At 59.0% G+C, this 115,343-nt stretch carries 95 protein-coding genes and 8 pseudogenes (1 of these 103 only partly in view); 53 read left to right on the top strand and 50 right to left on the bottom strand.

What is annotated here, in order from left to right:
• The first annotated feature begins 1,628 nt into the window (after positions 1–1,628).
• Positions 1,629–2,465 carry a hypothetical protein gene (locus tag BLW71_RS03325; protein WP_091793140.1) on the top strand — a complete coding sequence of 279 codons (837 nt, stop codon included), beginning with the start codon at positions 1,629–1,631 and terminating at the stop codon, positions 2,463–2,465.
• A gap of 284 nt (positions 2,466–2,749) precedes the next feature.
• On the opposite strand, the gene BLW71_RS03320 is transcribed toward BLW71_RS03325, so the two are convergent.
• The 5 genes and pseudogenes from BLW71_RS03320 to istA form a co-directional block, all read right to left on the bottom strand.
• A complete protein-coding gene (locus tag BLW71_RS03320) occupies positions 2,750–6,520 on the bottom strand; it encodes an SNF2-related protein (RefSeq protein ID WP_091793138.1) in 3,771 nt (1,256 codons plus the stop codon).
• A 30-nt stretch (positions 6,521–6,550) separates the two neighbouring features.
• On the bottom strand, positions 6,551–8,536 hold the full coding sequence (locus BLW71_RS03315) for an EH signature domain-containing protein (RefSeq protein WP_091793136.1): 1,986 nt from the start codon (positions 8,534–8,536) through the stop codon (positions 6,551–6,553).
• Entirely contained in the window at positions 8,536–9,258 is a 723-nt protein-coding gene (locus BLW71_RS03310) for a flagellar motor protein MotB (RefSeq protein WP_091793134.1), read from the bottom strand. The genes BLW71_RS03315 and BLW71_RS03310 overlap by 1 nt, the downstream gene beginning before the upstream one ends.
• Positions 9,259–11,727, bottom strand: coding sequence for an anti-phage ZorAB system protein ZorA (zorA, locus tag BLW71_RS03305; RefSeq protein WP_091793132.1), 2,469 nt, complete (start codon positions 11,725–11,727; stop codon positions 9,259–9,261).
• Positions 11,728–12,539: 812 nt separating this feature from the next.
• Positions 12,540–13,187: pseudogene (istA, locus tag BLW71_RS03300) on the bottom strand (IS21 family transposase); the annotation flags it as partial.
• A 96-nt stretch (positions 13,188–13,283) separates the two neighbouring features.
• On the opposite strand from istA, the gene BLW71_RS03295 reads away from it, so the two are divergent.
• The gene (locus BLW71_RS03295; RefSeq protein ID WP_091793130.1) at positions 13,284–13,649 is read left to right on the top strand and encodes a plasmid partitioning protein RepB C-terminal domain-containing protein; all 366 of its coding nucleotides are present in this window, start codon (positions 13,284–13,286) and stop codon (positions 13,647–13,649) included.
• Positions 13,650–13,729: 80 nt separating this feature from the next.
• Here BLW71_RS03295 and BLW71_RS03290 read toward each other — a convergent pair whose 3' ends face one another.
• From BLW71_RS03290 to imuA, 3 genes are read right to left on the bottom strand one after another with little or no spacing between them, the layout of a single operon-like run.
• Complete coding sequence (locus BLW71_RS03290) at positions 13,730–16,879, bottom strand: error-prone DNA polymerase (protein ID WP_091793128.1); 3,150 nt, start codon at positions 16,877–16,879, stop codon at positions 13,730–13,732.
• 6 nt (positions 16,880–16,885) lie between these two features.
• Positions 16,886–18,355: a Y-family DNA polymerase gene (locus tag BLW71_RS03285; protein ID WP_177204965.1), complete on the bottom strand. Its 1,470-nt coding sequence runs from the start codon at positions 18,353–18,355 to the stop codon at positions 16,886–16,888.
• Positions 18,285–18,992 carry a translesion DNA synthesis-associated protein ImuA gene (gene imuA / locus BLW71_RS03280; protein WP_091793126.1) on the bottom strand — a complete coding sequence of 236 codons (708 nt, stop codon included), beginning with the start codon at positions 18,990–18,992 and terminating at the stop codon, positions 18,285–18,287. Before imuA ends, BLW71_RS03285 begins: the two co-directional genes overlap by 71 nt.
• 673 nt (positions 18,993–19,665) lie before the next feature.
• Here imuA and arsB point away from each other — a divergent pair.
• Complete coding sequence (gene arsB / locus BLW71_RS03270) at positions 19,666–20,742, top strand: ACR3 family arsenite efflux transporter (RefSeq protein ID WP_286161922.1); 1,077 nt, start codon at positions 19,666–19,668, stop codon at positions 20,740–20,742.
• Positions 20,743–20,884: 142 nt separating this feature from the next.
• Here arsB and BLW71_RS03265 read toward each other — a convergent pair.
• The 3 genes and pseudogenes from BLW71_RS03265 to BLW71_RS42900 form a co-directional block, all read right to left on the bottom strand.
• Positions 20,885–21,634: pseudogene (locus BLW71_RS03265) on the bottom strand (ArsA-related P-loop ATPase); the annotation flags it as partial.
• A 152-nt stretch (positions 21,635–21,786) separates the two neighbouring features.
• A complete protein-coding gene (gene phoU, locus BLW71_RS03260; RefSeq protein ID WP_091793122.1) occupies positions 21,787–22,494 on the bottom strand; it encodes a phosphate signaling complex protein PhoU in 708 nt (235 codons plus the stop codon).
• Positions 22,495–22,563: 69 nt separating this feature from the next.
• A pseudogene (locus BLW71_RS42900) lies at positions 22,564–22,791 on the bottom strand (hypothetical protein); the annotation flags it as partial.
• A gap of 406 nt (positions 22,792–23,197) precedes the next feature.
• Here BLW71_RS42900 and BLW71_RS03250 point away from each other — a divergent pair.
• A complete protein-coding gene (locus BLW71_RS03250) occupies positions 23,198–23,395 on the top strand; it encodes a DUF3562 domain-containing protein (RefSeq protein WP_091793120.1) in 198 nt (65 codons plus the stop codon).
• Positions 23,396–23,740: 345 nt separating this feature from the next.
• Here the strand turns inward: BLW71_RS03250 and BLW71_RS03245 are convergent, their stop codons facing one another.
• Positions 23,741–23,950, bottom strand: a complete 210-nt coding sequence (locus BLW71_RS03245; RefSeq protein WP_091793118.1) for a hypothetical protein — start codon at positions 23,948–23,950, stop codon at positions 23,741–23,743.
• Positions 23,951–24,512: 562 nt separating this feature from the next.
• Positions 24,513–25,025 (bottom strand): arsenate reductase ArsC, encoded by a 513-nt coding sequence (locus tag BLW71_RS03240; protein ID WP_091793116.1) that lies wholly within the window; start codon positions 25,023–25,025, stop codon positions 24,513–24,515.
• A gap of 1,354 nt (positions 25,026–26,379) precedes the next feature.
• Between BLW71_RS03240 and BLW71_RS03230 the strand changes: the two genes are divergently transcribed.
• The 5 genes from BLW71_RS03230 (at position 26,380) to BLW71_RS03215 (ending at position 31,518) form a co-directional block, all read left to right on the top strand.
• Positions 26,380–27,927 carry a methyl-accepting chemotaxis protein gene (locus BLW71_RS03230; RefSeq protein ID WP_091793114.1) on the top strand — a complete coding sequence of 516 codons (1,548 nt, stop codon included), beginning with the start codon at positions 26,380–26,382 and terminating at the stop codon, positions 27,925–27,927.
• 332 nt (positions 27,928–28,259) lie between these two features.
• The gene (locus BLW71_RS40705; protein ID WP_143048287.1) at positions 28,260–28,460 is read left to right on the top strand and encodes a hypothetical protein; all 201 of its coding nucleotides are present in this window, start codon (positions 28,260–28,262) and stop codon (positions 28,458–28,460) included.
• 354 nt (positions 28,461–28,814) lie between these two features.
• Positions 28,815–30,587, top strand: a complete 1,773-nt coding sequence (locus BLW71_RS03225; RefSeq protein WP_091793112.1) for a GGDEF domain-containing protein — start codon at positions 28,815–28,817, stop codon at positions 30,585–30,587.
• Between the two features lie 304 nt (positions 30,588–30,891).
• Entirely contained in the window at positions 30,892–31,113 is a 222-nt protein-coding gene (locus BLW71_RS03220) for a DUF3562 domain-containing protein (RefSeq protein WP_091800321.1), read from the top strand.
• Between the two features lie 180 nt (positions 31,114–31,293).
• Positions 31,294–31,518 (top strand): hypothetical protein, encoded by a 225-nt coding sequence (locus BLW71_RS03215; protein WP_091793110.1) that lies wholly within the window; start codon positions 31,294–31,296, stop codon positions 31,516–31,518.
• Between the two features lie 36 nt (positions 31,519–31,554).
• Here the strand turns inward: BLW71_RS03215 and BLW71_RS03210 are convergent, their stop codons facing one another.
• The 3 genes from BLW71_RS03210 to BLW71_RS03200 all read right to left on the bottom strand — a co-directional run bounded on the left by BLW71_RS03210 (position 31,555) and on the right by BLW71_RS03200 (position 37,139).
• Positions 31,555–32,466: a CHAD domain-containing protein gene (locus tag BLW71_RS03210; RefSeq protein ID WP_143048286.1), complete on the bottom strand. Its 912-nt coding sequence runs from the start codon at positions 32,464–32,466 to the stop codon at positions 31,555–31,557.
• A 440-nt stretch (positions 32,467–32,906) separates the two neighbouring features.
• Positions 32,907–35,999: a sensor domain-containing protein gene (locus BLW71_RS03205; protein WP_177204963.1), complete on the bottom strand. Its 3,093-nt coding sequence runs from the start codon at positions 35,997–35,999 to the stop codon at positions 32,907–32,909.
• 630 nt (positions 36,000–36,629) lie between these two features.
• Positions 36,630–37,139: an arsenate reductase ArsC gene (locus BLW71_RS03200; protein WP_091793106.1), complete on the bottom strand. Its 510-nt coding sequence runs from the start codon at positions 37,137–37,139 to the stop codon at positions 36,630–36,632.
• Between the two features lie 171 nt (positions 37,140–37,310).
• Between BLW71_RS03200 and BLW71_RS03195 the strand changes: the two genes are divergently transcribed.
• Positions 37,311–37,610: a hypothetical protein gene (locus tag BLW71_RS03195; RefSeq protein WP_286161920.1), complete on the top strand. Its 300-nt coding sequence runs from the start codon at positions 37,311–37,313 to the stop codon at positions 37,608–37,610.
• 515 nt (positions 37,611–38,125) lie between these two features.
• On the opposite strand, the gene BLW71_RS03190 is transcribed toward BLW71_RS03195, so the two are convergent.
• Complete coding sequence (locus BLW71_RS03190) at positions 38,126–38,473, bottom strand: H-NS histone family protein (RefSeq protein WP_091800315.1); 348 nt, start codon at positions 38,471–38,473, stop codon at positions 38,126–38,128.
• Positions 38,474–38,605: 132 nt separating this feature from the next.
• Here BLW71_RS03190 and BLW71_RS42000 point away from each other — a divergent pair, with 132 nt between their 5' ends.
• Together BLW71_RS42000 and BLW71_RS41995 are read left to right on the top strand one after the other, a co-directional pair.
• On the top strand, positions 38,606–38,764 hold the full coding sequence (locus tag BLW71_RS42000) for a PDDEXK-like endonuclease domain-containing protein (RefSeq protein ID WP_218157110.1): 159 nt from the start codon (positions 38,606–38,608) through the stop codon (positions 38,762–38,764).
• 81 nt (positions 38,765–38,845) lie between these two features.
• Positions 38,846–38,989, top strand: coding sequence for a hypothetical protein (locus BLW71_RS41995; RefSeq protein ID WP_218157109.1), 144 nt, complete (start codon positions 38,846–38,848; stop codon positions 38,987–38,989).
• 313 nt (positions 38,990–39,302) lie between these two features.
• Here BLW71_RS41995 and BLW71_RS42115 read toward each other — a convergent pair.
• Positions 39,303–39,521, bottom strand: a pseudogene (locus tag BLW71_RS42115) (hypothetical protein); the annotation flags it as partial.
• Between the two features lie 344 nt (positions 39,522–39,865).
• Here BLW71_RS42115 and BLW71_RS03170 point away from each other — a divergent pair.
• The 3 genes from BLW71_RS03170 to BLW71_RS03160 all read left to right on the top strand — a co-directional run bounded on the left by BLW71_RS03170 (position 39,866) and on the right by BLW71_RS03160 (position 42,667).
• Positions 39,866–40,225 (top strand): glycine zipper domain-containing protein, encoded by a 360-nt coding sequence (locus BLW71_RS03170; RefSeq protein ID WP_286161919.1) that lies wholly within the window; start codon positions 39,866–39,868, stop codon positions 40,223–40,225.
• 29 nt (positions 40,226–40,254) lie between these two features.
• Entirely contained in the window at positions 40,255–40,530 is a 276-nt protein-coding gene (locus BLW71_RS03165) for a GlsB/YeaQ/YmgE family stress response membrane protein (RefSeq protein WP_091793100.1), read from the top strand.
• An 826-nt stretch (positions 40,531–41,356) separates the two neighbouring features.
• Complete coding sequence (locus BLW71_RS03160; protein WP_091793098.1) at positions 41,357–42,667, top strand: tryptophan leader peptide; 1,311 nt, start codon at positions 41,357–41,359, stop codon at positions 42,665–42,667.
• Positions 42,668–42,774: 107 nt separating this feature from the next.
• Here the strand turns inward: BLW71_RS03160 and BLW71_RS03155 are convergent.
• Positions 42,775–43,305, bottom strand: a pseudogene (locus BLW71_RS03155) (sensor histidine kinase); the annotation flags it as partial.
• A 371-nt stretch (positions 43,306–43,676) separates the two neighbouring features.
• Between BLW71_RS03155 and BLW71_RS03150 the strand changes: the two are divergent.
• The gene (locus BLW71_RS03150) at positions 43,677–44,372 is read left to right on the top strand and encodes an HD-GYP domain-containing protein (RefSeq protein ID WP_091793094.1); all 696 of its coding nucleotides are present in this window, start codon (positions 43,677–43,679) and stop codon (positions 44,370–44,372) included.
• A 129-nt stretch (positions 44,373–44,501) separates the two neighbouring features.
• Here BLW71_RS03150 and BLW71_RS03145 read toward each other — a convergent pair whose 3' ends face one another.
• From BLW71_RS03145 to BLW71_RS03135, 3 genes are all read right to left on the bottom strand, one after another.
• Entirely contained in the window at positions 44,502–45,293 is a 792-nt protein-coding gene (locus BLW71_RS03145) for an EAL domain-containing protein (protein WP_091793092.1), read from the bottom strand.
• A 67-nt stretch (positions 45,294–45,360) separates the two neighbouring features.
• On the bottom strand, positions 45,361–46,638 hold the full coding sequence (locus BLW71_RS03140) for a sensor domain-containing diguanylate cyclase (protein ID WP_143048285.1): 1,278 nt from the start codon (positions 46,636–46,638) through the stop codon (positions 45,361–45,363).
• Positions 46,639–46,697: 59 nt separating this feature from the next.
• Positions 46,698–47,069, bottom strand: a complete 372-nt coding sequence (locus BLW71_RS03135; RefSeq protein ID WP_091793088.1) for a PAS domain-containing protein — start codon at positions 47,067–47,069, stop codon at positions 46,698–46,700.
• 424 nt (positions 47,070–47,493) lie between these two features.
• Here BLW71_RS03135 and BLW71_RS03130 point away from each other — a divergent pair, with 424 nt between their 5' ends.
• Positions 47,494–47,955: a hypothetical protein gene (locus BLW71_RS03130; protein ID WP_143048284.1), complete on the top strand. Its 462-nt coding sequence runs from the start codon at positions 47,494–47,496 to the stop codon at positions 47,953–47,955.
• A 145-nt stretch (positions 47,956–48,100) separates the two neighbouring features.
• Here the strand turns inward: BLW71_RS03130 and BLW71_RS03125 are convergent, their stop codons facing one another.
• Entirely contained in the window at positions 48,101–49,624 is a 1,524-nt protein-coding gene (locus tag BLW71_RS03125; protein ID WP_091793084.1) for an ATP-binding protein, read from the bottom strand.
• Positions 49,625–50,869: 1,245 nt separating this feature from the next.
• Positions 50,870–51,127 (bottom strand): hypothetical protein, encoded by a 258-nt coding sequence (locus BLW71_RS03115; RefSeq protein ID WP_353615881.1) that lies wholly within the window; start codon positions 51,125–51,127, stop codon positions 50,870–50,872.
• Between the two features lie 851 nt (positions 51,128–51,978).
• Between BLW71_RS03115 and BLW71_RS03110 the strand changes: the two genes are divergently transcribed.
• Positions 51,979–52,251 (top strand): DUF1488 family protein, encoded by a 273-nt coding sequence (locus BLW71_RS03110; protein ID WP_091793080.1) that lies wholly within the window; start codon positions 51,979–51,981, stop codon positions 52,249–52,251.
• 1,205 nt (positions 52,252–53,456) lie between these two features.
• Here BLW71_RS03110 and BLW71_RS03095 read toward each other — a convergent pair.
• The 4 genes from BLW71_RS03095 to BLW71_RS40700 all read right to left on the bottom strand — a co-directional run bounded on the left by BLW71_RS03095 (position 53,457) and on the right by BLW71_RS40700 (position 56,293).
• Positions 53,457–53,648, bottom strand: coding sequence for an RNA chaperone Hfq (locus BLW71_RS03095; RefSeq protein WP_286162035.1), 192 nt, complete (start codon positions 53,646–53,648; stop codon positions 53,457–53,459).
• Between the two features lie 549 nt (positions 53,649–54,197).
• Complete coding sequence (locus tag BLW71_RS03090) at positions 54,198–54,527, bottom strand: hypothetical protein (protein WP_143048283.1); 330 nt, start codon at positions 54,525–54,527, stop codon at positions 54,198–54,200.
• Between the two features lie 79 nt (positions 54,528–54,606).
• Positions 54,607–55,347, bottom strand: coding sequence for a 3-ketoacyl-ACP reductase (locus BLW71_RS03085; RefSeq protein ID WP_091793070.1), 741 nt, complete (start codon positions 55,345–55,347; stop codon positions 54,607–54,609).
• 418 nt (positions 55,348–55,765) lie between these two features.
• Positions 55,766–56,293 carry a hypothetical protein gene (locus BLW71_RS40700; protein WP_143048282.1) on the bottom strand — a complete coding sequence of 176 codons (528 nt, stop codon included), beginning with the start codon at positions 56,291–56,293 and terminating at the stop codon, positions 55,766–55,768.
• Positions 56,294–56,352: 59 nt separating this feature from the next.
• On the opposite strand from BLW71_RS40700, the gene BLW71_RS41525 reads away from it, so the two are divergent.
• The 4 genes from BLW71_RS41525 to BLW71_RS40695 all read left to right on the top strand — a co-directional run bounded on the left by BLW71_RS41525 (position 56,353) and on the right by BLW71_RS40695 (position 61,248).
• The gene (locus BLW71_RS41525; protein ID WP_177204962.1) at positions 56,353–56,781 is read left to right on the top strand and encodes a hypothetical protein; all 429 of its coding nucleotides are present in this window, start codon (positions 56,353–56,355) and stop codon (positions 56,779–56,781) included.
• 851 nt (positions 56,782–57,632) lie between these two features.
• Positions 57,633–57,764, top strand: a complete 132-nt coding sequence (locus BLW71_RS42110; protein ID WP_286161918.1) for a hypothetical protein — start codon at positions 57,633–57,635, stop codon at positions 57,762–57,764.
• A 190-nt stretch (positions 57,765–57,954) separates the two neighbouring features.
• Positions 57,955–58,527 (top strand): TIGR01841 family phasin, encoded by a 573-nt coding sequence (gene phaP, locus BLW71_RS03065; RefSeq protein ID WP_091793063.1) that lies wholly within the window; start codon positions 57,955–57,957, stop codon positions 58,525–58,527.
• 2,523 nt (positions 58,528–61,050) lie between these two features.
• Positions 61,051–61,248 (top strand): hypothetical protein, encoded by a 198-nt coding sequence (locus tag BLW71_RS40695; RefSeq protein ID WP_143048281.1) that lies wholly within the window; start codon positions 61,051–61,053, stop codon positions 61,246–61,248.
• A gap of 619 nt (positions 61,249–61,867) precedes the next feature.
• Here the strand turns inward: BLW71_RS40695 and BLW71_RS03055 are convergent.
• Positions 61,868–62,182, bottom strand: coding sequence for a DUF4148 domain-containing protein (locus BLW71_RS03055; protein ID WP_091793059.1), 315 nt, complete (start codon positions 62,180–62,182; stop codon positions 61,868–61,870).
• Positions 62,183–62,492: 310 nt separating this feature from the next.
• Positions 62,493–62,873, bottom strand: a complete 381-nt coding sequence (locus BLW71_RS03050; RefSeq protein ID WP_091793057.1) for a response regulator transcription factor — start codon at positions 62,871–62,873, stop codon at positions 62,493–62,495.
• 899 nt (positions 62,874–63,772) lie between these two features.
• Between BLW71_RS03050 and BLW71_RS03045 the strand changes: the two genes are divergently transcribed.
• Positions 63,773–64,720, top strand: coding sequence for a hypothetical protein (locus tag BLW71_RS03045; protein WP_091793055.1), 948 nt, complete (start codon positions 63,773–63,775; stop codon positions 64,718–64,720).
• Between the two features lie 428 nt (positions 64,721–65,148).
• Here BLW71_RS03045 and BLW71_RS03040 read toward each other — a convergent pair whose 3' ends face one another.
• Complete coding sequence (locus tag BLW71_RS03040) at positions 65,149–65,352, bottom strand: hypothetical protein (protein WP_091793053.1); 204 nt, start codon at positions 65,350–65,352, stop codon at positions 65,149–65,151.
• A gap of 21 nt (positions 65,353–65,373) precedes the next feature.
• Positions 65,374–65,898 (bottom strand): Uma2 family endonuclease, encoded by a 525-nt coding sequence (locus BLW71_RS41520; protein ID WP_177204961.1) that lies wholly within the window; start codon positions 65,896–65,898, stop codon positions 65,374–65,376.
• 1,019 nt (positions 65,899–66,917) lie between these two features.
• Here BLW71_RS41520 and BLW71_RS03030 point away from each other — a divergent pair.
• A complete protein-coding gene (locus BLW71_RS03030) occupies positions 66,918–67,232 on the top strand; it encodes a DUF4148 domain-containing protein (protein ID WP_091793049.1) in 315 nt (104 codons plus the stop codon).
• A 398-nt stretch (positions 67,233–67,630) separates the two neighbouring features.
• Entirely contained in the window at positions 67,631–68,053 is a 423-nt protein-coding gene (locus BLW71_RS03025) for a DUF3597 domain-containing protein (protein WP_091793046.1), read from the top strand.
• A gap of 128 nt (positions 68,054–68,181) precedes the next feature.
• On the opposite strand, the gene BLW71_RS03020 is transcribed toward BLW71_RS03025, so the two are convergent.
• On the bottom strand, positions 68,182–69,093 hold the full coding sequence (locus BLW71_RS03020) for a LysR family transcriptional regulator (RefSeq protein ID WP_091793044.1): 912 nt from the start codon (positions 69,091–69,093) through the stop codon (positions 68,182–68,184).
• Positions 69,094–69,248: 155 nt separating this feature from the next.
• Here BLW71_RS03020 and BLW71_RS03015 point away from each other — a divergent pair, with 155 nt between their 5' ends.
• The 6 genes and pseudogenes from BLW71_RS03015 (at position 69,249) to BLW71_RS02990 (ending at position 77,736) form a co-directional block, all read left to right on the top strand.
• Complete coding sequence (locus BLW71_RS03015; RefSeq protein WP_091793042.1) at positions 69,249–70,187, top strand: 2-hydroxyacid dehydrogenase; 939 nt, start codon at positions 69,249–69,251, stop codon at positions 70,185–70,187.
• Between the two features lie 113 nt (positions 70,188–70,300).
• Positions 70,301–71,586, top strand: a pseudogene (locus tag BLW71_RS03010) (MFS transporter).
• Between the two features lie 445 nt (positions 71,587–72,031).
• A complete protein-coding gene (locus tag BLW71_RS03005) occupies positions 72,032–73,279 on the top strand; it encodes an MFS transporter (RefSeq protein ID WP_502686823.1) in 1,248 nt (415 codons plus the stop codon).
• A gap of 130 nt (positions 73,280–73,409) precedes the next feature.
• The gene (gene gudD / locus BLW71_RS03000; RefSeq protein WP_091793040.1) at positions 73,410–74,759 is read left to right on the top strand and encodes a glucarate dehydratase; all 1,350 of its coding nucleotides are present in this window, start codon (positions 73,410–73,412) and stop codon (positions 74,757–74,759) included.
• A gap of 72 nt (positions 74,760–74,831) precedes the next feature.
• Positions 74,832–75,750 (top strand): annotated as a pseudogene (kdgD, locus tag BLW71_RS02995) (5-dehydro-4-deoxyglucarate dehydratase).
• A gap of 861 nt (positions 75,751–76,611) precedes the next feature.
• The gene (locus tag BLW71_RS02990) at positions 76,612–77,736 is read left to right on the top strand and encodes a YncE family protein (protein ID WP_177204960.1); all 1,125 of its coding nucleotides are present in this window, start codon (positions 76,612–76,614) and stop codon (positions 77,734–77,736) included.
• A 9-nt stretch (positions 77,737–77,745) separates the two neighbouring features.
• Here the strand turns inward: BLW71_RS02990 and BLW71_RS02985 are convergent, their stop codons facing one another.
• On the bottom strand, positions 77,746–78,489 hold the full coding sequence (locus BLW71_RS02985) for a response regulator transcription factor (protein WP_091793036.1): 744 nt from the start codon (positions 78,487–78,489) through the stop codon (positions 77,746–77,748).
• Between the two features lie 1,405 nt (positions 78,490–79,894).
• Here BLW71_RS02985 and BLW71_RS42100 point away from each other — a divergent pair.
• The 5 genes and pseudogenes from BLW71_RS42100 to BLW71_RS42745 all read left to right on the top strand — a co-directional run bounded on the left by BLW71_RS42100 (position 79,895) and on the right by BLW71_RS42745 (position 83,961).
• On the top strand, positions 79,895–80,131 hold the full coding sequence (locus BLW71_RS42100) for a hypothetical protein (protein WP_091793034.1): 237 nt from the start codon (positions 79,895–79,897) through the stop codon (positions 80,129–80,131).
• Between the two features lie 1,269 nt (positions 80,132–81,400).
• Positions 81,401–81,631 carry a YMGG-like glycine zipper-containing protein gene (locus BLW71_RS02970; RefSeq protein ID WP_091800309.1) on the top strand — a complete coding sequence of 77 codons (231 nt, stop codon included), beginning with the start codon at positions 81,401–81,403 and terminating at the stop codon, positions 81,629–81,631.
• A gap of 737 nt (positions 81,632–82,368) precedes the next feature.
• Positions 82,369–83,198: pseudogene (locus BLW71_RS02965) on the top strand (PAS domain-containing protein).
• Entirely contained in the window at positions 83,116–83,637 is a 522-nt protein-coding gene (locus BLW71_RS42090; RefSeq protein ID WP_353615887.1) for a sensor histidine kinase, read from the top strand. The pseudogene BLW71_RS02965 and the gene BLW71_RS42090 overlap by 83 nt, the downstream one beginning before the upstream one ends.
• A 30-nt stretch (positions 83,638–83,667) precedes the next feature.
• On the top strand, positions 83,668–83,961 hold the full coding sequence (locus tag BLW71_RS42745) for an ATP-binding protein (protein WP_091793024.1): 294 nt from the start codon (positions 83,668–83,670) through the stop codon (positions 83,959–83,961).
• 457 nt (positions 83,962–84,418) lie between these two features.
• Here BLW71_RS42745 and BLW71_RS02945 read toward each other — a convergent pair whose 3' ends face one another.
• The 6 genes from BLW71_RS02945 to BLW71_RS02920 all read right to left on the bottom strand — a co-directional run bounded on the left by BLW71_RS02945 (position 84,419) and on the right by BLW71_RS02920 (position 90,413).
• Positions 84,419–84,976 carry a Uma2 family endonuclease gene (locus BLW71_RS02945; RefSeq protein ID WP_286161917.1) on the bottom strand — a complete coding sequence of 186 codons (558 nt, stop codon included), beginning with the start codon at positions 84,974–84,976 and terminating at the stop codon, positions 84,419–84,421.
• Positions 84,977–85,565: 589 nt separating this feature from the next.
• Positions 85,566–87,146 carry an IS66 family transposase gene (gene tnpC, locus BLW71_RS02940; protein WP_091793022.1) on the bottom strand — a complete coding sequence of 527 codons (1,581 nt, stop codon included), beginning with the start codon at positions 87,144–87,146 and terminating at the stop codon, positions 85,566–85,568.
• A gap of 30 nt (positions 87,147–87,176) precedes the next feature.
• Complete coding sequence (tnpB, locus tag BLW71_RS02935) at positions 87,177–87,530, bottom strand: IS66 family insertion sequence element accessory protein TnpB (RefSeq protein ID WP_086381291.1); 354 nt, start codon at positions 87,528–87,530, stop codon at positions 87,177–87,179.
• The gene (locus tag BLW71_RS02930; RefSeq protein WP_177204957.1) at positions 87,506–88,009 is read right to left on the bottom strand and encodes a transposase; all 504 of its coding nucleotides are present in this window, start codon (positions 88,007–88,009) and stop codon (positions 87,506–87,508) included. The genes tnpB and BLW71_RS02930 overlap by 25 nt, the downstream gene beginning before the upstream one ends.
• Positions 88,010–89,247: 1,238 nt before the next feature.
• Positions 89,248–89,619 (bottom strand): response regulator transcription factor, encoded by a 372-nt coding sequence (locus tag BLW71_RS02925; RefSeq protein WP_091793020.1) that lies wholly within the window; start codon positions 89,617–89,619, stop codon positions 89,248–89,250.
• 545 nt (positions 89,620–90,164) lie between these two features.
• Positions 90,165–90,413 carry a hypothetical protein gene (locus BLW71_RS02920; protein WP_091793018.1) on the bottom strand — a complete coding sequence of 83 codons (249 nt, stop codon included), beginning with the start codon at positions 90,411–90,413 and terminating at the stop codon, positions 90,165–90,167.
• A 1,875-nt stretch (positions 90,414–92,288) separates the two neighbouring features.
• Between BLW71_RS02920 and BLW71_RS02900 the strand changes: the two genes are divergently transcribed.
• The gene (locus tag BLW71_RS02900) at positions 92,289–92,492 is read left to right on the top strand and encodes a cold-shock protein (protein WP_091793010.1); all 204 of its coding nucleotides are present in this window, start codon (positions 92,289–92,291) and stop codon (positions 92,490–92,492) included.
• A gap of 186 nt (positions 92,493–92,678) precedes the next feature.
• Here BLW71_RS02900 and BLW71_RS02895 read toward each other — a convergent pair whose 3' ends face one another.
• Positions 92,679–93,017: a hypothetical protein gene (locus BLW71_RS02895; RefSeq protein WP_091793008.1), complete on the bottom strand. Its 339-nt coding sequence runs from the start codon at positions 93,015–93,017 to the stop codon at positions 92,679–92,681.
• A 192-nt stretch (positions 93,018–93,209) separates the two neighbouring features.
• Positions 93,210–93,545, bottom strand: coding sequence for a hypothetical protein (locus tag BLW71_RS02890; protein WP_091793006.1), 336 nt, complete (start codon positions 93,543–93,545; stop codon positions 93,210–93,212).
• Between the two features lie 200 nt (positions 93,546–93,745).
• Here BLW71_RS02890 and BLW71_RS02885 point away from each other — a divergent pair, with 200 nt between their 5' ends.
• The gene (locus BLW71_RS02885) at positions 93,746–94,165 is read left to right on the top strand and encodes a hypothetical protein (protein WP_091793004.1); all 420 of its coding nucleotides are present in this window, start codon (positions 93,746–93,748) and stop codon (positions 94,163–94,165) included.
• Between the two features lie 411 nt (positions 94,166–94,576).
• On the opposite strand, the gene BLW71_RS40685 is transcribed toward BLW71_RS02885, so the two are convergent.
• The gene (locus tag BLW71_RS40685) at positions 94,577–94,807 is read right to left on the bottom strand and encodes a hypothetical protein (RefSeq protein WP_143048279.1); all 231 of its coding nucleotides are present in this window, start codon (positions 94,805–94,807) and stop codon (positions 94,577–94,579) included.
• 1,429 nt (positions 94,808–96,236) lie between these two features.
• On the opposite strand from BLW71_RS40685, the gene BLW71_RS02875 reads away from it, so the two are divergent.
• From BLW71_RS02875 to BLW71_RS42740, 3 genes are all read left to right on the top strand, one after another.
• The gene (locus tag BLW71_RS02875) at positions 96,237–97,286 is read left to right on the top strand and encodes a diguanylate cyclase (RefSeq protein WP_091793000.1); all 1,050 of its coding nucleotides are present in this window, start codon (positions 96,237–96,239) and stop codon (positions 97,284–97,286) included.
• Positions 97,287–97,833: 547 nt separating this feature from the next.
• Positions 97,834–98,067: a hypothetical protein gene (locus BLW71_RS42080; protein WP_091792998.1), complete on the top strand. Its 234-nt coding sequence runs from the start codon at positions 97,834–97,836 to the stop codon at positions 98,065–98,067.
• 422 nt (positions 98,068–98,489) lie between these two features.
• A complete protein-coding gene (locus BLW71_RS42740) occupies positions 98,490–98,723 on the top strand; it encodes a hypothetical protein (protein ID WP_353615880.1) in 234 nt (77 codons plus the stop codon).
• A 457-nt stretch (positions 98,724–99,180) separates the two neighbouring features.
• Here BLW71_RS42740 and BLW71_RS02860 read toward each other — a convergent pair whose 3' ends face one another.
• Complete coding sequence (locus BLW71_RS02860; RefSeq protein WP_091792994.1) at positions 99,181–100,956, bottom strand: SWIM zinc finger family protein; 1,776 nt, start codon at positions 100,954–100,956, stop codon at positions 99,181–99,183.
• A 728-nt stretch (positions 100,957–101,684) separates the two neighbouring features.
• Between BLW71_RS02860 and BLW71_RS02855 the strand changes: the two genes are divergently transcribed.
• Positions 101,685–102,206, top strand: a complete 522-nt coding sequence (locus tag BLW71_RS02855) for a hypothetical protein (RefSeq protein WP_091792992.1) — start codon at positions 101,685–101,687, stop codon at positions 102,204–102,206.
• Positions 102,207–102,397: 191 nt separating this feature from the next.
• A complete protein-coding gene (locus BLW71_RS02850) occupies positions 102,398–102,715 on the top strand; it encodes a hypothetical protein (protein WP_286161916.1) in 318 nt (105 codons plus the stop codon).
• A gap of 32 nt (positions 102,716–102,747) precedes the next feature.
• Here the strand turns inward: BLW71_RS02850 and BLW71_RS02845 are convergent, their stop codons facing one another.
• From BLW71_RS02845 to BLW71_RS02830, 4 genes are all read right to left on the bottom strand, one after another.
• Positions 102,748–103,359 carry a hypothetical protein gene (locus BLW71_RS02845; RefSeq protein WP_143048278.1) on the bottom strand — a complete coding sequence of 204 codons (612 nt, stop codon included), beginning with the start codon at positions 103,357–103,359 and terminating at the stop codon, positions 102,748–102,750.
• 336 nt (positions 103,360–103,695) lie between these two features.
• Positions 103,696–104,997 (bottom strand): type II toxin-antitoxin system HipA family toxin, encoded by a 1,302-nt coding sequence (locus BLW71_RS02840; protein ID WP_091792986.1) that lies wholly within the window; start codon positions 104,995–104,997, stop codon positions 103,696–103,698.
• Positions 104,994–105,275 (bottom strand): helix-turn-helix domain-containing protein, encoded by a 282-nt coding sequence (locus BLW71_RS02835; protein ID WP_353615879.1) that lies wholly within the window; start codon positions 105,273–105,275, stop codon positions 104,994–104,996. The genes BLW71_RS02840 and BLW71_RS02835 overlap by 4 nt, the downstream gene beginning before the upstream one ends.
• 712 nt (positions 105,276–105,987) lie before the next feature.
• Complete coding sequence (locus tag BLW71_RS02830; RefSeq protein ID WP_091792982.1) at positions 105,988–106,263, bottom strand: hypothetical protein; 276 nt, start codon at positions 106,261–106,263, stop codon at positions 105,988–105,990.
• A gap of 495 nt (positions 106,264–106,758) precedes the next feature.
• Here BLW71_RS02830 and BLW71_RS02820 point away from each other — a divergent pair, with 495 nt between their 5' ends.
• The 5 genes from BLW71_RS02820 to BLW71_RS02795 all read left to right on the top strand — a co-directional run bounded on the left by BLW71_RS02820 (position 106,759) and on the right by BLW71_RS02795 (position 109,138).
• Positions 106,759–107,013 carry a hypothetical protein gene (locus tag BLW71_RS02820; protein ID WP_091792978.1) on the top strand — a complete coding sequence of 85 codons (255 nt, stop codon included), beginning with the start codon at positions 106,759–106,761 and terminating at the stop codon, positions 107,011–107,013.
• A gap of 2 nt (positions 107,014–107,015) precedes the next feature.
• Positions 107,016–107,255, top strand: a complete 240-nt coding sequence (locus tag BLW71_RS02815; protein ID WP_091792976.1) for an excisionase family DNA-binding protein — start codon at positions 107,016–107,018, stop codon at positions 107,253–107,255.
• Entirely contained in the window at positions 107,252–107,797 is a 546-nt protein-coding gene (locus tag BLW71_RS02810; protein ID WP_091792974.1) for an HAD domain-containing protein, read from the top strand. The genes BLW71_RS02815 and BLW71_RS02810 overlap by 4 nt, the downstream gene beginning before the upstream one ends.
• 521 nt (positions 107,798–108,318) lie before the next feature.
• Positions 108,319–108,732, top strand: coding sequence for a hypothetical protein (locus BLW71_RS02800; RefSeq protein WP_091792970.1), 414 nt, complete (start codon positions 108,319–108,321; stop codon positions 108,730–108,732).
• A 7-nt stretch (positions 108,733–108,739) separates the two neighbouring features.
• Positions 108,740–109,138 (top strand): DUF6088 family protein, encoded by a 399-nt coding sequence (locus BLW71_RS02795; protein WP_091792968.1) that lies wholly within the window; start codon positions 108,740–108,742, stop codon positions 109,136–109,138.
• Between the two features lies 1 nt (position 109,139).
• Here BLW71_RS02795 and BLW71_RS02790 read toward each other — a convergent pair whose 3' ends face one another.
• A complete protein-coding gene (locus BLW71_RS02790; RefSeq protein ID WP_091792966.1) occupies positions 109,140–109,463 on the bottom strand; it encodes an AbrB/MazE/SpoVT family DNA-binding domain-containing protein in 324 nt (107 codons plus the stop codon).
• Between the two features lie 195 nt (positions 109,464–109,658).
• Between BLW71_RS02790 and BLW71_RS02785 the strand changes: the two genes are divergently transcribed.
• The 3 genes from BLW71_RS02785 to BLW71_RS02780 are packed head-to-tail and all read left to right on the top strand — an operon-like array spanning position 109,659 to position 110,838.
• Complete coding sequence (locus BLW71_RS02785) at positions 109,659–109,997, top strand: hypothetical protein (protein ID WP_091792964.1); 339 nt, start codon at positions 109,659–109,661, stop codon at positions 109,995–109,997.
• The gene (locus BLW71_RS41510) at positions 109,994–110,164 is read left to right on the top strand and encodes a hypothetical protein (protein ID WP_177204956.1); all 171 of its coding nucleotides are present in this window, start codon (positions 109,994–109,996) and stop codon (positions 110,162–110,164) included. The genes BLW71_RS02785 and BLW71_RS41510 overlap by 4 nt, the downstream gene beginning before the upstream one ends.
• Positions 110,165–110,202: 38 nt before the next feature.
• Positions 110,203–110,838 carry a hypothetical protein gene (locus BLW71_RS02780; protein WP_143048277.1) on the top strand — a complete coding sequence of 212 codons (636 nt, stop codon included), beginning with the start codon at positions 110,203–110,205 and terminating at the stop codon, positions 110,836–110,838.
• A gap of 20 nt (positions 110,839–110,858) precedes the next feature.
• Here BLW71_RS02780 and BLW71_RS02775 read toward each other — a convergent pair whose 3' ends face one another.
• The gene (locus BLW71_RS02775) at positions 110,859–112,274 is read right to left on the bottom strand and encodes a tyrosine-type recombinase/integrase (RefSeq protein ID WP_091792960.1); all 1,416 of its coding nucleotides are present in this window, start codon (positions 112,272–112,274) and stop codon (positions 110,859–110,861) included.
• 157 nt (positions 112,275–112,431) lie between these two features.
• Between BLW71_RS02775 and mutS the strand changes: the two genes are divergently transcribed.
• Together mutS and BLW71_RS02765 are read left to right on the top strand one after the other, a co-directional pair.
• Positions 112,432–115,116: a DNA mismatch repair protein MutS gene (gene mutS, locus BLW71_RS02770; RefSeq protein WP_091792958.1), complete on the top strand. Its 2,685-nt coding sequence runs from the start codon at positions 112,432–112,434 to the stop codon at positions 115,114–115,116.
• Positions 115,103–115,343 carry the 5' end (the start) of a hypothetical protein gene (locus tag BLW71_RS02765; protein ID WP_091800302.1) on the top strand. Its footprint extends 1,169 nt past the window's final position, so only the first 241 of its 1,410 coding nucleotides appear in the window; the start codon lies at positions 115,103–115,105; the stop codon falls past the right edge of the window. The genes mutS and BLW71_RS02765 overlap by 14 nt, the downstream gene beginning before the upstream one ends.

Raw genomic sequence — 115,343 nt, 5'->3', positions numbered from 1 at the left:
ACGAGCCACCCTCGCGAGACCCGTCGGCAGGCGGGCTTAGTAGGCGGGCATAAGCGGCGCACTGTCCTAAAGCACTTACGGATAGAGCGTATGATGCTCGACAGGTCACCACGCATCGTCGAGCCACTCGCTCATGCCGGTGCCGACGAAAGAAAAAATGCGCATGTCAGAAAAATCCTGCACCAATTCTTGGAAAGGCAAATCGCGCACTTTGGGCACTGAGTCGGTCCCTCGATGCGCCACCGCGGGTCGCGTTCGCGGCCCTCGGCAACGCGGCGATGTTCTTCCGCTATGCGAGCCGCTTCCTCCGCCGCACGCCGTGCCGACAACTTTCGACATACGCACGTTCCTCCGGCGACAACTTCGCTGCCAGTTCCTCAGGAATCTCTTGTGCGTCAAGGGACAGGCTGCCAACAAATGCCTGCTCGGCAAAGCCGTGCGTATTCCCGTCAGCGCCCATTCGCACGTATCGCGAGCGGTACAGCGACGCACGGCCGTTGCGTTTCTTAATGTGCACTGTGGGCCTCCCTTTGCAGGCAGAAGGTCGCCAGATATGCCAGCTCCGTCAGCGAGAGCTTCATCAGAAGACTCATCGGCAGTTCCTGCTCAGCAGTCGGCAGGCACCCAACAAACTGCCGAATCCAGCAGCTGCGTGTGCTACCGCAAGTCCCTTTGGGAACAAAGAGCGAGCGGTAAAAATCAGTTTTTTGTTGAATTCAAGTATCAGTAGTTTCATTTTCGTGGTCTCCATTCACGTAGGGGATGCAACGTAGCGGCACACTGGACAAAGAGGTTGGTATCAAGGGGTGCGCCGGTGGCGCATCTTGCAGACAACGCGGCGATGGTCGCGTGGGCACTGGTTCATTCGAGAACGTGTGTCGCCGAGAGACAAATCGAGAGAACCCTCAGCATCGGTCAGTACATCACTGTGAACAGGCCTGGCCTGATGGCACCAAACGCGCGCACGTCGTTGGACGAGCGGACGGACGGCGCGGCGTGCAGCCCCGTTCGTTGACGGCATGTTGGTCGCGTGTGCGGGTCGCTGCGGCATTGGCGACACGATTGTGGGAGCAGAGCTGCCGCGACCGGGACCGGCAAGGCGGGGCGAACCCCGCCGCCGTCCCAGCGCGTGCCGTCATCGAAAGTGCGTGCAAGCGCGACAACGCGCGGCACGGTATCGGCGCGGGGTCCCCGCGATGCGTCGTAGAGCGAGTTGCTTACGCAGCGCGGGGCAGCCGGGATGGCACGGCATGCAGGGAGAAGAGTTGGAGACGCCGGCCATCGAGAGACATCGGGCATTGAGAAAACGGTATTGGGCGGCGGCGGGGTTCGCACCGGCGCAGCCGGTCGGGATGAACAGTCGCTTTGACGGACGTCGCGACGGATACATCGGTGCTGCGCGCCCCAAGCGCGCAAGGCTGGTCGAGGGGAAGAGACAGTTGACCCCTGCCCTCGCCCGGCCGGGCGACGAACCCTCGATTCAACCAACACGGGGCGGCTCACATGGTGGGCAGCTTTATGGAGGGAGTTAGCGAAGCGTCGCTATAGGTTAGACCGCCCCCATGTGCGCGACGAAACAAGCGATGGGCCGGCGACCCCGAATACGCCATCTTTCCGGAGCAACATCAATGCGCCAATCCATCGCGATACCAAACATCACCACCGACGATACTGACGTCGGCATCTCCGCGGCATCGGCGACGGCAACTACGGATTCCATCGTCGGCAATACAGCGACACCGCCGCCGGTATCGCACGCGACTCATCCCAGCAACCCTTGGACACCGGCGCCCGCATCCGTCGCTGCACATCCCGGCGACACCGAGACTCCCGAGAAGGTATCCGCGCTACACGCCGCCAGCAAACATGTGAAGCGGAAAATCGACCGCGGCCTCGTCGCCGTCATTCCGCCGAACCAACTCCGCCACACCATTCGTCTGCGCGCCCTATCTTTGGCTAACCGCTTTCGCGTGATTCGGACGATTGACGTCGCAATCGCGTGCTTCCCAGAGCGTCCGTTTAAAGCTGCGTTGACGGCTGCGCAGCGCGCCATGCGCGGAATGACAAAAGCGAAGCTGCTGCTTCGTTACCGCACAGACCGATTCCAGCATGTGTACGGCCTGACCGTAGGTGGCGCGCAATGGCTTGACGACCACGGGGATGGTGGTGTTCCGTCGGTCAGACGGGTCGCGGACATGTCAAATCCCGAGCACTCGCTCTGGATGCATTTCGTTACCCTCGCTTGCGAAGCACGCGGCCTAGTTGCCCGGACCGAGTCGGAAGCGCTCCAGGCTCTGAACAAAAGTCGACCTTCTGAATCACCTGTCCGGCAAGGATTCTTGAAGGTAACGGCACGAGCAAGGAAACTCGACCTTCGCCCTGACGTTCTCGCATACGAACCGGACGGCGTCACATGGTATGCGAGGCAACCAGTTGGCAAGCAAGCATCCATCACTCGTCCATAGTCTCTGCCCCCACCGCTATTGAACGGAATCGTTTTCAGTGTCAGCAACCTCGGCCGGAATTATCCTCCGTGCGACCGACCGCCTCGCTTACCTCTAATCCAGCAAGAATCCCGCCCGCCCGTCAGGGAATTATGCACACAGCGCGTCCCCGCAGAAGCTCATTTCTTGTAGTTCATGCGGCGCACAAAAAAGAGATTTCAGCTCGCACCGCAACTGTGGCCCTACCGTGTATTTGGAAGTAACGTTGCGACGAACCGCTACTGCGTAGTGCAGGCTGTCGACCCTTATGCAGCTTCCTCCCAGTAGGCGTGGAGGAAGCGTTGTACATCAGCGTTGGTCACCGGATACGTCCCAAGCCACTGCTCCACTTCCTTCTGAGTGACGAGTGTGACATGGTTTCGGCGCGCCTTTTCGACAGCGTTATCGTTGAAGAACTGGTTCGTTGCGACCCACTTTGAAAAGCTTACGCCTGGGTGCCGAAGTCGATATTCAGCTTCTGCCGAGACGACATCTTTGACGCCCTCGTCGTTTAGAGACGCGTTGACGGTACCCGAACTCTTGCACTGAATCAGGTCCCCGGTGTTTCCTGCAATTGCAACCACGTCGACTCCGCCATCGCGCGCAGGCGTTCGATAAACTGTTCTGAACCCCTTCTTCTGCCATACGGCTGCAACGTAAGCCTCGAAGTACTCCCACTCCATACGCAACACGTCATCCAGCGCGACTGCTCGGTTGAACGTCCCGTCGTTCGGACCGTCCGGGATAATGTCCTGGATGTTCCAGTCACTAGGCATCACGGTGCCGGAGCCATTGAGCATGTCGCTTGCAAGCTTGCGTTTGGTGTCCAGTAATTCGCTCAGACGCACTTCAAACGTCTTGAAATCTTCCGCGCTCACAATCGGCAGATAGACGAAGACCTCTCGCTTCTGGCCGATTCGGTACGCGCGGTCGGTCGCCTGGTCTTCCTTCGCGGGGTTCCAGTTTCGCGTGTAGTGGATGACGTGGTTGGCTTCCTGCACGTTTACCCCGTAGCCGACGGCGACCGGGGAAAGGATGATGATGCCGAATCCCGGCTTCTCCTGGAAAGCGCGAATCTGCTTTTGTCGGCTCGCGACGTGCTTCGCGGAGGCCGTGACGTCGCCATTGATGATGCGCGGCTCGAAACCGAACGTCTCTTTGATGTAGTAGGCGAGCATTTGCTGCGCCTCGCGGAACTCAGCAAAGACAATGGCCTTCTCGTCCTTGCCTTGAATTTGGCGCAGCGTTTCAAGGAGCCATCCGAGTTTGGGTGCATCCGCGCGTGCCTGCGCAAGTGGCTGCGGTGTGAAACGACCCAAGCCTGGTGCGTGCGGCGCAGTACAGATGGAACGCAAGTATTGCAGCACCCCGAGATGGTTTTTGAACGGAGACGGCGTCGCCTCTTTGTCGCCCTTCTTGAGGCCCTTGAACAGGTTCACTGCGCTCGTGTAGTACGTGCGCTGCAAGTTCGACATGGGAATACGCACAGGAATGATGCGCTTGGGCGGCAACTGTGCTACGTCCGTCTTCATGCGGCGCAGTATCTGCGGCTCAATCAGGCCACGCAACTCCTCGACGCGCGCCTTCTCTTCCTCCGTCTCGGCTTCAATCGGCTTGCGATAGCGCCGTCCGAACTCATTGAGTGCTCCGAGGAACCCTGCTTGGACTAGGTCGAAGAGGCACCACAGGTCGACGAGCGTATTCTCGACAGGCGTTCCGGTACAGGCCACCTTGAACATCACGTTCTGCTTCTTGGCGGCGCGCGTGACCATAGAGTTCGGGTTCTTGATTTTCTGCGCTTCGTCGCAGGCCATAATCGACCATTTGACAGCGGCGAACGAGAATTCGAGGTCGCGGAGCGTCTCGTAGGTCGTCAGCACGATGTTCGCGTCGCCGACCCATCCCGGCTGCAGGAACTTGACGAGATTTTCCTTTCGCAACTCCTCGTCGATGGCCGCGCGCGGCACACGAAGCGACGCCAAGTTGTCGCCGTAAGCGATGAGCGGCCGAAACGCGCCTTCCTTGAAGAACTTGCCCATCTCCTCCGCCCAGTTTTCGAGAAGGGAGACCGGCGCCACGATGAGCGCCGGCGGAAGTGCTGGATTGTCCTCAAATGCACGCGCCATGAACGTCAGCAGCTGGAGCGTTTTGCCTAGACCCATGTCGTCAGCGATGATGCAGCCGCGACAGTGATTCGGCGCCTGCTGAAAGAGATGCTGAAGCCATGCGACGCCCTTTTCCTGATGCGGCAGCAGCTTGGTCTCCGTCCTGAAGCCCGACGGAAGGACCGGCGACGGCGCAAAGGTGGTCAAAATCTCTTTGCGGACCTCCTCGTAGTCCACCGCCTCAACGTTTGGCTTCAACAGTAGTTGCTTCGCCTTCGGACGAGCGGCCTTGTCCTTGGCGTCGACGGATTTCGGCGGCTTGTCGTACCCCTCCTGAACATCTTTTCCAAAGTTGATGAACGCGTCGAGGATGTCGCGCGCTTCGGTGACCGGGATGGGCTTCGGGAATCCCGGCAACTCAACAGATAACTTGCCGGAGGCTTCTGCCTCCTTGAGCTTGGCACTCAGTTCGTCCTTGACGTCATCCGTGATGGGTACCGCAACCGGGTCGGTGCTGCCGTCCGGCGTGTACACGATGACGTTGACCAGGTGCTCAGGCCACCATTCGTCGCCCTTCTTCGCAATGTACGGCGAGTAGTACGGCTGCTCGAGGCCAATGTCGTTGACGCGTGAAGTGTACGCGCTCAGGTCGTAGACGTCGGCGTGCCGAACCAGAATACGGGGAGTTCGCCTTTCCTCCAGCGCGGCCTTCAGCAACGCAAGATGTTCTTCGCTATCTCCGAGCAGTTCGAAGTCGTAGCCTTCCCAAGCATAGAGCTGACGTTCGGCAGCAATCGCCCGCTCGGCGCCACGGATGAAGTGCTCCAGCTCCGCGTCATCTGAAAAGAGCCGCTCCTCCGCAGACACCCGGTCCGCGAGCGTCATCTCGATGGTCAGTCCGACGACTTCCGGAAATCCTAGTGCATCGCGGCGGATAATCGAAGTGAAGTGGTCGAAAAAGATGCCAGCCTCGACTTTGGCGCGCTCGAACTGCTCTTCATCGATGACCGCTTTCGCATCCTCGCCCAGCGCGGCGAAGGGATTGAGCAGGAACGCCTCGGCGCGGCTGCCGGAGACAAGACGTCCCGGCATCTTCCGGATGCTGGACAGCACGGTGTGCGCTTCGGGCGTCACGATGACGTGAACGGAGCCCTCGGGTGTGCTGATGTCATAGTGGTCCGGCACCGTCGGGTACGAATCGAAGACCTCAAGCCAGTTCGGAGGCGCACTCTCGAAGGTCGGAATAATTTCGACCATCCGCGTAGTATCCGCGCCCGTCTTTCGCGGGATGATGTTGATGGTGTCCGGCGTGACGACGATGCTCTTGTACAGAAAATGGTCCAAGCCCGCCTTCGCCGCGAGCGCGGAGCGTCGAATCTGGCCCCATCGCATCCGGTTCACGGTCTCGTTGCGCTCTTCATCTGGACGCGTCTGAAACTGTGCGACCTGCTCCACGGTCCCCCACGCCTCCCGTGAGAGCAGGCGTTGTTGGCCTTTGACCGATACAAGCGCGCCATTGCGCGTCACATCCTCAATGGAACGGCGATTGTTGTCGAGCCATCCACATACGCGAATGGAGAAATCCGGGTCGATTAGCGAATTGCGGCTTTCGAGTTCGGGCGCGAGGCCAGCGTCCGGCGGGAGCTCCAGCTGGTCAAGGCTGCGAGAGAATGCCGGCTCGTCGAGCAGGTTGTAGAGATTCTCCCACGACAGATGAGCGCTCTCGTCCGTCCCGATAGCGAAGCCCTCGTCGTGCAACTGCATGATGAGTGCGGGAACGGTCGGCGTGGCAAGCGGTGCCGCGCCTGCGCGGGAGCCGACGGCCTCAAATGTCCCAAGGTCGACGCCCTCAGGTCCGAACGCCCGCCACACGGCGGCGGTTTGCGACTGGGCCGCCCCGGTATCGGTCTTTCTCTTGAGCCACTTCAACATGCCTTGAATCCCCGTCTCTCTTTGTATTTGTTAGGCCTGGCGCCACCAGCCCCGGCCCGGGCGATACTTGAATCCGTACGCTTGCAGCAACGGCGTCATTCGATTGTCCTCGGGCTTGTCTAGAGCGACCCACAGGTAGCCCTCCCGCTCACGCATGTCTCGGACATAAATGTCGTGCTTGCGGCAGAGGTTGAGCAGTTCCTTTTCCTGCTTCGCCCCGAACGGCAGATGCACAATGGGGGAATTCGAAGCAGAGGTCGAAGTTGCGGGCTCGGCGGGAGCAGAACTACTGGTGGCCCCGGTTGGTGGCCTCAAAATCGACGGGTTGCGCCAAGCGCTCGCGGTCTGCCCGGCAGCGGTCTGCCCGGCAGCAGTCTGAGCGGCAGTGGACTGACTGGTGGCGGACTGGCGTGGCGTTACCTTCACCGCCGCCGAACCACTGGCAACGGGCGTAGCTGGCGCTTGGGAGCTCGCGAAGGAATTCCCGGCCGTGCGCGTCTGAACCTGCTGTTTGGCTGCCTGCGTCGGAACCTCGGGTTTCCAGGTCGTCCTTGAAGTTTTGCTTGCAGGTGAGGCGACCGGCGCGACTATGCCCCGAGAGCGCAAAGCGTCTTCGAAGATGTCTTCCCAGCTGTATCCGCCTCTATCGCGGTGGTATAGCTTTTCCGGGCCGAGCCGTCTGGATGAAGTCGCCTGAATGTGGTGGCGAATCGCCTGCGCCGAAATGCTGGTGTCGCCGTTCTCGAAAGGTACGTCCGATGCGCGGTACACGAAGCATGCGTTATTCTCGTGCCCGAATTCGGCCACGACCCAATCGTCGAACCGCATGATGAAGGCGTTATTCTGCCCGTCGCCCGCTCCATAGAGGTCAAGGGTCATGCCTTCCATCAGCTTGATGACTTCGACCATGCGCGGGTCATCGCTACTTCGCGTGTTAGGCCCGAGCGCGAATTTGACGTCCCCGACGACATCCGCGTACTTCTCCCAAAAGTCACGCCGCCTTTCACGCTTCAACTGGATATTGTCCTCTTCGTGCTGGTCCTGCTTGGCCAGAACGTTGAAGAACTGCTGAATCACGTGCAGCTTGAACCACTTCTTCACCATCTCCCGTGATTCGCGGGGCACCGAAATCCAGCCTGTGCTGCTTTCCTTGCGCAGGAAAAGCGGGTTCCCCCAGAAGTACAACGAGAAATCGCGCAGCGCACCGTGCAGCGGCCCGCCGCTGTGCTCGCAATATGCGCCCAGGACCTCCGCCAGCCCCTGATTGAACACAACCGGGTTTTGGCTTGCGAGCGGCTCGAGCAAGGGTAACAGCTTCGGGATGTAGGGCGTGATGCCCGCCTTTGCGGCGGCACGAACCTGGGCTAGGACAACCTGCTCCATGAGCCACGAGGTGCGGTCGATGCCAAGCGCTTGCTGAAAGTGGAGGAAAGACTCATCCTTTCCTTCGAGGACCTGACGCGCGAACGCGTCCACCGGCGCCTCAGAGAAAAGCTCGGGGTGTGCCACGAGTTCAGGAACCCAGTTCTCGTCCAGTCCGTCAGGGTCCCGAAGGCCGCTCGCACCAGAGTCCAACCAGGACCGAAGCATCTCCCAATTGGGGCGACCGGTCGTCGACGCACCCTTCATGTCGGGGTGGTAGCCGAGGTACGTATCGAGCAGCCCTTTATAGCAGTCGCGGAAGATGGTCCGGTGCTTACGGAATCGGTCGACGCCCGAGAGGACGGCGGGAAATCGGGTGTTGTCCTCGATGAGGCGATAGCGTATCTTCCCAATAGGCCGGTCACACCCGAGACTCACTAACAACGCATCGTGCGAGTGTCTGAAACGCGGCTCTTTTTGGAAGCGCTCGACGGCGTTGACGATGGCATCTGCGGGCGCCTTCGCGGAGTGGCCCTTGAGTTTTTGCGTCAGGGCTTCGAGTTGGTCTTCGAGGTTGCCCAAGGATGATTGCAGAAAGACCGGCTGGGTCTGCAGTCGGCTGAGTCGGTTACGCAGGTCGTCGAGGAAGCTCATTAACTTGCTCCCAACGCACAGGTGCCGAAGTTGCCGCGCGGCGCTCCGTTGGTCGACGGACGATGTTCGCCGATGCCCAGGAATTCCAGTCGAAGCTCCACGCGTCGGCTATCCTCGTAGGACGCCTTGGCCCCGTTGAACGAATAGCCTCCGACGAGAAAGAGGTCGCGGATTTGCTCGAGCTCGTCGTCGCTCATGCCGCTCTCGCCCGTCGGCGGTTTTGCAAGCAGAACGCACAGCACACGCTGGCTGCGCTGAAGGCTCAGGTTGAGGTTGTAGAGGTAGTCGCCCTCCGGGCTTGAGAATCCCTCCACCACAATCTGCTTGAGCCATTTCTGGCCGAGCGGGTCGCGTGCGATAGCGAGCACCTGAGGCACGAACGAGCGCAGCAGCTTTTGCTGCTCAGGTTTGAGCCCAGAGCTATTCTTCTCGAAGTGCGCCTTGTCCCCGAAGTCGATGACATTGCGGTCCATGTCGACCGAGATGCCGGCGTTCTTGGCGGCGACTTGCACGCGATGAAGTAACTCCGCGATTTCGCGGTCGCGCTCGGCTTTCTGGCGCTCGGCTTCGCTCACCTGCTTGGTGACGGCAAGCAGGGTCACCGACATCGTGACAAGGAACAGCACCATGAGCGCGGTCATCAGGTCCGCGTAGCTAATCCAGAACGGCTTTTCTGCCTCGCCCTTGCCGCCCCGTTTCAAAACGATGCGCGAGCTCAACATTTAAGCGCCCTCCTCGTCCATCACAACCGGGCGCACGGCCATTGCCAGATTCTCGATGGTGCGGCCAAGCAAGCCCGTCACCTTGCCGGTCGTGTCAACGAGCTTGCTGGCGGCACGCTCCATGGCCTCGGTGAGGTTGGTCTGGAACTTGTCGCTCGAATCCTGGAGGACATCGGTCACTCCATTCATGAACTCCTCGACTTGCAGTTGAGCGACCGTGAGCGCCTTGCTCGAGGCCTGAATCTGCTCGAGCACGTCATGGCTCAAGGAACCTTCTGCGAGCGCCACGACAGTTTTGAGTTGCTCGAGCATCGATTGGAATTCGTCGCATCGGGCCCGATAGTCAGTGATGACAGACTGCATCGTCTGCGATGCCGTGCCAACGTAGCCCGCTGCGGCTGCCAGCTTGTCGGTCAGAGTGGTCGCTTGATTGAGCGAACCCGTCAATGCCGTGCCGGCCTTTTCGAACTCGTGTGCCGCCGTATACAGGGTGTTCGCGCCCGCGTTCATCTGCGAAACGGTTTCGCCTGTCACCTTGCCCATTGCGTCAACACTTTCACGCATCTTGTCGACCGCAATACCGGTCCCGGAAACGATTCTGCGCACCTCCGTCGCGAGCGCGTCCACCGACGACGACATTTGCGCGGCGGCGGCCCGCGCGTCGGCGGAGATTTGAGCAACTGCGGCTTGGGCATCGGCGGCGAGTTGCTGCTGACGTTTTACCTGGGCAGCTTCCGCTTCTCCCGCTTGCTCCTTGAGGCCGTCGACCATCGACATGACCGAGTCCTTCACGCTGGCCACCGATTGCGTCAGTTGCGCGCCGGTTTCCTTTTGCGTGTTGGCAATCGAATCGGACAACCCGCTCACCAGCTTTGCGACTGAGGCACTCACATCGTCAACTGTCTTCTGCAACTGCGCGCTGGTCGTGCTCTGCGAGCTTTCGACATTGTTCGTCAACGACGAGACGAGACCGCCAACACGTTCCGTCACGTCGGACAGCGCCTTCGTGAGCGCCTCGCCCGTCGCGGTTTGGGAGGTTTCGACGTTAGTCGTCAAAGACGCGACGAGACTGCTTACACGCTCCGTCACGTCGGACAGTGCCTTCGCAAGTGCCTCACCCGTCGCGGCTTGCGACGTCTCGATTTTTTCGGTCATTTGTTTAACGAGCGCGTCGACATTGGTGCTGACCTTTTCCAGCGCGGCGAGCATGCCGTCGTTGGTCGCAGTGTGCGAACTGGTGACTATCCCCTTTATCGCGGTCGCCGCCTGCGTCATTTCATTAGTCATGCGGCTCTGGCTGGCTTCCATGTTCTTGATAGCCTCGGCCAACTGCTCACCCATCTTGCCTGTCGCGTCCGTTCCGGCGGTCGTGAGCGTCGTCGACAACTGCTCCATCTTCGTGACGGCCGATTGAAGCGCGGCAATCGTCTGCTGCTGCATCGTGTTGATGCCGGCAATCTGGTCACCGAAAAGGTCGCGCAGGCTCTGATTGAGCTCTTTCACGACCTCAGAGAGCAGATTGTGAACGGCGCCGGAGCGCTCCTTGGCAGCGTTTTCGACGGCCACTTGCACCGCCTTCATGGGTTCCGCAAGCGCCTTTTCTAGGCCATCGCTAATGTGTTGCCCAATTTGCTTGCCAAGCTGCTCCGTGGTTTGCGCTTGAGCGTTAATCTGCGCGTCGATGATGCGTTTTTGCTCGCTAATTTGGTTCGCGGCGACCGACTCCAGAATGCCCTTGAGGTCGTTGACGAGTGCGTCCTTCAGCGTCTTGCTGTTGGACAGATAGTCAGCCGAGGACTGAACTAAGTCTTGAAGCATTTCCTCGCCAGCACCCGCTTCGTAGAGCTTGTCGATTTCAATGGCGAGCGACTCGCTCTTCTTATAGAGGCTTGCAAGAAGCCATTTTTCCAGCAGCGTGATAATCATCGCGCAAGCAATCGCGCCTGCGGACACCGCGAACGCTTCTGACACGGAGCCAAGCAGCCCTTTCAGGCTATCGCGAACTTGAGCGGCATCCGCGCTCACGTTGAACGCGTCGAGCCCGTGCAGAATGCCAAAGAACGTCCCGATAATCCCGATACCGGTCAGGATGCCTGGAACGTGTTTGAAGAATTCAGCCCCGACGTAAGAGTCCACGGTCGTCTGAGTGTTGAAAAACATCTCAGCCGGAACGGTAGAGCGCTTCTTGTCGAAGACATAGTCCCGCTGCTGTGAATCGAATCGCTCTTGCTTGAAAAGCGTCTCGTCGTATTCGCTCCACAAGTGCGCCAGGTCTTTGTCTTTCTCAAAGAGTGGCGCAGGGTCCGCTCCAGCTTCGAGTCCCATCAGTCCGGCGATAATTCGTTTGAGCGCGGCACCGCGCAAAATGGCTCTTGGAATAAACCAGCAAACGAAGTAGCCGAAGAGCATCAGGATGGCCAGCGCGCACAGCTTCGCGATGACCGGCGCGTGAACGAAGGTCTGGTACATGGCGTGTGGTCTTTAGTTTTGTGGATGAGTCGGTTCTGCGGGCACCTTGATGCCTTTTTGACGGCAGAACTCGAATACGAGCGTCTCGAGCAGGTTTGCCTGACTTCGATTCTCATGATTTGCCGCAAGCATCAATGCGGTCTTGAACCGCGCCGACGCCCTGAAACTCATGGGCGTGTCTTTTCGTTCTTTCATGGCGTTCCCCGTTAGCCGTTGTGTATGGTAGTTGTACAGCGTCGCGCAATGCAATCAGATTTTTACCTCCCCCTCTTCATGGGGGGCATTCCCCATCGAAAAAAAGGAAAAGAAGCTCTTTTTTAATTCCGTAGCTCAGAAAATCCCGCAGCAAAACGTTTGCTAAAATTCTGAACCGCTTTAGGAAACGCATCGCAAACGAAGAAGCACGCCGTGCAGGACGCTACGTTTCGAAACATTCTCATTCCTCCCACAGCCTCATCGCCATCGCCTTTATGCGGTAGTGCACGAAGCCCGCTCGTCACCGCTGTCAAATTTATTTTCGGCGACTCCGCGAGCAGCCTATTACAGAAATTGGGGCGGCAATGTTGACCGCGCCACTGAAGAATGCAGCCACACTCAAGTTGAGACTTTCAAAGCCGATATACCGTGCATCAGGGGAAGCATTCGTTGAAAAGAAGACGCAAGGAACTGAAATGGCAGAAGCGAAATCAAAAACCTCGTCGCAAACGATGGCGCAGAAAAATTGTTGCCATCGAGAGCAGCCACGCGACGTTTCCTATCGTACCTCGTACTCGTATCTGATTCGTGGCGGATTGCTAAACAGCAGAGACTTAGAAGCGCGCGTTGATAGCTCGTTCCTTACCCGGGCCAACCTTATCGACGGCGGTTTTCATATTGTCGTAGATGCCACGTCGGGGAACGCCGCCTAACGCGACGAATGCTCGTGCGTGGGCGTCGAACAGCATCTCGTGGCTTTGGGTTGGATAGGCCACAAGCCAGAAGGCACGACTCGCGGCGAGCTTCATGTGGGCGACCTCTACGCGTCGCCTGAGTCCACCAATGAAGACATGCTCGCAACTCCAGTCGAACTGGAACGCTTCACCATATTCAAAGGCGAGCGGCACAAAAGCGCCCCGTTGCGCTCCCGAGTCGCGCTCCTTCTTCCAGTTGCGCACGAAGGCGCACACGCGGTCGTAGCTGCCGTCGTAGCCAGTCGCCCGTAAATCTTCATACATCTGCGTCGCAGAGCGCCGTTCTCGCCTGGTACGCCTCGTATCGGCGACCAGCCAGAGCCGCAGTTGCTCTGACCACGGGTCAACAACGCTGTTACTAATGCGCTTAGCGAATTTCGGCTCGCTTGCCGACGGCTCGCGCAACCATCGTCGAATCGTGTTTCTCGAAAGCCCCGTCTGTCTTGCAATGTCCCGTAGCGGGACGCCGTCGCGGAAATGCATCCGCCGAATCTTGGCCAACATGCTCACGGTTATCACTCCGTTCTCCTGCTTGGCGTCCAAGCAGGCAGTTGAACATGTGGGTCAATTTTCGATGCAAATTTCTAGCGGAAGTGGGTCAGTTTTATGCGCCTATCAACAAGCCAGGGCAATTTCACTTCAGCATTTGCCAAGGCAATCCGGTCAACAACTCCAGTCGAGCAGCTGACCATCCGCGAACCGCTCAAGCGCCGCACAAACAGGGAGGCTACGCTGCAGGTCGCGAAGCTTGAGCGTGAGATAGCGACCATGCAGGCGACTCACTCGACGGTCGAGGAGACTTACAGTGTGGAGCACCTCGAACTGGCCGTGTCTGCGGCCTATATCGTCAAACTGATGGGCAACGATGCCGTATCTGACTGGTTGCGCAGTTACTACGCCGAGTACTGGTCACAGCTGACAGCTGTGACCGACGAAGCGAGAGGCGCCTTGAAAGCCAAAGCGCTCATGTGAAGTGAAATTTATCTTTGGCATTTTCAATTGCCCGGGGCGCCCTCCATGTGCGTGCGCGGAGTATTGGCATTTTCCACCCTTCAGCAGAAGTTTCGGCTCGCAGTAGTCAAACCGCCGAGCAGATGCGACATGTCGACAAGCCGTTGCGCAACGAGGTGGCGGACTTCACCCTGACATTGCCAGGTTCCGTACACCGCGAGCAGCGAAGCACTCAAGGCTTCCTTGCGTTGCTTTTCGAACAGGGACGGCCAGATAATGACATTGACGTTGCCGGTCTCATCCTCAAGTGTCACGAAGACCACACCCTTGGCTGTGCCTGGCCGCTGACGCACGGTCACGAGCCCACAGCCCCGCGCAAGTCGTCCATCGCGATAAGTGCGCAACGTGGACGCCGGCATCAGCCGACTTGCAAGCAACTGCGGGCGCAGCAATTCAAGCGGATGTCGACCGAGCGTGAGTCCGATGGACCTGTAGTCGGACACGATGTCGTGAGCTTCCGTCGGCGCGCCGAGCTCGGGAGTTTCGTCCTCAACGGTTGCTGCGGCGAGCATGTCCTTGTCCGGAACAGCAGCGACGGACTGCCATAGCGCTTCACGACGATTGCCGGCAAGTGAAGCCAGAGCGTTGGCGTCCGCAAGGACGTGAAGGTCTTTGCGGCCAAGCTGCGCGCGACGAGCCAGGTCTTTCACGCTTACGAACGGTCGAACCGCCCGCGCATTCTCAATGCGTTCTGCGGCACCGTCCTTCATGCCGCGAAGTAGTGACATGCCGAGCCGTACCACCGGGCGCTCGGCGGTTGGGCTAGTCACCAGCGCCGAGTCCCAACCGCTGACAGTCACATCGACAGGAAGCACTTTAACGCCATGGCGCTGGGCGTCTTGGACTAGCTGTGATGGAGAGTAAAACCCCATGGGTTGCGAGTTGAGCATGGCAGCAAGAAATGCCTCTGGCTCGTGGCACTTCAGCCAACTGCTTGCATATACCAGCAATGCAAAACTCGCCGCGTGACTCTCCGGAAAACCATACTCACCGAAACCCTTAATCTGCTCAAAAATTGATTCGGCAAAGACGAGGTCATAGCCGCGTTCCTGCATGCCGATAACGATTCGGTTGTAATATTTCTCTAAGCCACCTTTACGCTTCCAGGCGGCCATGGCTCGCCGTAACCCGTCGGCCTCGCCAGGCGTAAAACCGGCCGCAAGGATGGCAACCTGCATCACTTGTTCCTGAAAAATCGGCACGCCAAGTGTGCGGCCTAATGCGGTTTTGAGTGCATCACTCGGGTATGTGACTGGCTCGAATCCCTGCCGGCGCTGCAGATAGGGATGCACAGCGCCGCCCTGAATTGGACCGGGCCGGACAATGGCGACTTCGATGACGAGGTCGTAAAACGTACGAGGTTGCATCCGCGGCAACATCGACATCTGGGCACGCGATTCAATCTGAAAAACGCCGACAGTATCCGCAGCAGAAATCATCTCGTACGTTTTCGTGTCCTCAGCCGGAATGTCCTGCATTTCAAAGCGCTCGCCGCGCTGCTCCGACACGATGTCAAGAGTGCGCCGGATTGCCGACAGCATGCCCAAAGCAAGGACGTCGATTTTGAGAAGGCCGAGCGCCTCGAGGTCATCCTTATCCCATTCGATAACACTGCGGTCAGCCATTGCCGCGTTTTCGACCGGCACGAGTCGCGTGAGCTTGCCGCGGCTGATAACAAAGCCGCCGGAGTGCTGCGACAGGTGACGCGGGAAGCCTAGGAGCTGAGACGCGAGTCGCGCCCACGCCTGGATAAGCGGCTTCTCCGGGTCGAGCCCAGACTCGGCGAAGCGTTTGAGCAGGTCCTGACTGTTATCGAACCAATGATGCGATTTGGCGACCAGGTCGACTATCTGCGGGTCGACTCCGAGCGCCTTGCCAGTTTCCCGTAACGCTCCACGAGGACGGTATGTTGAGACTGCCGCGGCGATTGCTGCGCGGTCGCGACCATACTTGCGATAGATGTACTGGATAACCTCTTCGCGACGTTGATGTTCGAAGTCGACGTCAATGTCTGGAGGTTCACCGCGCTCCTTGCTGATGAACCGTTCGAACAGCATGTTGCCGCGGGCGGGGTCGACCTCGGTAATGCCGAGGCAGTAACACACAGCCGAATTGGCGGCCGAGCCGCGACCCTGACACAGGATGTGCTGACTGCGCGCAAAGCGGACGATATCGTACACCGTGAGAAAGTACGGTTCGTACTGCAGGTCGGCTATGAGCTCAAGCTCATGCTCAATCTGCTCCTGGACTTTATGCGGAATGCCCGAAGGAAAACGCCGCTGTGCTCCGATATACGTCTCCTGACGCAGATACGCGCCTGGCGTAAAGCCGGCTGGCACCAGTTCATCCGGGTACTCGTATCGCAGTTCGTCAAGCGAAAACGTACAGCGACTGGCAATATCGACGGTCGCCGCGAGCGCTTCGGCTGGATACAGGTTCGCGAGCCGCAGCCTGGAGCGAAGATGCTGCTCGGCGTTGGGCGCAAGGTCATAGCCGCACTCGTGCACCGGCCGACCCACGCGGATAGCCGTCATCGTGTCCTGCAGCGGCTTGCGCGAGCGGACGTGCATCAGCACATTGCCCAGCGCGACGACAGGCACGTCCAGGTTGCGAGCAACGAATTCGACTGCGCCCCGATGAATATCGTCCATGGCACGCTGATGAAGCACCAACCCAACCCAGGCCCGTCCCGTGAATGTGTCATCGAGCCATTCAAGCTGCGCCGCTAATGCATCCTCTTTCGCCGGAAAATCGGGCACCAGGATGGCGAGGCAGTCCGGCATGCCTAGCAGATGACGATAGCCCTTGCCGGGTCGGGACAGGTCCTGAGGCGTAAGACGATACTCGCCCTTGAGCGCGCGCATGCGTGCAAGCGTAATGAGCTCCGACAGGTTGCCGTATCCCGCGCGATTCCTGGCAATGAGAATGAGGCCGAAAGCTGGCGACCCGTCCGCATTGACCAGGCGGAAGTACGAACCGACGATAAACGGCAGCTTTGCTTCCTTTGCGGCGACATGAGCTCGCACAACGCCTGCGAGCGAACACTCGTCGGTCACCGCGAGCGCGGAGTAACCTAGCTGCGCCGCTCGCTCAGACAGCTCCTCCGCGTGCGAGGCGCCATGCAAGAACGTAAAGTTGGAAAAGCAGAACAGCTCGGCATAAGCCGGCAGCGTCGAGAACGTGGAGTCCATGGCGTGTCATCCAAACAGGCCATGAAGGAACCACCGCTGGTCATCCTCCGCATCGCGACTGCTGACGCGTTCCCGGTAAATCCAGAAGCAGCTCTGGTCTTCGCCCTGCGCGACGAAGTAGTCGCGCGTCACCAGTTCGCCGTCGAACCAGCCGGCTTCGATACGTTCACCCGGGGAGACCATGCGTAACGGCGAGCCGTAGAACGGACGGTGTTTTCGCATCAACAGGCGCACGGGTTTCTCGAGCAGCCACGTAGGCCGCGGCAGCCCTTCCGGCAACATGGTTCCTTTCGATGCGCTCGCAACCGGTACCCATCGGTTCGCAATCTCCGGCCTGTAATCGGCTGTCGGTGCGGGGCGCAGCACGTTTTCCTCGCCGAGCCTTGCGACCAGCAATTCAATGAGGCGAGAGTGGTCCTCGGCCGAACCGCCTGGCTCTGGAAATAACGTGTCCGAGGCCGGCATGGCAGGCTGCACGTTCGACGCATCCAGTCGCAAGGCAATGACAGGCGCGGCCAGCACAATCCGTCCAAGGCGTTCCTTGAGCAGACGTATCAGATGGTCTTCGCGCCAAGTCGGCTCCCCAAGTGCAATGTCGATGGCCGTCGGTTCGATGGCCTGCCTCCCACGTTCATGCTCGAGAAATAGCGTGGCGCCAGTCAGGGCAAGCTGCTTTGCGCACAGCCATCCGCACAGTTGCACCACGAGACGATGCGCGCCGAAAAGCGCGGCTTCCGCGTGCTCGATGCGGTCAGGCATCTCAATACGAGCCGAGAATGTCGGGGGCAATTCCAGCCAGTCGAAGAGTTCAGGCGCAGTGCCGAAGGCCCGGTCGAGCGAATCAAGCAGATGCTCGCCACAACGACGTTGCAAGCCGGCGCGAGGCAGTTTTCGGACGTCGGCTATCGTTTCGCAGCCGAGCCCGGTGAACCAGTCCGTGAACTGTCGGACTTCCGGAACGGAATACAGCGGCAATGCGGACAGTTGCCGGTCGAGAGAATCGAGCTTGAGAACGCGGCGGCTCCGGTGCTTTGCGAGTAGCCATGCGCCCTGACCCGTTGGAGCCGCACTGACACGCGCGGTCAGCCCAATGGTTTCGAGGATGGCTTTCGTCTGCCTGCAAATTGCCAGCAGTCCGCCGAACAGACGAAGGCTCGCGCCGATGTCGGCGACGACAACGGCTTCATCGAGCAATGTCACGTCAGGCGAGAACTGCATGAGCGCCACTGCGACTTCGCGCTGCGCCGCGCGTTCACGCGCCGGGTCGCGCTCGTACATCTCCACCTCTGGCGCCAGCGTCAGCACGCCGCCTCGCTTCATACCCGTTCTCACGCCCGCTGCCCGGGCTACACCGTCCGCGACGAGAACCTTGTCCCGTTCGAGGACCGCACTGCCGTGCACCGGTTCAGGCAACCACTTTGGCCGGAATACTTCCAGCTGCAGTCGGGGTAAGTGGACGCCGAGAAATACGCGCATGGTGCGAGAACAGGACAGGTGTGGGTTGAAGGGGAATCGACAGAGGTTCTGCGCGTGCTGGACCTCGTCGCTTTGTAATGTCGACCGTCAGGCCGTCCCGCTCTGGCCGGAGCGCCAGACGAAGGACCGCAGGCGACGCGTCCTGCGCGGCGGCCAGCGGACGGACCATAAAAAACAGCGTTTCCGAAGACTGCGCCGCGAGATGCAGTCTTCGCAACGACGATGTCTGGACGTACTGCGCCCAGAACAGCAGCGCGCCGCAGCTTCCCGCGCGAAGAATCTGCTCCGCCGACCACAGGGCATCCGCCGTCTTCGACGTGCGAACCTGCAGCAACTGGTCAGGGGGCAGGCCGATGTACTCGAGTCCGAGCCCGTTTGGAACATGCGGTGGCTGCACCATGGCGACAGGCCGTTTGCCCAGCGTGCCAAGCGCGGGACGAAGGAGCCGCATTTCACCCACGCCGGCCTGCTGGACCAGCAGGTCGACCAACGCTCCCACCGGCCAACCACCGCCCGGAAGCTCTTCCGAGAGCGCCGGGTACCCCGTATCCACGGCACGTCCACGCCCGCGAGCAAGCTGGGACGCTCGCCACAGCGACGGATGGATGTGTTCGGGAGCCCGAGCTGAGGATTCCATTGGTTTGCGCACAATACTGTATATATGTACAGTATCCTACATCGAGCCGGGAAACGGCAAGGCTGATTCTCAAAACTCCTCGCAATGCCGCTTCCAGCTCTGTTGAATACCTTCACGGCACGCCGAAAGCCCGTTTGATGTTGCCCCATTAACTCCCGCCACACGGAGGTGGATATGTACGAAGACACAGTTGGGCTGCCCGTACTCACGGATGCGCATGCGGCCGTTCTTCGCTGCTATCTGGCCGTGAGTGATATCGCTGCGTACCGGTCGCACGGGCACTGGTTGACTAGCGAAAGTATGGTGGAGTCTGCCCGTCTGTGGCTCGCAAAGAACGCATGCGTCGCGACATGGTTTGAGCGGATAACGATAGCGGCGCAAGCACACGACATCGCCGAAGAACTTATTTGCAGCGGCGTGACCGAAAACGAGGCCGCTCACGCTGACCGCTATTCACGGCGCAACTCACAGTGAACTTCGCGTCGCCTTTGGTGGCTAGAATATGGAGGAAATGTTCCGGTGCAGACATTGCACGAGACTCGAGCAACTCAGCTGAAGCACAAGCAAAAAATGGAACCGGAGTTATACAACGGATACGAAGTGTGGGGGCATGCTATCCCACAGAACGGAGGCTACGCCGCCAGCGGCACCATAAGGTCTGGCCGGAAACTCATTGAAGGTTCAGGCGTGCTTGCGACATGCGGAACCGAGGGAGAGGCGCGCGCCATCGGCATTCTTCGAACGCTATCTGTCCGTTTGGGTGGCGCTGTGCATCGTGGCCGGCATCGTTCTCGGCAAGTTGCTGCCCGGTGCTGTGCATACCGTATCCACGCTCGAACTTGCCCACGTCAACATTCCGGTCGGGATTCTGATTTGGGTAATGATTATTCCGATGCTACTTTGCATCGACTTCGCTTCGCTGGGAAAAGTCCGCAGTCAGTTGAAGGGCATAGGCGTGACGCTCGTCATCAACTGGGCGGTCAAACCATTCACAATGGCCTTTCTGGCGTGGGTCTTTGTGCGACACGCGTTCGCTTCGCTGTTGCCCGCCGACCAACTGGATAGTTATGTCGCCGGTCTGATTCTTTTGGCTGCAGCACCGTGCACGGCGATGGCCTTTGTCTGGAGTCAACTCAACAAGGGTGACCCGTATTTCACGCTGTCGCAGGTTGCGCTCAACGACCTGATTATGGTCTTTGCATTTGCTCCGGTCGTGGGACTGCTTCTCGGCATTTCGAACATCACAGTGCCGTGGGATACGCTCCTCACGTCGGTGGTGCTCTACATTGTCATCCCAGTCATCATCGCCCAGATACTCCGCAAGTTTCTGCTTCGAAAGGGCGACCAGCATTTCCAGAGCGCGTTGGCGAAAATTGGACCGTTCTCCATCTCCGCACTGCTGTTGACGCTGGTGCTGCTGTTTGCATTCCAGGGCGAGCAAATCATCGCGCAACCGCTGGTCATTCTGCTTCTGGCGGTGCCCATCCTGATTCAGGTGGTCGTCAATTCGTCGCTCGCCTATCTGGCCAACCGGAAGCTCGGTGTGTCTCATGATGTTGCAGCGCCGTCATGCCTGATTGGCGCATCCAACTTCTTTGAGCTGGCGGTCGCGACGGCGATTAGCCTCTTCGGTCTCAAATCGGGAGCAGCATTGGCGACTGTGGTCGGCGTTCTTATCGAAGTACCGGTCATGCTGGCCGTTGTAAAAGTGGTCAACGCGTCGCGACGTTGGTACGAACGGGGAGCGTGACAACCCAGTAGCCTTCATGCTGGGACTCCGCCAGTCGAAATCTATACGCCATATGTTGAACGGCCTCGTGCTCGTGTGAGCACGGGCCGACACACGGTCCGGCGACTGCCGGCGCATGCTGTCCGCTACGACCGCTATATGGTCAATGTCCGCGAGCCAGCTCTTCTAGCCCGTGTAGACCAACGGGCGGAGTCGCCTGCCACGGCAACAGCACAGCCCTCTTTGTATCCTGCGTCACCACACGCTCTATGAACGGTACCTCATAGCGCCCTCGTTCGGCGAGTGCCGGGTCGTGGGTGCCGCTTGCGAGCGGACTTTGGTCAATGACCCAGGCATAGGGTTCAATCTGGGCTCGCCGGAGGTCAGCTTGCAGTCGCTCCGCCTCATGAACAGGCGTCGCCTCGGCGAGCGTCACAATAAGAACGCGCGTGAAATCGGGGTCGCGCAGACTTGGCAGAAGCTGGCGCACCGCTTCTGGCATATCACCCTCGGTGCGCATGACTTCGCGATGATAGGCCTCCGCTGAGTCCATCAGCAGGATGGTATGTCCAGTCGGGGCGGTGTCGAGCATCACGAAAGCGCCCCGTGCCTCATCCACCGTTCGCGCGAATGCGCGAAAAACTGCTATCTCCTCGGTGCACGGCGACCGCAGGTCTTCCTCGAGCATCGCTTTCCCCTGGGCATCGAGATGAGCACCGGCCTTGGCAAGAACCTCATCGCGATAACGATTGACCTCCAGCTCCGGGTCGATGCGACTCACGGCTAAACTCGGCAGCGACTCCTGGAGAGTCCATGCCACATGTGCTGCCGGGTCGGTGGTGGAAAGCAGGACTGCGTGTCCGCGCTGCGCCAGTTCAAGCGCTATCGCCGCAGCCACCGTCGTCTCGCCGACGCCCCCTTGACCTCTACGCCCCCGGTAGCGTGCTCACCAGCAATTTCCTTATTGCCGCTTCCGGAAGTTGTGATTGCCTTTCCAAGGCGACTCGGCATCGCATGTCCGACACACCATGACGGACTCCAGCGCGACCTATAACCATCCGCGCCTTAATTGCCGGAGGTTTCGCGCCCACGCTGCTTTCGATGCTCGTGGCGAATGTCGGTGCCGCGAACGGCATAGACGACGGATTCCGCGATGTTGGTGGCATGGTCGCCGATACGCTCAATGGATTTCGCGATGAACAGGTAGTCGAGCCCAATCTGAATTGTCCGGGGGTCTTCCTTCATGGACGTAACAAGCTTGACTACGAACGCGCGAAATTCGGAGTCGATGGCTTCGTCGTCGTGGACAATCTGTGCGGCCGCAATTGCATCCATTCGCGCAAATGCGTCCAGCGCTCTGCGAAGCATGTGTGAGGCCATTTCACCAGAAGTCTTGATTTCAGCGATGTTGAGGTTCCACGCGCTGGCGTCCATGGCGACGCGGCGAGTTCGTTTCGCTATCTTCCGTGCCTCGTCGCCAACACGCTCAAGGTTGGCCGCGCACTTCGAAGTCGCCATCAGAAGGCGCAAGTCGGAGGCTGTGGGCTGCCGACGAGCAATGACGTTGACTACTTCGTCGTCGATTTCTATCTCCATGAGATTGAGCTGGCGCTCAGTTTCGCCAACATGCTCAAGCAGTGCCAAATCGAAAGTCTTCAGCGATTCCAGTACGCGCGCAATCTGTGACTCGACCAGACCGCCCATTTCCAGCAGCCTCGTTGAGACCAGATTGAGTTCGGTATCAAACCTGCTTGAAAGATGCTTGTCTGGCATGTTCTGTCCTCGACCAGGAGTGGCCATGCCGTGCTGGCGCTGGTCGCGCGCAACGGAGTAAGTGCCGAGTTACGATTTTGCGGGTTCACCGGTTTTGACCGTTTCGACCGCCGAGATTGCCGCGAGCAACCGCTTCACTGGGGCCGCCTCGAGCAGAATCAGTCCCGCGCGCACTTTTCCTGACCGGCACGCCCGCATCGAGGCACGTCTGCTTCAATGCGGCGATTTTGTCATAGTCGGATTTCGGCATTGTGAAACTGTCGCACAGACCCTCTCCTTCTTCCCATGCTTGGCCTTTTCAGCAGGCCATCTCCAACTGCAATAGACCATATAAGGAGTATATGTCGCTTAAGAGTCATTTCCCGGCTTTATGGTGGGCGGCCAAGTGAGGCGCCGACTCGAAATCCGTCCAAAGACCTGTTTGCAAGGCCGTGGAAACACCGAGGCAAGCTCGGCAAGCCGCCGATGTGACTGGATTTGTGCAATGCGCGCGTTAGCCAATCGTCGAACAGGCGCTGAAGATAATGATTCTACGGAGTAAGTACGCCGCGTGTCGAAAGACAGCAAGGTATGTTCTAAAAAGACTAGCGCAACTGATTTCTGTCAACCATAGGATGAATCAATTTGCACGGAGGCCGGCAACGGTCGTTTAATCGATTTCCAGCTGGCTCCCATCACTCTTGCTGCACGCCTGAAGCGCACAATGGCCGACCTCAACTTCGAAGACGTCGTCAAGGCAATCGCCTCTGACACCAATACACCGACCGAGACCGTATCGAGGATGTTCGCTGAGACGTGGGCCCAATACAGTGACGGGGCGCGTGTCCTGGACTACCTGACGGTCCTGGTCGCTAAACGCGTCCGAGAGAATCTTCGCGGGTTTTCGCGAGACAGGCACTAGACCGCCGCCAGAGAGGGTCATCCAATCGTTTCGCGGTATCTGGCATCATTAGACGCGCGCCCTTGAACCGTTCGCTATCCTTAGATTTACTGCGTGCCTGTTATTGAAAAAATACAGTCCGGTGAGCGGCTCTCGCTATCACCGCATGTGTCGCGTCATGAGGCGTGCGATGGGTGTCGCCTGCGAGAATGGCATCTCAAGTGTGGGAGGAACGGTATCAACGGTTCCCGAACTCGTCGCGAGGTCGCTGTCGACAACCTGTCGCGCCAAAAGGAGGAAGCGAAAATCAGGCGAAAAAATCAAGCTCGCTCCGGAATGCGCAAGGCAAGCGGCTACCTTCGCCGATTAGCCCGTCGCGCACAGGATTTCACGTGCGGCGTGCATGTGGCGCTTTCTCAGTTCTTCCAGATAGCGCACCGCCGCCTCGACCGTCTCCGGCTCGCCGAGCTCGAACAAATACTCCCGCAATAGCGTCTCGCTTGTGACGACGTCATTGAGCTTGCCAAGTTCCTCCTGCACGGACGTCAAGCGTCCGGTGCCATTCCAACCGGTCATGAGACTTCAACGATGACAAATAAGACGGCGAAAAGAAGCTGGCTCGGACAGCAACTGTACGAGAAGTTGTCACGCGGCCTTGTCGCGCAGACCGCGGCATTGTTTCCGTCCGCGAGAAGACCTTTTGCGTGAATGGCTCATGACGACACGCGCAGCACCAGCGACAATATGTCTCACGACGGGCCGTAGCACGGGCTGGTGCGACACCGGACTCCTCATCCGGTCTCCCCGTCGTACTTCTCATTCGCGGATAGCAGCAGCGCGCGTGTATGCGACATGCAGCGAACGCGGTCAGTCGCCGCAAAGGCACCGTCGTCGTGGCGGCCTCGCAGGACTCAATTTCTGCCACCACGCGCGCTCCGGACAATGGCCGCTCGCTTTCGAGAAGCGGCCCAGTTTTTTTGGCCGCGATTTACCGATGCGTTCTACGCGCGGATTTCCGACCAGGGTTGTAGGAAGTATGTGACAGCATCGTGAAGGTCCCGCGCCTCCACCGCTGCCGGTGTTTCATATCGCGACGAACCCGCAATGGTTCAATTCATGCCGGAGCCGCCAGCCGTTATCAAGAGAGAGGGCGGGACGACCCATGGTCGTCCATAGCATTCACAGCGGCCCGTCGTTCCGGCGGTTTCATCGATTGCAGAGGAAGAGCGACAAATAGGTTGATGCGACGCAAAATCTGGTGGAATACCTGCTCAAACACCCGCTTCTGTTCCGCGTCGGTTCCAGCGACGGCAAGACGGTCAGCAAAATTCCATTGGCAGAACATCGGATTTCCAGCGAACGCCGGCGCGTGCGACTCTCCAACTTCATCGCACATCGCAATGACCACATCCATTTCCGGAGCAGAAGGACCGACGAACTGGTCCCAGGTCTTTGGCCGTAGCTTGCCTAAGGCGGCAATCGTGGGGCGCAGTTGCTCAAGCGTCCGGGGATGCACATCGACTGCCGGCTCGATGCCAGCGCAGAATGCATCGAAGCGCTGGCCGCCAAGTTCGCGCAGCAATGCCTCGGCCATGACGCTACGAGCGGAATTGGCGCGACACAAAAACAGGACGTTGCATTTCTGAACCATAGAACGCCCCCCGTCATATTCTGGCGATAAAGTTTTGCGAGAATTCTAAAGGGGACGTTTTTCGCAGCCGAGACATCCCTTCTTCGAAGACGTCCGAAGGTTCAGGCTCTTCGCGCCAGGCGCGGGGTTTCACATCCTGCGAGCAGGTCACAGGCCTTTAAAGGAGCGTGGCCCTGATGCTCTGCCAGGCCACCTGTTAGATTTATGCCGCTAATCCTCTTGACGCGTGGCGCTCTACCTTTATTGCAAGACATGACATCGAAGGAAACTGGTCAGGCGAACCAAACCCGCCCTGTGACCCAAATTGCAGCCGACTTCAAGGAACTTCTGGCGACACGACTCTCGTTCACTGACGCAAGCGAGAGATTCGAACTATTGTGGGACGAGGCGAATGCGGCGGCGAGTCGCCTGTTAGGCAACAGTCTCGGGTACGGCTATATCGCCTTGCTCAGGCAGATGCACGCAGAGTTCAGTTCTCGCTACCCAGATGGCGACGACATGGGTTTGATGGGAACGAGGCCGGCTCCGGCAAGCGCCAGGATGCAGGCAAGCCCAGGAGGGCTTGACGATGCCCGAGCGTTTGACTGCGCCGCCACAATCTGATGTATGGCCATTGATGCTAGCGTTTCGCACCCGGCATGACAATGTCGGGACCTGCCATTCAAAAGACCCATAAACCCGGGAATCTGCGCGAGCTTACTCCCGGGCGGTGCGGGTCGTTGCTGATGACCAGAGGGCCAGCGAGGAGCACAAGACAATTGTCGTCAGATGGGGCCGGGCGCGCGCTCGTTCTACAACCCGAGACAAGACGCGCCTGTTCGCGCGCGGTCAAGCCGGCGGCAACCTCATCGACAACCACTTCTCTTATCCGACGTCCACGATAATGAATCCGGCAGGTCTCGCTGCCGGCAGCGGTCAGCGCATGCGTCTATGGAAACCGGCTTGGCAGGGAGGACTCGAGGGGATGAACGGCGCTGGGAAACCCGCTGCTCAGGCCAATTTGCGTAAACAACTTACGCGGACGACATGGATGCGTCTTCTTCCCCGATGGCCATAGCCGCCATGACGCCGACGAGCCCCTGCGCCCTACGCCCCGCGTCTGTTGACCTGTCGCTTCGTACATCCGCGCTCAACACGCCGCGTCGAGCGTCGCTATCCAGCCCCACAGAACTGACGCCGCCTGTGCGCACCAAAGCCGTGCGTCGCGTCACAAAAGATTCACTGAATATCGTGTGGCGCCGGCCGTAAACCAGACGCACGCCACGCCGATGGCTGCCCTCTGCTACAAGTCCCGTATCAACCCGCGTGTGATAGGCACCCGCCTCACCGAATTGCGAAGTATGCAGCCCCCGCCATGAGCAAACTCACCGTAAAAAGCCGCCTTCTGATTGTGACGATGGCCGTCGCCGCTGTCCTCATTGCCGTTGGAGTTGCAGGACTTTTTGGCATGACGCAGGCAACGAACGCCCTGAAAAACGTCTTCGAGGGCCGGGCAAAGGCACTGCAAACCATATCGACAATCGATGAGCTTGTGGGGGAGACGCATTTTTCTGTGAGTGACGCCGTCCTGGACCCTTCAGCGACGAAAACCCTGGCAGTGACGGAGGCAACAGCGCGCCGCGTCGAGAAAATTGACCGCCTAATCGACAATTTTTTGAGCTATCAGCTGGACGCAGACGAGAAAAAGCTCGCCACACAATTCGTGTCCAACTGGCGCACGCTCCGCGACATGGGGTTCAAGCCCGTCGCCCAGCTGCTACAGGCAAACAACCTGTCAGAAGCGCAGTGGGTGGTGACTCAAACCATCGAACCAACGGCTTCTGCTGTGAAGGCCGAAGGAGCACAACTGCGCGACCTTCAACTTTACGCCGCTCAAGCAGAGTATGACCGCGCGATGAACACCAGTCGCGTTGTGCAATGGGTGGTTGCCGCCTCCATCGCCATTGGCGTCGGCATTGTGGCCCTTCTATGCACGTCGCTGGCACGCATGCTCTTCCTGCAACTGGGAGGCGAGCCAGCGGTGGCGGCTAGCATCGCCCATCGGGTCTCCGAGGGCGATTTGTCTGTCGTCGTGCCCGTCAAGAATGGCGACACGCACAGTGTCATGTACGCAATGAGCCTGATGCGTTCGCGGTTGGCATCGATGATTGGTGGCATTCAGTCTTCCACGGACGCCATCGCGACTACTACTTTCGATATCAGCGCGGGCAACACCGCACTTTCCAGCCGGACTGAAGAGCAGGCTGCAAGTATCGAACAAACCTCGGCGAGCATGGAACAGCTTGCGTCGACCGTCAAGGCGAATGCGGACCACGCGCTCCAGGCGCGCGAACTTGCAAGCGCGGCTTCGGACAAGGCGCGCGAAGGCGACCGCGCGGCTGCCGACGCAGTCCGCCGGATGCAAAGTCTCGCCCAACGCTCCGCCCAGATACGGGAAATCACTTCAGTCATCGAAGGCATTTCTTTCCAGACCAATCTGCTTGCACTGAACGCGGCTGTAGAGGCGGCGCGCGCTGGCACTCAGGGCCGTGGATTTGCTGTTGTTGCCCAGGAGGTGCGAAGTCTTGCAGAGCGCAGCTCGACCGCTGCAAAGGAAATTGCAGCGCTGATTAGAGATGTAACGACAGAGGTGGATTCAAGCGGAACCGCCGTAAAGGTTGCCGGCGAAACTATCGTAGAGCTTCTTGGCTCCGTTACAGGCGTATCGGAGCTCGTCGAAGCAATTGCACACGCTTCTCGCGAACAAAGTGCGGGCATCGACCAAATCAATGCGGCGGTTTCACTCATGGACCACATGACCCAGCAAAACTCGGCTTTGGTTCAAGACAGCGTCAGCGCCGCGAATGCTCTGGAGATACAGGGTCAACAGTTGAGACAGGCCGTTCAGACGTTTCGCATCTGACGCAAACCTGAGCCGGTCGACTGACGGGGAGCTGACGGCAAAGTGCACCTCCTGCCATACGGTTCTGACGGGAAAGCAGCAGCTGGTGCCTGGTCGTGCTTCGCAGCAAGCGCTGTCTCAGTGCAGGCCCGGCAGCCAACCTGCCCCCCCTTTAGCGGTACACGACTGGTGCCGCCCTGCCGTGTGCGAGCGCCATCAGCGAAATAAGCCTCGGCACGGCGTCAGCATCTCGTGCTAATAGGCAATCAGCGCATTGCGCGACGGGCGTCTGCGCAACATCCATGCCGTCGTTTCCACCGCGCGTGCGCAAGATGACGACTGAAGCTCGTCCCATGAAACTGGGCCATCGTCGTCCCGATTCTGACCGTTGGCGTGCTATGCCATTTGCGCTAGAGCACCTTCAAAAGCCACACAGCCACATTACCTTCCCAGTCAAATTAGGTAAACACATTGGCCGGCGGGAAATCAATAGTAAATTTGAATTAAAGAAAACGTTTGCGCCATTGGCTCAAGCAACCCAAGGCCCTGTTTAAATGTGCCGCGGTGCCGTTAAGTCATATGAGAGAGTACAGGATGCAGGTTCATACAATTTCACGAACCGGCGGCCTGTGGATGGGGGGAGGCGAAACGGCTTCGCCGCGTGCGACCGCTCGTTGAAATCGAACCGGATTGCATCGTCGGGCCGGACGAGAGGCTCTCGTCGGTCTTCTTGGGTGCGAGTCATTGTCGCAATAAGGATATTGGGAATGGCGTTGAGCGGGTCGAACGGCGCCGACGAGCAATGCTCGTGTCAGGCGGCATTAAAGATTACTGCACGCCACCTAGGCTCAGGACGTTAGAAAAACCGCCACTTCTGGCCGGATGTAGCTTCGTTGGGTTGAAAAAAAATGACCGTATCGATTGCTGAGTGCATCAAAGGGCAGCTCCTCCGACCCGCGTTCCAGCCTATCGGGGTGCTTGCGTCGGGTGACGTCATCGCGTTCGAGGCGCTGCTTCGTGGTCCCGCTCAGTCAGCGCTGGAGAGTCCTGCTGCACTATTCGGACGTGCTCAGCGCGAAGGTTGCATGGTTCGTCTGGAGCGTTTCGCCGCCCGCCTGTCCCTGACGGCGTTCAGCCAAGCCCAGTTGCCGGGCAAACTGTTCGTGAACTTCAGTGCGGCCGCCGTCCGGGAACTCGCCACCTGCCAGGAGAAAATGCTGGTCTTTTTGCGCTCCCTGCAGTTCAGCCCTGACCGGATAGTCATCGAGCTGACAGAGCAGTCTGCCGTCGGAGACCTCGGGGCGCTCGGGTCGGCTCTCAGCCGCTTGCGGGAATACGGGATGCAATTGGCGCTCGACGATTACGGCTCGGGTAGCTCGAACCTGGGTCTCTGGATAAGCCTCGAACCAGACTACATTAAAATCGACCGCTCAATTATCTGCGGAGCGAGGAGGTCGCCTTTTCGTTTCGAGGCGCTGCGCTCCTTGCGCCAACTCGCGGAGGCGGGGCGCGTGCAACTCATAGCAGAGGGCCTCGAAGACGCAGAAGACCTGATGGTCTGTCGTGACCTGCGCATCGAACATGGCCAGGGATTTTTTCTCGGCAGGCCGAATTTCCAACCGGCTGAACGGCTCGAAGACGCTGCGCTTTCCGCAATTCATGACAGTGCGATAACGGTATTTCCCGAGACCATGGTGGGGTCTCCCCGTGCTTTTTCCGCCAGCAAGCTTGTCATCGCCGCGCCAACGTTGTCGCCAATGGCGACGAACGATGATGTCCTCGAGGTGCTGACGGATTGTCCGGACCTGCATGCGATTGCGATTGCCGACGAAGGACGGCCGGTCGGACTGGTCAATCGCCGCGTCTTTGTTAATGCCTACGCGCGTCCCTTTTACCGGGAAATTTTCGGCAGGAAGAGCTGCACGGCGTTTGCCGACATGTCGCCCGTGCTGGTCGAAAAAACCGCCACCATGCAGGAACTTGCTGAACTGTTGACCGGCGACGACCAGCGTTACCTCTCGGACGGCCTGGTCGTCGTCGAAAACGGGCGATATGTTGGTCTGGCTACCGGCGAGGCGCTCGTACGCGCCGTCACGGAAGTTCGCATTGAAGCCGCGAGGTACGCTAATCCGCTGACGTCACTGCCGGGCAATATTCCAATCGACATGCACATCAGGCGCCTGGTAGAGCGCGGCGCGCCATTTCATGCGTGCTATTGCGACCTGAACAATTTCAAGCCCTTCAACGACCAGTATGGGTACTGGAAGGGCGATGAAATGCTGAAGCTCGCGGCGTCCATCCTCAGTGATGCATGCAACCCATGCCGGGATTTTCTCGGCCATGTGGGCGGCGACGACTTCCTCATCTTTTACCAGAGCGAGGATTGGGAAGTTCGGATTCGCGCCGCAATGCAGCGCTTCAATGAGAGTGCGCGGCAACTTTATACGTCCGCCGATATCGAAGCGGGAGGAATACATGGTGAGGACCGCCACGGCGACATGCGCTTTTATCCTTTCGTCACCATCGCCGTAGGCGTGGTGCCGGTTGCTGCGGACCTCGATATCGATAGCGACTCCATTGCTTCGCTTGCCGCAACAGCCAAGCGCGAGGCAAAAAAATCAGTTGACAGCTTCCATGTCGCCGATTGCCCGCGCGAACCTGCTTGCTGCCCCTCCCCCTGACACGTCGGCGTTCCTGATGCCGGGCTCGTTCACGGTCATCTTCCAGCGGATAAACGTATTAACGTTGTTGATAGTCTCCCAGACTGCATCGGCGATGCCATGCTGCGGTTACGGTGCGCAAGTTGTCCACACAATCTGTTCGCAAGGCTGTGGACAATTCACGGAACAAGCGTGGCAAGTGGCTGAAACAACAGGAATTGTGCGGCGCGCGCCCGACGTATGCATTTGGCTGGTCACCGGCGCATGGCGCCGGCTGCGGAGTAAGCACACCACCGGTACGAACCGTCAAATCAATTCTGCGCTTATGGACATCCGTCCGCTTCCAGCACAGGAGCGCACAACGGCTCAGCCCAAATTTGAAGACGCCGTCAAGGCAATCGCCTCTGCCACCAATACACCTATGGAGACCGTCTCGAGGCTCTATGCGCAGACGCGGGCCGAATACAGTGAATGCGCGCGAATAATGGACTACATGACCGTTCTTGTCGCAAGGCGCGTTCGCGAGAACCTGCGTAGCATTCCTTAAGATAATCGTCAGGGCAGCGGTTACCGCCGAATTTTCCAGTGCGCCTCAAGATGCCCCGCGCCTGCATTGCCCTCCGGTTTCATTCGCGACAGACAATACTTTATTTCCTTTTCTCCCGTTGACTCGACCGATGTGACTGGATAAGTTCGCTGGCCCCGAGTCATCGCAGGACAGTAGTCGATGGATGCAAGCTATGAAACAACCAGAGAAATTGAAATCGAGCTGAATGGCTTGCGCCGCCAAGGCAGGTACCGCGTCATGAGCGGCACCGTCATCGTGTATTACGAGAACGAAATCAAGTCTGCCGACCATGGCATGAATGGGCCCGAAGTCGTGGCAAAGTGGCTGTTGACAGACATGTCGCGCCGCATCGAAATGAAAAACCGGAATTCTGCCCGCAGTTGACCCACTCCCGGTGTGCTCAGGGCGGCGACCGGACGACTACCATCCAGTTCGCAATATCTCGTAAGCTTCGTGCATGTAATACTCTTTCTGGTCCTGCAGATAGCCGATGGCCTCCTTCACAAGGTTCGGCTCTCCCAGCTGAAGTGAATACTCCCGCAGCAATGTTTCGCTGGTGACGAGGTCATTGAGTGTTCCGAGGTCGTCCTGCACCGAGGTCAAACGCTCAATCGTGGCGCGATGGCCACCATCCAGGACTGGCGAAAAGAACTCCAGCAAATATCGCAGCTTCTTGCCAGCAATTCGCACTTCGTGCAGCGCCGCGTAGCCTGACTCATTCTGCGACGCTGCCCGGCTCGCTTTCTTCTCCAGCGCCTTCCCGGCCGATTGCACACGTTTCTCCGCCCAGGTCCCAAGGGACAGGCTGGTGGGACGCGCATCCAGCTGGTGGCGTGCGCCTGCCAATGCCTGCTCGACTATCTGCTCAATGCCAGCGTTTCCGATTGTCCGCCGGCTGAACGCGAGCGCGTCGCTTCGGTGGTCGTCGACAAGCTGGATAAGCGATGCAAAAGAATTCTCCATCGACGGGCCAGCATCGAGCAGGCCTCTCAGAATGTCCCAATCTCGGGTCCTGCCTGCCGCATCAGCCAGCGATTTGAATTCGCCACGCTGAAACCTCGCGTCCTTGCTGTCCAGTAGTGGCTGGTAGGCCCACCAGAGCGAGCGCAACCGGCGCAGCGCAACGCGCAGCTTGTGCAACACTTCGGGGTCGGCATTCGCCTCCAGCTGACGAACCCGTCGCACCGCCTCCTGGGCGATTGACGTCGCCAGAAGCATAAAGGCGTCGGCGACCGGAGCGTCAGAGGTCAGCAACCCGGCGTCGCCCTTGTCGTGGTGCGAGTCCGACGCGGGGGTTTCGGCCGCTGAAGCAGGAAGACGGTGGTGACCCATTTCCGGTAACTCCTCGTTGCCGCAAGCGTAGACAGACAGGACAGCAGCGACACTGCTGACTGCGAGCAGAAAAGGCCAATCATCCACGGGCTGCGCATGGCACCTTCCCACATGCCTCAATCCTGCAGCCCGAAAGGTCGGGACCAACTGAAGTTGAGGCCGACCTCCCCCCGGTTTGTGCCGCGTCAGCCGGGCCGTGTCTTCGACCTACACGCCCATTTGCGCGAGGCTGCGCTTCCGAACGTGAATCCGATACGGCCTTGCGACCGCCGGTGCAGCCGCCGTCCACAGACTGGTCTGCCCATCGGCGGGCAGCCGGGCGGCGAACAATATGCACGGTCCTTCCTGTACTCCGGGGCGACTGCGCGAGCTCGCCGCGTCCCCGTCCCGTGTCCCCGTTAATATCACTCCAGCACCAACAGAGGGCGCGGTCACGGCTATCAGTCGGCACTGACAGGTGGCTGCGCGCCAGTTGCGCCGTGCAACATCGGTCGAAGCATCTTAGCGACTGCATCTTCAGAGACAGCCGGGCTGAACAGAAAGCCTTGGCCTTCGAGGCAGCCGTGCTCGATTAGAAAACGTCGATGAATGTCGAGCTCCACGCCTTCCGCGACGACATCGAATTTCAGCGCGCGGGCGATGGCGATGACAGCAAGCGTCAACGCCTCGTATTCATTGTCGCGACCGATTTCGTGAATGAACGCGCGGTCAATCTTGATGCGGTCGATACTGAAGCGTTTCAGATAGCTCAAGCTCGAGTAACCGGTACCGAAATCATCAATCGCGATTTTCACCCCAAGCTCGCGCAGGTCCCGCAACACCCGCGCTACCGCCTCGGCATTGCGCATCAGGCCGCCTTCTGTCACTTCGAGTTCGAGCATTTCCGCAGGCCAGTCGGCCTCTTCCAGCGCCGAGCGAACGATGCTCAACAGGTCCGAGTGCTCCAGCTGAAGCGGCGAAACGTTTACCGATACCCGGATTGGCGCCAGCCCAGCGTCGCGCCATCGGCCAGCCTGCAGGCACGCTGTGCGCAGCACCCATTCGCCCATGTCCTGAATCAATCCCGTTTCTTCGGCGACCGGGACGAATATGGCGGGTGATACGACGCCAAGCTCCTCGTCATGCCAACGCAGCAGCGCCTCAACACCCTGAACGCGGCCCGTCACCATGTCGATTTGAGGTTGATAGGCCACCTGCAGACCCTGATTCTTCACTGCGCGCTTCAGCCGGCTCGAGAGCTGCAATTTTTCGGCGGCCGCGCGATTCAGCTCCGGCCGGTAAAACTGGTAGCCATTGCGTCCGTTCGCCTTCGCCAGGTACATTGCCGCGTCCGCATTCCCTATCAACGTGTCGGCATCGTCACCATCCTGCGGATAGGTGCTGACGCCGATACTGGCTTCGACATACACCTCCTGCGTGCCCACATGAAATGGTTCTGCCATTTCGGCAACCAGTCTGTCAAGCATCGATATCAGTTGTCCGTCCTTCGAAGGCTCCACAATGATGATGAACTCGTCTCCGCCGTAACGCGCGACCAGGTCACTGGAGCGCACCAGCCGCTGCAGTCGTTTGGCTACAGACCCCAGAAGGGCATCGCCTACGCGATGCCCGAGCGAATCATTGACCACCTTGAACCGGTCGAGGTCGAGGAAGAGCACCGATACCTGGCCATCGCTCCTGGTAGCGCGCCGAATCATCTCCGTCAGGTGCTCATTGAGGTGGGTGCGGTTTGGAAGGTCAGTCAATGCATCGTAACGCGCCTGATGATGCAGGCGAGTCTGATATTCGACCAGGGCAGTGACGTCGCTCATCACGCCAACATGGTGAGTGACCTCCCCGTTGCCGTCGCGCACCGGGGCCACCAGCACGTTGGCCCAGAAGCGCTCGCCGCTCTTGCGCGTGCAGAACAACGTCACATTCGCTTCAGTGTTGCTGTCCATGGCATGACGAACGCCCTCCCACTTCTGCGCCTCACCTGCCATCCCGAAGAGCGTGTCGCAGTCAGCGCCCGCTACGTCTGCCGGCGAATACCCGGTGATGCGCTCGAAGGCCGGATTGACGAACGTCACGACATGGCGGTCGTTCCGCAACTCTGCAATGAGGATTCCGTTAATGCTCGCGTCTATCGCCCTGCCCTGCAGACGCAGAGCCCGATGGGCATCACGCCGGGCGGTGATGTTTTCGTAGGCGACGAGTACGCCGGTGACATTGCCGTTCTGGTCTTCCAGCGGCAGCTTGGTCTCAGAAATCCTGACTTCTGAACCATCGACGGCGACCGCCGCGCGCTCGAAGTGCCTTTTTGTCAGTTCGCCACGCATCACGCGTACATCTTCGTCCCTCACCTCCAGCGGGTCGTCTCCCCATCGCAAATCCCCGTCGGTCAGGCCAATCAGGGCGCTTCGGGATGGCAGCCCCGCGTCACGCGCATAAATTTCGTTACCGCCCGCGTAGCGATGGTCTTTGTCCTTCCATGCGATGCCCTGCGGAATATGGTCCAGTACGTACTCGAGGGTCTGCTTCGACCTGAACAGCTCTGCCCTCGCCGTCGCCTCGGTGGTGACGTCCACCATGACCGCCATCGTGGACGGAGAGCCCTCGAATTCAACATTCAGATGGTGGACGTCCATGGAGCGACGTTCACCCGCTTTCGTCTGATACACCCATACGCCGACTGACTGCGTTTCGCCGTAGACCGCTTCGGATTTCGATTCGAGGGCTTCTTGCAGGCGGGCGAGTTCATCTGCCGGACGCATATCCCGCATCGACATGGTGAAGAACTCGGATTCCGCATAGCCAAATGCTCGTCGCGCGGCAGCATTGACAGCAACGATGCCCAGCGAGGCATTGTCAAATATCCAGATAGGCAACGGATGTTCGTCAAAGAACCGCTGGTACTTCGCCCGAGCCCTATCGGCCGAGTGAAGGGCCGCTCTTAACCGGTGCGAGATGAGCGAATTCCAGCGAATGAGCACAAGCAGCAGGACGGCTGCCGTCGCACCGCAGACGAGCACGGCATCGGCGACCCATTTCGCGTCCGAGGATGACTTGCCGACAGTGGAGCCGATAGCGGCATCGGCCGCCATCCTGGCATCAACGACCTCTTCGAGAGCCGCGTAGAAGTAGGCGTCAATTTCGCTCAGCGCAGGGTCGCCCAGCCCGACACTCCCCGGCTGTAAAGTCGCCCGTATCGCCAGCGCATTGCTATGCTTCGCCAGCGTTCGAATCGTTTTGTTCAGGTCGTCGAGGTGAGACAGGCACGCAGCGCTCCGGCGGCACCCTCCGCGCGCGTCGCCTGTCAGGTCTAGGAGCGCCGACAGAGGGAAGATATACGCCGCCCGCTTATAGAACGCACGGGTTCCAACCAGTGTGTAGAGCTGTCCATGTTCATCGAGCATCATCTGCTGGACCTGGTCGAGGTCCTGCTTCAGACGCCCCGAAGCTTGCAGCGTTAGCAGAGAACTGTCCTGCTCGCGCGTCTGGCGCATCGCCAGAAACGTGCTCAACGCAATCGCTGAAAGGATGATGGTGACCACGACGGATGTGACTGCTCTACGAACCGCCTTTCCGCTCAGGATGTCCCCTTCGGGCCTGGCACCTTGACTTTGCCCCACCGTCTGGCGGCTACCCTCCCGATTGTCTTTCCTCTTCACCATACTTTACCCCGATTACGCCGCCCCACCGGGATAATGACGTACATGAAAAAATTCTTCCGCGCAAGGCGCAGGTAGTTGCCGCATTCGCCGGTCGTTTGGTCCGGAACTCCCACCAGGCTGCGCGAGCACGGAGACGCTGGAAAATATTGGCGCGCCTCGATTGCCGAGGGCGTTTCCTGGCACGTCGACCGTGTTACGGAAGCCCGCCCGCGCACTCGCGCACGGCCAACCCGCATCATGTTCGAAAGAACCGAAAGGCGCGAACAGTCACCTCTGCTCGGGACAGTGGCGTTCGCTCGCCATAACGCCGATTTCCGCTCCGGATACCGGCCACCAACGCCACCACCTGGACGAATTCCCTTCGACGTGCTGATGGCCGCCTCCGCGCCCGCTGCAAAAGTTCGGCGCGACATGTTGCGCGACCTAGCTGACCGGGCACTTCAAGTCTCAAACGACGGGTCACGGAAAGGATTGCACTGTGCGAGTCTCAAGGGTGCCGGCTGCCAACTGTTAGCCGCCGCACGCGAGTTCGTTTCCGCAGGAGTCAGGCTCGACGGCCGTTAGAGGTTCCGGCGCGGCCGCGTAGCCCGGCAATTCCATGAAGAGCGTGACACGGTGCAAAATCTGCCAGAAAACCCTTTCAAACGAGCGCGCACGCTCGACCTGAGTCATACCTTCCGCGAGCGGGTCTGCAAAATTCCATCTGAAAAAGGGCGGCGCACCCGGAAACACGGGCGCGTGATATTCCTCTACGCAGCCATCCATCGCAATGATGAGGTCCATCTGCGGCGCCCAGTCGCTCGTGAATTCAAGCCAGCTTTTCGGACTGAGCCGCTCGAGGTCGGAGATGCCAGCACGCAGTTGCGCCAGGGCCAGTGGATGAACTCGCGCTGCCGGCTCGGCCCCGGCGCTGAATGCTTCGAACCGGTGGCCTGCCAGTTCGCGCAACAGCGCCTCGGCGATGATGCTGCGCGCGGAATTCCCCCGGCAGAGAAACAGCACCCTATATTTTTTGGTCACGCACCTACCCCATTACGTACATCCTGATTTTGCCCGGGATTCTGCCGAACCAGTCTTGCACTACGGTGACAGGACAAAACAATGGAGACGGAATTCGCATCAAAAAGGTGGGGAAACTGCTTCCGGGCCACGTCGTGTCACATCGATTTGTTACACAGAGGACGTTATCCCATGTCGGAGCTTGATGTGAACACAAAACCGCCCGCGTCGCGGAGCACCATCGCAGCGAAGCACCCGTTCGAAAGCTGCTTCGTCGCACTCGGGGAGCACTCTGCCGACCAGGCGCTGATTGCGCTAACCGCCGCCGTACATGCCGACTCTCGCGACATGAATGCCTACGACTGGATTGTGCAGGCACTTCCCGGAGCGACGCTGAAGCCTGCGCTTGCAATTGGTACGGTGGGCGAACTCTATCGCTCGTATAACCGGCCTGCCGAATTCGACCGATTGAAGGGAATACATCGTTCGTGAGGGACTCAGAGGCGGAAGCAGTCGACGAACGGATGCCAGAAAATCATCTAGCAACGCCTTAACTGTTCATGGTTGTCGGCAAAAACGCCGAAGCTGAGGAGGTCCTGCCCTCAATCCCTCATGAGCGGACCGGCGACCGTCATGCAGCGTTGGCGCATTGTGCCGCAACCAGCCATGCACCTTGCTTATCGATTCGGGACGCGCGAGAGCGAAGACGAAGCAGCCGTTGCTGAGAACCCAGAAATAAATAACGAGGACCTGGAGTAAACGTCCCTAAGCCTTTCACACCGTCGAACAGCCCAGCGGCTTGCACGGCCGCCGGGGCTCATTCTTGCCCCCTGGACCCGTCTATTTCAACATTTACCTGATGCATCAATTACTTCCACAAGCCGATGGTCGGGTAATCAGTCAACGTCGTCGCGAAGGCAATGCCGACGTTTTCAGAGCCGAAATCGCGACTCAGTCGTCTGACCGCACGCGCTCCCTTAGTTCTTATCGACAGGCCCTTTGACAACTTAATTTTCCCCGGGAAACAGCGTTGCTTGCACCATCGACTGGGCCGCAGAGCGCTTCTCGACCAGGAATTCGTTGCGGTCCTTGCCGGCAATCCAGGCAGGAACTCGCCCACGGCCGCTCCAGGTTGAGCCGCTTACCGGGTCGCGGTACTTTGCTGAAGACTCGGGCGGGTGTGCGCTTGGCTTGCGCCCCATGAGCTCATCGAGTGTGATTCCGTACTCGCGCATCTTCTGTGCGATTTCCTGCAGCACGTGCTGCGTCTCTCGTTCTTTGGCTTCTGCCAACTGTCTATCCAATGCCTGCTGCTGCGTCCGCAACTGAGCGATTTCAACGCTTTGATATGCCATGACCTTCTTGTAAATGCACCTGTTTTCAGCGATTGTTAGAGCCACCAATTCAATTTTACAACAAGCGGAAATGGGCTTCGAACAACTCGCTGCTTTGAAGCAGCAACTCGCGCAACAAGCTAAGAGCGAGATGTGCGTTCGCCTGAAGACGACGCCTATCGCCTCGACACGGTGGTCGAGGGCGCGAACGACTCGCGGCTCCCGATTAAGTGCGACGGAGACGCCTTCCACGGGCCGGACCGGCGGGCGGCAGACATGAGCCGCCAGCGCATTCTTGAGCGGGCGGCCTGACCGTTCTTGCGGTGCTTCGCGTCGACGTGGTGCCTGCGCAAGGCAGATGTGTTCGAGGAGGTAGTCGAGCTGCTAACCGGCATGGATATCGAGCCGCTTGGCGCCCTGAGCACGCTGCCGGCCATCGTCGAATCGCGCGTATGGACGCAGCCAGCCGATGCCTCCGAAGTTGAGGCTTCCGCGGCCAGGGCAAGCGGTGCGGACGAGATGGTTGCCCTTTCCTGAAAGGAACTCCGGCCGGAGACGTTATGCCTCCCGGACGCGGCCGTCACGCTACATTCGTAGGCGGTCGCAGTAATTCGAACTGCGCCCCTTCAATCGGAACCGAGTATGTCTGGGGACGTGGAGGGGTGTACGGGCACTGCACTATGATTTGGTTTCCAAGCTGCTAGGGCCGTGGTTCACCGGCTGCTGTTTCGTCTGCAGCGGGGGCGGATGCCTCACCGGACGCGCAGATGTGAACGGGCATAGGTAGCTGGGTTTCCCTGATACGTCCACAGTCGCTCCACGAGACAGGGCGCTCTGCAGTCGACTTCCGCCTGTCAGCGACAGGCGGAAAGACGCGCCAACTGCCATCATCGTGCCTGAAAAAGAACAACGCGCGCGCGCCGGCCGGTGACGACGTCTCGACGCACACGTAGCGTCGACCATTCCATCCGGTGCGACTGAATCTGGTCACATGAACTGCTGTCGCGGGAGCCGGTGCGAGCCACTTTTCGACTTGAGAACGCAGAGACTGCTCGTGCGTGTTTTTCATGTTCCGCTCCAGCGAGTTTCCCGTTCAGGTAACGGGACGGTTTATCACCTTTCATCTCGTTAACGCGGCAGTCGCCTGCAATGTTGACCAAGGGATTGTGAGTTCTGAAACCGAATATTTCGAGGTGCGTGGGTTTCGGAACATTGTAGAGAGGTGGACAACCGAGAGCGCCGGCTGGTTTGTACCCTGACAGTCAAAATCCGTGTGCCGCCATTCAAAGCGAAATTGTGAAAGCCGCCAGGCCTCGTCACACGCATCTGCACACGTCGCGAGGGAGGACCGGAGCGAGCGTCGCCGCCAGCAATCTTCCGCCCGAGTTCAGAATTCTTTGTGAGGCACATCACTTGCTGTCCGCTGAACCGCTTAAACAAAAGATGGAGGTTCAAATGGCGGAGTCGCATCAACTCACTGCCCCGGCAGCCGGATTCTCGCCCACCTCGCCTGCCCCGGCGAGTTCCGCCGGTTCGTCTCAACACGACAGGGGCTCGTCAGCGGAGGCCGGCGGCAGCGCCGGAGAAGAAGCGAACGTTGCCGGAACGCTGTCCGACCTGAAGGACAAGCTTGCTGGTGCACGGGAGGTGGTCAGGAGGAAGTGCCGTGTCGTCTCTGAATCGACCGACGATTACGTTCATGAGGCTCCGTGGAAAGCGGTCACGATGGCGCTCATCGGCGGACTTATCATCGGATTGCTTGCTCGTCGCTAACGCGGATTCGGCCTTATAGGAGGAGAAGCATGGACCCGGTCTCACACGGAATCATTTTCTGGCTGATTATCGGAGGCATCGCTGGCGCTCTGGCGGGTCATATTGTTGACGGCGGCGGCTTCGGCATTGTCGTAGATATTATCGCAGGAATTGTCGGGGCCTCTATAGGAGGCTGGCTTGGCGGGGCGCTCGGTTTGCACCTGGGGAGCGGCATCATCGGCTCGCTGATTACGGCGCTGATTGGCGCGGTTATCCTGCTCGCTTTCTTGCGGCTCATCAACCGAGGCCGCGCACGTTCCCTCTAAGAGCGTCATTTTGAAGGCGCTGAGCGGTGGCGCCGCAGCGCCAGCTATGCCTGGTGTGGACGGCGGTCGAAACCCGAGAAGCGCAGGGCACGCCATTTGTATTTACAGAGGCGTGCCCACACCATCGACCTAGGAGTCACCCGCTCGTGTTCACGACGGGACGCCCCGTCGCATATCATCGTCTCACAGCGGCTATATGAATTGCTGTCTGCTGGCCCCGACTAGGCAGACAATGGTGGGCAACTTGCCGCGCGCGACGCTTGACCATCCGCTTTGCAACCGCCAGTCCGTTCCCCAAAGTCCCTCAGAACGCGCGTTGCCAGGCGGACTGCTCGAATAAATCGAATACGCCTGGCGACACCTCACTGTCGATGCTCATGCCACTATCTTTGCCTCCAATAACAATCAACCCCGATGAATCGTCGCTCGGGCCGTTTGACCCAGCGCTTACGTTCAGTTCAATGTGCCACGGACAAGTGTATATTTCGCCGCGTTTGAAAGTAGGTTGCCCAACACCTGGCTCAGGCGGACATGGTTCGCACGCACGTGGATAGTGCTCGTTCAATCCGGTGATTTTGAGCGGATGCCGGCGAGATTCGATAGCGGTTGTTCGCTTACCGGATTTGCGCGCCACGGTCACCCTAAAGATGCAGGCTCAGCATTTCGCTGCCGTCACAGTGACGCTGCGTCGAAAGACGGTTTACGCCCTCTTTGGAGTGTGCAAATATGCTCCCTGCGCTGCGCTTTCCGTGCCGCGGCGAATGGGTGCCACGTGGCGCCGCGCGGATTTCCGATACCGTCGCGACCTTACAATGGTGAGGATACTGTGGCCTGGAAGTTCTGGAAGATAGAGAAGCGCCCCGCTGCCGCGGCGTCACCTTGGCCGACCGACACGCACGAAGCACTGCGTCTTCTGTCAGGCATGCTCATGCGCGCCGACGCCCCGCCGTTTTCGACCTGGCAGGCGCCCGGCATTGTATTCGCCCCGGCCGTTGCTACCACTGCACAAAGTGGCGCAAAAGGCTATCAGCTTGCAATCTGGTTTTGGCTCTTCGCAGAAAAGCATGGCGTTATCGCTGCGGAAATGGCGCGCGACTCGTTCTGCCTGCTTGCAGACGAGGCGAAAGCGTCAACGGGGGACGTCCTCAACGACCTCCTTGAACTGGAGAATCGTCTCGTACACTCGTTCGAGGCTACGCCGGTCGGGCAGCGGAGCGTCAAACAGGACGGCCAGTCGGTCGACCTGCCGATGGAGTTTTTTCTGGCGACGGGCCTCCTAAGGCAGGCACCGGGGTCTCCCTATTCTGGGCAAGGCAGTGCCGACCTCGAGGGCAATGACTTCAAACTTGCGGACTGTCTCCGCTACGCCACAGAGCAGGCGCTTGCGGTCTTCAGACCCATGATTGAGGCGGTTGCTTTCGACGCGCTGTCCCTGCGAAACTGGAAATGGAGCGCTCAGCCCGGCGCGGTCGAACGGCATCTGCAACGCCGCTACAACAATCCTCTGTTTCCGCTGCACCGTCGGATGGTCACTTCCGGCGATGTGTACGAAGCCCGTATTGCTGATAACCGGGCACTGGCGGACATCCACGAGGAGCTGGCCCAGGTTGCCCGTGAGTTCTTGAGTCAAGGCGAACGCCCCTCCAACTGGCATCCGTTTCTCAGCAACCTTCGGGAGCGCCTGGACAAGCTGGAGGACCGTCGCATTCTCGCGGGCGGCCAGAATGCGGCGCTCGCCAGCGCAATTGCCGAACTTCGTGGCGACGTCATGGCGGTGTGGCGCTCCGCCGTTCAGAAGAACCGGCCGAGCCTTGCTGCTCTGGAACAGGCGGAAGCGCTTCGTGGTGAGCGACATGTAGCGATGTACGCGTCCGACTGGATGACCCAGCTATTGAGCCACGCCTCGCAGATACCTCCCGAAGAAGTTGTCGCTTCCATGCTGAGCGAGCGACCTGACGAACTTGAAAAAGCCGTGAGCATCCTTCAGGCGAATCCGCAACTGCACGAAACGCTCACGAACTGCCGGTCGGCTGGCCACAGGCTTGTGGCAGAAGTTCGAGCGTCCGGTCAGCCCCTCGCAGACATCGACGAGAAGCTACGCATCCTTGGTGATGCGCCGGGGCAGGTGCGGGCCTGAGGTGCGCCCGGGCGGAACCGGCGCGGGTCCGCATGCGCGGAACAGCCTGCGCGTCGCAGTAGCGGCGTGACTCTGCGCATGTGTTGATTCGAGTCGGCCGCGGACGATTAGTCCTTCAGAATCTTGAATTCCTGTCGAAACTTGCTGCGGAGGGATGAGCTTCGAGCGGGAAGAGGAAGTCCCACGCCGCGACACGGAGCGACGTCGACACGGCCGGCACGGCCGCGTCGCGACTGTGTCAGCCATTCGGCCGAGCCCCGACGACAGTAGAGACGGGCAAGCGACACAGGCGAGCGCAACACGCCGAGCTGGGCGATGTGCTCGAGCGCACCGCCACTGCAACCGCACCGACCCAGGTCTGGACAGGCGATATCGCCTATCTCGCCACAGACGAAGGCCGGGTAGAACTCGCGGCCATCATCGGCGCACATCTTTCCCATGACCTTAGCGATTTGCCTCACCAGCGATAGGCCGATTCCCAGACCGCCCGACGAAGCGTTCCCCTTTCCCTGCGCGAGCATCTCAAAGATGAGCGTCGCCTCTTGCGCATCGGCATCCGGCCCCTCGTCGGTGACAGCGACCGTCAACAAACCACCGCCGCTACTGACCAGTACCTTGACAACAGAGCCGTCAAGCGCGAACTTCGCAGCTTTCGGTAGGGTAAGTCAGCGGGTCGATAGAAGACTCCAGCGTCGCCAACAAAAACGCCTTCACTTCGAGGCCGCTGCATCGAAGCGCATTCGGCGATAAAATACATTCCAAAGAATTTTCAGGATTGTCCAGAATTAACGCTCGCCTTTTTCTGGAACCGCACCAACAAAGGCGTAAAACCCGGCCAATAGAATCTTCCGTCGGCGACTACAGGCCGCCCTTCAGCGCACCCAGCAGGAACACCACCCTTTAGCCGCGCCCTGCGCTCAGGTCTTCAGAACATGAAGGGCAAAGTCTCGCTGAATTGCCAGTCCGGTTTGATGATTGTCGCCAACGCCTGTCGAATTAAAGTTCAGTCGTGAATGTGAAATACCCCGTCGTGGTAACTCTAGCAAGCTTGACTCTCGCCGGCTGCGCGCGCTATCCCCAAGCTGCCGGCCATCTTATTCGAACCGCCTTCATCGCAGACTGCCTGGCGGATTTGGTGGGCCTGGATGCCCTCGAACGGAAACGCATACGCCTGGTTACGCCCGTGCATGACATCGGAAAGCTTGGCATCCCGGACGAAGTATTGCTGAAGCCCGGAAAGTTAAACGGCGAGGAGCGGAGCATCATGGAGCGCCATTCGGCCATCGGCGCGGACCTTCTTGCAGGCAGTTCGGACCCGCTCATTCAGCTTGCCTCGCAGGTGGCGCGCCACCACCATGAGCGATTCGATGGCGGCGGATATCCGCTCGGCCTGGCAGGCCCGAGCATACCTCTGGCCGCCCGAATCGTGGCTGTCGCAGATGCCTTCGATGCGATGACGGAGCCGAGGGTATACCGCACGAAGATGACCGACGATGACGCCAATGCAATCATTGCTGCCGATAGCGGCACACATTTTGACCCGCTCGTGGTCAGAATGTTCTTCGCGGGTTTCGCATCGGTCCGACGTGCGCGCGCTGCCGCCAACGAATTGCTCGCCCTCAGAAATGATGTTGCTGTCGTCACAAAATTCTTCGGCGTAACCCGCTCCGCATTAAGCTTGATGTCGCACCTAAGCGAAGCTTGAACAGTTCCGCGCCAACCTTCTGCACGGCACCGCTCAACCGCAGGAGACGCGCTCGGCAAGGGTGCTCGCCGCACCAGGAAGCCGCGTCAGGGCCTTTTTACGCCAGCGGCTACGTGACCATATTTACCGTTACGGAAAATACGCGGCCGTATCGATTTCCGGAATCGATTTGAAACCGGGTTTCGCGAAGAAGTAGCCTTGCATCAGGCTGACGCCATGTGCAACAAAGAAGTCACGCTCCCCTTTGGTTTCAACGCCCTCCGCGACCACGCGGATGCCGAGGTCGTCACATATTGATATCACGCCTCGTACGATGCGCTGACGCACCGAGTCATTGTCGATGCCGCGGAGGAGTTCCATGTCGAGCTTGATAATGTCGGGCTGGAAATCCACGAGGAGCGCGAGTCCCGAGTAACCGGCTCCGAAATCATCAATTGCTGTCAGGAAACCAAATTTCTTGTATGCCCTGAAAATCTCGACGAGATGAGAGCGGTCGGCCAAGTGTTCGCCCTCAACCGTCCCGAATATGATTTTTTCAATCGGGAAGCCATGCTTCTGCGCAGCGTCCAGGGTGCTCCTTATGCACACCTCCGGCCTATAGACTACGTTGGGCATGAAATTGATGGAGAGAAACGCGTCAAGACCTAGCGCGGCGGCCCTGGCAACAGCAACCTGTCGGCAATGCTGGTCGAACTGATACTTCTTCGCGTCATCGATTTGTGACAGCACCGAATGCGCGGATTCCCCGTGCGCACCACGCACGAGCGCCTCGCATGCAAACACGGCCTTGGCGCTCACATCGACGATGGGCTGAAACGCGAAATCAATCTCGACAGGCAATGGCGTTGCGTGCCTGCACCCGGAACATTTTTGCGATTGTCCGTTACTCCCGTCGCGGCTATGAATCTTCAACGAATCCATCTCTGTCTAACGCCGCCAATGATTGCTGGTTAGGATTGCGACCGTTGGCCCCGTCGCCGGGCAGCGGTCACTTTTGACCTGCACTACCTTCTTCGCAGGTGGAACAGGCTACGTCCGTTGGCTCCGCAAACCCGCCACGGACGCAGTTTCGCCCAGCCCTCTTCGCGTCATAGAGGGCGCGGTCAACGGCAGCCAACAAGCCCTCGAGCGTCGCGTTTGCACGACTTAGACTTGCGACGCCAAGACTAACTGTCGCCTTCAGTTGTCCGACTGCTGTGTCAATACGTGCGCACTCGACGGCAACGCGCAGTCGCTCGGCGACCGCTATTGCCTCGCTGGTGGTAGTAGACGGCAGCATCAGAATGAATTCCTCACCGCCAAGCCTCGCGACCGTGTCGGACGTCCGTACCAGCCCCTTCGCTTCGCAAGCAATCCGTTTCAAAACCTCGTCCCCCGCCTGATGCCCGGCCGTATCGTTTATACGCTTGAAGAAATCCGCGTCCAGCATGACAACCGACAGTGGCCGATTGTGCCTTTGGGCGCGAGCAACTTCTGACCCCGCAATTTCGAAGAAGTGAGCGCGGCTTGATACGCCGGTCAGATGGTCGGTCGTAAGCAGACGCGCGAGGTTATCGCTGGTTACCTTGCGCTCCGTGACGTCCCTCAGGACCACCGAATACCCTGAGATATCACCTTCCTCCTCACGCAGCACAGCGACGAGAATTTGCCCCCAGTAGCGCCGGCCGGTCCTGGTTTCGCACCAGCACTCCTCGACATGCCAACCCTCGTCGCGCGTTAGCGCGATGTGCTCGGGTGAACGGTGCGAATCAATTTCGTCGCGGGCGTAAAAACGCGAGAGCGCGCTGCCGACGACATCCGCCTCGGCAAAGCCTGTCAACTGTTCAACCGATGGATTCCAGCTTTCGATGCAGCCCTGAGCGTCAAGCGTGAAGAACGCGAAATCGTTGACACTCGTGTAAATTCCAGCGAGCCACGCCTCGGTCTGACGCGCCCGACGCTCAGCGGCGACCTGCCGGGAAATGTCCGTCAGAACCGTCATCAGCAGATTCGCGCCCACCTTGATGATGGAACATGCCAGGACTACAGCACCATCCCTGGCTGGCGTCACAAACACCCGATGGTTTTCACACACAGCCCCCCGCTCGGCCTCAAAACTGGCCACCAGGTTGCGAAGCTCTGGGGCGACCGACGCAAGGCTGTCGAAAATATTCTCGACACCATCGCCTTTTACCAGAGGCATCAGAAGCTGCGCGGCAAGAGGGTTCATCATGTCAACGAGGCCTGATTTGTCGCTGCGGACAATCCCGACCGGGGACAGATACATGAACGAGAGTAACGCCTCGTACTCAGACTCGAGGTCGTTAGTGTCTGTGTCCGGCGCCCTCAATTCGTCGCCTTCCGCTCAATCAGCACAAAGCGGGTCGCGCACCTCGGCGCCTTCAGCAGTCTGAGCCGCACCGGCGTCGGGCGCATGCGCAAGGTCAGGACGTAGGGAATGATGTCATCGAGCACGTCTTCGTCATCAAAGCGCTGCGCAACCATGAAGTTGTTCATGCATGGCGCAACCTCTCCGAAGAAATGTTTCCCCAACACCCGCTGCGGCCTCAATCCGGCGTTCCTCGATTCGGTGGCGTTATATACCGTGACAGTTGCATCCGACGTAAATCCGATAACGCCAAAAGGCACTTCATCCAGACGTTCGGCATCCGATTCCGCCAGTTCTGTTATCCGCACCGCTTCAAATTCATTATTCACGTTTTTCCCACGCTTGGTATCACAACAGCAGATTGACCCGGAGCAACCATTTAGCCAGCCATCCTGGATGAGCCGGTCTTACCGCAAATAGCGGCAACTTTCGAGCCACGACGAAATCCCCCAATACGCATATTATCGACCGGTCACGACAAAACTTTAGCGCGGGAACTATCCGGATGAATGAAGCCGACGGTGAGCCGGACGGCCGGGAGCGCTTCATGAAAATCGCACTATGGAAACGGCATGAACGAACAAGAGCATGGCGAAGACATGAATGCAATCCGACCAGAGTTTCAGGGAGCGTTGCTTTCGGGCAACTACTGCTTCGTTCTAGACCCATTGAACTGCATACAAAGTGTGTGCGCAGCAACGAACAGCACAGAACCACATCAATAAGCTGACGGGATAAAACCGGAGAGGGCGTATGGCGACAGTAATCGGACGGGTACTGCTGACAATACTCCTGTTGCTAGCCGATACCGCATTAGCTGGCGCGCCCGGACGGGACGATAGCAATGGACCTCAGAAGTGCGTTGCTTTCCAGCGGGACACAGTGCCACAAAGCCTTCGCACCACCCAGTTTATCGACGACCACATTGAACTCATTCCGGCGCTGGAAGAGGTCTATCTGCAGAGCGAAAGCGCAGCTATTGCGCTCGGACGTGACACCGGGAAACGCTTTCTGTTTCTCGCGCGGCGGCCTTCGTACCCAGCCTGGCGCCTGCGGAATTCGATGCGCGACCTCGCTAAGTTGCTCAAATCGATTGACGAAACGTCGCCAAGCGAAAATGCCGACGCTCATCGCGCGAAGTCGGCGGCCTTTGCGCTCGTCTCACTGGCTCAGACGAACGTCGACTTCGCAGCGTATCTGTCGATAGACGCATAACCTGAGAAAAACGGACCCATAAGTTGAGAAACTTATGGGGCTTCAGTCATGTTTTCCCCAATGCGGGGCCGGCGGCACGCTATCTACACGCAATTATTCGAACACGGGCAGCCAGGGTGCGGAGCGGGCGAGCCGCTCCCATGCGCTATTGCTCGCGCTGCGCGCCAGGCGCGTTGCCAAACATGCTGGCGTAGTCGACCAAATCGCGGGTCATGTACCCTTTGCCTTGGTAATGTGCCCGGTCTTGCTCTGAAAATACAGGGGAGAACAGCACCATCTCTCGCTCCCAGCCGGCCAGATGCTTGTGCCCGTTGGTCTGAAGGAACGCGTTGACGTGCCGCTCAAAGACGGGGAGGTTGTGTGCACTGGGCGACCTCTTGCAGCACCCGAACCGGACCTTCTTGTTTGGTTCGTCATAGGCGACCAGGTCAATTTCGATTGCTTTCGAGACATCCCTCGGCCGATTCCAATAGCCGAGTTTCAGGTCCGACAGCTCAAAGTCGCCCTTGCCTTTCCGGGAACTCTCAAGGTGCAGGGAACGCACCAGTTTCTCGAAAGAAAAGCCTTCAAGCGTTTCGAGCCGGCGCATGGCCGGAGCAATCACTTTCTCAAGTGGCTTTAGCCGCGCCTCTTCGCGGGCGGGCTTTGCAACTGCCAGCCACGCCTGAAGGAAGTTGTCCGCAATGTAATAGCGTGCGTTTCGACTCTTGCTGTCCGAGAATACGGGCTGGAGCTTGTCGACCATCTTGTAGCGGTCCACGAGGCGCGAGATGTGTGTTCCGAGGGCATGCTTCTCGTCCTCGTCCGTAAGCGCGGCGACAATCTCCGCATGGCCACAGCCTGCATGGTCTGCAAGAAAATGCAGGACCGAGACCGCTTTTCCCCGCAATTCCCGCAGGAACCAGGTGTCCGCTTCCTCTGAGAGCGGACTCGAACTACGAATAAACATTCGACGCAGAAGCTCGGAGGAGAACTCCGACGCCGCAACGCCAAACAGTTCCTGCTCATACGCGTCGTGATAGAACTTCGGCACACCCTCGAAGAATGTCCACAGCGTCAGCCACTGCTCAGGCCGCTGGACACCCTGGCTGGCAAACACCGATAGCAGGTCTTCGAAGTCCCAGTGGTCAAGGGGAATCTGCGCAGTTACACGTCCGTAAAGCGGCGCGCTCTTATCGTCTAGCAGGGCGTTCATCTCCGACTGCAAGGAGCCGAGCACGAACAGACCCCCGTGCTTCAACTGCGCTGCACGAAGCTTGTCGACCTCGGCCTGCAGGAAGGAGTTGAAGGCGTGTAGTTTGCTGCGGGTGAAGTATTGGAACTCGTCGAGGACGACGATGAAACCCGCAGCGCATAGCTTGCCGATGGCAGACGCCATCGTGGGGAAATTCGTGACGCTCGTGGCAAGGTTTCGAGCTTCCTCGTGTTCGCAACCGCTCAGGCTTTGCCTGAGGGTGTATGCCACGTCCCGCTCGTCAGAGTCGGGCACCTGCATGTACACCAGCCGGTTGCTGAGGTCAGCCTCTGTCTTGGCCAACTCGCCAAGAAGGGTCGTTTTGCCAATGCGGCGGCGGCCTTCGATTCGGCAGAAAAACCACCGCCCCGATTCAACAATCCGCCGCAGCTCAGCCAGGGGCTCAGTGCGGCCGTAGAAGTCCCATCCACCCATAGTTCTATAGCGTACTTTTTTGTTTGTTAATCGAAAACGCGCACTAACTAGATGATTTTTCTATGATTTTTTGCGAGGCCAAGCTCACGCGCGATACCGGGCCGTAACCAAGCTTCACGCCTCTTCACCGATACGGAGTCCCTCGGCTCCAAATGCCGAGCCATGGAAGCCCTACTCTGTCCCGAATTATATAGCATACTTTTTTGTATGTTAAGCCAAAACACGGGCTAACCGGATGATTCTTCGATGATTTTTTGTACAGCAGTGTTCACCGCAGGGATGCGGTGGAGAAGGAGCCGACGCTGTGCCTAGCGTGGCTCTTCCGAAGTCGGGACTTTTCCGGCTTATGCGTGTGCTTTTTTCACGTTATGGGTGTGCCCCAAGCTGGAAACGCTTATCCCACAAGGGGCAATTTCTCGGGATATGCATCCGTCTACAGTATCTGCGCGTGGACGCCATGCGCACCGCGCCCGTTCTGGACGACGCAACGCGCCGAGTCGCTTCGGTTTCGCTCGCCCAGATGGCTCCCGCGCTTGCATGGTTCATTAGCTGCAACGTGGACGCCCTCGGAGTCCGGAAGAAGTAGCACTCCGGCTAACAGGTTGGAGCCGCGAGCCGCCCCCCGGGCCGGATGCCCCGATGCGGGGTTGGACGGAAAAACCCCATGGCGACCTCAATCCGGACTTATAACTCTTGACCGGATGCCTCGTCGAGAGCGGGTTTACTTCGCTGTCCGTGCCGCCGGACGCGATGCACACTGAGCCTGAGCGCTTCTTTTTTCGTCGGAGCGCTTAACGTACCAGCGGTCTCCTCTGTAGTCACTACCTTGTCACCCGCCGTCGAATGATGGCGGCCTTTTCTTCTCCATCGCCCCCCTGCCGGCACCTTTCTCCGAGCACATTGGTACGTCTCTGCAGATGCGCTCGAGAAAGCGATGATGTTAAAGAGCAGATAGCGCTGCCCACGAAAAAGACCGAGGCCGGCCGGCGCGCCGTTGTATCGAGATGCATCAGAGGGCCATGCCCCAATCGCTGCGCAGCGTCTCTTCATCGACCGGTACGACGAAATAGTGGCCTCCTCTCTTTCGTGGGACCGGGCGCAACCTTCAGCGCGGCGCGGACCGGCCCGTTAGCTGAAAGGACGGCATCTACCCGGCCTTCTTGGAGTGCGAGGTTATTTGCCGGCGTCGGCCTCACACTTTTTCATGAACGAGGCCTTCGCCGCACCGGCAAGCGGCTTGCCGTCTTATCCCACCGCTTTAGTTTCACATGCGGCCGCAGCATTACCCTTACTGTCGCTTTCACACTTTTTTATGAACGAGGTCTTGGCCGCCCCCACTAGCGGCTTCCCATTTTTATCAATTGCTTTCGCTGCGCAGCCGGGAGCAGCGACAACCGACGATGCGGACGTCGACACAGGCGCCGTAACCGGGGCTGATGTTTGCGCGCAGACAACACCGACCGAGAAAAACGCTGCACCCGCCGCCGCGAGAATTTTCTTCATGACAATATCCTCCCATGGTTATAAGGCTCATTGCCTTGGACTTGTAAACGCCAGAAACCGTGCCCCCGCTGACGTCGCTTGCACCGACTCTCCCGAATGGCACTACGTCAGTAGCTCCCCCGGGCTGGTAGTCACATTCATAAGCCTGTCGCCTCGTCACACGTGCGAGCGCAGACCACCTGACTTTGCCATAGTCATTGGAGTTCTCCCGTCCCCGACTTGCTGCCGGTCCGATAAGTGGTTTCTCTGAGTTGTTCACTTTTTGTTTCGGGAGGTACCAGTGAAGCTGGTGATGCTGTGCAGCCGTGGCGGAACGAATGGCTACCTCCAGCGGCATGGCAGTCTCACACGGCCCGGAGCCATTTGACCGGGAGGCTCATCATGGTCCACGGCAGCACCGATGACTTCCTGATGTTGCATGTTGTCGCTGAACGGGGCGCAGTTTCGCATCGCGTGTTCTGGTAGTCGACGACTACCAGAACACGCGATGCGTTTCAGCTCTTGCTCGAGCAGTGCAGGTTCGAAGTTCGTAGCGTATTCGGCGCCGGCGCAGCTTGTGCGGTCGCCCGACAATGGCAGCCTGTCGCCGTAGTCGCTGCGCTAACGCGCCACATGCTACTCGTGGCTTTTACTGCGCCCTGCTCTCGTGAGGACATCGCCCTCTCCGTCGAGGCCGGCTTCGACGTGTACTGCGTGAAACCGCTCGCCCCGCTCCAGTCACTAACTGTGCTGCGCTCCGTCACGGGCCAGTGAAACGACACATGCGACTATGCAAGGTTGTATTATTCGTCACACAACCCCACACGCAGTGATTCACCGAGCAACCACCCCCGCGAAGGCCAATAAAACCAATGACGCCATGTACTTTCACCGCAGAAGCCAGCATTTCGTCAAACGGAAAGCTGGTTATTTTCGCGTCACTCTTCCGTGGACAGACGGTGCGATGCTCGATTACCCGCGACGCGCTAGAACAGCATTTCTGGGCGCCCGCCGGTGCCGACGAAACGCGTCTTCTGAAAGCGTATTTCGATGGACACGGGCGGATTGCAGCTGCGGTCGAACGGAAGCTGCTCAAATCCCCCGACGAACCCATAAAGCTGAGCACTGAGGATTTCTCTCACTAACGATATTCCTCGCAGCAGGGAACGCCCCCCAATGTCCTGGCTCCGCACCACGGCAGCGCCGTCCGCCCGCGTCCTTCTTATCCTACTAGCGCGCTTGGTCAGTCAACGATGCGCTTCAGCATCTCCCGAAACCAGAACATCGAACGCTTCACGCGCGTCTCTCAGTTCCTGCATGGCGGCCGCAAACCTCGCGAGCTCCAGTGTAGACGGCTGTCGGATTCCGTCATCGCCGAAGTACGTCTCCAGCGCCGTTGAGGCTGCGTAGACCTCGCGCGCGGCACTCACGACCCGCTCAAGCGCCAGCGCCTCGTATGATGGTGACTTTCTTGTCATCGCTCTTAACCTCGGACCTCGGGGCGCATCATTGATGCGCATATCTAACAGCAAACAGTGAAAACAAGCACCGGGTCAGTCGTCGAATATATGTTCTGCGTCGCCTCGGACCTGCCCGCTTACCAGGAGAACTGGCTCGACAGCGAAGAGCCGCGTGAAGGTGAGTATCACGTTAGGTAGTCGTCCGCCCATCGAATCCTGCCACGCCATCTCGTGCATGCTCTGCCCTGTTTGCAGCGTATCGTGCCCCGTCTTCGGCCGCAAGAAGTCCCCTCCGTCCCGGCCACCTCCGGGTTGTCTTCTCGCCGTATCAGGACCAATGATAAGGAAGCCCGTATCGTTACTCATGTCGACGCTAGCCCAGTTCGCTTTCTGTATCCGATGCCGACGCACGCTTCACAAAGCAGCGCGTCGACGCAGCTCTCGCCACCTCGGCCTGCCCGGCCGGTCTCGTCTCGCCCTGCTCGGTCATGCGGGCAGCCCTGCTCGCGGCGTTTCTTGCCGACTCCCTGTGGTTCACTGTTAGTTGCCGTATTTGATGGCCGTGTGATGAACAGGTTCGTGCGGATATCGATATCCCAATGGAACGACTGCCAGGCAGATTACGAAGCAGATGCACAGGGAAGGCTTCACACGGATACACGCGTTGGAGAGTAGTCTTGGTGCAAGGCAACGACCGGCTATCCGCTGAGGCGCTGACGTTGCAAACGGATGCGACCGGCGAACCATTGACCCCGAGAGGCTCCATCCTTAGGGAAGAGGATGCCGTGACCCTGTGAGCCGTTGCCCCCGAATAGCAGGTGTCAGTGCAAACGGCGCCCATCAGGACGTTCAACCAATGGCTGGCTGCGTTCGCACGTTGCACCTTTGCCCTACGAGCTTGAGGTTGTCGACCGCTTGCCCGCCTCATAAGCACACGCCCGTGATGTCCGGCCCACTGTCCCAGGCATCACAGTGGAGATTGCATGCTTGAAGACCATCTGAAAACCGCTCAGGGAGTTCAGCACGACTACCTGTCTATCGAAACTCGAGACGTGACCAACGAGCCTGATTCCGTTAATCATGAAGACGTTAACGAGCGTCTTGTCCTCGATTAATATCCGCAGGAATGTATCCTGCATCGATGCTTGATTCGACATGCTATTTTTCCGCTTTCATTGACCGGGCGGCGTTGCCCCGTTACACGCCCGCGAGTGCGTCGGGTTATCTCTACAACCACGAGGCTGGCGGCAGCATCAGTCGCCTATGCTGTCGTGCCCTGTGTCGGTGCTCAAGAAACTTGAACACGCAAGATGGTACCGTCATGCGGGTGTAGCGCGCTCGCGGATGTCGAACATTGATAGATGGCGGCGCCTGACATCAAGCACGTATTTTTCGCTATCTGTGACGACTTCGGCTTGGCACGCCCCTGTCGCGAATTGTACCCGCGCGCTTTTTTCAAACGGTTTTGCGCTTTTTGCATAAGCGGCACCACCGCCAGGTCGTCCGATAGAAAAACAAGCTGAATACTGTTGCAACCCTTTGTCCGATGCATCCGCAAGTCGCCCTCTCGATAGGCTCGAAAGTCTACGGGCTGTCCGCACTACAGTAACCAGGTCGCGGCGAACACGCCCTCATCGAATTGACCGTACCGCGCTCCCCGTTATCATGCCGTCAATAATGCTCTCGGCGGCGCCGTAGCCCCTCATCAAAGCTTGCGTCTCGCTGGAAAATGGCCGGCCGTCGTCCTGACCGAAGCTCAACCGCTGAATTATTTCGGCACTTTCGGCCCGTGAAATGTGGACGACTGCGACATATCCTGCCGGCGTGGAAAGAATCTTTCCGCCTGGCATTCCGCCGATGGACCTGGCGTCCACCTCGATGGTGAAGTCTTTGTATCGGTACGACCGATGCATGTCGAAATTGCGCAGTGCCGCGCCCTCATGAAATGCCGTCTTCTGCACCCATCGTTGCTGGCTCCGGCGCCCTATGTTGAACGCCAGAGCCTGAAACAGCCGGACTCCCCTCAACCTCAGGTGCCTGTTAGCCCATGTGCAGGCCACCGTTCAGCGAAAAGTCTGCCCCGGTAGCGAAGGCTGCTTCATCGCTGGCAAGCCACGAGACAATCGAGGCGATTTCCGAAGCCTCCCCAAGACGGCGTACCGGGATGCTCTGCACGATTGCATCCATCACTTCGGGGCGCACCGCACGAACCATATCCGTTCCGATATAGCCGGGTGAGACGGTATTCACCGTGACCCCCTTCGTCGCCACCTCTTGCGCCAGCGACATCGTGAAGCCGTGAATGCCGGCTTTGGCAGTCGAATAGTTAGTCTGGCCAAACTGCCCTTTCTGTCCGTTCACGGATGAGATATTGATGACGCGGCCCCACTCCTTGCCAACCATCCCCTCGATAACCTGCTTGGTCACGTTGAACAGGCTCGTCAGGTTCGTGTCAATGACATCGTTCCAGTTTTCGCGAGACATTTTCCGGAACACGCCGTCCCGCGTAATGCCAGCATTGTTCACCAGCACGTCAATCTCACCCACTTCCTTCTTCACCTTTGCGAAGGCAGCTTCCGTCGATACCCAGTTAGCGACATTGCCCTCCGAGGCGACGAAGGAGAATCCAAGCTCAGCCTGCTCGGCCAGCCAACGCTCCCGGCGCGGCGAGTTGGGTCCACATCCTGCCACAACCTTCAGTCCATCCTTGTGCAGTCGCTGACATATCGCGGTACCAATTCCACCCATACCGCCGGTTACGTATGCAATTCGCTGTGACATGTTCTACCCCCGGTTTTTGTTACGGTTAATGACCAACCTACTTTTATTTGTTAAGCGAACCCGCATTGCCGGTGGCCCCGATTTCGAACGACTGTGGCCTCGATAACCAGGCAGATGGGCAAGTCATAACGGTCGATTGAAGGGGTGCAGGGCTACCCGCTCCATTGATTCTGTCTACCACGCGCATTTTTCGCGTGACCAACGACCCTCCCGTCAGAGCGACAGCATCCCCACAGCCCGTAAGCTCTCCCGCGTGCGACTCCATTCGTAAAGTTCAGTAAGCACACCTTTCCAAGACGCCCCACGTTTTCGTTTCAGCGCCGACTCTCCAGCACCAATACGAAGGCTGCAACATCGTTCGCCGGATGTGAAGACTGCTTCATACGAGGCGCCTCTGCGCTGCGCTGTCCGGTGGCATTCAAGTGGCTTCGGCCCCTACACGCGCCTTGCCCTTCGGTAACTGCGTCACTCGCCGCTTCTGGGCGATGGACTTCCGCGTAGAAACAGGTCCGGGCTGCGCCCCGGCTGTCTGCTCTGGCAAGCGCCCATGCTTCAGAAAGCCGTGAAGCACCTTGACTGCCTCCTGCTTGCCGCGTTGCTCAAGCTTACTGAGCAGCGCATCCGCAAATCCCTTCAGGTCATCGCGCCCGTGAGATGCCTCGAACTGAACAAGTGTTTCCCTGACCGCCGCGTGAATGCTATGTTCGTACAACATGCTCGCGATGTGCGAAGCGCCTCGCGCCAACTCCATCTCGCAACCATTCAAGCGCCGGACGTCATCAGGCGACCGTTCACGTTTAACTGCCTTCACATCGATACCCCGGGTTTTTCGGCAAGTGCCTGCCGTTTTCGTTTTATAGAAGCCTGCTGGCGCCTCGCCGCCAGCGATACGTCGGGAGACGTAACGGAAGACGGGGAATCCCGACGTACGGCGCACCGACTCCATGCTCCGCCATCGCCACGAAATGCAGACTAGGCGACCTGAGCCTGCCCCGTGCAAAGCCAGTGAACGTCGAGATTGAGGACGGCGGCGAGACGCGTGCAGGCGTTCAACGGCGGGACGGTGATGCCGTGTCGCCAGTATTGCACGTCGTATTCAGTCACGCCCAGCCATCTCGCTGCGCGCGCCGAACTGATGTCGGCGCGTTTGAAGGCCCTGTCAAGGCGCGCGGCCAAGGCACGCCTCAGGCGGTCGTCCTCGATGCTACGCTCAAGGTGACCGATATTCGTCTCATGAAGCTTCATCTTGTTACGTCTCTCAGCATTTATTTTTTAGGCAATTTAGTGCCGCCCCTTCTGCGGCGTCAAATGAAGTTACGTGTTCGTCATGACAGCGTTGTGACTCCTCGTTGCCACCCTCGTCACCTTGACCACGAACTCGCATACTGGTTGTACGCACAACTATCTCTACACATGCTCATCGGCGTCAAATAAAAAATGGTTCTGAGAAAAATCTATGCGCTGCATAAGCACGGCCCGCACTTCGTTTTTTTGAAGTCGAAAAATGTGCAGAAGCGCACAGACGACAGAACGCTCGATGTCGGGAGCATGAACGACCGTGCTACCCCCAAATACGCCGAAGAAAGTGCTTTGGGCGTGGGCTCCTCGATAACTTCTGCCGCACGGGATGCGCCATCGGCACGCCGCGTGGGCTCCAGATACGCCTACCGGGTTTTCACCTAGATAACGTTTACGCCCCAATACCGACGCGGTTTTGCCGAAATGCCCACGCCTCGCGCGCTGACACGATTGAACAAACGATTTGACATCCGCGCGCCCGACTCTAGAATCGGTATTGCTGCATTGCAACAACGCTTTCAAAGCTACCCGTAGCTGCTGCTGCCGTTCAGCTAAAGCGAACAAAGAGAGCCGTTTGGAATGCTTAACATAATGTCAGCGCTATCGCGGCCCGAGAGAAGGCGACTGCCCGACCGGCCGGTTGCAAAGGTCAATGGAGGCTGAGGCTAAGCTATCCATGGGCCCGCCGGTTACGAACGGAAGCACCGGGCATGCTCGGCTGCTGTTCGTGCGAATGCGCCATTCGGGATGATGCGCGCTGCGCTTATCAACGAGCGCTTGCGCCCGTCCGTTGCAAACATAGGCCACGGGCGGGCGCATATCCCGGAGGGTCCAATTCTGAGGCAAGGAGCTCTATGTCTACGAGGAAAACGCGGTTTAACGAGGCGTGTGCCCTGGAGCGGGTCGCGAGTGCGGCTCGTGAGGTGCAAGCGGCGTGCATCGCTCTCCAATGTCATTTTCGACCCGATGGCGACGCGCAACCGCCCATGTCGCAACTCGTCAGGTTTGAAGCCGCGATGCTTCAACTCAAGGCCGCCCGCGCGGAATTCGAGGCCGCCTTTAACTTTGGACCTGCCTGGCAGGAGGCTCAAGCCGACATCCATCGGCATGGCGGCTGATGTTGAGGGCACAACACGAGGTCATGTGCATCCGCCGCGCTGCCACAGAACAAATGATTGACATTCAGACGCTGTCCCCCAAGAATGCGGATTGCTGCAGCGCACAAAATATTTCACTCTGCGGCTCATTGCCTGTGATTCGGTCCGGCGGTTCACCGGACTTTTGGTCAGCCCCTCTTAGGAGTTAAAGATGAACAGTCTCAACCCTGAACAACTGGTCGCCGCGCAGAAAGCCGGCGTCGAAACAACGTTTGTTTTCCTGAACAAAGCGTTTGAAGGCGTCGAAAAACTGGCCGGGCTGAATGTGCAAGCGGTCAAATCGACCCTCGCTGAAAATCAGGAAATCATCGTCAAGGCACTTTCGGCCAGAGAGCCGCGCGAACTGTTTTCGCAGCAGACGAGCCAGGCGCAACCCGCCCTTGAGAAGGCGCAGTCATACTGGCGACACGTTTACGAAATCCTCTCCAGCACCCAGGCAGAATTTGCGGCGCTCGCCGAAGCACAGTGCAAGCAGTTCCAGAGCGATGCGCAGACTTTCATCGACGGCCTTGCGAAAAACGCGCCAGCGGCAAGTGAAACCGCCGTGACGGCATGGAAGACATTCATCACGACAGCAAGCCAGACGGCCAACTCGGCGTACGAAACTGCCGCGAAAGCCGCTAAGCAGGCAGTGGAGAATGCCGGAAGCGACCTCGATGGTGCGTCTTCTGCCAGACGGTCCCGCCAGGCTGTTGTACCCGTCGAACCTGCTGAAAAACAGTAGTGTTTTTGACGTTGTCCGTCACCGCAATAACGGGAATGAGAGGTCCTGTTCGCTGTTTTTGCGCATGACCTTCTGCAGCTAGGCGGCGCCTCTGCATCCCGGACACCGGCATGGGATATCGGATGCGCTCCACCCATGTCGGAGTTGTACGGCTCAGATTCACACGCAAAGTGCGGGTAGCCAGCGCTGCCCTGTTGGTGCGCACGAAGTATCAATGATGCGAAGTGCACCGACTCCTGGTTGCTGGTGCCGCGTCGTACCGCGTGCAGTCGTGCACCGCCAGGCCAACGACGACAGGGTAAGGAGACGCGAATGAACCCAGCCGGGAGGTCCTTGCGCTTGCTGGTCGAAAAATGGCTGGCGCCGACTTCGCGAACGACGATGCGGGTAACCAGATTCACTCAGACAGGCTCTCACCGAAGGCGCTATGTACGCGTCGAGATGCTGCGTCCGGAAGGTCAGGTTGCGCTCTTTTTCTTCCGCCACGATGACGGTACGTGGCATGTGCTACCGCCTGATTCGGGAAAATAGCGATTCATGACGCGGAGGTAACTTATGGTTGAGCAGGCACACGGAATCTCATTCAGTATCGAATCACGCTCTTCAATTTTTATGCGAATGCGCGCAAAACGACGGTCATCCACGAGTGTGGAACACCATTCACGCATGACAACGCAGATGTGCTCAGGATACTCGATGCAGCAGCCGCAACAACGGAAAGGCCATCTTTAAACGGCAAAGCGTACGCCATGACGTGGAACCGATGAAGGGCGCAGCGCGAGTGACCCTCCCCTTTACATAGCATCGCCGCCTGCTCGCGGAGCCCGTCAGACGAATTCATCGCCCTCACAGGACAATTTCAATCGGCCATGCGCATGGCGCCGCGATACACCGGTAGCAATACCGTGCGCACCGTCTTATTCCTCATCAGGGTAAAACCGCGCCTCTCATGGGTCAGTCAGCGCGCCCAACAAACCCCGCTCACCCGACATTTGAAATGTGTCGTTTTTCTGGCAGCCCGAGGAAGTATCAGGCGACCTCGTCATCCGGAGCTGGCGCACAAACGTTGAAGTGAAATCGCTGACATTACGGACATCGAGCCTAACGGCGGTGCCGACAAGTTCACCGGTTCGAACTGACGCTGGCGAAGCTGGGTGTGGCTTAGCCCTGGCTGAGCATCCAGCACCTCCGAATCCGCTACGGGTGAATCGGGCGAGCACGCAACCGAAGGGCATATACGAGCAGACTGTGCGCTGGCGACGCGGTCCGGTAATGACGTTGAGACGGCCTGCTGTTCCCTGAACTCACCTGGCGGGCCACTGGGCCTATGGAGGAGACCACGAATGCGACTGGATGACCCTTCCTTCGCGCGACTGAGACTGCTGGCGCCGATGCTGGATGACGTTCTCCGGTCGCACGAAATAGACAGCGCTGACCAGGCCGCGCACCTCGACGAGCTTGGAGCACTTTGCCTGCTCCTGGCGCAACAATACCGAGATACCCACCCTGCGTAAATCGCAAGGCCAAGATGAGACGGTCGGTTAGACCGGCGACGACGCGTGCGTGCGACCTGCAATGGTCTCGCATCATGCCATTCTCGTGTCGTCCTGGGACGTTCTGGCCGTGTCACTCCTTGCGCTCAGATGATTATTCGACATGCCCTACGCGTTTGCGCGACGTGGCGAATGAGCGGTCTTACGAGTTTGGCGTTCGCTTGAGAATACAGAGGGTCCGCTTCACCGCTGAAACCACGCGCTTCTACGATACTAGGTTGCCCGCCTGCATCGTGGACCCAAACGCGACGATGCATGCGTACAGACGAATTCACGGTGAAGAAGTCGTGACGGTCCTCGAAACGTCCGGCCTGTCTGCCGCAAGCTATCCTCGCTTGCCTGGTGATTTTCAGTGTTTCAGTTCGCGCCGACGTCTTCAGAGTCGCGACCAACCTGCTTAAGAATGGTTATAAGCGGGGCTTTTACGAATGCAACTCCAATGAATGTTGCCGGAACCCACGTCGGCCTGGCCTAGGAACCCCTTTCACCTTTAATGCTTCGCACATCTGTTGGAAAAGGAATCTTTTTAAAGAAGTGTTCTCATGCTTCGAAACATGTCAGCTTTGACGCGCGTGCCATCTTCTGGGCCGAACACAAGTGCACCAGGTGCCTTTCGGCCTCAATTTCAGCGGTGGGTTCGTAGACCGCGAAGTTTCTATTTGCAGAGCCGGCGGATGACGCGAGAACCGACTCCCGCGCACGACAGATATTCAGTCGTTCTTGCCAAATCACATGGCAGTTGAAAGAGCCGAGGGAGGTTGAACACTGGGGAGTGCGCATTCGTTTGATTTTCCGTGCGAACGCTCCACTCTTCGATTGAAACCCTCAAACAGTTCACGGCTTCGCATCTCCTCAATTCCTTCGTCGTGCAGTTGAGCCGATTGGCCTGCCGCACCGTGGGTAGTTATTTCCGGCGCAGCAATGCGCCGTTTGCCTAGTCGAACCGCTCGAAGAAACAAAGGAGAAGCAAATGAAGGCACCATCGAGAATTGTCGTCGGACTATCATCAGCTTCTGCTCTCGTGCTCGGAAGCGGTACAGTTCCGGCGCAAGAAGCTGGGACCAGGACCGCGCCGGAAATGGAGCAGAAAGTGTTTGTCGATAGCGAACGAGTGAAAGTAGCAGAGAACATCTTCAAGCCGGGAGCGGAAAGCCCGAACATCCCCTGACCGTTTCGAGCCGTATGCGCCATCAAGGGGGGGGCAAATTTCAGCGTATTTACGCAGACGGTCGAAGAGAGGACGCTCAGTACAAGACTGACGAAGTGAAAGCCATTGTGGAGTTGACCCGCTTCAGTGGACGGTTAAGCAGTTGAATTGTGCCCGGGTGAGGGTCCTCCCTTTGATGCCAGCCCACCATACATTTTTAAGAATGTCGGAGACAGTGAAATCGTGCTTTACATCGTGTACATCAAAAAATGAAAAGCCCGCATTGGCGAATTTCATCATCGCACAACTATTCGCGAACGTGATTGCGGCTGGACGAAAGTTGCACGGAGAACGGGAACGGGCCTCCATTGCTCTCCATGCGCGAACTCCGGCGTGTGGGGGTGCTCGCCAATCTGGTGGCGAGCGTCGCTCATGACTTCAGCAGGCTGTTGATGGTCTGTCCGCCTACTTGGAATCTCCAGCCCGGAAGAAACGCGCAAAACTCGATGGCACCTCAGTCCTTGCAAAGCGGTTCAACATTGAGTTGCGGGCGCTGTTGAGCAGTAGCGGCAAGATAGTGACTCGACCGTGAGGTCGATGCATACCGTCTCGCCGCCTGACCGGTGGCGCAAATGCTGGGTTATTGACCGCCGAAGTAAAGCTTGTTCATATCGGCCGTGGATGCAGGTCTAACCGCCACTCCGCCTCCGGACGCCGATGACCCGCTGACGGTTCCACCGTATCCGGTTGTATCGGATACTCGAGCCTCTGCTGCCTGGATATTCGCAGGATAATTAGGCTCGTCGCCGCTGGATGGAGTATAGCCCGCCGATTCCAGTTGCCTGAGTTCAGTGCGCACCTGGGCTCTGGTTACCGGTGAATCGGATTGCGCGAATGATACAAGCGGACTTGCAAATATTGACATAGCTACTACAGCACCGATTAACAGTTTCATGATGACTTCTCCGAGACCTGCTCGTTAGCTTGTTACAAACATCACCTTTCTCACAACGACTGCACCGACGGATTAATGATAGACGCTGGCCGAATAAATGCGCCCGCAGATTACACAGTGTTTTGAAATTATTCGCGCGGTATGTCCGAAAATTGTTAGCAAAACTTCTTGAGGTACAGGATTACGTTCAGCCAATATACTGAAGGGATTCATCCAGCAGATTCCCGCCGTTAGTTCGAGACGAGCGCGGTCGGATGTGCGCGGGCGCGTGCATCCTGTTTCCATTAACACTCTTTGCCGACAGGCCCGGTTAGCCGCGCCAGCGTGACTCCAGCTTGCTACTTCTGTCTGAAAGCAATGCCTCGAACTCGCAAAGTGCGAGCGGCTTCAAAAGTGAACCATCAAAACATGACATGTCCAAATGGTCGCGGAGGTCAGCATCCGCGCTCAGCGAAATAATGCGTCGGGACGCATATTTCTCCGACGCGCGCAATCGAAGGCACACTTCGTATCCGGTTAAGTCCGGCAACGCAATCTCCAGCACAATCAGGTCGAAGCCCCCTTCTTCGCTGGCCGCCGCCAACGCGTCAGAACCGCAATAAGCTTTGGACGCGGCGTGCCCCATCGCACAGGCGATGTCCGCCAGTACGTCGGTCGTAGCGCGATAATCGTCGACTAGCAGGACTTTCATCAGAAGGTAACTTCCTCGAACCAGGACGCTCCAGCGTCGGCCGCCGCCGTTCACCACGCCGCGTTCGAACGGGGCCGACTGACATAGGCGAGCCGATGATTACCCAGAAGTGCGTTCGCGTGAAGACGACGCCCTCTCCGCTCCAGCTTTCCCTAAAGCGGCTCACAGCTCGGTCGGGATGCAAGCATGGGGATTCATACCCTCGTGCAGTCTGAAGAATGTGCGCCGCTTAATCTCACCCTTGCCAATGACTCTAGCCGGAGTTATCGGTGAGGGCCAGCAAACCACGCGTCGTGGCCAGAGCTGCCGATAGGCCGGCGTATCCAGCCAGACAATCGCAACAGATTTGACTGGCGGTCATACAAGCGGCCAGTCACACAGGAGCGGCCGCGGCGGCACTTGTTTCGGACAGCCAGCGCCCTCGACGCGCATCCCATCTCGGCTCAGCGCCGCCTCAGGATTGTTGACTGAAGCAACGCGCCGTCCGGTCCCTCTCGACGCGCTACGCCGTGGTTGCGATTCGGAGCGGCGACACACAAAGCACCGATAATGGCGCGTTGGCACCAGAGAGGCGTCCCGATAAGCCCCGCCGGCCGCGAAAAACAAACGACCGGTCGCGGACAGAGAAACACGGGGGCCGTTGCCAGGTCGTTAGATACGTGTGGGTCACGAGACCAAATCGAATACGAGACACGCAACGTCAGGAAAAAACCTGTCGCCGCAAAGCGACACCGTTTGTTGACAGTGCGTTTCCTTGCGACTTATCGTTTCTCGAACTTTTCCCTCCGCTCGTGGCGTCCATACTTTCATTGTGTTTTCGTAAATTTAACCGGCCACCGTCGTTTGCCGCTTAACCCAGAAGGCGACGTCAAAAAGAATTTCTCCGTGTAGGAGGGGTGATGCAGCTCCGCTATCAAAACCTTGCGCTTGCACGCCGCTCTGCCGCACGGTTGGTGAAGATGCTCAATAGCGGCGTGGTTACGTTCCCCGGAGAGGCGCCGGGAGAGGCGCTCGCGAAAGAGATTACGGCCTTTGTGCTCGGCTACCCGACATGGAACGAACTACGGTTGACCCGCCATCAAGGCAGTTCCTCCCCACCGGATGAGCGTCTTACCTCGCTTGACGACCTCCAGGCGCGTCATGCGTATCAGACATCCCGGCTACAGGAAATACGCCCCCATCTCGCGGACGCGCAAGCCCGGCACTTCATCGAGCAGTGGAGACCGTCTTCGGCAACCGCTTTCTGGCCGCAACCCGAGCTTGAGGCGCCAGACTCAGCCGGTGCAGACGCTGCGTTCTGGGAATCCGCACCGGTCGAGCCGCGCTATGCGCTGGAAATCCTGCAGACGCTCCAGTGGCCTATCCTCGGCCTTGCCTACAACCCCGGTGATGCGACGGCCGTTCCAGCGGTCCTTGTTTCAAGCGAGCCGCGAGGCCCCGTCCCCGTTCTCATCTCCGCCCACGAGTACGACCCCGGGAGCGACGAAGACGAGCATGTCCGACGGCAGAAGGCGATGGCGACGTCGTTCATGCAGCAACACAGGCGGCCTGCCGGCCTCGTGCTCCTGTTTGCAAGGCCCGTCCGATGCGCGTCGCATCTTTTCCTCGGCTCCGTGTACTACCAGGGGCGCTGGCTGGACATGCCCTGGAGCCGTGCGCTTGCAAGCGTCGATGATTTATTCCGGTGGACATCAAGCGGATGGGACATTCACAACGCACGCGCGGAGACCGCCGACGCTCGGGGCGAACTGACCAGGCTGGCCTACGCCGCGTGGGCTAAAGGGCCCGGAGGAACGCGGTCGCTGGAGACCTGCACGACGCTGAAGTGGGACACGAAGCCCGTGTAATCAGGGCGGACGGAAGGCTGCTCCCTGTTCAGGGCAACACATATGCGCGAACCCCGTCCCCCTTCTCTTCGCGCCTGGTCGCGCGCCACGCCAGTTGTGAGGAGAGCGTATCCAGGTATCCAGGTGCGACCTCGTCCCGTTTATACCGGCTGCAGGCTATCCAGCGGGTGCAAGACCATCCTGCCGCATACTTATGCATTGCAGGCAGACGAGCTACGCGCTCGCTGGCACCTTCTGGACGGCGAGCCGACCGTCGCCGACCTCGACCGTTACAAACTCAAGCCACTTACGAAGAGAACGAAATAGTCCAACAGGTAGAGCCGCTCCGGGCGGTGGCCAGGCCAGTACCGGGCACCGACTTCACATTCGTCACGCCAGTCACGCTTGCGACATTCACGCTCGGCTCTGCTTGCTGCGTTATTTCGATTTCATCTGTTCTCTTTCTTTCTGGCAGCGCCCGCAGACAGATTGCTCCGGTGAGCGGAGCGCATGCGTTCAGGTGCCCAGATGTAGCGATTCAGCAGCAAGGCGAGCACAATGCATGCGACCAGTCCGACGCCCAGCACCAGGCAGCGATTGAACTGAGCCGACGGCTCAAAGCCAAACATCCAGAGCATCATGTTGAGAGTCATGCGACCCAACCCTCAAGCGACTCAGCCGCAAACGAAAAGCGAAGCGTCGAGGACGAGGCGAAGGCCCAACGAGGACTCGTTACGGCGCCCCTCCTGACCGCGAAAATCAACTTGGCCGCGCCATCCAACGACGATAACCTCTCTCGCGCCGCCCTGGAGATAGGCGCGTATTTTTCGCTCTTTTTCCTGAGGCAACGTGGCCGCAGACATTACTTCAACGCAGACGTCGGGCACCCACGGCAGCGGGCTCGTCGAATCCACGTGGGCCCACCGGCTGGCAGGCATCCAGATGATTTCTGGCACCCGGATGCCGTAGGTCGGCGTAACCACGGCGACATTGCGCCCGGTCGTGCCACCCAGCTGGCTCGAAATCTGTAACGCGAGGTTCGCGCACAGGGACCGGTGGGTAGCGCTACAACACGGCCCGAGCAAGACCTCTCCGCGTTCGCTCAGTTCGTACCGGTCGATACCATTGAGCGCCGCATCCGTTTCCAGCCACTGCCACGTCTGAAGCAGCTTTTCCCTTTCAAGTGAAAAGTTGTCCATGTCTGTTCTCGTACAAAAGGTCGCCTTCCATATCCGAAAAGTGTTCTGCCACGGAGAAGGCAACGCACGTAACAATGTGGGCTTCCGGTCAGCTGCACGCCAGCGCAAGTTTGACAAAAGCCTGTTACCGGATTTGAACAGGTCAACTGCCCGACCTGCGCAGGTCATGACGCAAAGGTCGCCTGCAGCGGACTTGCGGACGCTGTCGGAAAACTGGCCGTGTCCCGAGAGACGAAAGTCCCAGGTCTGCCAAGGACGTTCAGCATCGGAATCAGCGTCGGTCGTGCTGCGACCAGGGCACCGGATGTCGTCCTGTTGCCAGTTGTTCCGAATCCGTCCATGGCACACAAGGGTGACCATGCACTGCTTGTTCGCTCCGGCCTCGGAAGGCAGACCACTAGAGGCTGCGAACGGCGGCGAAGGCTCGTCAGCGACGGCAGGAGATGGCAGCGCGTCCGACTGGGCGAACGCTTCGGGGACAAGACTGCGAGCCCAGCTCCCGCAAGCGGGCTCCGAATCAAACTTCTATCTGCGCGCAGGATGGGTGCTTTGCTGTGGCACGAACGCCTCACGATGCAGCCGCTAGTCGCCCGCCAAATGAAAAAGCCCCGGTATTTTATTACCGGGGCTCAGTGTGTGCCGCGCCGAAGAGACATCAGCCGCACACTCTGCGGGTTTAGGTCGTGACGCCGGGCACTCTCGCAGTAATCCCAGCGCGTTCGGCCATGTTCTGGGGAGCCTGGCGCGCCAACCGGCGGCAATTATCATGCGCCGCGGAAATTCCTGCAGTGAAGATGCCATCGTTCGCGCAGCAGCTCCGGCCTGACGCCTGACCGAGTCTGGAGCCGGACTTCTGTCATCAGCGTCAGCCCAAACCAGTCCGCCATTTATCTCATATATCGCAACAATATTTCGCAAACCAGACCATTACTCTACGCTTAACGCCTATCTAGAATCAAATCACTGACTGCGAACAAGGCTGCACGCAGCAAGACCAAATAAATTCTGGAGGTAGTACCATGACATCGTTCATTCAAGCCGTTGTTGTTGCCGCTGCGCTAGCTGCTCCGGTTGCCGTGTTTGCTCAATCAAACCAGCCTGTAACCCGCGCGCAGGTTCGCGCAGAACTGGTCCAGCTCGAAAAGGCGGGTTACAACCCGGGGCTCGCTAGCCCGTATTACCCGGCGGACATTCAGGCAGCACAGACTCGTGTCGCCAAACAAAACGACTCGGCAGTCGGTGGTGCAGTTAGCGGGTCATCGGTCTCGGGTGCACGTGCCTACAAGACCGAAGCAGAAGCCACTGGCGCGCGTTCGGTCTATTTCGGCCAATAACCTGTCAGGCTCACGAGTCTCCGGAGACCCACCCGGTCGCCGGACATCACCCTGTAAGCGCGCAGCAGCCCTGCGCGCCTCCGATTAACAAACTAGCTCGCTACTGCGGTCAAACCCGCGAGCGGGCCACTTTCATCTGAAACACCTCCGCCGTCGGATTCCCGATGGCTTCGCCCGGGCCTTCATGGTCTGGGCCTTTTTGCGTTTGTAGGCCGCCCCCTCGAAAACAGGACGTCAGGTAGCGCCTGACTTCGAGGGAGTCGTCCGCGAACCGCGGGCCCTTTGAAGCCCAAGTTTTCCCTGGCGCCCCTGACGGTCACGCAATCGACCAACCCCGGCTGCTAGACTGCCCCGGCATGGCGACCGCCGTGCACGGACCGTTCTCAGGAGAACGCGACATGGGCCTTTTCAGCAGCATCCTCAGCAAAATTTTCCCGTCAGACCACCCCGCGAACGCTGCGACAGACGCGGCCGCCCCGGCCGACGCAAGCGCTGCTGCCCCCGTTGCGGATTCCGCTGCGCCGGAGCAGACGCCAGCGCCGGCAACGGGTGCCACCGCAGAACCGGTAGACGTCGAGGCTGTATTGACCGCGATGCAGGCGCAAAAGACGGAGCAGCTGAACTGGCGAACCTCCATCGTCGACCTCCTCAAGCTACTTGACCTGGATAGCAGTCTGTCGGCGCGAAAGGAACTGGCAGCGGAACTCCATTACTCGGGCGACACTGAGGATTCATCCGCGATGAATATCTGGCTGCACAAACAAGTCATGAGCAAGCTTGCAGAAAATGGGGGCAAGCTTCCTGCAGACCTGAAGGTCTGAAGCCATTCTGAAGCGCGGCGCTGGGTTCCGGGCAAAAGCCTGGCGTCACGAGGGGTGTCCCAGGTGTTCCTCTCGACACCGCCCGCCGAAAGACCAGCGCTAGCCGTCGCCGCTAGGATTTCAAGCCCTCAGGCGGATTCGATGGGTCGAAACTGGCCGAAGTGCTCAAGGGCAAAATGCCGGAAGTTTTCCACGGCGGGATTTGTCTGGTCCGCGCTCCATGCGAAGTCGATTTCCGCATACGCGTCATCCAGCCACAGTTCACGGAAAACAATGTCCCGAAAGCAAAGCTTTTGCGCCGAGGCTGGAACGATAGCCACGCCGATGCCTGCATGCACAAGCGCAACAATGGTATGGGTCTGGTCGATGAACTGAACATAGTCCGGCCGCACGCCAGCCGCAGACATGAGCCCAGAAATCCGGTCATGAAAGTATTTGCCGCCTTCTTCTGAATACATTACGAAGGGCCCGCCCTCCAGGTCCGACGCTGCGATAGCCTCATGCTGGGCAAGCGGGTGGGCCGCCGGCAGTGCGAGCAGCAGCGGCTCACGCGCGATGAGGCAGTATTCCAGTCCTGGTCGGGCGAACTGGCAGCGAAGGATACCCAGGTCGATATCCTGCGTCGCGAGCGCCCTGACCTGCTGCTCCGTCACCATCTCCTTCAGGACGACCTTAATGCCCGGCAGGCACGCGCGCGCCGCCGCCAGCAATTCAGGCATCAGCTGATAACCCGACACCGCGGTAAAACCCAGAGTTACCTGGCCAGCATCGCCTCGCGCCACGCGACGTGCTGATTCAACGGCCTGCTCCCCCAGCCGCAGGATGCGAACCGCATCCCCGTAGTACACGCTCCCGGCGGGCGTGAGCCGCACGCTGCGACTCGTGCGCGCGAAGAGGATAAAGCCAAGCGTCTCCTCGAGCAGATGAATCTGACGACTCAGCGGTGGCTGCGTCATGCACAGTCGCGCCGCCGCTCGCCCGAAATGCAACTCCTCCGCGACAGCCACGAAACAGCGCAAATGATTCAGCTCAATATTCATGACAAAAAAGGTATTGGTCGATACAAAACATAGCTTAGACGTTTATTGGTCCGCCGCCTATACTCGCCGAACATCGACGCGTCGCCTCGAAAGGCATGCAGCCGCGATTACCGCTTTCGCCCACACGAGCGCGCCCCATAAACACTGGAGACCCAATGCCTCTCGACGTTTTGCTTATCAATCCCGTTATCCCCACACTGGACAAGGCGTTAAGCGAGCTTTACGCCGTCCACCGCTATTACGACCAGGCCGACAAGGCTGGCTTCCTGAGTGAAATAGGCCCGCAGATAGCCGGCGTCGTAACGGGAGGTGCGTCGGGCATCAGCAACGAGCTGATGGACGCCATGCCTAACCTGCGAATCGTGGCAATCAACGGCATTGGCACGGACGCGGTCGACCTCAACTACGCGCGCTCGCACGGCATTCATGTCTCGACGACGCCCGACGTGCTCACCGATGACGTCGCCGACATCGCCATCGGCCTGCTCATCGCCGCATGCCGGGGACTTTGTGCGGGCGACGCGTACGTGCGCGACGGTCAGTGGGGCAAAACGGGTTTGCCGCTCGCGCGCAAGTTCAGCGGGATGAAAGTCGGCATCGTGGGCCTCGGACGCGTCGGGAGGGCCATTGCGACGCGCGCCGCCGCCTTTGGATGTCCGGTCTGCTACACGGACCTGCGCGAAATCGACGGCATTTCCTATCACTTTGTACCGAGCGTGGTCGAACTCGCCCGTGCGAGCGACGCGCTGATTCTGGCCGCCTCGGCCGACAACGCCGAGGGCATCATTGACGCCGGCGTGCTGGAGGCACTGGGTCCAGACGGCTACCTCATCAATGTCGCGCGCGGCAAGCTCGTGAAGGAATCGGAACTGGTGGAGGCGCTTGCGGCGAAGCGCATCGCCGGCGCGGGCCTGGACGTCTTCGTCGACGAGCCGCATGTGCCCGAGGCACTCTTCTCGATGAAGAACGTCGTGCTGCAACCGCATCGCGCTAGCGCCACGGTTCAGACCCGGATAGCGATGGGCGACATCGTGCTTGCCAGTCTCGCAGACAGCTTTTCCGGGCACCGTCCGGCGACCAGTGTGACACCCTGACGGCCCCCGTTATGCCACCGGCGCGCGCTCACGCTAGCCATCTGAGCACCTGAGCGCGGGACAGGTGGACCCCTCGAGAAACATCCCAACAAACATAATATGGGAGGAGACAGATGAACGACCTCGATATCACCGCGTCGTCCGCCGCGCGCGCCGGAGTGACCCCGGCCAGCATTGGGCGGTTTCGCTACTACATCCTCGGCCTGATTTTCTGTGTCACGGTCCTGAACTACGCGGACCGCGCAACACTCTCCATTACCGGCACAGCGGTCGCGCACGACCTCGGACTTTCGCCTGCGGCGCTCGGCGTCGTCTTCTCGGCGTTCGGCTGGGCGTATGCCATCGGGCAAATTCCCGGCGGCTGGCTGCTTGACCGCTTTGGCGCCAGGCGTGTGTACGGGTTGAGCATCGTGCTGTGGTCGCTTTTCACCCTCAGCCAGGGCATGGTGACCGTGTTCAGCACGGCGGCCTCGGCGACGGTTGCACTGTTCATCATGCGGTTCATGCTCGGTCTGGTCGAATCGCCGGCGTTCCCTGGCAATGCGCGCATCGTAGCGACGTGGTTTCCGACCGCTGAGCGCGGCACGGCGAGCGCCCTCTTCAATTCCGCGCAGTATCTGGCAGTCGTCCTCTTTACGCCGCTGATGGCGTGGCTCACCCATGTGCTCAGCTGGCATCAGGTGTTTTTCATCATGGGCGCGCTCGGCCTGGTCTCCGCATGCGTCTGGTTCGCGACGATGGGCGACCCGAAAACGCATCCCCGCATGCGCCGGAGCGAACTCGACTTCATCTCGGCCAACGGTGCCCTCGTTGGGCTCGACGCGGTCGCCGTCGCTGACCAGCGGCGCTTTACCGGCCGGGAAATCAGCACGCTCTTTACAAGCCGGATGCTCTGGGCCATTTACATTGGCCAGTACTGCATCACGGCCCTCACCTACTTTTTCATCACGTGGTTTGCGGCTTTACCGGGGGCATCCTGGGTGGCGCGCTGTCCGACTTCCTCGTCCGCAAAGGTGTCTCAACGTCAGCGGCACGGAAGACACCGTTCATGCTCGGCATGGCGCTCGCCTCGACCATTATGGCCGCGCCGTTTGTGCATACCGACACCGCTGTGGTGCTCATCATGTCGCTGGCGTTTTTCGGCAAGGGACTGGGCGCCATCGGCTGGGCAGTGGTCGCAGACGTCTCGCCGCGAGAGATGACCGGGCTGAGCGGCGGCGTATTCAACGGCATTGGCAACGTGGCCGGCATCGTCACGCCGCTTGTCATCGGTTTCGTCGTCGCCAGCACCGGCTCTTTCGACCGTGCCCTGTGGTTTCTCGGGGCGCACGGCATCGTCGCCCTGTTTGCGTATGGTGTGCTCGCTGGAAAGTTCAAACGCATCGAGCTGAAACATTAGGACGTGCCCCTCGCCGTCCGTGACGGGGAAGCCGCGTGCTTCCCTTTTCTATTCTTTGCCCGAGGAAGGATTTTTCCTGGTCAGGGAACACAGGCAATCCAAACGTTCGGTCCTACGTTCATTATGGTTATCCGACGTCCCACCTCCATCACGAACGATTTAATCGAGACGGGTTCAGAGGCCCGGCAAATGCTCAGAATTACTGAGCTTACAGGCCGAACAGGGTTATCCCGCATCGGAATCTACGCTCAAAAATGTAGACCGTCATCAGACGACTATAAGTCTGACGCAGCTCACTAATCGTTGGCCACGCCACCGGTTTAAAAGCCGCCAAGCCAATACTGGAGACCATACCTTGATATCTTCTACCGTCACACCCCAGCCCGAGACGCTGGAGTCAGCTGTCTCAAAGGTCAAGCGCCACATCCTGCCGCTTTTCCTCGTCATGTTCATCGCCAACTACATCGACCGCGTCAACATCGGCTTCGCCCACGCGCACATGCAGACTGACCTCGGTATCGGCGCGGCGGCGTACGGACTCGGAAGCGGTCTGTTCTTTGTGGGCTACGCCCTATTCGAAGTCCCGTCGAACATCCTGTTGCAGAAATACGGCGCCCGGATGTGGCTGACTCGCATCATGGCTACTTGGGGCATCGTGGCGGGCGCAATGGCTTTTGTTCAGAGCGAGTCGAGCTTTTACGTCCTGCGCTTTTTGCTGGGCGTGGCCGAAGCGGGCTTCTTCCCCGGCGTCATCTTTTACTTTACACAATGGCTGCCGCAGAAGGAACGCGGTAAGGCGACGGCGGTGTTCCTGTCCGGGTCGGCCATTGCGTCCGTCGTGTCCGGCCCGATTACAGGCAGTCTTCTGTCCATCCGGGGGCTTGGCCTGCACGGCTGGCAATGGATGTTCCTCATCGAAGGTGGGTTTTCCGTGGTCCTCTGCATTGCTACCTGGACACTGCTGAAGTCCCGCATCGAAGACGCCGGATGGCTTACGAAGGTTGAGAAAGACATTCTTGAACGTTCGATTGCCGATGAGCAGGCGCAACGTCAAGGGGTCACCCACAAACACGTTTCCGCGTTCAGGCTTCTGAAGGACCCGCAAATCGTGCTGTTCTGCGCGCTCTACTTTGCCATTCAGCTCACGATTTACGCTGCGACATTCTGGTTGCCGACGATTATCCGCAAAATGGGCGGCCTCTCGGATATCCAGGTGGGTTTCCTCAACGCGGTGCCCTGGCTTATCGCAATGGTCGCCATGTACTGCTTCGCCCTGCTCTCCGCGAAATGGCGCCATCAGCAGACATGGATGGCCGTGGCGCTAGTCATCGCTTCGGCCGGACTCTTTGTGTCGACATCGGGCAATCCGGTCGTTTCGTTCGTCGCAATCTGCTTCTCCGCGATTGGCTTCAAGGCAGCTTCGTCGCTGTTTTGGCCCATCCCGCAGGGCTATCTGGATGCGCGCGTCGCGGCCGGGGTTATTGCGCTCATCAACTCGATTGGTAACCTTGGCGGCTTCTTCGCTCCGGCCACCTTCGGATATCTGCAGCAACACACAGGTTCGATTACTGGAGGCCTGTACGGACTGGCCGTTGCCTCCCTGCTCGCCGCTGCGGCCGGCTTCCTGACCCGCAACCGACGCGCTGCGCCGGATGACTCGCCGGTTGCGGCTCGAACCGGGACACAGGTCTGAAGTGACGGGTCAAAGGCAAGTATGCGCCGCGCATTTCTCGTGGGTTTGCCGCCCAGTGCCGGCACGGAGCCTGCCGGGTCCGGCTGCCAGCAACCTGGTCTATTACTTTACTGAAGGGGGAACCGGAATCGTGTCTACGCATTCAACCCAAAACAACGCAACACCAACCGTCGTCAGCCTGCGCGTCGTTCCGGTCGCCGGCCGTGACAGCATGCTGCTGAACCTGAGCGGCGCGCACGGCCCGTACTTTACCCGCAACATCGTGCTTCTCGAGGACAGCGCCGGCAACACAGGCGTCGGCGAAGTCCCGGGCGGCGAAAGCATCCGCAAGACCATCGACGACGCACGGCCTCTGGTCGTCGGCCAGTCCATCGGCAACCTGCAGGCCATCCTGAACAAGGCCCGCACCCAGTTCGCCGACCGCGATGCGGGCGGCCGCGGCCTGCAGACGTTTGACCTGCGCACCACCATTCACGCCGTCACCGCGCTCGAAGCAGCGCTCCTTGACCTGCTTGGCCAGCACCTGGGCGTGCCGGTTGCAGCGCTCCTGGGCGAAGGCCAGCAGCGCACGGAAGTCGAGATGCTCGGCTATCTGTTCTTCGTCGGCGACCGCAAAAAGACCGACCTCGCCTATGCGAGCGGCGCTGAAGGGACCGACGACTGGGAACGCCTTCGCACCGAAGACGCAATGACGCCCGAAGCGGTCGTGCGCCTGGCCGAAGCCGCTCAGGCGCGCTACGGCTTTAACGACTTCAAGCTCAAGGGCGGTGTGTTGTCCGGCGACGCGGAAATCGAGGCAGTGACCGCCCTTGCTGAACGCTTTCCGAAGGCGCGTGTCACGCTCGACCCGAATGGCGCGTGGTCCCTCGCGGAAGCCATCCGCCTGTGTCGCGACAAGCGCGACGTGCTCGCCTACGCAGAAGACCCGTGCGGTGCCGAAAACGGCTACTCCGGCCGTGAGGTGATGGCCGAATTCCGCCGCGCGACTGGCCTGCCCACGGCGACCAACATGATTGCCACCGACTGGCGCCAGCTCGGTCACGCGATTCAGCTCCAGTCGGTCGACATTCCGCTCGCGGACCCGCACTTCTGGACGATGCAGGGCTCCGTGCGCGTGGCGCAAATGTGCCACGAGTGGGGTCTCACCTGGGGTTCGCACTCGAATAACCACTTCGACATTTCGCTCGCGATGTTCACGCACGTTGCGGCGGCGGCACCCGGCAAGATTACCGCCATCGATACGCACTGGATTTGGCAGGACGGCCAGCGCCTCACGCGTAACCCGCTGCAGATTGTTGGCGGCAGGGTGAAGGTTCCCGAGCAGGCCGGTCTGGGCATTCAGCTCGATATGGACGAACTGGAGAAGGCGCACGCGCTCTACCAGCAGCACGGTCTGGGCGCGCGTGACGACAGCGCCGCCATGCAATACCTCATTGCGGACTGGAAGTTCGACAACAAGCGCCCGTGCCTCGTGCGTTAAACGCCGCGCCTACCCTTTCCGCTGCGGCGGCGTATGCGCCTGCCGCTGTCACCCTATCTGCAGCAGATTTCCATGACCACACCACAAGAGCTCAAGAGCATCATTTCAGAAGGACTCCTCTCCTTCCCCGTCACCGACTTCGACGAGCACGGTGACTTCCGTGCCGACACCTACGCTGCGCGCCTCGAATGGCTCGCCCCCTATGGCGCAAGCGCCCTCTTTGCCGCCGGCGGCACGGGTGAATTCTTCTCGCTGACCCGCAGCGATTACACGAACGTGGTGCGCACCGCGACCGAAACCTGCAAGGGCAAGGTGCCGATTCTCGCCGGTGCCGGCGGCCCGACGCGGGTGGCCATCGAGTATGCGCAGGAAGCCGAGCGTCTGGGCGCGAACGGCGTGCTGCTGATGCCGCACTACCTGACTGAAGCATCGCAGGAAGGCATCGCCGCACACGTCGAGCAGGTCTGCAAGGCGGTGAAAAACATCGGCGTCATCCGTCTATAACCGCGCGAACTCGAAGCTCAACGTAGACATGCTGGAGCGTCTGGCCGACAGCTGCCCGAACCTCATCGGCTTCAAGGATGGCGTGGGCGAAATCGAAGCGATGGTGACGGTTCGCCGCCGGCTGGGCGACCGCTTCTCCTACCTCGGCGGCCTGCCGACGGCTGAAGTCTATGCCGCTGCGTACAAGGCGCTGGGCGTGCCGGTGTATTCGTCGGCGGTATTTAACTTCATCCCGAACACGGCGATGGATTTCTACCGCGCGATTGCGGCCGACGACCATGAAACAGCGGGCAAGCTCCTCGACGACTTCTTCCTGCCGTATCTCGCAATTCGCAATCGTCGCCAGGGTTACGCGGTCAGCATTGTGAAGGCCGGCGCCCGGCTGGTTGGACACGACGCCGGTCCCGTGCGCCCGCCGCTGACGGACCTCATGGCCGGCGAGATGGCACAACTCGACGAACTCATCAGGAAGCTCGGCGCGCAGTAACACGAGCGGAACGGTGGGGAGACGCTACGTCCTCCAGCCCCGGCGCACGCCGTACCGCAGTCGCAGCCACGCACAAGTCGTGAGCACGTTGCACGCAAGAAAATCCCACGCAAAAATGGGATTTTTTGAATGACGGGAGGCGGGCTCAGGCAGTTGGCCGCGCTCCTGGCACCACTTCATACGCGTGCGCCGGGCGGTCCGTTTCCGCGACAGCGTCGCGGTAACCTGCCGCCGGATTCTGAGGCCGGGGACATCCGCTTCCATCCCAAAACAAAGCGGGAGCGCCTCGTCCGGATTTCGCCAGGTCTGCCCAGCTAACAGCAGTATGAATCGGCCGCCTTTTCCGGTCGCCATCGCGAGCGTTCCGTCAACGCTTTCGATGCAATCTGAAAAGCTGGCCTTGAAAGTACCGGAGGGGCGCTGCGTGCGAGATTTCAGTGCAACGGGCCGCCTCTTTTGAAGCCTCGACACGAAACCCGTTCATTTGCAGGATGGCGGGAGTTTGCCTCGAGATATTGACTTGCGCATATTTCCTTGGGTGTTTCAGTCGGAATCAACGACTGCGCCCAGTGCAGCGCACGCCGGTCACCGCCCTGCTCACGCAACCTGTGGCCCGGAGCCGGAGGTCACGACTGGGCCGCGATGCAAATGCGCCCGCGCGACCAATTCAATTTCTGTATCGAACGGTACCTATTTCGGCTTGGACAGCTTTGCTGGCTGCCGCCGTACTCGTGCGCGCAGGGCTGAGCGACAACGTCCCGCCCGCTCAGAAAGACAACAGACTGGAGACACGCCTCGATGCACTCAATAGTCCGAACAAAAATATCGGCCGTCCTCGTATGCGGCTTTTTCGCATGCTCAATGCCATTGCTTGCCGCCGCGCCGCAGTACATTCTCTCAAGCCAGGACGGCAAGGTCATGGTGGTCAATGGCGAAATGAAAACTGTCGAAGGCGAAGACAGCGTTGCGCTCATCAAGGTGACCGGCCATCGCGCGGAAGTTGTGAGCGAGTTCAAGGTACCCAATTCTGTCTTCGGGCCTCCGCAATCTGTGGACACCACGCCCGATGGGCGTCTCGCCTTTATTACCGCTGGCGCGAAACGCGACCCCGCCAATCCAGCCAAAACAGCGCTTGACGACAAGGTCAGCGTCGCCGACCTGACTGAGAGACCACCGCGTGTGATTGAGACGCTCCATGCCGGTGCTGGCGTCGCGGGAATTTCGGTAAGTCCCGACGGAAAGCTCGCCATCGCCGCGTCGCGTGCGGGCGGGTCAATCACCGTCTTCAGCATCGCTGGCAAAGACGTCAGGATGACGCAAACAATTGACCTTGGCGCGAGGAGCGGCCCGGGACACGTCGTATTCACACCGGACGGCAGGTGGGCACTCGTCACCCGCGACGGTGACCACCGGGTCACCGTCCTTGCCATTCACGACGGTCAGGTGAGCGTCACGCCTCGTGACATTTTCCCGGGACAACGCCCAAATGGCATCGAGGTGAGTCCGCGCGGCGATTTCGCGGTGGTCGCCAACATTGGCAAGGGCCATGGTGACACAGATACCGTAAGCCTAATCGACCTCACGGTCGAACCGCCTCGTGTTGTCGACACGGTAAGCGTCGGGCAGACTCCCGAAGGCGTCGCCATTTCCCCAACAGGGCAGCTTGTCGGCGTATCGGTCATGAATGGCAGCAACAAGGCGACCGGCTCGCCCTTTTACCACGCGCACGGGAGCTTCATGTTGCTGAGGGTCCAGGGGATGAAACTCACGAAGGTGAGTGAGGTGCCGACCGGCGGATGGACACAAGGCGTAGCGTTCAGTCCGGACGGGCAAACTGTCCTGGTCCAGAACACCATGCAGAAAGAGATTGAGGTTATCGCTATCGATGGCGCTCACGCAACTGACACCGGCCAGCGGCTCAAGTTCGACTCTGCGCCGAGTGGCATGCGCGCGATGAATACGCAACAACGGGAGAACGGGAACTGAATGCGCAACTCAGGAGGCGGCCATTTTCTGCTGGCTGTCCTCTTCGCTCCGCCCCGCGAGGTGTGGGCGGTTCGGCGTCCGCAATCCATGTGGCGCTGTTGAACCGGACAGTCGGTAGCCTGCTCCATGCCGCGTCTCGATATGGTGATTGCCAAGCTTCTTTCGGAGGCTGTGCACGTGTACCTGGACGGTGTTGCTCTTGACCTCCTCTCCCCAGCCGTAGATTTTCTCTTCCAGATAAGATGCTGTGAAGAAGCGGCTGGGTTCGGTGAAGAAGATGCGCAGGATTGCGTATTCCTTGGACTTCAGTGGAATGCGCACTCCGTCCACCAGAACCTCGCCGGAAGCATCGTCCAGCGTCAACGCGCCGTGCGACACAACGGACGTAAGCTGCCCAGCCCGCCGCCTCATTAGTGCACGGAGCCACACCGTGACCTCGTTGATATCGACAGGCTTTTCGAGGCAGACGTCCGCGCCTGCGTCAAACGCCATGGTGCGCTCCGCGACAGAATCGCGCGCCGTAAAAGTCACTACACTTGAAGTGTGGCCGGCGGCCCGATAGTCTTTAAGAATCGAAAGGCTGCTTTGCTGCCCCTCAATGCGGAAAAGAATCGCGTCGTAAAAATCGTTCCCAAGCGCCAGTTCGGCGTGTCGAGTATTGTCGACCCAGTCCACCGCGTAATTTCGCGCCCGCAAGGCTTCCCGCAAGATTTCGGCGAACACGTTATCGCGCTCATATATCAAGACACGCATTGCTCAACCTGTGTTCGTGTTTCTTTGGCCCTGTGTCCATCGGCCGTTCAGATGGCGCGACCGCGCTAGCCTGGAATTGGGGCATTGAGAACATGGACAGTGTACTTAAACCCCGCCACCTGAGCAGCGAACCGGGCAAACATTGAGCGGCGCTAAGGGTGCTGAGAAGCGAGTAAGCTCGTCCGCATCGCCAAAGGTATGAACGGAGCAATGGTCGAACGCGTCTATGCCATGCGCGCTCGCGACATTTGAGCAACGGCATCCAGTTCCGACTGACGTGGCGCTTGTCGTCCATCGTAATGACACGACGGCGGTTGCGCGCTGGTGCGCGCCACCCTAGCTCCCGAAGAAAATACTACATTACGGGTCCGTGCTGCAAGATTTGGCGTGCCTCGTGCCGCTTTGCGTCTTCGCGTCGGCTGCTCCACCATAAGCGGGCGTCTGCGTACCCGTGGAGGCGGGTGGATTGGCCATCTGCTGAGCGGCCGGCTGGTCAGCCTCCGGCTACATAGAATTTTGCGAATGCGCCAGGCTCGAGACCGCCAGCAGCCCGGCGGCAGACGCGACAACCAAAAGTGATTTCGTGTTCGCTCCTTGATTCCGTTAGATAGGTCCTCCAATCGGTTGCTTTTGGTATTCGCGACAGTTCCGCGTCCGGTCACCTCGCACGTGAACGAGGTTTCGTCCCCTCGGGGCATAGTCCGATGTAGAAATTTCAGCGGGATTTGAGGAATGAAAACAGTGGCGCTAAACCGGAGTTCCGGTTCGCGCGGAGGCGTGCGAAGTCGTAATGCTGCTCGGTTTTGTGGACGGTTCAGCACGTAATGGTCGCCCTGCAATTATCTTATAGGGCGGCGCACAAAAAATGGCAGACTAATTCGCGGCAAACTCGTCGTCGCGAGGAGGTTCGCGCCATCTTCACCACGGGATATGCCGCCTTGCGCGACGCATGGCGCCAGTACCGATTCAGTCGGCGCAGCGACAGTGCCGGGACGCGCATCGACCAACAGCCGGTCACCGGTCAACACGGTTGCGCATGTGGCCACGCATTGGGCGACACGGGATATTTCACATCATTCGAGGCGGCCTTTGCCTCCAATGTGGTGCAAATTGAACGCGCACGTTGTGCAGACGTGGTCCCGGCACCTTGTTGGCGACGAAATCCAATACGCAGATTGACAGAGGAGCAGGCACCCGGAAGCAAGAGCGAGAGCTGTCGGACGCGTGGCGACGCTTCCGACAGCTCCTGTGTCTCCCGCGCGTTTCACGAGGATTCCGCATTCTTCCTGGTCGTCCCGTTGCGAGGGCCTCCCCGCACACGCCGCGAGGCCTGCCTCGTCGGGTACGCCACTTGCGACGACAAATCCGCAACGCGGTGTGCGCTGACATTAGATAGGAAGATACCATGCGACAGAAATTGTTACGTGCAGTGGTTGCAGCAACGTTCGCCACGTTGGTAGGGACTGCCCACGCTGAAGGCTGTGCAAAAGGGGCTGCTGTCGGAGGCGTAGCCGGCCACATGGCAGGAAAGCATGGCGTCGCAGGGGCAGGCGCAGGATGTGCCATCGGACATCATGAGGTCGCGAAAAAAGACAAGGCCGCCACGAAGGCCAACGGCGCCAGCCAGCCAGCCGCGCAGTAACGAGGCGCGGGGCGGCAGGAAAGATACAACGCGGCGCCGGACAATGCGGCGACGCGCCAAGTTCGCCCCGCCGAATACGTTCTCGCGCGTAATCGTTACCATACCTCCGCGCTAGCAGGAGGGCATTGTCTCAACGGCGGTGGTCGCTACCGTCACGCTCCTCGTGGCTATGGCCGCCCTCGTGGCCCCAGTCCCCATGACGTCTTCCGTCGTCATGGTCGTGGTGGTGATGGTCCCCGTCGTCGTAACGATAACCATACCCACGATTTTCGTAGCCATAAGCGTATCCACCGGGTGCGTACACGACCGGCGGCGGCTGGTACATGACCGGAGGCGGCGCCACATACACAGGACCCGGAGCGCCCAGGTACACGCCAACGTCTACGTGCGCTGACGCGGCGCTTGACGCGCAGGCAACGGCAAGTCCCAAAGCGGACAATATCAATCTACGCTTCACTTCTACTCCAATTGGGTGTGGTCCACACGCACGGCGTTGCCTCTTACTCCGCAGGCGGCGAGCAACACATGTATCGATGCTGAGACCGCTGTGTTGCCAACCGCGCAACCGAGCAGATTGTACCGTTGCTCCGTACCGCGCGTATTCTTACCGACCGAGCCGGGCAGCAAGCGTCCGGCTGCCGACGTCGACGAACTATCGCGCCTGCTGGTGCACGCAACTGTGCATATGCCGGCCACGCCCATCGCCTGGAGCACGCGCCCACCCGTCAGCATGCCCCCCCATTCCCGGCGCGCTGGCCCAGGTCTTCGCCATGCTCCCAATAGCATCCCTATTTCCTTCGATACCTGTATCCCGGGCGGCAGCCATCAATGCCGTAGCCGCACTCCGCAGGCGCACGCTCATACGTTAACGAACGCGGTCGGTCACCGACGAAGCGCCGCGCGGAGCGCCCTTATGGACACCGCGGTTCATCTGTGCGGTAGCGCGCTTTATATAAGCCAATGGCAGGCCCCCGATAGCAAACACAATAATCTATTTCGTGTTCCCAGCTTGACGTCTTCCACATGACCCAGCGCTGCGCGATGTCTGTCGATGCTCGCTTTTCCTTCCAGCGCATGCGGCGCTGTGCGAGTGGACCGTTTCCGGCGACTTTCTCTTCCGGTGTGCAAACCAGAAGGGCGCAAGCCGCGCGTCAGTCCATCGGTAAAACCAGCAAACGTTTCGGAACGTTCGTAACAATTCGTTGCACCCGCAACAACGCTTGCGCGCTACCCTCGCGGCCGATGTTTACCAACCTAGAAGGGAATCAAATGAAGAAGTTTCGTGTCGCAGCGCTGTTTTTTGTGATGGTCGCCGGCTTGAGCGCGTGCGACAACATGAGTGGACGACAACGACGGGATACCACCATTGGTGCGGTAGGCGGTGGGGTAGCCGGTGCACTGCTTGGCGACAGCGCGATAGCAACCGTCGGGGGCGCCGCTATCGGCGGCCTCATCGGTAATGAAGTCGGCAAGTCTGGCCAATCGCGACGCGACCGCTGAAGTTACCACCTCGCCTCTGTACGAAAAGGAGCAGTGTCCTTCGCTTGTGGCTGCGCATCCCATGAATGCGGGTGCGAGAAATGCGTCAATGCTGTTCCAGTCACATGGCTGCATGATTCACATCATCGGACTCTGCTGCGATGCAGGTTTAGGGCCGCCGTGCCCTCGTGTAACCTGAAGATGGCGACGCTCGCTGACCACGCGGAATGTTGGACGCCTGTCGCCCGCCCGCTCGCTGTCAGCCGCGACCTTCGGTCGCCTTCTGCGCGCTGGCAGATTCTCGCCGCGTGCGGAAGGAACGCAGTGGCCGTTCACGTTTATCTGGTATTCTGCGCTGCCCTTTGAGCCGTGACTCGCTGTTCCCCTGCAATTGTGTGGGGTATGCACGCGACCAGCAGAATGCAAGTTTTACAAAATCTCCCCACATGGTGGTCTTCGCGCCCCATTTCGTTCGGTTTTCTAATCGGTGTCGTGTCAACGTCGGCGGCGGCAATGCGTCTGTTGCTGGCCCCCGCGCTTGGAGGCAGCGACCCGTGGATGTTTGTTCTTTTTACTCGCACTGGGGTGCACGGCCTGGGCCGGGGGCCCGCTTCCTACCGTATTGGCGGCGGTGCTCTCGGCACTGATTGCTCACGCATTCATCCTCGGTGACGGTCTGCATACCCATTCCCTGGCAACCGTTCGCACTGTCTGTTTTCTTCTGGTGGCTGCCTTCGTCGCTTTTGCCGGACACCGGCATGTCCGGCAAAGAGCGGCGCTTCGTCGCAGTACTGAGTTATTGCAGGCGCTCAACACATTGGGCTGCTGACTTTGCCTACGAGTTCACCGTCGACGGAAGTTCAATTCAGCTAACCCATCTGACTGTCGGAGCAGAAGACGTAACGGGGTACAGTCTTGCCGAGCTATATCGACCGGACGCACTGGACCTGCTGCTTGGCGCCGATGAGAGTCGACGACTGGAACATTTGTTGATGCAAAGCCGCGCGGAAACGCATCCTCCGGGCGAGCTCAAGCTGCGCCGGCGCGACGGGACTTACGCGTGGGTCGAATATCGCAGCGGACCGTGGCTGGTTGATGGACAGCACGCCCGCATCATCGGTGCAGCCCGTGACATCACCGCCCGCAAGATTGCGGAAGAGTCGTTGCGCCGTCACGTGGCAATCCTGAGCGCGATTAACTCCTCGTCTCCTGACCTCATCTACCTGAAGGATGTTGAGGGGTGCTATGTGTATGCCAATCCCGCCTATGCGGCCGCGCTCGGTTTAAGACCGGTGGATATCCTGCACCGCCGCGCGGAAGACCTCCTCGCACCTTCGGCAGCAGATACCGTAAAACGCATGACGACGAGGTGATGCGGACGGGGACGTCTCAGGTGTTCGAGGAGCAGGTGCCGCGCGCCGGGAAACCCACCATCTATCTGACGTCCAAGGCCCCATGGCTTGACCGCAGCGGGAGCATCGTCGGCGTCTCGGGCATTTCCAGGGATATCACAGAGAGAAAGGCGCTGGAGGCGCGCGACGGAATCGGACGACCGGAAGGGGCGTTTCATCGCCACTCTCGCACATGAACTGCGCAATCCGCTCGCTCCGCTCACAGCTGGGGTCAAGGTACTGCGTTCGGCAGTCCTGCCCCAGGAACGTATAAACCGGGTCCTGACAATAATGGAGCGGCAGCTGCAAGGCATGGTCCGGCTCGTCGACGATATGCTCGACGTGGCCCGAATCAACCGGGGCGTGCTTGAAATCCTACCGTCGTGGGAGCGCCTTGACGATATCCTGGACACCGCAATGTCCAGTTGCGAAGGTGCGATAGCCGCGCGACACCAGTCGGTTGCACTCAACACGGAAAGGGCGCCTGCGGAAGGCTACGTCGACGCTGTGCGGCTGTCCCAGTGCCTTGTCAATCTCGTGGGTAACGCATCCAAATTCTCTCCAGAAGGCTCCGGTATTGAACTTGTCATCGAACGCCGGGCCAATACGGTGGCGTTCGTCGTAACGGATGAGTGAAGCATCTTCGGGCGGAACACCGGGCCCCATGTGTTCGAGATGTTTGCACAACGGCGGCCCACTGGCCCTTCGAACGGCCTTGGCATCGGGCTCGCGCTCGTCAGGGAAATCGCCGAAGCGCACGGCGGTTCAGTTCGACTCGCGCCCGCTGCTCCCGGCAAAGGCGCCCGCTTTGTACTTGAAGTCCCGCATCCCGCACGCCCGGCAGACGCCGCTTCGGCCATAGCACTCATTCCCCGTGCACCAAGCGCCGTCGGCAGGAAGGCGCTGGTGGTCGATGATAATGCTGATGCGGCAAATGGCGTAGCCGCCCTACAGCGCTGACCAGGCCGCGCACCTCGAGAAGCTTGGCGCACTTTGCCTGCTTCTGGCGCAGCAATACCGAATACCCACCCTGCGTAAATCGGAATAAAGCGCGAGCGCACGATGAGACGCTCGCCTAGACCGGAGACGACCTGAGCGTGCGACCCACAATGGTCTCGCATCATGCCATTCTCGTGTCGTCCTGGGACGTTCTGGCCGACTCGCTCCTTGCGCTCTGATGATTATTCGACATGCCCTACGCGTTTGCGCGACGTGGCGAATGAGCGGTCTTGACGAGTTTGGCGTTCGCTTGAGAATACAGAGGGTCCGCTTCACCGCTGAAACCACGCGCTTCTACGATACTAGGTTGCCCGCCTGCATCGTGGACCCAAACGCGACGATGCATGCGTACAGACGAATTCACGGTGAAGAAGTCGTGACGGTCCTCCCACATGGGATTCATGTGGACGACATGTTGTCAACAGCGAATGCCAAGTTTGGCAGACGCGCCCGTTTCATCGAAATACACATGGTCAAGCGATAGGTTTATCCCGAGCATGGACGCGTGCCGTCGCCCCTCGGCTCCCCAAACCTTCACCCGTCCACACTGGTCGACGACAATCACCTCAGCGGCGCCGCCCTCAAGATAGGCATCAACCCTCCGGCCGATGTCCTGTGTCCTCTCGCTATCGAGAAGCACCTCTACACAGAGGTCGGGTACGAAGCGCAAGGGCTCGTCGCGGTCAACACCTTCCCACCTCTCGGCAGGCATCCATATCACGTCCGGCACTCTGATGCCAAAAAATGGAGTGATGACAGGCACTGACATGGCTGCAAGATGCCCAATCTGCTCGGTCACACAACAGAAAATATCTGTGAAGACTATCTGACGTCGGGCCGACGGATGCGAATTTTTCAGTACTTCACCACGCTCGTTTAACTCGTACCCGTCCGAGTGAACATTTTCCTTTCCTGCCGCCAGGCGACGCCACATGGCAAGTAATCCATCGTGGTCCGGAAGAATGGGCGCGTTCATGGGCATCTCGCAGGGAAGTACCTAAGCGTATACCCTCTCGTTGCGATTTGACAAATTAATGAGTGTATGAAATACCACATTAAGTCTACATCCTATGTTGTATCGTCCACCCGCTCCCGTTCCGTTCATGCGTTGACAAGTAAGTTGCCCGACTGACAGACGAGCGCCGCCCGCATCAATCGCCACTGCCATTCTTTAATAAAAACAATTTGTTACATAAGATTTTAAATCTATATTCTCGAATATCGCCTAACGTTTATGCGTGCGTGGGAACCCCGTCCTGCGCACGGTCCTTTTTGGCCCGTCCATGTACGGGCTTCTTTTTGCTGGCGACGCGGCGGGCACAATCGAGCATCCGTTACTGCCACTGAAAATTCAGACTCTCCTCTATGGCGAAGTTCTGGGGAGTGCGGCCGTTGGCCGCAGGCTCTACGCTCTTGGAGTCCGTGAACCGGATGCGCCTGAGCGTGTGCGGCGAGTATCCGGTCAACTGGACCAATGGGGATTTTTGAATCGTATGCGATCCATCAACGACGCCTGTCTGAGGGTGCACGCCGTTGCAGCGAGGATGGTGTAGAGGGAAGCGCAATCAGGGAATGTCGACCGGCATCCTCCAGGGAAGCAGCGCGTCGTATTCATCGACGGTATTTGCAAGTGGCAACCGTTGAAACAGCCAGGTGAGGTAGCGATATGGATCGATGCGGTGGGCGCGACAGGTCTCCACGATTGAGTAGATGTTAGCGCTGGCGTTTGCGCCTGCAACGGTGTCTGCAAAGAGCCAGGAACGGCGTCCTACACAGAATGGGCGAATTGAGTTCTCACAAATATTATTCGAGATGGGCCAGTTGCCGTTCTCGATGTAGCGAGCCAATTTCGGCCACTGTCCGCGCAGGTAAGTTAGCGCTTTGCCAAGCGGGCTGTTCGGCACGACGCCAGGAGATTGCTCGATCATGAGCTTGTAAATGACATCGAGCACGCGCCTACAGTACCGTTGTCGCAATCGCTGTCGCCGATCGACGGCCCATTGTGCGCTGCGTGCCTCGACGGCGAATAACTTTCCGATTAGCTTGATGAAGCGGGTGGCGAGCAGATCGGGCGAGCGCGCTGCTTTGGGCACATTTTCCTCTGCCTTGATGAAGTATCGTCTCGCGTGAACCCAGCATCCAAGATGAACAAGCTGGTATCGCTCGGCGAGGCCGTTATAGGGTTCATAACCGTCCGTCATCAGGACCGCACCTTTACGAATGCCCGTGAACAGCTTGTCAGCCAGGTGCGCACCGCGACCGGGCGTGTAGGTGAAGCAGCGGATTGGATTTCCTGAATCCGTCATCTGCGACCAGAGATAGCTCTTCGTCTGAGGCTTACGCCCCTTCTCCTTCAGGACCTGGAATGTCGTCTCGTCGCAGTAGACCAGCTCCGCATCGAGCAGTGCATCGCGCATCAGGTTAATCACGGGCTGTATTGCCAGACCGACGCGAACCATGCTCGCGGCGATCGTGTTGGACGAGATGTCGCCGCCGAAGCGCCGCAGCAAACCAGCCTGACGATAAAGTGGCATCCCGAACTGGTACTTGCCCGTGGCAATCCACGCAAGCGCCGATTCGGTGAGTAGTCCGCGAGGGATGATGCGCACGGGCGCCGGCGTGACCTTGATGCCGAGATCGCAGCATGGGCACGCATACTTGACGCGCTGGTGCTGGATTACGCGAAGCTGCTCTGGAATCACATCGAGCTGCTCGCTGATCTCTACGCCGATTTCCACGAGCGCGTGACCGTCGTTCGTGCAGAAGCGCTCAGCCTCGGGTAGATCATGTCGCACAACCTCGCGCGGCAGATTCGGATCGAGCGGTTTGCGATGACCACGCCGCTTGCGCTTATGGGTACCAACTGTCGTCTCCGGAGTGTCTTCCAAGGCGGCCGTGCTGTTCGCACCGAGCGCTTCGGCTTCGTTGAACAGCCCCAGTTGATCGGAACCCCGCGCTTCGCTCTTCGCGCCAAACAGTTCACGACGGTAAGCACGAAGCCGCTCCTCGGCAAGATCGCGTTCCGCTGTCACAAGCCGCAACGCGCCACGTAGCGCTTCCTGTTCTTCTCGCAGTGCGCGAGCGGCCTCGCGCTCAGCGAGCAGCTCTTTCAATTCGTCGGCGGTGATCGTGACCTCGATCGGCATACTGCTTCGACTAGTATGCCAAGGGCACGTTCAGCTAACGCGGAGATATTCTTGCTTTGTATGTCGCCGGATCGCCGTAATGTCATCGCCGTCGAGCAGCGCGTGCAGGACGTCGCTTGTCATCGTCACGACCTCGGCCTTGTTGTCCGGCCAGATGAAGTGGCTCGTCTCCAATCGTTTGATCATTAGCCAGAAACCGCTACCATCCCAGAAGAGAATCTTGATGCGGTCACGACGCCGATTCCCGAAGATGTAAAGAGAGGAGTCCATCGGGTTCAATTGCATTGACTGCTCAACGAGGATCGACAGGCTGTTCATACCGTAGCGGAAATCGACAGGATCACGGTGCAGGTAGACCTTCAGCTTTTCGTCAAACCTGAACACGGCAACCTCCCTAAGATCTGAACTACGGTGGTCAGCTCGTCGATGGTCGCAATCGAGCTGCCCAGATCAAGTTCGACGCCATTCGACAGACGCACATGGAGCGCCAGAGACATCGTCATCGAGGGTGGTGCTGGCGAAGGCGGTGTCGCCGTATGGACGAGCGCAACAAACGGCGCAGCATGACCGTCGGACGACATTGTGAACGCGGTAGGCACCGGAGTGTCCATCGTCACTTCGTCCGACACCTCTGAGACTTGAGCATCCGACTCCTTGGCGGCTTCCCTCTGTCGATATTGGGTAACCCAGGTGCGCAGCAGATTCGGGTTGATATCGTGTTCCATGGCTGTCCGCGCGATTGATACGCCTCGCTTCAAGCAAAGGCGGATAAGTTCATCACGCGCGTTGTCATCGTATTCGCGTCGGCCATCGCGCTTCTGGCCAATCACCAAACGGCTTCGCAAGTCGTTTTCTTCTGTCATCGGTGCAAATCCTCTAGGTGTCCACGTGGACACCTAGCATCAGAGTGCAGCGATTTCTACACAAGGGCGCTACTGATGGATCGCATACTTTGAATCTACGACGCCTCGACTGCATGGCCCCGTCATCCTTTGAGCGGACAGCACCTCCCTCCCGCCCTGTCCGCGCGCCCGCGCGGAAGATTGACGATGACCATCGAGGAAACCTGGACAGGCGGGTCGGGTGATTCGTAAGGCTGCGTTACGACCAAATCGACCGGCATGAACAGACTGTGGTCTGTCATTGTCAGCGAAGTGCCGGTGCCCAGCGCGGCGTCCGAGAAAACCATTCGAATTACCAGGCGGCCAGGGCAAGTCTGGAGCGGTAGCTTCGGCAAATCGCCTAGCCGGGGTGGAGAGAACTGCGGCGTGGTCGTCGATAACGGCCCCGGAGCGCGTGAATCGATAGCCTTGAACGTCGACTGTGATTAAGTTAATTCCGTCGTGTGTCAAAGCGAGCATCTGGTCAGCCAGGCTTGCAATAACTGTTCCTTTGATGGACATATCGCCCTGCGTTTGCGTGCGGCCCCCAATCAGGACCTGACATTCGTTCGCACCATGCTTAAAGAGGACGAATCACGCGCCATCGTCGAGCGCCTGCTCCAGGTAGCCGGCCTGCGCTCGCAATGCCGGCGCAGCGACGGCGCCGGTCGATTAATAGGAGTAAGGCGAATGGTTCATCGCCGACTTCCTCATTGAAGTCCATGGCCTGCCTTGAACCTACGGCTCTGCCTACGTTATCGCCGTCAGCGCTCCAAAACTTGCACTTCCGACACCCGCCACTCACGCGGGGGGACTTAAGCGTAGACGTTTAACGGCAGCTTCGTCGTTTTCGAGCAGGCCGCATCCTATGGCATTGTCGCCGGCCTGTTGCATATGCCGGTCAACTCGACGTCGGCTCCGCGCGAACGCAATTGAACGCAATCTACTGCGTGGGTCATCCGCGGCTAACAACACACGACACACGTGTTAGCTCTGCAGTCCGAAACACACCATGAAGAAATTCGCCGTAGCGAGTCTCTCCACCGCAGGCTTTGCGAGGCAACCGCTCCCGCATCCTGATGGCTTCTCGAACATCTCCGCATGCTCCGCGATTCCCTACCTAGCGTAACGAGCTCGCGCTGCGTGTCCGAAAACGGCCTCGCGCTCGCGTGCGCTTCAATTGGTCCAAAAATTGGTTGAGCCGTTTTGGCTAGCCCCCGTCAGCCACACTCCCGCACGCTGCTTCTGTCCGAGAGCAAGGCCTCAAACTCGCTGAGCGCGAGCGGCTTCAAAAGAGCGCCGTCAAAACACGACATGTCGAAGTGGTCGCAGAGGTCCACATCGGCACTCAGCGAAATGATGCGCCGGGACGCATATTTCTCAGATGCGCGCAGCCGGAGACACACCTCGTAACCATTCATGTCAGGCAGCGCAATGTCCAGGAGAATGAGGTCGAATCCGCCTTCTTCCCTCGTCACCTCCAGAGCTTCAAACCCGGAATAGGCCTTGGACACGGCATGCCCCATCGCACACGCGATGTCGGCAAGCACGTCGGTCGTAGCCCGGTAATCGTCGACGAGCAGGACTTTCATCAGAAGGCACTCCCGGCACGAGGACACCCGCGGTCGTCCGCCTCCACTTGAGACGCCGCGTTCGCGCGAGTCGCGCGCGATACGCAAACGGAGGGCCTATATCCAGATGCGCGTTCGCCTGACGCGGATTGCACGTCCCGGGCGTCGCTACAGGGCTCACGTGGCGGTCAAGATGCGCCCAATGACGATTAACACTCTGAGGCATTCTGAATGAAAAGCGCCGACGGCTATAACCGGTGTTTACGCTACGCCGGCGTTACTAAAGAGCGCCGGCAGACAGTGCGTCGTGGCCGGGGCTGCTGACACCGGTCGCCCGGGGTCAGAAGTACCCCAACAGGCTTGACTCCTTTATCCTCAGGCATGACTGAATTGCGCGTGCACGTGCCGACGGTGACACCGTACACGTAAGGCACTGTATATTCCCAAAAGCTCGCCTGTTGGCGGCAGAACCACGTCTGAGGGACGCATTTCACTACATGGGGCTCAGAAGGTACCACGGCGCATGATTCGTTGCGTGTGAATGAACGGGCATCGTATCCCGTGACCTAAACCACGTGTTCCAGCGAAATCTGGTTCTCCAGTAATGCACGCAGCTCACCCGTGTCAGGGCGCGTTCCCCAATTGCGCGCACCGGCGACCGAAGCGATGGCCATCCACGAATTCGGCGGAAGCCATTCACGTACCACAACACCGTCCCGAAGGATGCGAAGACAGCCGGTTTGCTCGCAGTAGTCGGCCCGCATGTCCATGTCAGTCAACTGCGCTGTAACTCGGGTGCTACGGATTCGCAACATTGGTCTCTCCAGCCTGTCGGGCCGGTTAAGTTATTGTCCGCGCCAGCATCTGACATCCACTCTTCGCAGATAACTGGTCACGCGGCACTTGGGTAGGCACGTATTGTTAAGCGCTCGGCCTCAGGCGGGAACACGCGCCATGCACCGTCATCGTGCCGGAAGAAAAATAGTGCAGCTGGACCTTCGGGTCGCAGCGCCTCAACGCGTACACAGCGCCTCCGATTAGCGCTCGTGCGGCCGAATCTGGTTACCCGAATCGGCGCCGCCAAACCCGGCGTCAGCCATTTTTCAATCAGCACACGCAAGGACTTTTCCGCGTTCATCGGCTCTTCCTTCGACCTTGTTCCTATTTGATTCGGACTGTCCTTTTTGTAGTATCCGACCTTCGCGCAGTCAAATCATCAGGTCCCTTTGCAAAACCTTGTTACGCGATTAACAACAATCCGCACTCGACCCAAGGCACCATGATTCGCAAGGAACCGTAGGTATGCTTTCGGTGCTCTATCGTTGGACGCCGATGAGCATCGCCCGCCTCTTAAAACCAGATATCTGTTTCACCCATGGCACGCGAATTCCTTGACGTCACCGAAAGGTAATTCGTTGTCAGGACAATCGGGCATCTTGCCCGGGTTGCGTGAGGGCATGGCACCACATGTAATCTGCGACGGTTGAAAAAACGATATGACGATACCTGTTCTAACCGCATACCGGGGCTACCGGCTGAAGGCAAGCGCAGCACCTACGCTCTCTGGCCTCCATACGGCGGACCTTGTTATAGAAAAGCCGGGACGTCCGCCGCAAACCTTTGCCGCCCTAGATTACTTCCACGAAGGGGAGCAGGCGTTGAGATACGCGACCGCGTGGGGAAGAATCTGGGTCGACATGAAGACGTGAAGGGGCGGATTTTCTCCGTGAAGGAAATGCGCGATGGTCTGTCAGTGAAAATCGAAAACAGCGCATGGCCGCCCTTCGGGTCAGCCACCCAATGTCGTTCGAGGCATGCATTCATCCGAGCAAAACCCTTCCACGTCGATTGCAGCGACCAGCCTTTCCACATTGATGAACGGCCGGCTCGGCGGCCAGCAATACAGCTGTCACATGAGCAAGCTATTCTAACTGCCCACCCACGGAGCCTGCGTTCCTGTTCAATCTGCAATCTCCAGTGCTCGAGAGGCTCCGTGCGTAGAACAATCAGGGAGATGCCCAATGAGAAACCCGCTAAGTCACCACGAGATTGCAGCGCTATTCGTGCTCTTCAGCGCGCCCAGACAGGTGGCACTCGCTGACCCAGAGGCGGCCACGCTCCAACAGGAGCGTCTGGTCGAAGTTGTCCCGAAGACCGCCACCCATGCGGAGTTACGACTGACATCCGAAGGCAAAGCGCTAGTAGCGCGCCTAGGATTGACGAAGATATGGCAACACTGCCATCCTGGCATATGTTGAATCAACGAATCACCCACGGCTGGCTGGCAGGACAACAGCGCCTCCTGAGGTCGCGTGCCGAGCCATCGGGTTTGACTTGCAAGACATCGTCGCAGCGACGCATGCAGGAGCGAGCATGCCCACATCTCACCCGGAAGTTGGTAGCGAATACCCCGACTCCTGTCCAAGCTCACCACATGGAGTCGGCAAACGTCGCCCGGTCGTTGGTTCGCCAGGAGTCTCGGGGGAACGCGAGACACCGTTTGCCCTGACGGCGCCCTACGCTTCGCCAACTGTAGTCCGGGCGACAGCGCGACAGAAGGCTGCGAGTTACCAGTCGAAATGCTAATTGGCAAACTTCATATCGACATGATACAAAATCGTGTCTCACGGCCGGTCGCGCTGTGGGCATGACAATCGCGAATGCGGCACTTAACACTGACGGGATTAGACATGGCAACAGGTACTGTGAAGTGGTTCAACGATGCAAAAGGCTTTGGGTTCATCACGCCGGACGGCGGTGGCGAAGACCTGTTTGCACACTTTTCTGAAATCCAGGGAAACGGCTTCAAATCCCTCCAGGAAAACCAGAAGGTGAGCTTCGAGGTGAAGCAAGGTCCGAAGGGCAAGCAGGCTGCAAACATCACGCCGCTGTAACAAGCGAGTAAAGCAACCTCCCCCGGAACCCCTGACCCGCCCTAGCTGGTCGATGGCTTCTCCGCGCGCCATCGCACGCTGACACGCTGCAGTTTCACGCTCAGGGCGCGCTTTTTCGCCAATGGAACGGTGGGCCGCGTTAAAGGAACTGGCGAGAAACACTCCGAAGTCCGACTGCTTCCAAAGCTACGCGGGCGCGAATGCAACAGCCCCACGGTCGGCAATATGCGTGAAGCTTCGAATAAACCGGTACGCCTGGTCACCGATTGTTATCCGGTTTGCGCCCGACTCCGTCAACTCAAGTATTTCATCGGCCAACGCCGCAGTAATCGTTCCCTGGTCAGCCAAATCGTCCGCCGACCCCGTTGGGTCGCCAATATAGACGGAGCAGACATCTGCGTCGTGACGCATCAGGACGACGCATTCCCCCTCGTCAAGCGCCAGTTCGAGATACCTGGAAAGCGTCAGCAGCGACTCTGGCGGTTGTCCGTGCTTCGAGGGAAGCAAGCCGGAAGCGGTTGTCATACTCTGGTCCCGTGAAACACATCTGCTGCCAAGGAATGGCAACGGTCAAAACTCCACCATACGTGGATTGACGCCAACATCATATCGCCCCCGGTGCCGACACGGGGTAACCAGGCTGCCAATCACGAAAGGACTTCGCCACCACTGTCTTGCAGCACAATCCGCCTGGTTGCTCACCTTTTGGCATACGGGTCAAACAAACATCGGCGGAAACATCCGTTGCCTCAATGCAACGTCGCCAACAGAGCAATTCATGGAGTCAAATGTTCGAGGGGCGGAACAGGCTTGCAGGAAGGCGTTGGAGTTCGCCAATTCGTACCACTCTTCGGCCTCAAAGACAGCGCTCGTCGGTCTCGGAGCTGATTCGAGGAACACAACATTCCCCTTGATTTCAGCGACCAAGTCGAGCAGAAGCTCCCCCCTTATGGCGTGCCATTGCGAGGGCCCGGTCTTGACTGCAATGGTGTTGCCCACTGCCGTGACGCGGATGCCTGGGAGCGGCAGTTCATCTGGCAGTTCAGCCGTCAATCGCGAGAGTACCTGAACTAATTGCGCGTGGATAAGGTTTTTGCGACGCGCGACCAGTGCTGAAAGCGGGTAGCGGTCGGCCGCTCCCGATTAACCCTTAATGTCGAACTGCTGAAGGTCTGGGCTGTCCGACGAGAATCAGTGGAAACGCGCCTGAGTCGGGCAGCGCTGCGGTCGCAGAAATGTAGGAGAAAGCGAAGATGGTGTGCGAAATCGTTGGCTCATTTTACTGTCTCGACAAGCAGGAGGAAGCCGTCCTGGAACTAATGGCCCAAGGCTTCTCCCGCGACGGGATTCGCCTTTGCAGAATGCCTCTTCGGTTACGTGAATTGGCCGCTCACTGCAACGATAGTCAGCGCGACTGGGCTGACTGGAGGACCGCCGAGTATGCAGGCCACGGCGAACATCTGGGCGTGATGGACTTCCACGACCATCTGTTCGAGACGGTCCAGTTGCCGGGTGACGGAGACGTGCCGGATAACGGCGCGAGTTTTGACGACCGCAGCCCTGGCAACATCGCTGTGAGCGTGAAGAACGACCATGAAATTCGAACGGTTCGCGAAATTTTTTCACGATTGGGGGCAGTCGACGCCGACGAGCCGAAGCTCACAGCTTGGTGATTTCGGCCTACCCGCGCATGAAAATACGTTATCGATATTTGGATACCCTTCGTGGACGGCTTTGGGGTATCAGTGCGGCGTCAGCTGGATGCTGACGGCAATTCAACGGACAGATTCATTTCCAGATAGTCGACGCCTTACTTGATGACCATGCGGGCAGCACTTCGTCCGGCCCGCTCACAATTTCCCCGAAGCTCAACTCACGGAACGCCAGTTGGAGAAGCGTGCTGTGTTCTCGCCGATGCTCATTTGACCCACAGGCAGACAGAAGACTGACCAACCTGCCAATCAAGTATTAACAATTCGTTGCCGTGCCCGTGCGAGTGATGTCATTGGGGAGAACCAGCACGAGCGCGTCATCGTCTCGCGCCGGTTTATGTGCCACAAGTCTAACGGTGTCCATAGTGCATTTCAGCCATCATCCTGCGCGGATGCGAGCAATTCAACCGTTCGCCGATACACATCGTCCGCGAGCTCGACCGCGCGTTCCATCATGCGTGGCACCGGACGTAATGGTGCGGCATATTGACACCAGTCCCGCAACTCCTGCAGCAGACGCACTTCAGCAGAGCTCAGGCCGAGTGCGCTCCCTGCTGCATCGATAATGTCCCTGCTCGGGTGTTGCACATCACCGACCTTCACACTGCGCGCCGCAGCTATACGATGCAGCAAAAGTACGCGGCCTCGAATGCCCAGACCATCCGCGCGTGGGGCGACAGTTCGGTCATGTGGCAGTCGCACAGCAGTTCCCGGCTTCGCTCCAGCCTCAGCCTTCTTGTCAAACTTGTGTGCGATGTCACGAGCTTGCTTCCTTTGCCGCCGATACCTAACGCGAACCATCCTCGGCGAACATTAGCGCACGCCCGGTTTGCGCGTCTTGTAGCCCCGCTCCTGGCCGCGCTGACAGTTCATCGGTCGAGTCCCGCTCCGGACAGGCATATGAGGAGCTCAGCATTGTGGGTAGTCAGTTCCACACCAACGCCATCGCACATGTCGTCCGGCAAACCGGACCTGCCGATGGATAAAAGCCTAGGGCAAAAAACTTCCTTTACCCACTCGTGATTTTGCCAATAATCGGCACGGTCTTGACAATCAATCCGTCACTGTCTCGCCTAGGGCCGAAAAATGTGCTGAAGGGTCTCCGGTTGCCGTCCGCCGTCGCGGCTCAAGTGCTCGCCCCTCCACTCTTTGGGGGGCGATGACTACTCCAGACCCGTAGCTCCGAAATGACTTCAATCTCACACTCTCGGGCCGACATTCCTTTCGCAGAGCACGCAGCAGGTCCATCGCCGCATCGCCGTCGCGACCGCCCTGCCCAATAACTTGTGAACTCATCTTTCGTGAGGTCGCAGACGGACCTCGCGCGAATGGCCGACGAAAAATAACCGGACAGGTAAGCCGCCTTAGAACATTTCAGAACAGGCTCAAACCACCAAAGAATTCTGGTGGTCACTGACCACGTTCGGCAATCTAGCCTCGACTCACCAGTTCTGAGAAGCGCGGCTCATAGGCTAGTCGAAGAGGCCCGAACGTCGCCAATCATCGGATGTTCCGAAGCAGATGAGGGCTGCTGTCTGGGGCGTGCAGCATGCATTGAAGAGCAAAATCAGGTCCGACACAATCCTATCCGGCATGCGGTAAGGCGCCCGTATTAAGCCCACCGCATGAGCTTCGAAGAAGCACCTCTCGACCCACCATGAGGGCACTGCCACGAGCCCGAGCACGGTCTCCCGCATGATTGGCCTCCTGTTGCCGCTCAGCGCCCTGCACCTTACCGTGCCCCGACGCTGGCATTCGCCGCAATACTCGAACATAGCTCACGCGAACGCTATCCGGTCTAACACCAGAAGGCAGCGGCGGGGGTACCCCCCGCCTCGACGACGGAAAGCACCTGTCACCGGAAACTCGGGGCAGATACAATGCACGAAGACCATGGCGTTAACAAAAAGGTGGGCGACCGAGCAACCGCCTCAACGCCCAAAAAACCGAAGGGCTAAACGTGTTCAGAACCAGCCGCATTGAGCGCAGGACTGAACTCGCCCCGAGGCACCGCTGAGAGACGGGGAACGCGTTGAACACGAACAAGTATGCAGGTAAAGGGAAGCGGTTCGCAGCACGTGTCTATCGCTTACGCGTGATTGGACTGGGCATCGGGTTCTTCTGCGTCGCATCCGTCCTGACGGAATTGCACGCAGCCCTGCTTCTCTGGGCGCTGCTGGTTTTTCACGGGTTTATCTGGCCACATATTGCGTACCGCGTGGCGCTCGCGTGGACCGTGCCATACAGAGGTGAGCGGGTCAATCTGATGGTAGATGCCGCATTCGGCGGCCTCTGGGTTGTCGCCATGCGATTCAACATTCTGCCAAGCGTCCTGATACTCGCATTGCTGAGCATGGACAACATCGCCGCGGGCGGGTTGCCGCTTTTTGTCCGGGGCATCGCGGCTCATGCTATCGGGGTCGCGATTGGCGTTATTGCACTCGGATTGGCGTTTGTACCGCAGGCGCAGATGTCGACCATTCTGGCCTGCCTGCCCTTCCTCATTCTTTATCCATTGGCGCTTGGCTGGACAACCTATAGCATGTCGCAAAAGCTCGCCGCTCACGCGCGAGAACTCGAACGACTAAGTCAGACCGACGGCCTTACCGGCCTGTGGAACCGTCGACACTGGGAGGGTTTACTCTCCCAACAGTTCGACCGTTGCCGAACCGAAAAACTGGAGTGCTGCCTCGTGTTATTCGACCTGGACCATTTCAAACGGGTCAATGACACGAAGGGGCACGCCGCTGGTGATGCTGCTCTGCGGAGCTTTGCGATATTTCTGCGCGAAAACCTACGACCCGAGGACATCATCGGCCGATATGGTGGCGAGGAATTTGGCGTCATTCTGCCGGGGCTCAGCCTCGCTGACGCAGAAACGATTGTGGCACTGCTCCTGCTCGCCCTTCGTACACGGGCAAGTCAAAGCGACGGGACACTTTTTTGCACATCTAGCGCCGGACTCGCGGTGCATCGACCAGATATGACCAATTTCACGGAGTGGCTGATGGAGGCGGACCGCTGCCTCTACGAGGCAAAATCTAAGGGCCGTGACCGTTTGGTCGTTTCAGATGCACACTGACCATCTCGTCAGAGATGACATCTTTGCCGCATCGGCGACCCGGTCAACTCAGATGGAATCCTCTGTGGTTGTTCGTGCAATAGATAACCCCGTGCTGCAAGGTCATTCGCTGACGGAGCCGAACATAGCCAATCCACAGAAAAAAAAGGCCGCCCGGGAAAGAGCCCCCCCGACGCACGAGTAAATTACCACCAAGGGCGTGCACAATCTGCATGCCCGTTGACGCACAGACATTGACCCGCGTGTCCACATCGGGCTAACCAGGCTGCCAGTCACGAAACGACTCCGCCATCAACGTCTTCCAGTCCTATCCTGCTTGTTGGCCACCCAAATTTCGACATACGGCTCAATCAGGCATCGGCGGCAACAATCTGGCGCGCGCACGCCGCACCTCCGAAAATTGCTTGCAAATTTCATGTTTCCAACGTGCACGGCGATGACGGCGCGAGCGTTATATCCGTCAGCGGGCAAAGCGGCGCCTGCACTGCGATTGAAATTTCGATAGCCGTCTCAACATCACCCCAACACAACCGACGGGTATTACAAGATGAGAACCACTGTCAAGTTCGCGCTCGCTATTGCGGCGTCAGCACTCACAGGCATCGGAACGGCAAACGCAGCCGGTTGCATCAAGGGGGCGGTCGTGGGCGGAGTTGCCGGACACTATGCTGGACATCACGCGGTCGCAGAGGCGGTTGGCGGCTGTATGGTCGGACATCACCTGGCGAAAAAGCACGCCGAGGAACAGGCCGCGCAGAAACAGACGGCACACGCGCAGTAATGCTCGGGAACAGAGTTGCTCGCCGCAGTGTTTGAGCGTGTCTTGACTGTTGCTGGCTATCATCGTCGCACGCACGTCCAAGGTCGCCCGTTTCGCCGGCAGCGTATCAGCACAGCGTCTTTTGCCAGCGGGCGTCGCCTCGGTGGCGGGACTGAGAGTTATGGAAAGAAACTGAAATCAACATGCCTGGTAAATCACGAATCCGCAAACACACCCCGCTAGCGATGTCACCATTGCTGCGTGCACTTACGTTCAGTCGGGCTGCACATGAGCTAGTCACCCAAGCCATGCTCCTTCGGTGCTACACGGGTCTGGACGCCTTTCGGCGAGGTCGTGGCTCGCGCGACCTATTCACGACTTTGGGGCGCCAACTACTGATTGCCGAGGAGTTGTGTCGCCTCGAACACCACGCAGACGAAATTGTGGACATACAAGAAGCGCACGCGGCGCTGATACATATCGACGCTGCCGAGAAGGAAGGAGGCGTTTGGGTCATAGGTGATGCCGATTACGCACGGCTATGCGCTGCGTTCGACATGTTCGGCCGCCAGTTGTCCGCAGCCTCTCTTGATGTCATTGCCAAGGCCGAAGCCCGGATGGTCGAAGGCATGCTCAATGCCGAGCCAAGATTCGACGCTGTAGAAGTCTCGAAGTAACTGACGTTCGCCTGACAGCCTTTGTCTCCGCATGAAACAGCGCTGTTCACAGTGGACCGCTCGTGCACTGCTGATGTAACGCTCTCAACGCACATTTTGCCTACGCGGCGGCCCGCGAGCCGACCCGCAGCACCTGGACTACCAGCCTTCTCGAATCATGCGTTCCCTTCAGGCTGATAAGCAACGCGTAGGCGCTCGGCCCGATAGTGAAGTGGGTTCTGAACGCTTCGTCAATTACGGGTCCAATTGTCATACCAGTCCCTCTGGGTGAGGCGCTCATAACGTACCGGCTCTATCTGCGTCGTTTCGGAACGGAGTCTAAAGCACCCACCCTTGAGTGCTGCACTTGAGATTTGCCGGCCTCAGGGCCGACGAAGAACTGGAGTCAATCGAAGACGACGAACCGAATGACCGCCCAACAATTAACGCATGCATCACAAGCCAGTACTACGTATGACTATCCCAACGCTGCCAACAACTTCATAAAGTTGCGCTTGGCCCGATACGTCTGGCGAATAGCGTCAAGTTCATTGGCAAAAACTGCGTGCTCCTTCAGCTCTGTCCGCAACTTCCCGATGGTGCGCACGATGCCGAACGCTTCGTCATATCGGGCGTTTCGTGTTCCGCTCTCAGCCGCGATTGGCAGCAAGCGATGATAGAGCGCGACGGCGTCGTGCGGATGCGTCTTTGCACGAATGGATGCCATCGTCGCCCACATGTTTACCGCTACTGGACCTCCGCAGAACGCCTCCCATGCGGTCTCGCTTTCGCGCTCGGCGAGAAAAACTTTCACAAGTTCAGTGCGGCTCGGCGTTTGCCAGAGGCTGCGCTTCGCTTTGGTCGGCGCCTCTTCCGCGCGGACAAGCTCCCACAGATGGTTGAGTGCGCGCTCGCGCGTCGTATCGTATCGACCAGTTGCCGTGGCGACATCCATTAGCGCCGCAAACGCTTCGGCAACGGGGCGCATCTCGAAGCGCTGCCACGCGAATTCATCGGCCTTTGCGAACTCGCCACGGCGCAGGTATTCCTGGATACAGAAGTCGAGCAGACGCTGGTCCACGTTCTTTCCGGATTCCTTGAGGCCACGTTCGGCCCACGCCAGACCGTCGTCGTGACGCCCGTGCTTTGCACAAAGCTCTGCGACCAGCAAAAACCGGTATGGACTCGACAGGTCCTTCGAGCGAATACGAATCAATGTGTCGACATCGCCATCGAGCTCCGCGAGCCGCTCCATCGCCCGCTCCAGACGCATCCGCAGCGGCTCAAACGACCTCCGAAATTCATTGCTCGGGGCGAGCGGCGGCAGCGCGTCCCAACCGCTGCCGACGAGTTCACGGTATCTGCGCAGCCCGGCGTCGCCCAGCGGTTCCGCATAAGCCGGCAGCACATCGTAGAACGTGTCCCATACGCCTTCCGTCTGAAAATCGAAGAGGCGCTCGGCGAGTTCCACCGCGTCCGGTCGCGTCTGCCGGCACGCCGCAAGATGAACAGCTGCAAGCTCCATAATTGCCGGCATGACATCGCCACCGGAGTCGTCGATTTGCTCAAGGCTCTTCTCGGCACCGGCTATTGCCAGTTCCGCCAGTTCGACTACCTGAGACGCGTGGGGACCGCCGAGGCGTTGCCGCAGCATATCTGCGAGCGACATCAGGCCGTCCCCGTACGCGCCGGCTTCCCGCCAGTCGAGCGGTCGCGAAATTCGCGTTGCCTGACGCACCGCTGCCTTCATGCCCGGCAAGTCGCTAGCGGTTGCCGCACGCGCAGCGAAGAGCAGCTTGTCGCGCAGCGTCATGTCACGCTCAACCGCTTCGAGCAACAACTCCTGCAGACTTTCTTTGTCCAGTGCCGCCACGTACTCGCGGATTTGCTCTTCGTACGTCTTTCGCTTCTTGCGCGGCTTTGCGGGCTCGGTTTCGTCGACATGTAACACTTCCTCACCCGAGTTTTCGAGCCATGAAAGCGCGACCGCAACGGCATGCTTACAGAAGATGCCGTCGGCGCCGACGGGGCAGTCACATTCGTACGTCAGCTCTCCGTCGTCGCCAACGCCAAGTTCAACGCTGTATCGATGCGTGCCGCGCACACTGGCACGAAGCAAACCGTCATGTTCCTCAAGGCGCGATACCACGCCGTCGTGGAAATAGGCTTTGCCCCGAGCGAACGTTTTCAGGTCAGCCAGCGACTGGAGTTCGGTGAGGGTGATGACGTCGGCGAAGGATGAAGTGTGAGACATACGTCAGGACGAGTTTTCGAAATGAGGGAAGCGCCGTTTTGGTCGTGGCGATAGCGCGGAAGCCGCAATGACCAACGGCTGCTCAAGGCAGCCGTTGGTCATTGCGGAACTCTCTGCCCTTCCGAGGAGGAACTTCCACTCCAAGTGGAATCCGGCGCTGCGCTGTTTCATCCGCTCTACGCAGCCTTGGCGCTCATTATAGAGGAGCACCACCAGGCCTGTTCTAGCCCGTCAGTGCCGGAACGACCTGACGACCAGAGCTCGACATCCAACAGGGACACCACCGCACTTAGCACCGACAATCAGGCGGAGCCAGATAATTGCCAAATCGACGTTCTCCTGTGTCTCGCAGAAGTCCAGGAGTCTGTCGCCAGCAGACAACAATCATCGCTTACCCAAGTGCAGGCCCGCGCTTTTTGCGTCGTTCATCTGGCCGACACTAGCATTTTGCGCACAACGGTAACAACGTTGTCCGCCTTGTGTTTGTCTGCGCGGGTTGGCGCACACTCGAGGAGCGTGTACCCAGTGAAGCGATAAAACTTACAGGTGAGACGGTAATAATTAGAAACAAAATAATTTTTATGTAAGCCCAAGCCTGAAAGGCTTTATTGCTCTTAAAAGCGACTTTGAGGGGTTCTAAAGGGAATTGCGGACAGGTGACTTTTGAGGGGTCGCTATATTTTGTATAGCCCGGCAATCAAGCCAAGCTATATCTCACGGAACACCCCATGAACTTCGAACAACTGCAACAAGACTTCACCGCCGCCACACTCGAGCAGTACGTGCGCTTCTGGCACGCGCAGTCCGACCGGAAGGACACACCGCTGGAAACGCTCATCCGCGATTACGCATCCACCGACTATTCTGCCTTCGACCTCATCCTGTGCATGCTGAGCGAGGCATGGGGAGACATTGACTACCCTGAAGATGACATCGTCGCGGTTACTTTCGCGGAGTTTGCTAAGTGGGACCCGGACTACTCGAGCTACTTCGGCTGCCGCGTCATCGAGTGGGAGCGCACCGGCAACCGTGAGGTACAGTGGGGCCATGGGGACGAGTACCTGTGGTCCACAGTGGAAGACGTGATAAAAGCCGTTTCGCGTGAAGACGAGGCGCCCGATTGGTGGGATGACAGCTGGACCGACTACGAATGCTGGGACTGGCGCGGCCAGAACTTCCTCAAACTTGAAGACCTGCCGGCCTGTGACCCGAGGCACCCGGACTTTGTAGAAGAAGAAACAGAAGCCTGACACCAAGCCCCGCGCAACGCGGGGCTTTTCGCGCCCTATTTTTACTGTACAAAATTCGAAAAGTACAGTAATTATGGGGCTAGTTCGGCTGGGAGCCGCGCAGCGCCGAGCGCTGCGGAAAAACGGGCATGCAAAGAGGCGTCTGGCTACAATTATTCGCATCAAATAATAGACGGACACTGAGAGGTCTCATGAAAGCGCCCGACGATTTTCCCTGGAAAAACCCCCTGCTGAGCGGCTCGCAGCCGAAACTTGCTGGCAGAATGATTAACGGTCGCTTTGTTGTGGGTGAGACTGAGGAAGAGCGCGACGAGCGGTGGGAGTACTTAGAAGACCCAGCTCAGCAGCTCGTTACGGCAGCGCTAAAAGACGTGGAAAAGTACCCTGAAAATCCGCATGAGAAAACACTGCGGCGCGTTCGAAGCGCTGTTGCAGACGAAGATTGGGTTGAAGGGCGCGCGGAAATGGACTGGCTAGTAGAGCGCCTACGCGTACTGCTCGGGTGGTAGCCTGGCAAAATACACTGGGACAGGCGAAGCGCTTAGCGCTGCGGGAAAAACGCCCTGTAAAACTGAGACGGCTTCCCGCTTTTACTGTCACGCGACAGCAGGTCCACGTGCTCGGTCACGTACTGCTTCGGGTAGTACCAGGCCTCCGCCTTGTCATCAAGAAGATTCGCGGCTATGTAGCCATGAACCTCAGCGCGCTCATGCGCGCCCTTGTTCACAGTCCACGACGAACGCCCATTGCGGTGATACGAAGCCGACTTGATATCAAGGCTGACTGCCGGCAGTGTCGTGGTTCCACTGAAAACAAGGTCAGGCTCGTTCGACGGCACCCACTCAAGCGGCGGCGACAGTTTGACGGTGCGGTCACCCTCCGCTCGCAAGGCTCTACCTATCACTGCTTCGCCGAGACACCCGTTGGCCCACGTCGCGGCTTGCGTCGCTTCGTCGCCGCGGTGGCGGTCTTCGCGGTGCCCCCATGGGTCGTCGGACTCTTCATTAAAAAGACGTCGGTCCTCGGCCATGAGGGTCGCGCGCTTGCGGTCAATGTCCAGCACCGGTACTGACGCTAGGAAAATGGGTTCGGTGGGATTGGAAGCAGCTGCGGCGCGAATGGCGGCGATGAGAGAGGCTGGATTTGCTGACAAGGAAAGGCATCAGGTGCGGTTGATGCAAAGTGTATTTCGCCCGATTTATCGCTCTTAGCATAACGTTAAGATAACGACGCTATGCTGGCGTCCGTTGTTTCACGAATTTCGCGCTAATTCTCCTCTGCCGCCAACCCATTGATAGCAAAACATAATCGGCCGTTTTTCAAGACAAAAACCGCGAATGTTTCACGCCCAGAATGCTGATAACAAAGCGAGGCGCAGGCCTTTAACTTAACGCGTTATGCAACAAGGCATCCCGCCATCGATGTGCGACTGTAGCGGAGTGAACCTCGGAAATTGAGTCGCCGTACCGGCTATCCCTAAGCCCCCTTTTCAATCGTTTGCCAATGGCAGGTTCTGGAGCCTTGCAAGGATGATGTCTTTCATGCCCCGCGGCGCAGGCAGTTCGTCAAGCAACTTGGGCCAAGTGTCTTTTGCCGCAGCAACTGCCGACTTGACTGCAGCGGTCGCTATGCGCTCGGCCACACCCGCTGCGCGCGCCATCAATCTGTAGTCTCCGAGTGTTTGTGTCCGTTGGGCCCGGTCAATCGTCATGTTGGTGCCGTATGTTGAGAAACCTGGTAGCGCCGCTACGCAAACAATATCGTAGGCCGGCGCGAGTTCAGGGCGCATTTCCTCGGCATGGAGCAAGGAGTGGTTTTTTAGATGGGCATCGCTGTTGCCAATTAGCGTGTTCACCGCGTGACGCACGAAAAACTCTCGAACGTCCTTTACGCCGCGCGGGCTCAACTCTTTGAGCAACCGCAAGAAGACTTGGTATTGCTCCGCCTTCCCGTGTTTGGCGATGGGCATGAGCCCAAGCACCTGACACCCGTCTTCGACGTGAATGCGTTGGTTGTCGCGCCGGTCATAACGTTCGACCGCGAGAAACGAGGTAGCGGTGCCCGCCATCGTCTCAAGCCCCTCGATATCGATGGCTGACAAAGGCATGGGCTCGCAAGTGGCGACGTTGACGCCCGCCGCCTTGGCGAGTTGCATGGCAACGAATTCGTTGAACACCTGCGAGTCGTCGTTGCGCGCAGGAAGCTTTGCAATCAGGTCAGAAAGCTTCCTATGTCCCGGCATGATGTACCGCTTGCCCTTGTGTACGGTCGACAGCGCGAGCTTGTTCTGCACACCGGAAATCGAGGCCGCACCCTCGGTAGCACCTTCGGTCATGCTCATTTCGACATTGTCGGCGCCACCCGTCGCGCCAAAGGTGCGCGCGTACTCCGGAATGCTATGCGGGTCCTCCGGCGGTTGAATGACCACCGCGCCCTGTAATTCGTCACCAGCCGCGGCCAGAACGCCAAAGTCGTCCCGGTCCTCAGGGTTGTGCCGGGTCGCCTCGAGACGCTTCCGAAGTTCGCTTTCCGGAAGAAGACCGGCAAAGAACGGAGGCAACTTTCCGCCGGTGTTGTAGAGGGCTGGGTGGAATGCATTTGAGAAAATCTCGGCCGCAATGGCCGGAACACCGGGAATGGCCATCGAGAGCGTGAGAGTCGGCTGACCGCCAGCTGCCTTAAATGATTCCGAGGGCACGAACCGGCAGTTTCCTCCGAGCTCGCACAGATAGCCGCAAATTCGGTCGTACAGCCAGACTTCCAGGTAGCGAGGACGAGCGGCGACACTCACTGCCGGCCTTTCAAGAACAACTCTGCAGCGCTCTTGGCCTCAAGGTCGGGACCAGTGCCCTTTCCTGCCAGTACCTGTCGGACCACCGGCATATGCTCCTTCGGAACAAGCACCCACTCCGCGTCCAGCCCTGCGGCCAGTGCGTCGAGTGTTGAACCTCGGGCATCGTGCCTACCGGCCAGCGTTGCGGACAGATTCGAGCGCGCGATGCCTAGTAATTCAGCGAGCTCTTTCGCCGATACTGCGCGCGTTGCCAGTAATGCTTTGATTTGAGCCATGAATGACATGTCATACTTTTAGTCATCTTAATATGACAAATCATACACGCTTGATGAGCAGAGGTCTCGGGGATTGGCGGCAATAAGCACTTCGCCGAGTGCGTCAATGTGTGGGAGCAGTCGCGCGATGCGCTCTTTATTCATCAAGGTCGCGGTGTAACGACAGCTGCCGCTTGTGAACACGACGATTGACGCTATCACGGGTACGCCATGCGCGTCTGGCGGGAGGTCGATGACAACAACCGAAGCGTCGGATTTCGAAACAGGCAGCGCCTGCGGCGTGTCAACAGGAACGGGGGTCGGAGTGCTGCGTTTGCGTAGGGCATGGGTTTGCGGAACTGGAAACGGAGCCTCGGGTAGCACGCCGCTTTATGCCGACCTAGTGATTCATCCGGGCGGCCGCCTAGTGATTCGCCTGGTCTTTGCTGGAAGTTTCGGCGACTTCGAGCGCAGAAACATCCTGTTTTTGCGCACACCCTAAAAATAAATACATCATTAAATCAATACCTTGCACCTAAAATCAGGGTCTAAAACTGGGTCACCCTATCGCCGCTAGATAAACGCACGCTCGTTCGTTTCTGTATAGAAACAGATTAGGTACATTGAGTTTGGACGTCAAAATCAGCCGTTTTTGAGGAGAAAACCAGCAGATTTCCTTCGATTTTGACGTCCAAACCACCCCAACTCGCACCGATTTTGACGTCCAAACCGGTCACCCTGCTGCCAGTTCGAACCTCTCCACCATCGCCACAGCTGCTTCCAGGACCGACTGCAAACCCGCCGCATCGTCGCTAGTAAAGTCCGCATCGCCTAAACCCGCTGCTGTTATCAAAGCTGCGACGCGTTCGTTGCCATTGGCAACGCTTGCAGCATCCACCCTCTTGCGGTCAGCGAAGTCTTCATCTGGCGGCAGGCTGAGTGGCCCAAACAATTCACCGAGTGCTGCGCCGATAAGATTTACTGCGAGTTCGCGTGCGGGTGCGTGCATGAGAGAGTGAAAGCAAGGTTGTGCTTCTTATAGCAACCGCCACTAAACGGCTTAGACAGCGTCATGCTCCTCGTCATTGAATGTGACTAAAGACAAAGTAGCGTTGGGATAAGCAAGGCATACCTCAACGAGTTGCAAAAGGTATTCGCCGATTTGTCCGTCCTTATTAAACTTCCAAGCGTAAAAGACGCTTATACCGCACTCGGTGCATGGCTTGCACGACAGCTCCTCCTTAAGTCGCAGCAATGACCCCCAAGCCGGACCCGCCTCCGACTTACCTATGGTGTGCACACCGGACACTATCGTCGGACTGCCGCATCCCGTATCCATCATTGCATACGACATTAGCTTTAATCCCATAACAATCCTCGAAAAATCTTACTGGGCATGCCGCGCGGCACCTATTAGATGCACAGCGCAACTAAGTCTGTAGTCCGAAACGTATAACAAAACTATGCTAGCATGAGCTGATTGCGATTAACGCAGGAGCGTCCCGTGGATTACGAGGAGCAGTTGCGCGATGCCCGCGACACAGCACTGACGCCGTCGACTCGCGTGCACGCGGCGTACGACGCCATTTTCATTTGCTGTCAGCAACCAGGCGTGGCAGCTCGGTTGAGCGCAGACGACGCTGCGCTTGTCAACACGCTGCGCGAATGGGTTCTGAACACAGCGCCGCTCGAGCCATTGCCCATCTCGCCAAGCGAAGCGGTGGCGCTCGCGGAGCGTGTTCACAGAACACTGAGCTAGATATGAGTCACACCCTGACTGTCGCCGAAGTGGCAACACTGCTAAACGTCACCCCGCGGTACGTGCTGCAGCTGATTGCTGACAGCAAACTGCGCGCAACCACGGGCACTGATGGCAGACGAGCGGTAGACCGCGATGACGCTGAGGCCTACCGCTTGCAAGCAAAGGAGCGGGGCCGCAAAGCCCTAGAAGAACTCTGTCGAGTCACGCAAAAAGCCGACGCTTATAAAAAGCAAGAATGAGCACTATCCCGACACCACCGCCTCCAATACCGCCGCCCGTGCAAACGGGCGGCCTGATTCTTTATCTTGATTACGACGGCGTTTTGCACCCTGAAAACGTGCACATGCGCACGGGCCGCGGTCCATACATTGAATCGCCGGAAGGACATTCCTTGTTCGAGCACGCAGAACTGCTCGAGCGCGTGCTGCTGCCATACCCTGACGTGCGCATTGTTTTGAGTACATCGTGGGTTCGTGTGTACAAGAGCGTCGCTCGAGTTGCGCGCCGACTGACGCCGGAACTTCGCGAGCGCGTCGTTGGCGCCACATTTCACGCCTCGATGGAACAGGAGTCGTTTCGTCAAGCGCCGCGTGGACTACAAATATGGAGCGATGTCTTGCGCCGCAAACCGGACGACTGGCTCGCCGTGGATGATGATTATCTGCATTGGCCGACATGGTGCCGTGACAAGCTTGTCCGCACGCACGAAATTCTTGGCATCAGTGCCCCCACGGTACTCGCTGAGCTGCGAGCAAAGTTGGCTGCAATGCACGGAGAGTAACAATGACAGTGTCTATGTACCACAACGTCGATAGCCTTGCGCCCAGTGCGCGCCGTTGGCGACGTCGAGCTGTGCGGCGTGGAGATTTCTTGCCTGCCGCGGCGTTCTGTCGGCAAAGGGGTGTGTCGCCAACACAGCTGCAGCGCATGACGCACCAGGGGGATGTCTTTGCCGTCGAGATTGCTCGCAATCAGTACTACCCTGCGGTGCTTGCAAGCGCACGTGGTGTCCATTTGTCGCGCCTGAATCGCATCTGCAGACGCATGCGCACGCTCCCGGTGTGGCTCAGGTACGACCCGCTGAGAACAAAGAAGGGCTCCCTCGGGGGCAAGACGATACTGCAGTTGCTCAGCCGCGGCGCCGGCTACCGGCGCGCTCGCCGGTACGTACAAGCGATTGTTGCCGACAACGAATTTGAACGGCTTGTTCGCGCGCGGTTGAGGTCAGTGCCTTTTGCCGTCCAGGTCGACCCGGAGAGCCTGTAGTCCCACACCTATTTACCGCATCTTGGATGAGATTTGATGACTCTGTTAGCAATGGTTTTCTACGCCGGCGAGTACTGCGGCGACATGAGCACGCTGACGCATATTTGCGACATCGACGGCGACATCACGCGCCATGGCGAAGAGCCCATTACAACATTAGAAGAAGCCTGCATAACGCTAGAGATGTGCACAAAACGGTATGACACGCCGGTGCTCGAGGGCTCTGCACTCACCGTTTTCATTGGCCGCAAAGTGCGCGGCCTGACGACGCCGCTCGCGCGACTCGATGTTCTGCTTCAGGGCGGTTATGCGCAGCCTTGGCTTGATTTCCTTGACGGGCGACGTGTCGCCCTGGAGCCGATTGCTATCAGACGCGACGGCTCTGCTACGTACGACGGCGTGGGCGTCATAGTTCGCGAAATCCTGGCGAAGCGCCTCCGCCGCGGTTAGCGTTCAGATGCGTATTGAAGACAAAATCGTGCGCTCAATCCGACGGCGCAAGGGTGTCGTTGTGCTGCGGTCAGAACTCGAACGGATTGGAAGCAAAGCGCAGGTGGGTCGTGTGCTCGCAAAGCTTGTGAGTGAGGGCAAGCTTGTGCGTGTTAGCAAAGGCGTTTACGCAAAGACGCGTGTCAACAAATTCACTGGGAAACTTGCACCCGCGGGCACTTTTGAAAGCATCGCGGCCGAGACGTTCCGCAAACTGGGCATTGATATCAAGCCAGGGCGCGCTGCGCGTGACTACAACGAGGGCAAGACAACGCAGATTCCGATGGACAGCGTCGTGTGCACCGGCAAGCGACGCATCAAGCGGCGCGTACAAGTCGGCACGCGAGTCGTGACGTACGAACGTTAAGTCACAGGTCGTCGGGGTCAACTCTGACTGCACGCGACACTGACTGCAAACGCTCGCTGAGCAGTCGCTCCTCATCGCTCGCTACGGTTTGTATTGCCCGCACAAGAACGTCTCCGTTTGGCGACACCACCCACTCCAGGCGTGCACCCGACTTAACGCCAAGTGCCGCTCGCACTGACGCAGGAATGGTCGTTTGGCCTTTCGCGCCGATTTTCGATTCAGCCACGGGTGTCAACCGGGTATGTGTCAACGTCAACCGTGTCGGCCGATATACGGTCGACCGCGGATAAGTCGGCCTATCCCAAGCCCGACAAGCGCTGCGCATACTGGCACCACGAGCAACGGCAAGTTTTCACTCAGAACCTGTCCCCAGTCTATTTGTGACCAATGCATATGCCCTCCCCATTTCTGTCCCTCTATTTTGCACTAAAGATTTCGGAAGGCACGCCGTTATCCAACGTGCCGGCATATGCCGACCGGGCATCGATGCCCGTGGATGCTTTACATGAGGAACAACTGAATGAACGCACTTAGTCGCAACGCGGTGGCGATGGCAACAGCAATGTGCCGCGACGCATACGGCAACAAAATGTCGGGGCAAGACGCACGCAGCCTCGGGTTCATGGCCGCAGCTATCAAGTTGCTGACCGCAGTGAGCGAGCACGCAGAAGCTAAGGGAGATGTTCGAGCTGAAGCTGCCCTCAAGGCCGTAATGACGGAAGCATTCAACGAAACCGAAAGCTTGCCGGTATTTGACCCCGCATTGGTGGCAGAAGGCACGGCCCGCTACCAGAAGATGGGGCTGTCGCCAGCCGGCGTCCTGAATTCGGTCGACGCCTCGGAACTGGAGGCATCGTGAGCAAGGAAGAGCGGTTCGTCGAAATGAGCGACGCCGAAAAGGAAGTGGCGCGGCTGACGCTCATCTCAGCGCAAGACTTGGTAGCAAAAGGCGACATGCGCGGCTACGCGCGACTGCTCGCTGAAGCTGCAGAGCTGGCACAACTCGCGATAGCCCAGCGAAGCTGATTCTGGAGCATAAGAAGTCAGCGTGGGGGTCATCGACGTTGATGACCCCTTTTTTGTTTTCAACGCCGATAAACTACGCGCACGACACACTCGCGGGGAATTCGATGCCGGACGGGGTAATCACAATCGGTGCTGCAGTCATTGCTGCCAGCGGTGCGCTCGCTGTCGCCTACGCGAGCAATTTTCTCGCAGAGCAATACAGACGGCACCTTGATAGCACGAGTTGGGCGGCAGCTCTGGCTGGCGAACTCGAATCGCATGCATCGGCGTTTAAACTATTGAAGGCGAGTCTGCACGGGTTGGTGTTTACCGTGAAGAAGAAAGAGCCCCTCCCCCTGTACAGCATGCCAATGCCGACAGACCCTATGTTTGATAGCAATCCAGCGAAGGTAGGTGTGCTTGGGCCGGAACTAGCCGGCGAGTGTGCTTATGCCTATGAGCAGTTGCGCGCTTTCCGGACCGGGATGCACGTGCTGGCCGAGCATCACGAGAAGATGGACCCGGACCGTATCGTCCTTCGGCTGCAATATCTGTTGCAGGTCATTGAGCGCAATGAAGGTCGACTGAGCGCACTGATACAAGCGTTGTATGCGTACTCCGGCGTGCCCTTTGTGAACACACAGGCAATGGGCTGGTGGCGCAAGCTGCGACAAGTCTCCAAACGTCCGGCCTGACGCAGGCCGGCGTAGGCCGTTCATTCCGCAGTCGCCTGCCCGACGATAAATTTCGCGACAGTGTTGAAGGCTTCGCGAAGGTCGTCAACATCGTTGACGATATAACCGGATGTCACGGCCGCATTGTCATCGGTCTTCATCAGACTGTGTGTCAGCATGCGCCCGACGAGCACGGTGTTGTTCAGCAACCTATGCGCGAGCGTGGAAAACGTGCGACGCAGGTCATGGGGCGACACGTGAATACCCGTTGCGCTAAAAAGCCCCTCAAGCGTGCCACGAATGCTAGTGAGCGGCTTTTCCGGGTGACGCGGACTACCGAGCACCCATGGTGAGCCGCCGCGCGCTGCATAGCGAGGGACGAACACGGTTTCGAAAACATAGTCTGGGATAGGCATCCAAAAATACCGTTTAGACTTATTGCCACGCTCATCTGCAGGCACGTAGTACGTCCGGTCCGCCATATTCACATTTTCCCAGCGCAGTTGAGCAATCACGGAGCTGCGCAGTGCAGTGAACAGCGCGATAAGCATGAAGTCGCGCTGTGCAGGCTGAGCCTGCGTGTGCAGCCAACCCCAGAAAATCTTGAGCTGCTTGCGCGGAATGATGCGCTGCTTCGGTTGGCTCTTGTTGTAAAGGCCAACCGCTTTGGACTTCAACTCCCGCAGGGGATTGACCCGGGCATTGCCGTAATGTGCTGCATATAGCGCGTGCGCGAGGCGTGCGCTCGTTTTTGCAGAAGCGATACCGTGCTTCGACATGAGGTGGAGGTATTTACGAGCCCACCACTCACCTCCGAGTTCATCGACGTTTCGGTCAGCAATGTTCTCAAATTCGGGGTCGTGCGTACGCTCGAGGTCAGCCAGCTCCTGCTCCAGCCTCTGTACCAACTTTGTTCCGTTCTTTCTGTTAGGCTCGTCCGCCAGGCGTGTACGCCACTCCTCCAGCTCGCGCCTCTTTTCGGCCACTTCCGTTTCATAAGCCGCATCGAGCCGTTTGAGTGAGTCCGCGTACCCATCAAGTGTCGTGTCGCTCAACTCAGTCCGCAAGCCGATGTACTTTTTATAGACGTCACGCAGTGTCCAGATTTTCACCGGCAGAGGCGCAACACCCTTGCGCTCATCGCGCGCAAGGTCGCGAATCTCCTCGGCCTTCCTGCGTGCGTCCTTCATTAACATCTCGGACACCAAGGCGAACGCCTCTTTCGGCTTCTTTCCGTTCGCATCCGTATATCGCGCCACCCAGCTCCGGGTAACATCCCCTTTCTTGTTGGGCCGCATCACCCGACAGTAAAATCCTGCATCCAGTTCGTGCCGGTAATCAATGCTGGTACGTTTGCCGCCCGCCGGAGGTGGCATGAGTGTCAGCGCGTCGGTGTGAGTCCGGAAGGTCACGCCTTCGGCAGAGTCGGTTTCAGGTATCGTGTCGGTGGATGCCATGGAGCGTATGCTGAGCAGAATGTGGAAAATGTTTTCCGCTATTTTCCTCCTTTTTTATACGCAATAAAAGATTTGACGGATGTTTTCCACTTTTCACGTCAGTGCGTAGTTGCAGGTTAGGCACGATACACGAGACAAGTTATTGATTTAAAACGTAATGACCCTGAACGAAGACACTATCACCGACACAGCAAAACACACCCCCATGATGCAGCAGTATCTCCGCATCAAGGCGGATCATCCCGGCACGCTGGTGTTCTACCGGATGGGCGACTTCTACGAGCTCTTTTTCGAAGACGCGGAAAAAGCCGCGCGTCTGCTCGATCTGACACTCACGCAGCGTGGCGCGTCGGCGGGCAATCCGATCAAGATGGCCGGCGTGCCGCACCACGCGGTCGAACAGTACCTCGCCAAGCTCGTGAAGCTCGGCGAATCCGTCGCGATTTGCGAACAGATCGGCGACCCGGCTACGTCGAAGGGCCCGGTCGAGCGCAAAGTGGTACGCGTGGTCACGCCGGGCACACTCACGGACGCCGCGCTCCTCTCGGATAAGAACGATGTCTACTTGCTGGCCATGTGCGTCGCGCACAATCGGCGTGGCGTCGCGACCAGTGTCGGCCTGGCATGGCTGAATCTGGCAAGCGGCGCGTTGCGCCTCGCCGAAGTCGCGCCCGACCAGGTGGCAGCCGCGCTGGAGCGCATTCGTCCGGCGGAAATTCTGGTGGCCGACACGCCCAGCGACTCGGCGAGCTGGACACCGCCGGTCAATGCGGGCGCCCTCACCCGCGTGCCGGTCTGGCACTTCGACATCACCTCGGGCACGCAGCGCTTGTGCGACCAACTGGAAGTGGCCGGCCTCGACGGCTTCGGCGCGCATTCGCTGACCTGCGCATGCGGCGCGGCCGGTGCGTTGCTTCTGTATGCCGCCGCCACGCAAGGCCAGCAATTGCGTCACGTGCGCAGCCTGAAGGTGGAGTATGAATCCGAATATATCGGCCTCGACCCCGCCACGCGCCGCAACCTCGAACTGACTGAAACGCTGCGCGGCACCGAGTCGCCCACGCTATGTTCGCTTCTCGATACCTGCTGCACGACCATGGGCAGCCGTCTGCTGCGTCATTGGCTGCATCATCCGCCGCGCGAATCGGCGGTGGCGCAGGCGCGTCAGCAGGCAATCGGCGCATTGCTCGACGCGCCGCCGGGCGCCGGCGTCGACGCGTTGCGCGGCGCGTTGCGGCAAATCTCGGATATCGAGCGGATCACCGGGCGTCTCGCGCTGCTCTCAGCGCGGCCTCGCGATCTGTCGAGTCTGCGCGATACGTTTATCGCGTTGCCCGAATTGCGCGCGCAGCTCGCCGCCGTTTCGCCGAATGCTGATTCGCTCGCGCGCATCGACGCCTCGCTCGAACCGCCGCAAGCCTGCGTCGAACTGCTCAAGCGCGCGGTCGCCGAGGAGCCCTCGGCCATGGTGCGCGACGGCGGCGTGATCGCGCGCGGCTACGATCCGGAACTGGACGAGTTGCGAGATATTTCGGAGAACTGCGGGCAGTTCCTGATCGACCTCGAAACTCGCGAGCGCGCACGCACGGGCATCGGCAATCTGCGCGTCGAGTACAACAAGGTGCACGGCTTCTATATCGAAGTCACGCGCGGCCAGACCGACAAGGTGCCGGACGACTATCGCCGCCGCCAGACGCTGAAGAACGCAGAGCGCTACATCACGCCGGAGCTGAAAACGTTCGAGGACAAAGCGCTGTCCGCACAGGAACGCGCGCTCGCCCGCGAACGCTCGCTCTATGACGCGTTGCTGCAGGCGCTGCTGCCTTTTATCCCCGACTGCCAGCGCGTCGCTTCGGCGCTCGCCGAACTCGATCTTCTGGCGGCCTTCGGCGAGCGCGCCCGCGCGCTCGATTGGGTCGCGCCCACGTTCTCGCCGGACGCGGGCATTGAAATCGAGCAGGGACGGCATCCGGTTGTCGAGGCGCAGGTCGAACAGTTCATTGCCAACGACTGCACGCTCACGCCCGAGCGCAAACTGCTGCTGATCACCGGCCCGAACATGGGCGGTAAGTCCACTTTCATGCGGCAGACCGCGCTGATCGCGCTGCTCGCTTACGTGGGCAGCTATGTGCCGGCGCGGCGCGCCGCCTTCGGCCCGATCGACCGTATCTTCACGCGTATCGGCGCTGCGGACGACCTGGCCGGCGGCCGTTCCACCTTCATGGTCGAGATGACCGAAGCCGCCGCGATCCTGAACGACGCCACGCCGCAAAGTCTCGTGCTGATGGACGAGATCGGCCGCGGCACTTCAACGTTCGACGGGCTCGCGCTGGCGTGGGCCATCGCGCGGCATCTGCTTGCGCACAACGGCTGCCATACGCTCTTTGCCACCCACTACTTCGAACTGACGCAGCTGCCGGCCGAGTTTCCGCAGGCGGCCAACGTACACCTGTCGGCGGTCGAGCATGGGCACGGCATCGTGTTCCTGCACGCGGTCAGCGAAGGTCCGGCGAATCAGAGCTACGGTCTGCAGGTCGCGCAACTCGCCGGCGTGCCGAACGCGGTGATTCGCGCGGCGCGCAAGCATCTTGCGCATCTCGAACAGCAATCGGCCGCGCAACCCGCGCCACAACTCGATCTGTTCGCCGCCCCCATGCCGATGCTGCTCGAAGACGCGGATGACGAGCGCGAGTCGGACGCGGCGCAGGCTGTATCGCCTGCCATGCAGGCGCTTGTGGAGCGTTTGCGCGGCATCGATCCGAACGATCTGCGGCCGCGCGAAGCACTCGATCTGCTGTACGAATTGCATGAACTGGCCGCCGCGCCGGATGCGGATCATTGACGCACACAGGCGCCCGCAGCGTCCGCGCAAACTTCGCGCGGCGCTGACTCTCGCCCTCACGCTCTCGGGCAGCGGCGTGCTGAACGCGGGACTCTTCGCGGGGCTGTCTGCGGTGATGTCAGTGGGATTAGTGGCGGGGTTATCGGCCTACGCGCCAGCGGCCTACGCGCCAGCGGCCTACGCCGACCCGCCGCGCTACACGTTCGCGGTCATCGCCAACACGATGC

The organism is Burkholderia sp. WP9 (assembly GCF_900104795.1).
Classification (GTDB): Bacteria; Pseudomonadota; Gammaproteobacteria; order Burkholderiales; family Burkholderiaceae; genus Paraburkholderia.
Note: the sequence above shows the minus strand (reverse complement) of the source record. Positions and strands in the feature narration are given on the sequence as shown.

Bases quoted from the DNA above. Each gene is read 5' to 3' on its own strand.
- BLW71_RS03055 (WP_091793059.1), bottom strand. From the start codon at position 62,182: ATGAAACTGTTAATCGGTGCTGTAGTAGCTATGTCAATATTTGCAAGT.
- BLW71_RS42080 (WP_091792998.1), top strand. From the start codon at position 97,834: ATGAGAACCACTGTCAAGTTCGCGCTCGCTATTGCGGCGTCAGCACTC.
- BLW71_RS02830 (WP_091792982.1), bottom strand. From the start codon at position 106,263: ATGCACGCACCCGCACGCGAACTCGCAGTAAATCTTATCGGCGCAGCA.
- BLW71_RS03145 (WP_091793092.1), bottom strand. From the start codon at position 45,293: ATGGATTCGTTGAAGATTCATAGCCGCGACGGGAGTAACGGACAATCG.
- BLW71_RS03240 (WP_091793116.1), bottom strand. From the start codon at position 25,025: ATGGTTCAGAAATGCAACGTCCTGTTTTTGTGTCGCGCCAATTCCGCT.
- BLW71_RS02800 (WP_091792970.1), top strand. From the start codon at position 108,319: ATGACTCTGTTAGCAATGGTTTTCTACGCCGGCGAGTACTGCGGCGAC.
- BLW71_RS02985 (WP_091793036.1), bottom strand. From the start codon at position 78,489: ATGCGTGTCTTGATATATGAGCGCGATAACGTGTTCGCCGAAATCTTG.
- BLW71_RS02795 (WP_091792968.1), top strand. From the start codon at position 108,740: ATGCGTATTGAAGACAAAATCGTGCGCTCAATCCGACGGCGCAAGGGT.
- BLW71_RS02785 (WP_091792964.1), top strand. From the start codon at position 109,659: ATGAACGCACTTAGTCGCAACGCGGTGGCGATGGCAACAGCAATGTGC.
- BLW71_RS02895 (WP_091793008.1), bottom strand. From the start codon at position 93,017: ATGACAACCGCTTCCGGCTTGCTTCCCTCGAAGCACGGACAACCGCCA.
- BLW71_RS03050 (WP_091793057.1), bottom strand. From the start codon at position 62,873: ATGAAAGTCCTGCTAGTCGACGATTATCGCGCTACGACCGACGTACTG.
- BLW71_RS03320 (WP_091793138.1), bottom strand. From the start codon at position 6,520: ATGTTGAAGTGGCTCAAGAGAAAGACCGATACCGGGGCGGCCCAGTCG.
- BLW71_RS02930 (WP_177204957.1), bottom strand. From the start codon at position 88,009: ATGACAGAAGAAAACGACTTGCGAAGCCGTTTGGTGATTGGCCAGAAG.
- BLW71_RS40700 (WP_143048282.1), bottom strand. From the start codon at position 56,293: ATGGAGTCGGTGCGCCGTACGTCGGGATTCCCCGTCTTCCGTTACGTC.
- BLW71_RS03195 (WP_286161920.1), top strand. From the start codon at position 37,311: ATGTCGGAGCTTGATGTGAACACAAAACCGCCCGCGTCGCGGAGCACC.
- BLW71_RS03285 (WP_177204965.1), bottom strand. From the start codon at position 18,355: ATGCGCGTATTTCTCGGCGTCCACTTACCCCGACTGCAGCTGGAAGTA.
- phaP (WP_091793063.1), top strand. From the start codon at position 57,955: ATGAACAGTCTCAACCCTGAACAACTGGTCGCCGCGCAGAAAGCCGGC.
- BLW71_RS03215 (WP_091793110.1), top strand. From the start codon at position 31,294: ATGGATGCAAGCTATGAAACAACCAGAGAAATTGAAATCGAGCTGAAT.
- BLW71_RS02775 (WP_091792960.1), bottom strand. From the start codon at position 112,274: ATGGCATCCACCGACACGATACCTGAAACCGACTCTGCCGAAGGCGTG.
- BLW71_RS03005 (WP_502686823.1), top strand. From the start codon at position 72,032: ATGTTCATCGCCAACTACATCGACCGCGTCAACATCGGCTTCGCCCAC.
- BLW71_RS03140 (WP_143048285.1), bottom strand. From the start codon at position 46,638: ATGTATCTGTCCCCGGTCGGGATTGTCCGCAGCGACAAATCAGGCCTC.
- BLW71_RS42110 (WP_286161918.1), top strand. From the start codon at position 57,633: ATGTCGCAACTCGTCAGGTTTGAAGCCGCGATGCTTCAACTCAAGGCC.
- BLW71_RS41520 (WP_177204961.1), bottom strand. From the start codon at position 65,898: ATGGACAACTTTTCACTTGAAAGGGAAAAGCTGCTTCAGACGTGGCAG.
- BLW71_RS03040 (WP_091793053.1), bottom strand. From the start codon at position 65,352: ATGACTCTCAACATGATGCTCTGGATGTTTGGCTTTGAGCCGTCGGCT.
- BLW71_RS03125 (WP_091793084.1), bottom strand. From the start codon at position 49,624: ATGGGTGGATGGGACTTCTACGGCCGCACTGAGCCCCTGGCTGAGCTG.
- BLW71_RS03085 (WP_091793070.1), bottom strand. From the start codon at position 55,347: ATGTCACAGCGAATTGCATACGTAACCGGCGGTATGGGTGGAATTGGT.
- BLW71_RS03095 (WP_286162035.1), bottom strand. From the start codon at position 53,648: ATGATTAACGGAATCAGGCTCGTTGGTCACGTCTCGAGTTTCGATAGA.
- BLW71_RS03015 (WP_091793042.1), top strand. From the start codon at position 69,249: ATGCCTCTCGACGTTTTGCTTATCAATCCCGTTATCCCCACACTGGAC.
- zorA (WP_091793132.1), bottom strand. From the start codon at position 11,727: ATGTACCAGACCTTCGTTCACGCGCCGGTCATCGCGAAGCTGTGCGCG.
- BLW71_RS02855 (WP_091792992.1), top strand. From the start codon at position 101,685: ATGAACTTCGAACAACTGCAACAAGACTTCACCGCCGCCACACTCGAG.
- tnpC (WP_091793022.1), bottom strand. From the start codon at position 87,146: ATGCCGATCGAGGTCACGATCACCGCCGACGAATTGAAAGAGCTGCTC.
- BLW71_RS03315 (WP_091793136.1), bottom strand. From the start codon at position 8,536: ATGAGCTTCCTCGACGACCTGCGTAACCGACTCAGCCGACTGCAGACC.
- BLW71_RS03030 (WP_091793049.1), top strand. From the start codon at position 66,918: ATGACATCGTTCATTCAAGCCGTTGTTGTTGCCGCTGCGCTAGCTGCT.
- BLW71_RS42100 (WP_091793034.1), top strand. From the start codon at position 79,895: ATGCGACAGAAATTGTTACGTGCAGTGGTTGCAGCAACGTTCGCCACG.
- BLW71_RS02990 (WP_177204960.1), top strand. From the start codon at position 76,612: ATGCCATTGCTTGCCGCCGCGCCGCAGTACATTCTCTCAAGCCAGGAC.
- BLW71_RS02885 (WP_091793004.1), top strand. From the start codon at position 93,746: ATGGTGTGCGAAATCGTTGGCTCATTTTACTGTCTCGACAAGCAGGAG.
- BLW71_RS03190 (WP_091800315.1), bottom strand. From the start codon at position 38,473: ATGGCATATCAAAGCGTTGAAATCGCTCAGTTGCGGACGCAGCAGCAG.
- BLW71_RS02790 (WP_091792966.1), bottom strand. From the start codon at position 109,463: ATGCGCAGCGCTTGTCGGGCTTGGGATAGGCCGACTTATCCGCGGTCG.
- BLW71_RS03115 (WP_353615881.1), bottom strand. From the start codon at position 51,127: ATGAAGAAAATTCTCGCGGCGGCGGGTGCAGCGTTTTTCTCGGTCGGT.
- BLW71_RS02810 (WP_091792974.1), top strand. From the start codon at position 107,252: ATGAGCACTATCCCGACACCACCGCCTCCAATACCGCCGCCCGTGCAA.
- BLW71_RS40695 (WP_143048281.1), top strand. From the start codon at position 61,051: ATGAAGGCACCATCGAGAATTGTCGTCGGACTATCATCAGCTTCTGCT.
- BLW71_RS03130 (WP_143048284.1), top strand. From the start codon at position 47,494: ATGGCGACAGTAATCGGACGGGTACTGCTGACAATACTCCTGTTGCTA.
- BLW71_RS02925 (WP_091793020.1), bottom strand. From the start codon at position 89,619: ATGAAAGTCCTGCTCGTCGACGATTACCGGGCTACGACCGACGTGCTT.
- BLW71_RS03230 (WP_091793114.1), top strand. From the start codon at position 26,380: ATGAGCAAACTCACCGTAAAAAGCCGCCTTCTGATTGTGACGATGGCC.
- BLW71_RS02850 (WP_286161916.1), top strand. From the start codon at position 102,398: ATGAAAGCGCCCGACGATTTTCCCTGGAAAAACCCCCTGCTGAGCGGC.
- BLW71_RS03245 (WP_091793118.1), bottom strand. From the start codon at position 23,950: ATGACCGGTTGGAATGGCACCGGACGCTTGACGTCCGTGCAGGAGGAA.
- mutS (WP_091792958.1), top strand. From the start codon at position 112,432: ATGACCCTGAACGAAGACACTATCACCGACACAGCAAAACACACCCCC.
- BLW71_RS40705 (WP_143048287.1), top strand. From the start codon at position 28,260: ATGAAACTGGGCCATCGTCGTCCCGATTCTGACCGTTGGCGTGCTATG.
- BLW71_RS03025 (WP_091793046.1), top strand. From the start codon at position 67,631: ATGGGCCTTTTCAGCAGCATCCTCAGCAAAATTTTCCCGTCAGACCAC.
- BLW71_RS03210 (WP_143048286.1), bottom strand. From the start codon at position 32,466: ATGGGTCACCACCGTCTTCCTGCTTCAGCGGCCGAAACCCCCGCGTCG.
- BLW71_RS41995 (WP_218157109.1), top strand. From the start codon at position 38,846: ATGGATATCGAGCCGCTTGGCGCCCTGAGCACGCTGCCGGCCATCGTC.
- BLW71_RS03225 (WP_091793112.1), top strand. From the start codon at position 28,815: ATGACCGTATCGATTGCTGAGTGCATCAAAGGGCAGCTCCTCCGACCC.
- BLW71_RS02920 (WP_091793018.1), bottom strand. From the start codon at position 90,413: ATGTTGCGAATCCGTAGCACCCGAGTTACAGCGCAGTTGACTGACATG.
- BLW71_RS03325 (WP_091793140.1), top strand. From the start codon at position 1,629: ATGCGCCAATCCATCGCGATACCAAACATCACCACCGACGATACTGAC.
- BLW71_RS02945 (WP_286161917.1), bottom strand. From the start codon at position 84,976: ATGAACGCGCCCATTCTTCCGGACCACGATGGATTACTTGCCATGTGG.
- BLW71_RS02970 (WP_091800309.1), top strand. From the start codon at position 81,401: ATGAAGAAGTTTCGTGTCGCAGCGCTGTTTTTTGTGATGGTCGCCGGC.
- BLW71_RS03045 (WP_091793055.1), top strand. From the start codon at position 63,773: ATGCAGCTCCGCTATCAAAACCTTGCGCTTGCACGCCGCTCTGCCGCA.
- BLW71_RS03165 (WP_091793100.1), top strand. From the start codon at position 40,255: ATGGACCCGGTCTCACACGGAATCATTTTCTGGCTGATTATCGGAGGC.
- BLW71_RS03290 (WP_091793128.1), bottom strand. From the start codon at position 16,879: ATGGACTCCACGTTCTCGACGCTGCCGGCTTATGCCGAGCTGTTCTGC.
- BLW71_RS02835 (WP_353615879.1), bottom strand. From the start codon at position 105,275: ATGGCTCAAATCAAAGCATTACTGGCAACGCGCGCAGTATCGGCGAAA.
- BLW71_RS03250 (WP_091793120.1), top strand. From the start codon at position 23,198: ATGGCCGACCTCAACTTCGAAGACGTCGTCAAGGCAATCGCCTCTGAC.
- BLW71_RS03220 (WP_091800321.1), top strand. From the start codon at position 30,892: ATGGACATCCGTCCGCTTCCAGCACAGGAGCGCACAACGGCTCAGCCC.
- BLW71_RS03020 (WP_091793044.1), bottom strand. From the start codon at position 69,093: ATGAATATTGAGCTGAATCATTTGCGCTGTTTCGTGGCTGTCGCGGAG.
- BLW71_RS03110 (WP_091793080.1), top strand. From the start codon at position 51,979: ATGACGCCATGTACTTTCACCGCAGAAGCCAGCATTTCGTCAAACGGA.
- imuA (WP_091793126.1), bottom strand. From the start codon at position 18,992: ATGGAATCCTCAGCTCGGGCTCCCGAACACATCCATCCGTCGCTGTGG.
- phoU (WP_091793122.1), bottom strand. From the start codon at position 22,494: ATGCCAGACAAGCATCTTTCAAGCAGGTTTGATACCGAACTCAATCTG.
- BLW71_RS02900 (WP_091793010.1), top strand. From the start codon at position 92,289: ATGGCAACAGGTACTGTGAAGTGGTTCAACGATGCAAAAGGCTTTGGG.
- BLW71_RS02815 (WP_091792976.1), top strand. From the start codon at position 107,016: ATGAGTCACACCCTGACTGTCGCCGAAGTGGCAACACTGCTAAACGTC.
- BLW71_RS03295 (WP_091793130.1), top strand. From the start codon at position 13,284: ATGCGCCTATCAACAAGCCAGGGCAATTTCACTTCAGCATTTGCCAAG.
- BLW71_RS03310 (WP_091793134.1), bottom strand. From the start codon at position 9,258: ATGTTGAGCTCGCGCATCGTTTTGAAACGGGGCGGCAAGGGCGAGGCA.
- BLW71_RS02860 (WP_091792994.1), bottom strand. From the start codon at position 100,956: ATGTCTCACACTTCATCCTTCGCCGACGTCATCACCCTCACCGAACTC.